The organism is Pseudomonas sp. IPO3778 (assembly GCF_013386825.1).
Taxonomy (GTDB): Bacteria; Pseudomonadota; Gammaproteobacteria; order Pseudomonadales; family Pseudomonadaceae; genus Aquipseudomonas.
The window spans coordinates 1-114,469 of sequence record NZ_JACARC010000030.1; the positions used below are offsets into that span (position 1 = coordinate 1).

Sequence of the window (114,469 nt, forward strand, 5' to 3'; positions counted from 1 at the left end):
GGCTCTTTTCAAAAGTGACCCGCCGTAAGGGCGGAACCCATAGCCGCCGTTACCGAAGCAACTGATATGTACACAGATACCCGGCTAGAGCCTAGCCCCCCAGTTCCCTGTAAACTGCCCCTCTTTAAGCCGCCCCCAGAGGACCCGGAATGTCCGCATCGATCTTGTATATCCACGGTTTCAACAGCGCACCCGCCTCCAACAAGGCCAGCCAGTTGATCACCGTGATGGACAGCCTCGGTCTGGCCGACCAATTGCGCGTGCCGGCCCTGCATCACCACCCCCGCCAGGCGATCCCCCAGTTGGAGGCGGCGATCCGTGACCTCGGAAGGCCACTGCTGGTCGGCAGCTCACTCGGCGGCTACTATGCAACCCATCTTGCCGAACGCCATGGCCTCAATGCCTTGCTGGTCAACCCGGCAGTCAGCCCTCATCGGATGTTCGACGGTTACCTGGGCACCCAGAAGAACCTCTACACCGATGAGACCTGGGAATTGACCCATGATCACGTCGCGGCCCTGGCCGAGCTGGAAGTCCCGGCGCCCCAGGACGCCCAGCGTTATCAGGTGTGGTTGCAGACCGGCGACGAAACACTGGATTATCGGCTCGCCCAGCAGTATTACCGGGCCTGTGCCTTGCGCATCCAGGCCGGTGGCGACCATGGTTACCAGGGCTTCGCGCAACAGTTACCGGCGCTGTTGAGTTTTGCCGGCATAGGCTCCGATCAGTACCAATCCTTCGATTTCACCGCATTGTGAAACCGCAGGTTACTTTTTAATCGAACGACTCACGACGAGACCCCATGGCCACTCCCAGCGCTAGCTCTTATAACGCCGACGCCATCGAAGTCCTCTCGGGCCTCGACCCGGTGCGCAAACGCCCCGGCATGTACACCGACACCAGTCGGCCGAACCACCTTGCCCAGGAAGTCATCGACAACAGCGTCGACGAAGCCTTGGCCGGGCACGCCAAGTCGGTACAAGTCATCCTTCACGCCGACCATTCCCTGGAAGTGTCCGACGACGGTCGCGGCATGCCGGTGGACATCCACCCGGAAGAGGGGGTGTCGGGCGTCGAGCTGATCCTCACCAAGCTGCACGCCGGCGGCAAGTTCTCCAACAAGAACTACCAGTTCTCCGGGGGCTTGCACGGTGTGGGTATTTCCGTGGTCAACGCCTTGTCGAACCACGTGCGGGTCAAGGTCAAGCGCGACGGCAACGAGTACCAGATGACGTTCGCCGATGGCTACAAAGCCACCGACCTGGAAGTGATCGGCACCGTCGGCAAGCGCAACACCGGTACCAGCGTGTATTTCGCGCCGGACCCGAAATACTTCGATTCACCCAAATTCTCCATCAGCCGCCTCAAGCACGTGCTCAAGGCCAAGGCTGTGCTGTGCCCGGGCCTGCTGGTCAGCTTTGAAGACAAGGGCACCGGCGAAAAGGTCGAGTGGCACTACGAAGACGGCCTGCGCTCCTACCTGGAAGACTCCGTCAGCGAATTCGAGCGCCTGCCCAACGAGCCGTTCTGCGGCAGCCTGGCCGGTAATAAAGAAGCCGTGGACTGGGCCCTGTTGTGGTTGCCGGAAGGCGGCGACAGCGTTCAGGAAAGCTACGTCAACCTGATCCCGACCGCCCAGGGCGGTACCCACGTCAACGGTTTGCGCCAGGGCCTGCTGGATGCCATGCGCGAGTTCTGCGAATACCGCAGCCTGTTGCCGCGTGGCGTGAAGCTGGCGCCGGAAGACGTCTGGGAGCGGATCGCGTTCGTCCTGTCGATGAAAATGCAGGAGCCGCAATTCTCCGGCCAGACCAAGGAGCGCCTGTCGTCCCGTGAGGCGGCGGCGTTTGTTTCGGGCGTTGTGAAGGACGCCTTCAGTCTGTGGCTCAACGAACACCCTGAACTGGGCCTGGCCCTGGCGGAGCTGGCGATCAACAACGCCGGCCGTCGTTTGAAGGCCAGCAAGAAAGTCGAGCGCAAGCGCATCACCCAGGGCCCGGCACTTCCGGGCAAGCTGGCCGACTGCGCCGGGCAAGACCCGATGCGCTCCGAACTGTTCCTGGTGGAAGGTGACTCCGCCGGCGGTTCCGCCAAACAAGCGCGGGACAAGGAGTTCCAGGCGATCCTGCCCCTGCGCGGCAAGATCCTCAACACCTGGGAAGTCGACGGCAGCGAAGTGCTGGCCAGCCAGGAAGTGCACAACATTGCGGTGGCCATCGGTGTCGACCCGGGCTCGGCCGATATCGCCCAACTGCGCTACGGCAAGATCTGCATCCTCGCCGACGCCGACTCCGACGGCTTGCACATTGCGACCTTGCTCTGCGCGCTGTTCGTTCAGCATTTCCGCCCGTTGGTGGATGCCGGTCACGTCTACGTCGCCATGCCGCCGCTGTACCGCATCGACCTGGGCAAAGAGATTTTCTACGCCCTGGACGAAGCCGAGCGCGATGGCATTCTTGACCGTCTGGTGGCCGAGAAGAAGCGCGGCAAGCCTCAGGTCACCCGATTCAAAGGCCTGGGTGAGATGAATCCGCCCCAACTGCGGGAAACCACCATGGACCCGAATACCCGGCGCCTGGTGCAATTGACCCTGGAAGATTTTGCCGCCACGTCGGAAATGATGGACATGTTGCTGGCGAAGAAACGTGCGCCGGACCGCAAGAGCTGGCTGGAGTCCAAGGGCAACCTGGCCGAGGTTCTGGGCTGATGCGCAGCAGTTTCGCCCTGGCGATTCTGTTGTTGAGCGGGTTGGCGGCCACCTCGGTGGTCGCGGCGCCTGTGGCTGAGCTCAAATTGATCTCCGAGCACCCGGTAGACGGCATGCGCGGCGGTAACCTGTCGGGCCTGGCGTTGTGCGGCAAGGCATTGTGGACGGTGTCCGATCGCGACGACGACCAGATCTATCGGCTGGATATCAGCGCCGATACCTGGCAGGCCGAAACGGTGAAGATCGACGTGCCGCCGGTGCCGGAATCCGGGTTGCCCTTTGGCCTGCGCTCGCGCACCAAGGCGGCGGCGTTGATTCGTGGCGGCGACCTGGATTTTGAAGGGATCAGTTGCGATGCGGCGGGCAACCGCTACATCGTCAGTGAGGCCCACGCGGCGGTGCTGCAGGTGCCGGTGAGCGGTGCGCCCGAGTGGCTGAAGATCGCCCCGGGCATGGTCCGCGAAGCCCGGGCCAGCGGCATGCTGCTGCACTTCAACGCGTTGTTCGAAGGCCTGGCGGTGAACCCCGAAGGCAATCAGATCTGGCTGGCCGCCGAGCGTGAGCGGCGTGGGTTGATTTCCATCAAGCGCCCGCAAAGCCTTTGGGATTGTGATGGGCCTTGCGTGTTGTTGAGCGAGGCGGGCACCGAGATGCAGCCGGCACAGATGCCCAAGGCCAAGGCGGTCTCGCGCAATTTCTCTGACGTCGCGCTGTTCGAGGGCAAGCTGTTTACCCTCGAAAGCAGCCAGTTTCAGTTGTGCCGTCGTGACCCCGTGACGGCGAAGGTCGAACAATGCTGGTCCTACGCCGATGACATGCTGGCGCCGCAGCGCCAATACAATCAGCCCTACGGCCTGGCCGAAGCGTTGGTGGTGGATGCAGACGGCGCCTGGATCGGCCTGGACAATAACTTCGGTGCTCGCGCCGATGGCGAAAAACGGCCGATAGTCTATCGTTTCGCCGCCCCCGCAGGCGGCTGGAGCGCCAAGCCATGAGTACCCCGCCACCCGGCAAACGTGCCGGCCGTGTGTTGATGTTCGTGGCATGGGGCGCCGGTTTGTTTTTGGCGACACGGTTTTTTGGGCAGTGGGAAAGGCATCAGGAAAATCCCAATGCCGTTGTGACCTCGGAGCAACACGAGGGCTATATCGAAGTAAAACTGCTGGGCAACGGCCAGGGACATTTTGTCGCCAGCGGCCAGATCAACGGCCAGCCGGTGGAGTTCATGCTCGATACCGGGGCCACCGACGTGGCGGTTCCGGCCGAATTGGCTGACCGACTCGGGCTTAAACGCGGCATGCCGGTTGGCGTGAGTACGGCCAACGGGCGAACCCAAGGCTTTCGGACCGAACTGGGCTGCCTGCAATTGGGTGATATCGTCCTGCAGGACGTGCGGGCCCTGGTGGTGCCGGGGCTGGGCGATGACCAGGTATTGCTGGGCATGAGTGCATTGAAACAACTTGAATTTACCCAGCGCAGCGGCACCTTGCTGCTGCGCCAGACCAAACAATGATGAGGCCCGCATGAGTGACATCCTTGCAGACAGCTTAGACGGCGTTGAACGCCGGTCGCTGGCTGACTTCACCGAAAATGCCTACCTCAACTACTCCATGTACGTGATCATGGACCGTGCCTTGCCGCATATCGGCGACGGCCTGAAGCCCGTACAGCGGCGCATTATCTATGCGATGAGTGAGTTGGGCCTGGACGCAGACTCCAAGCACAAGAAGTCGGCGCGTACCGTCGGTGACGTGCTGGGTAAATTCCACCCCCACGGTGACTCGGCGTGCTACGAAGCCATGGTGCTGATGGCCCAGCCGTTCAGCTACCGCTACACGCTGGTGGACGGCCAGGGTAACTGGGGTGCGCCGGATGATCCCAAGTCCTTCGCCGCCATGCGTTACACCGAAGCGCGCCTGTCGCGGTATTCGGAAGTGCTGCTCAGCGAACTGGGGCAGGGCACGGCCAATTGGGGCCCGAACTTTGACGGCACCCTCGACGAACCTCTGGTATTGCCGGCACGTTTGCCGAATATCCTGCTCAATGGCACCACGGGCATCGCTGTGGGCATGGCCACTGACGTACCGCCCCACAACCTGCGGGAAGTGGCTGCGGCGTGCGTACGCTTGCTGGATGAGCCGAAGGCAACGGTCGAGCAGTTGTGCGAACACATCCAAGGGCCGGATTACCCGACTGAAGCGGAAATCATCACGCCTCGTGCCGACCTGCTGAAAATCTACCAGACCGGTAAAGGCTCGGTGCGCATGCGCGCCGTGTACCACATCGAAGACGGCGACATCATCGTTACCGCGCTGCCCCATCAAGTGTCCGGTGCCAAGGTGCTGGAGCAGATTGCCGCGCTGATGCAGGCCAAGCCGTCGAAGCTGCCGCAAGTGGCCGACCTGCGTGACGAGTCCGACCACGAGAACCCGTGCCGCATCGTGATCATCCCGACCAACAGCCGGGTCGACCATGAAGTGCTGATGCAGCACTTGTTTGCCAGCACCGAGCTGGAGTCCAGCTACCGGGTCAACGTCAACATCATTGGTCTGGACGGCAAGCCGCAGTTGAAAAACCTGCGGGCCTTGCTGGTGGAATGGCTGGAGTTCCGGGTGCAGACCGTGCGTCGCCGCCTGCAATTCCGCCTCGACAAAGTCGAGCGCCGCCTGCATCTGTTGGACGGTTTGCTGATTGCCTACCTCAACCTGGATGAAGTGATCCACATCATCCGTACCGCCGAGCACCCGAAAGCCGAGCTGATTGCGCGCTTCGAGCTCAGCGAAATCCAGGCGGACTACATCCTCGACACCCGCTTGCGTCAGTTGGCGCGACTGGAAGAGATGAAGCTGCGGGACGAACAGGACGCGCTGCTCAAGGAACAGGCCAAGCTCCAGGCCCTGCTGGGCAGCGAAGCCAAGCTGAAGAAGCTGGTGCGCACCGAGCTGATCAAGGACGCCGAAACCTATGGCGACGACCGCCGTTCGCCGATTGTCGAGCGTGCCGAAGCCAAGGCCCTGACCGAAACCGAGCTGCTGCCCAACGAGAAAATTACCGTCGTTCTGTCGGAAAAGGGTTGGGTTCGCTCGGCCAAAGGGCATGATATTGACGCCACCGGCTTGTCGTACAAGGCCGGCGACGGTTTCAAAACCTCTGCGGCGGGGCGTTCCAACCAGTTTGCGGTGTTTATCGACTCCACCGGTCGCAGTTATTCGGTGCCGGCGCATACCTTGCCATCGGCGCGGGGGCAGGGCGAGCCGTTGACGGGGCGCCTGACGCCGCCACCCGGGGCGAATTTTGAATGCGTGCTGTTGCCGGACGATGATTCGCTGTACGTCATCGCCTCCGATGCCGGCTACGGGTTCGTGGTCAAGGGTGAAGACCTGCAGGCCAAGAACAAGGCGGGCAAGGCGTTGTTGAGCCTGCCGAACAACGCCAAGGTGATCCTGCCGCGTCCGGTGGAAGACCGTGAAGGCAATTGGCTTGCATCGGTGACCACTGAAGGGCGCCTGCTGGTGTTCAAGATCAGTGATTTGCCGCAGTTGGGCAAAGGCAAGGGCAACAAGATTATTGGTATCCCCGGGGAGCGGGTGGCCAGTCGCGAAGAGTACGTGACCGACATCGCCGTGATCCCGGAGGGCTCGACCTTGGTGCTGCAGGCCGGTAAACGCACGTTGTCGCTGCGCCCTGATGACCTTGAGCACTACAAGGGTGAGCGGGGCCGTCGCGGTAACAAACTGCCGCGGGGCTTCCAGCGAGTGGACGCATTATTGGTTGAAACACCTGTTTAAGGCGATATAGAGCGCCCGATCTACGATTTAACCCGTAGATCGACGCTTTCGCGCTGGAGTCATGGCGCATATTCACGGATGATATGGCCTTTCCAGCGCCGGCGTGGCTGAGCGCGTACAGGTTATTTTTGAGTATTACATTGTGGTTCGCCTTGTGGCAGCCACCTGGATGGGATGATGACTGCTCCACGCCTTCCTTTAATTTTGTTGCTCGCTGGTCTTCTGGGCCTGGCGGGTTGCAGCACACATCAACCTGTGTCGCTGTATCAGCTGGACAGTGGAAGTCCGGCTCAGCCTGCACAAAGTGCCGGCATGGCCGTATTGCTTGGCCCTGTTGTCGTGGCCGACTACCTGCAACGCGAAACCCTGCTGCAACGTCAGAACGACGGCAGCCTGCAAGGTTCAACCGATGGTCGCTGGGCCGGTAGCCTGTCGTCCGACATCAATCAGTTGATGTTGCGCCAGGTAGCGGGTCACCTGGACAGCCAGCGTGTGGTACTGGCACCGGCACCGGCGGGCTTTACCCCGGACGTGCAGGTCTTGCTGACCATTACGCGGCTGGACTCCGGTGTTTCCCAGCCGGCGATCCTGGATGCGCAGTGGCGCCTGATCGATCGTCGCGGTCAGGTGCGGGACAACCGCATCGTGCATTTGCAGGAAGAACATAGCGGTACCACGGCGTCCCAGGTTCAGGCCCAGGGCGTGTTGTTGCAGAATTTGGCCCAGCAGTTGTCCGTGGCCCTCAAGCCATTGGCCAACCAGCCGGCGGTTGCAGAAGCGCCGCGCAAGCAGGCGCCGGCGGCGACCAAGCCAGCCGCACCGGAGAAGCCGAAGATGCCGATGGCCGTGCCGATTCGTACCGATATGGAAGTGTTCAGGTTCTGACCTGATGCACCAACGAAAAGGCCCACTGTAGGAGCGAGCTTGCTCGCGAAAAACACAAGAACGACACGGTTTATCAGTAAGCCTGCGTAATCGTTGACGATCTTCGCGAGCAAGCTCGCTCCTACAGAGAGCCATAAAAAAGCCCGCCAATGAGTGATCATTGGCGGGCTTTTTATTGGCTCAAGGTTAGTTCTTCGCCCGCGTCTCATGCATCCGCGCCAGCTGGCGCTCCAGCATCGACGGGTAAGGCTCCATCAACCGCTCCACGCAGCACGCACCCTCAGGGCTGGCAATCGGGCGGATCCGCGCACGCTGGCGGATCAGCACGTCGTCGCTGATCTTGCGCTCCACCAGCAGCAGGTTGCGGCTGTGTTGCGACAGGGCCAGGGCGTCCTGGGCAATCTCGGTCAGCAGCAGATCAATCTGGCTCATGCCATACAGATCGTCGCCTACCGTCAGGCCCAGTTGCAGCTGCAAGGTAATGCCGCTGTCAGCCACTTCGATTTGCAGCGCATGGCCCAGGGCCCGCAGCAGCTCGCCGCAGCAGATGGCGTTAGTCAGGTAGTCTTCGCCGCTGTCTTCACTGTGGAACAGCATCAATGTGCTGCCATCGTTCAGGGTGTGCAGTTCGCTCTGATACAGCGAGGCAGCCTGGTCGAGGCAATCACGATAACGCTCCAACAGCTCGGTCAGGCGTGCGCGAGGCAAGCGACGCAACTGATCCTGTGCACCCAACTGCACCGCCAATACCGCGCTGTGCTGAGGCTGGGTATTTCGCACCGGTGCCGGTTGCGGCGCAACGGTGGCGCTTGGCGCAGAGTTGTCGCGAAGATCGGCGAACGGGTCTTCTTCGTCCAGTTCGTCTTCTTCAGCCTTGATCACTTGCCGGGCGACCGGCTTCAGGCCCGCCACAGGCGCCGACTCGTCGAAGCTTGGGTCGCGCAGGTTGCGCACCTCAAACTCGGGCTCGTCGTCTTCGTAATCGGTGTCGTCAAACTCGGGCTCGGGTTCAACCTCGGGCACCACGGGTTCCGGCGCGAAGCTGCTGTGCAGCTGGCGGGCAAGGTCGCCGATTTCGTCCTGGCGGTCGGTGGCCGGGGTGTGTTCGTCGATATCCCGCAGCCAGATGCGCAGTTGCATCAGTGGCGTGGAGATATGCCGGCCCAGGCGCAGGCTCAAGGCCAGGGACAGTGCCAGCAGGATCGCACTCAGGATGCCCATGCTTTGCAGGCTGATGGTCATCGGCTGCTGGAATTGTTGCATGTCCAGGCTGATGCGCAGTTGGCCGGCCTTCACGTCCTGAAACGTGATATTGCTCTGGTACAGGCCTTCGGCTTCACCCAGCAGGCCGTTTTTCGGGCGTTGCCCGGCTTCGGCCATGATCCGGTTGTCCACGCTATAGATAGCGGCGTGGGCCACCAGCGGGTTCTTGGTCAGGTTGTTGAGCAGCACGTTGAGGCTGAGGATGTCGTTGGACACCAACAACTCAGTCGCCGAGGTGGCGGTCTGGGTGGTCAGGCTCGCGCCCAGGGCGTCGGCTTGCTCGTGCATGGCCTGTTTGAACTGCAAACCCATCACGCAGGCGTAGATGACCAGGGCCAGAGCGACCAGGATCACGTTATGGCTGGCGATGCGTAATGCGATCGGTACACGGCGGTGGCGCAGTGCCCGGAAGATCAGCAGGAAGAAGTTATCGGTTTTTACTGGCGTGGGCCGGTTCACTTAAGCTCGGCTCTTTAGTCCGTGAAGTTGACGCGCAGTATAGCGACAGGCCCAAGACCGGCAAAGCGCTGGCTGTGCCCGATGGTCACTGAAAGTGGGTAGAATGCGGTTTTTTTCCAGCTCGGGGGTGCGCTTTGCGCGAAATTGTCCTGATTAACATCACCGGTGAGGACCGTCCGGGTCTCACCGCAGCCATTACCGGTGTTCTGGCCCAGGGTGGTGTGAACATTCTCGACATCGGCCAGGCGGTGATTCACGACACGCTGTCGTTCGGCATCCTGGTGGAAATTCCAAGCACCGAACAAGCCTCGTCCGTGCTCAAGGACATCCTGTTTACGGCGTATAAGCTGGATCAGCAGGTGCGTTTCACGCCGGTGTCCGAAGAGGATTACCAGAACTGGGTCGCCGGCCAGGGCAAAAAACGCCATATCGTGACGCTGTTGACCCGCAAGGTAACGGCCGAGCAATTGCAGCGTGTGAGCTCAATCACCGCTCAGTACGGTTTGAACATCGATCATATTGACCGTCTGTCGGGTCGTATGCCGCTGGACACACCCGCTGACAAAGGCAAGGGCTGCATCGAGTTCTCCGTGCGCGGCGAACCGGCGGATCCCCAGGCGTTGCGCGCCGAATTCTTGAGCGTTGCCCAGGAGCTGAACGTCGACATCGCCTTCCAGGAAGATTCACTGTTCCGCCGCAATCGCCGCCTGGCAGTGTTCGACATGGACTCGACGCTGATCGAAGCTGAAGTCATCGACGAATTGGCCAAGGCGGCCGGTGTGGGTGAGCAAGTTTCGGAAATCACCGAGCGCGCCATGGCCGGCGAGCTGGATTTCCGTGCCAGCTTCAAGGAGCGCCTGGCCCTGCTCAAAGGCCTGGATGTAAGCGTGCTGGACTCCATCGGCGCTTCCCTGCGCCTGACCGAAGGCGCCGAAACCCTGTTCGCCGAACTCAAGCGCCTGGGCTACAAGACCGCGATCCTGTCGGGGGGCTTCACCTACTTTGCCAAGCAATTGCAGGCCAAACTGGGCATCGACTACGTGTTCGCCAACGAGCTGGAAGTGGTGGACGGCAAGGTGACGGGCGTGGCCGTGGAGCCGATTGTCGACGCTCAGCGTAAAGCGGATTTGTTGCGGGAATTGGCACACAAGGAAGGGTTGCGTCTGGAGCAGACCATTGCGGTCGGCGACGGGGCGAATGACTTGCCGATGCTGGCGATTGCCGGGTTGGGTGTGGCGTTTCGCGCCAAGCCGCTGGTCAAGCAATCGGCCAAGCAGGCGATTTCGACCTTGGGGCTGGATGGGGTGCTGTACCTGCTGGGCTTCCGCGACCGCGACGGTCAGCTATAACCCGTCATCACTGTAGGAACACGGTCAATGTGGGAGCGGGCTTGCTCGCGAAAGCGGTGATTCAGTCGATACACCTGTTGACTGATCCACCGCCTTCGCGAGCAAGCCCGCTCCCACATTTGATCCGCGTCAGGATTTCGGCAGCGCCATACCCTGGCCCATCTGCACCGGCGTACCCGCCAGCAACTCTTCCGACCATTTCACCTGGTTCGGCCCAAACAGTACGATCGCCGTCGAACCCAGCTTGAAGCGTCCCAGTTCCGCGCCTTTTTCAAGGTGGATCGGCCCACGGGCGGCTTCGTCGTAGCGGAAGGTTTTCAGCTCGCGCTTCGGTGGTGTCACCAGGCCAGCCCATACTGTCTCAATCGACGCCACGATCATCGCGCCCACCAACACCACGGCCATCGGGCCGCGTTCGGTGTCGAAAATGCAGGCAACGCGCTCGTTGCGTGCAAACAGCTCCGGTACGTTTTCAGCGGTGGTCTGGTTTACCGAGAAAATGCGGCCCGGGATGTAGACCATTTCCCGCAGGGTGCCGGCCAGTGGCATATGGACGCGATGGTAGTCTTTCGGCGACAGGTAAACGGTGGCGAAGTCACCGCCCATAAATGGCGCGGCGACAGCCGAATCGCCGCCGAGCAATTCCAGCACGCTGAAGCTGTGGCCCTTGGCCTGGAATACCCGGCCATGCTCAATCGGGCCCAGTTGGCTGATCGCCCCGTCGGCCGGGCTGAGAATCGAACCCGGAGTTTGGTCCAGAGGCCGCGCCCCGTCTTTCAGGGCACGGGTGAAGAAGGCGTTGAAGTGCTCGTAGGCCGTCACGTCTTCAACCAGGGCCTGGGACATGTCCACCTGATAACGCTTGGCGAACCAGGTGGTGAAGGCATTCTTGAACCAGCGCACGCGGCATTCGGCAATGCAGCCGGCCAGCCGCGACAGCAGGTGGTGGGGCAGCAAGTACTGGCTGAGGATAAACAACTGCTTTTTCATTAACTGTCCTTAAACCTTAAATCTCAACGGGGGTGTCGGGGTGGTTGCCCCATTCGCCCCAGGAACCGGCATAACCTTTGACTCGCGGATAACCGAGTGCCTTGGCCACCAGATAGGTGAAGCCAGAACGGTGGTGAGTCTGGCAGTGAGTGATGATTTCTTTGTCGCGCGTCAGCCCCAGGTCTTCGAGGATCTGCGGCATGTCGCGGCGAATCCGCAGTTGGCGCGCCTTGTCCATGCCGGCGGTCCATTCGAAGTTCACCGCGCCGGGAATGTGTCCACCTTTGGCCGCGAGGACTTTCTCCCCGGAGTATTCCAGCGGGCCACGGGCGTCCCAGATGCCGAGGTCGGCAGCGCCGAGGCGGCTTTGCAGGTACTCGCGGGTGGCGGTGGGTTCTTCATGGAGCGTCAGGCTGACCGGGCCGCCGGCGCTGGCCGGTACCTCAGTAGACACCGGGTGTTTTTCTTCCAGCCACGCCAGCAGGCCGCCGTCGAGGTAGTGGTATTTCTTGTGGCCGATCACATCCAGCATCCAGATGAACCGCCCGGCCCAGCCGCCGCCTTCGTCGTCGTACACCACGTAGGTGGCATCCGGTGTGTGGCCCAGTTCGCCAAACAGTTTTTCAAGATCAGCCTTGCCTGGCAGCAGGCCCGGCGCGGGTGGCTGTCCCAGTTGGGTGCGTTTTGGATCGACAAAGCGTGCGCCGGGGATGTGCCCTTCGGCGTAACGCGCGGCGCTGGTGAGGTCCACCAGAATCAGGTGTTCGGCATCGAGGCGACCGAGCAGGTCACTGGCCTCGATGACCAGCGGCAAGCCAGAGAAGTCAGGCATGTGAGGTCTCCTGGGCATAAAAGTTGGGCGCTAAAGGAGGGCGATTGTAGCGCAAGCATCAGGCGCTGCGGTTGGTAAAGCAGTGCAGGGCCTTTTCGATGCATTGAGCGGTTTTGCCGAAGGCCTGCACGGTGGTTTCCGAGAACGGCCCGCCCCCCTGGTCCGCCACCATCAGCATCACCACCCGGCCATTGCAACTCAGGGAGCGCAGAAGCAGGTGTTCGCCTTTGAACAGGCGGCGCAGTTCCGGGGGCAGCAGTGCCGAGAACTGGAGGTGGTTGTCGGTGGTCAGGCGCACTTGGGCAGCTTTTGCCAGCAGCCGTTGCAGCAGGGTGCTTTGCGCGACGTCGAGGCTCAGGTTGTCGGCGTCCTTGGGCAGGCCGTCGACTTGATGCGCCCGCAGGGTGCTCAGGGTTTTGTCTGCCATCAGCAACATCACCCGCTGCATGCCGCAGGCCGCCAGGGCTTCCTTGGCGCAGGTGGTCAGGTGCATGGCGTTGGCGAAGCGGCTCGGCTCCACCAGCAATTCGGTGCAACGCTTGCGCCAGACCGCCAGGGACTCTGCGGTGGGCGGCGGCGCCGGCAGCAAACCGTGGTGAACGCGTTGTACGTCCCATGGCCAGAGCAGCGACAACGCCGGGTGCCACAAATCGCGCATCAGGGTGCTGCGGGCGCTGATCACCGCGTGCTGGTGAGACTGTTGCTGCACCTCGGCCAGCGGTTGTTGCAGGTAAAGCGCGGTCAGGTACTGCCAGCGCCGGGTGTGCGGGCAGGTCCACGACTCCTGGGCCGCCAGCGCCAGGCCGTTGGCCAGCAACACAGTGTTGGCCGGCTGATTCAGCCAGCGACGCAGGTTCGGGTCGGCATCCAGCAACTGCTGTTGGCGCAAGGGTTCATCTTCACGGGCAATGTGCAGTGCCTTGACCAGCAAGCGCTGGTCCGTCAGGAGCAACGTATAGCCCTGGGATACCCAGATTGGCAGGCGCCAGGCCTCGGTCAATCCCAGGCACAGGTCCAGCAGGCGCACGCCGAACACTTCCTGTTCGACGGTGCGTGCCGATTCGCCCTTGTGAATCACCCGCAGCTCCCATTCTTCCAGCAGCTTGGGGTAGGCAATCGCCATCGGCCACAGCGGCGAAAGGAACAGCAGGCTGCCCCAGTGAATGTCTTGCCACAAGCGCGCCAGGCGGCTGGCGAACAGGCCGCTGGCTTGTTGCGACGCGTGCTGGCTGACCATCTGCAACTGGCGCAGGGCTACGGGGATTTCATTCAGTGGCACTGAAGGCAGGCGTGCCAGCAGTTCTTCGGTGCGTTTCAGGCCGAGGCGATTGATCGCCACTTCAAGGTTTTCCGCCGGTTCCGCGAGGCTGCCGTGGGCCTGGTTATTGGCCTCGCGCATCACGCTGAGCACCAGCGCCGGGCTGTTTTGCATCAGCTCTGCAATATCGCGCAACGAACTGCGGTTGTCGCCGATGGCCTTGCAGACGCGGTCGTGGTTCGCCTGCGGAACAGGCAACAGAACCGTGTCCAGACGCTTTATCCAGGCGGCCAGGGTCGTGGGTTTTTGAGTTGAGACTGTCGTTTCATTTGCCATGATTGGGGCGCGATCATCACTTGCGGTCAACACGCCCGGGACGGGCCGAACTGGTTTTTCGCCTTAACGAGCTATAGTCTGGCGCAGATTTGCCGATAAGTAGAACAAGAGTTTTCAACTCTTGCGAATATGACCCTGAACCCGACGGCGCAAGTACTCATCCCCTATGGCTAAAATTATCGGCATCATCGTCGTCATCGCGAGCGTGCTCGGCGGATACGTCCTGTCCCACGGCAAGATTGCAGCGCTGATCCAGCCCTTCGAAGTGCTGATTATCGGCGGTGCGGCGTTCGGCGCATTCCTGCAGGCCAACCCTGGCTACATGACCATGCACGTGATCAAGAAGTCGTTGGGCATGTTCAGCTCGCGCTTCTCCCACACCTTCTATTTAGATGTGCTGGGGCTGATCTACGAGATCCTCAACAAGAGCCGCCGCGAAGGCATGATGGCCATCGAAGGCGACATCGAAGACGCCGCGGCGAGCCCGATTTTTGCCAAGTACCCGGCGGTGCTCAAAGATGAGCGCATGACCGCCTATATCTGCGACTACCTGCGCATCATGTCGTCCGGCAACATGGCACCCCATGAGCTGGAAGGCCTGTTCGACATGGAGCTGTTCAGCCTCAAGGAAGAACTCGAGCACCCATCCCACGCCGTGACCGGCATCGCCGACGGTATGCCCGGTTTCGGTATTGTGGCCGCGGTTCTCGGGATCGTGGTCACCATGGCCTCCCTCGGTGAAGGCGACCAGAAGGCGATCGGCATGCACGTCGGTGCGGCACTGGTAGGTACCTTCTTCGGTATTCTCGCGGCCTACGGTTTCTTCGGCCCGCTGGCCACCTCCCTGGCCCATGACGCCAAGGAAGAAGTGAATCTGTACGAAGCGATCAAGGCGTGCCTGGTGGCCTCGGCTTCCGGCATGCCGCCGTCGCTGGCAGTGGAGTTCGGGCGCAAGGTTCTGTATCCGAAGCACCGTCCAAGCTTCGCTGAGCTGGAACAAGCGGTTCGCGGTCGCTAAGCCATGGAAAACAACCAGCCGATCATCATCAAGCGCGTCAAGCGCTTCGCTGCGGGGCACCATGGCGGTGCCTGGAAAATCGCCTTCGCCGACTTTGCGACGGCGATGATGGCGTTCTTCCTGGTGCTGTGGCTGATGTCCACGGCCACGCCGGAACAGAAGATCGCCATCGCCGGTTACTTCAAGGACCCCATCGGTTTTTCCGAGAGCGGCACGCCTTTTGTGATCGACCTCGGTGGTTCGCCGCAGCTGGCGCCCGAGCGCACCATCAACCCGGAAATCAAGACCGACTCGCCCCAGGAAAAAATCCCGATCGAGCGCGATACCGTCGAAGCCATGGCTGAGCAAGTCGAGCAGGAGCGCCTGGAGCTGTTGCTGCAAGAACTGCAAACCAAGGTCGAGGAAAACCCGCAACTGCTGAAGTTCAAGGACCAGATTTCCTTCGAGATCACGCCAGATGGCTTACGTATCCAGATCACGGACGCGGCCAACCGGCCGATGTTCGACTCGGGCAGTGCGCGGTTGAAGCCGTACTTTGAAGACATCCTGCTGGCCATGGCCGACACCATCAAGGCGGTGCCGAACAAGATCAGCATCAGCGGCCACACCGACGCCAAGCCATATGCGGGCCAGGGCGACTTCGGCAACTGGGAGCTCTCGGCCAACCGGGCCAATGCCGCGCGTCGTGCGCTGGTTGCCGGCAGCTATCCGGACCCGCAAGTGGCGCGAGTGGTGGGGTTTGCGTCCTCGCAGCTGTTTGACCCCAAGGATCCGTTCAACCCGATCAACCGCCGCATCGATATCGTCGTGCTGACCAAAAAGGCCCAGCGTGCGATTGAAGGTGACCAGCACGCAACGCCGCCGGTACCGACCCCGGGTGAGGGCGCGCCTGGCGAAGTGCCGGCTGACCCGAACGCCCTGCCGCCCGGGCAGGAACCGTTGCCGGCTCACGAGCTACGGCAGAAGCTGAACTTGTTTGACGATGGCGGGGTGAAGGACCCGACTCAGCCCGCGACTGGCTCGTAAGTCGGATACGAAAAGGCCGCGATGATCGCGGCCTTTTTGTATCTGCTACACCCTGTAGGAGCGAGCTTGCTCGCGATGGGCGTTAACGATGACGCGCGCCGTCTGAATGCACGCGGCGTCCTCAGGTTTTTCGCGAGCAAGCTCGCTCCTACACGTTAATAGCTGGTCTCGGGCAAGCTGGCGATGATCGAGCGGTAGCTGTTCATCCGTTGCTGCTGCACGCGGCCGTCTTCCAATGCCTTGAGCAGGGCACACCCCGGCTCGCGGTCATGCTTGCAGTCGCGGAAGCGGCAGGTGCCGATCAAGTCGTTGAACTCGATAAAGCCCGCCTCAACATCGGCACGGCTGACGTGGCCCAGGCCGAATTCACGAATCCCGGGGGAGTCGATCAGCTCGCCGCCGCCCGGGAAGTGGAACAGCCGTGCGGTGGTGGTGGTGTGGGTGCCCTGGCCGGACAGTTCCGACAATGGACCCACACGGGTTTCGACTTCCGGCAACAGGCTGTTGACCAGGGACGATTTGCCCACGCCGGACTGGCCGACGAACACGCTGATGCGGCCGTCCAGCTCGGTCTGCAACTGGTCCATGCCATTGCCGTGATGCGCCGAGACTTCCAGCACCGGGTAGCCGAGGGTGCGGTACACCGCCAGCAGTGCGTTGAGCGCCGGGGCGTTCTGCTCGTCGATCAGGTCGAACTTGTTCAGCAGCAACAGCGGGCGAATGCCGGCGTGTTCGGCCGCTACCAGGTAGCGGTCGATCAGGTTGGCATGGGGCTCGGGCAGTGGCGCGAAGACGATGACGATCATGTCGACGTTGGCCGCCACCGGCTTGAGCTGGCCACGGCTGTCGGGGCGGCGCAGTTCGGTGGTGCGCGGCAGTTGGGCGACGATCACGCCGATGCCCTGGTTGCCGGCACGCCATACGACTTGGTCGCCGGTCACCAGCGCAGGCAGGTTGGCGCGCAAGTGGCAACGGAACACCTGGCCGGCGTGTTCGCCCTCTTTGGCCTCGACTTCGACCTGCACACCGAAGTGCGCGATCACCAGGCCCGTTTGCTCGGGGCCCAGGTCGCCGCCCTCAAGCGCTTCCACGGCGGAGGATTCACGTTTGGCGGCGCGAGCTGCGCGTTCACCCTGAATCTTTTCGATGCGCCAGTTTTGGCGACGGTTGAGCTGGCGTTTGGCCATTGGTGTTCCGTGTCGATAATGCAAAGGTTAGGTAAAACGGTCGCGAGTCTAGCACGCCCTGCCTGCTAAACTGCGCAGCTACGCCAAGGTGCCAAGGAACCACGACATGCAAAACCCACAGAACCTGATTTGGATCGATCTGGAAATGACCGGTCTGAACCCAGACACCGACGTCATCATCGAGATGGCCACCATTGTCACCGACAGCAACCTCAACACCTTGGCCGAAGGTCCGGTGATCGCCATTCACCACAGCGACGCGGTGCTGGCCACCATGGACGAGTGGAACACCCGCACCCACGGCAACTCGGGCCTGACCCAGCGCGTGCGTGACAGTCGCGTGAGCATGGCCGAGGCTGAAGCTGAAACCATCGCCTTCCTGGAAAAGTGGGTGCCCAAGGGCAAGTCGCCGATCTGCGGTAACAGCATTTGCCAGGACCGCCGCTTTCTTTATACCCACATGAAGGCGCTGGAAAGCTACTTCCACTACCGCAACCTGGACGTGTCGACCTTGAAGGAACTGGCCGCACGCTGGGCGCCGGAAGTCAAAGACAGCTTCCACAAGGGCAGCACTCACCTGGCGCTGGACGACATCCGCGAGTCGATTGCCGAGCTGCAGCATTACCGCAAGCATTTCATCAAGTTCTAAAGCGGTAATGCCTGAACCGAGCGGGCTTTTGTGGTGAGGGGGCTTGTCTGTGGCGAGGGGGCTTGTCCCCCGTTGGGCTGCGAAGCGGCCCTGAAATCTGACATCCCGGTCCACCCGAAAAACTCCGTCGCCTTAAAAGGGGCTGCTTCGCAGCCCAACGGGGGACAAGCCCCCTCGCCACAACTTTGCAAGGATCGCCCTCATGCTGCTGATGCTCTACCTCATCGCCATCACCGCCGAAGCCATGACGGGCGCCTTGTCCGCCGGGCGGCGCGGGATGGATTGGTTTGGTGTGGTGCTGATCGCCTGCGTCACGGCGCTGGGCGGCGGTTCGGTGCGTGACGTATTGCTTGGCCATTACCCGCTGACCTGGGTCAAACACCCGGAATACCTGGTGCTGACCTCGATCGCGGCGTTGGTGACGATCTTCATCGCGCCATTGATGCGTCACCTGCGCTCGCTGTTCCTCGCGCTGGACGCCGTCGGCCTGGTGGCCTTCACCCTGATTGGCTGCATGACCGCCCTGGAAATGGGCCATGGCATGCTGGTGGCGTCGGTCAGCGGTGTGATCACCGGGGTATTCGGTGGCATCCTGCGGGATATCTTCTGCAACGACATACCGCTGATCTTCCGCCGTGAGCTGTATGCCAGCGTGTCGTTCCTGGCCGCCTGGTTCTACATGCTGTGCATCTATCTGGAACTGCCCAGCGAGCAATCAATCCTGCTGACGCTGTTCAGCGGCTTTCTCCTGCGTCTTTTGGCGATCCGCTTTCACTGGGAAATGCCCAAGTTCGTCTACAACGATGACGTGCACTGACGCTCGGCGTGCTGGTTCAGCGCCCATTCCACATGTTCGCGTACCAGTTCCGAGGGGTATTCCCGGCGCGCCTTCAACGCCTCCAGTACCGGAATGCTCGACGGCGCATTGCCCAGACCCACCGCCAGGTTACGCAACCAGCGCTCATAACCGGCGCGGCGTAGGGGTGAACCTTCGGTGTTGCTGAGGAACTTGTCTTCGTCCCACATGAATAATTCAGCCAGTTCTGCGTTATCCAGATTGTGCCGCGGCTTGAAATCGCCTTCGTCGGTAGGCCGGGCGAAACGATTCCACGGGCAAACGATCTGACAGTCATCGCAGCCAAACACCCGGTTGCCGATCAGGGGGCGCAGCTCCTCGGGGATCGCGCTTTTCAGCTCGATGGTCAGGTAGGAAATACAGCGCCGGGCATCCAGTACGTAAGGCCCGACGAAGGCGTTGGTGGGGCAGATGTCCAGGCAGGCGGTGCAGCGGCCGCAGTGTTCGGTAGCGTGGGGCGGGTCGACCGGCAACGGCAGGTCGACAAACAGCTCGCTCAGAAAGAAGTAGCTGCCCGCCTTGCGGTTGAGTACCAGGGTGTTCTTGCCGATCCAGCCCAGCCCGGCCTGTTCGGCAATGGCTTTTTCCAGCACGGGGGCGCTGTCGACGAACGCACGAAAGCCGAACGGGCCGATCTGCGCTTGAATGCGGTCCGCCAGTTGCTGCACGCGCTTGCGGATCAGCTTGTGGTAATCGCGGCCCAGGGCGTAGCGGGAGATGTAGGCTTTTTCCGGTTTGGCCAGCAGTTGGGCCATTTGCGTGTCGCCCGGCAGGTAGTCCATGCGCAGGGACACCACGCGCAAGGTGCCGGGCACCAGTTCTTCCGGGTGTGAGCGCTTGCTGCCATGGGCGCCCATGTACTCCATTTCGCCGTGGTAGCCGGCCTCGAGCCAGCGTTGCAGGTGTTGTTCATGCTCGGCGAGGTCCAGGCCGCTGATGCCCACTTGTTGAAAACCCAGCTCACGGCCCCAGTCTTTGATCGATTGGGCGAGGGCGGGCAGGTCGTAGGTAATAGCAGGCATGAACAAGAGAAACCGCAGGTTAGATGCGTATAATTCTGCCAGACATCGGAGCTTGAAGACGCATGCCGCAGACAAAACACGAAATACCCGACGTTCAGCACCTGTTGCCCGGCCAATTGCCGCAACTCGCTGCGCGTTCCCCGGACGCCCATAAAGGCCAGTTCGGCCATGTATTGCTGATCGGAGGCGACCGGGGTTTTGGCGGCGCCGCCTTGCTCGGCACCGAGAGCGCCCTGCGCAGCGGTGCCGGCCTGGTTTCCCTGGCGACCCGCAGCGAGCATGTTGCGGCGGCACTGGCGCGGTTGCCGGAAGTGATGACCGTGGGCGTGCACTCGGCCAATCAATTGATGGGCCTGCTGGAAAAGGTTTCCGTGATCGTTATCGGCCCGGGCCTGGGGGAGGCCTCCTGGGGCAAAAGCCTGCTGTCGGTGGCGGCCAATGCCAGGCAGCCGCAAGTCTGGGACGCCGATGCCCTTAACCTGCTGGCGGCGGGCAACGTCAGCCTGCCGGCCAATTGCGTGATCACCCCGCATCCCGGGGAAGCGGCCCGCTTGATGGGGATTTCGACCGCCGAGGTTCAGGCTGATCGCCTGAACGTGGCCCGCGCGCTGAGCCAGAAATTCAATGCGGTGGCGATCCTCAAGGGCGCCGGCAGCTTGATCGCCAGCCCGGACGGTCGCGTTGCCCGCTGTGATCAGGGCCACCCGGCAATGGCAACGGCCGGCCTGGGCGACGTGTTGGCCGGCCTGGTCGGTGCTTTACTGGCTCAAGGCATGCCGGCGTTTGATGCGGCCTGTCTGGCGGTCTGGTTGCATGCCACTGCCGGTGATCGTCAAGGCACCTTTGGTCGCGGGCTGGCCGCCAGTGACCTGATTCCCGCCATTCGTCAGTTGCTGGAGGAGCAATCGCCGTGTCTGAAGTAATCCTTTTCCTGGCCGATGAAGAGGCCATGGTCGCGCTTGGCACCCGTATTGCCCAGGTGACGAAAGGCTCGGGTCTGATCTTTCTGGAAGGCGATTTGGGCGCCGGGAAAACCACCTTGTCCCGGGGCATCATTCGCGGGCTGGGGCACCCGGGTGCGGTGAAGAGCCCTACGTTCACCTTGGTAGAACCTTACGAAATTGGCGCCGTGCGAGCGTTCCACTTCGACCTGTATCGCCTGGTGGATCCTGAGGAGCTGGAGTACATGGGCATTCGCGATTACTTCGATGAGGACGCTTTGTGCCTGATCGAGTGGCCAGATAAAGGCACAGGCTTTTTGCCAAAGCCGGACCTGACCATTACCATTACCCCGCATAAGCATGGACGTCAGCTGAAGTTGTTGTCCCAGAGCGTGCGCGCAGAGTCGTGGTGCGCAGCCTTGGCATTGGAATTCAAATAATTGATGGGGTTAGGTATGCGCTTTCGCGCGTTGGTTACTGTCGTAGGGGTGTTGCTTGCGGCAATGACTTTCAATGCACTGGCGGCCTCACAGGTGAAAAGTGTTCGCCTGTGGCGGGCACCGGATAACACGCGACTGGTATTCGACCTGTCTGGCCCGGTTCAGCACAGCGTCTTCACCCTTACGGCGCCCGATCGCCTGGTGATTGATATCAACGGTGCGACCCTGGCCGCGCCGTTGAAAGTTGCCATGGCCAATACCCCGATCACCGCGATGCGCTCGGCTCAACGTACGCCGACCGATCTGCGGGTGGTCATCGACCTGAAAAAGGCCGTGACCCCGAAAAGTTTTGTACTGGCGCCCAACGCGCAATATGGCAACCGGCTGGTGGTCGACCTGTACGACAATGCCGCCGATGCCGCACCGCCGCCTGCGCCCACCCCAAGCGTTGCGACGATACCTGCGGTGCCGGTCAACCAGTCGCAACCTCAGGTCAAGTTGCCGCCGCTGCCACCGGCTCCGTCGGGCAAGCGTGACATCATCGTGGTCATCGATGCCGGTCACGGCGGGGAAGATCCGGGTGCCTCGGGCTCTCGCGGCCAGCATGAAAAAGACGTGGTGCTGGCCATCGCCCGCGAACTGCAGCGCCAGATCAATGGCATGAAAGGCTACCGCGCCGAGCTGACCCGTACCGGCGACTACTTTATTCCGCTGCGTGGCCGTACCGAAATCGCCCGCAAGAAGGGCGCCGACCTGTTCGTCTCGATCCACGCCGACGCCGCGCCTTCGGCGGCTGCGTTTGGCGCCTCGGTGTTTGCCCTGTCTGATCGCGGGGCCACGTCCGAGACAGCCCGTTGGCTGGCGGACAGTGAAAACCGTTCCGACCTGATCGGCGGGGCCGGCAACGTCTCCCTGGATGACAAGGACAAAATGCTCGCCGGCGTGCTGCTCGACTTGTCGATGACCGCCTCGCTGACCTCCAGCCTGAACGTCGGGCAGAAAGTCCTGAGCAATATTGGCCGCGTTACCTCGCTGCACAAGCAGCGCGTGGAGCAGGCCGGGTTTATGGTGCTCAAGTCGCCGGACATTCCATCGATCCTGGTGGAAACCGGGTTTATCTCCAACTCCAATGAAGCCTCGAAGCTGGCGTCTGCCAGTCACCAGCAGGCGCTGGCGCGCTCCATCAGCGCCGGTGTTCGCCAGTTCTTCCAGCAGAACCCGCCGCCGGGCACTTATATCGCCTGGTTGCGTGATTCCGGGAAGATCGCCCAGGGCCCGCGCGACCATCGTGTGCAGCCGGGTGACACCCTGGCAATGCTGGCGGTGCGCTTCCAGGTGTCTGCGGCGACTTTGCGCAGTGCCAACAACCTGAAGACCGATGAATTGAAAGTCGGCCAGGTGTTGACCATCCCTGGCACTGAACTGGCGGCGCAATAATGAGCGAAACAGTCCTGAGCAACACCTCGCGCATTGAACTGCTCAGCCCGCGCCTGGCTAACCAGATCGCGGCGGGCGAGGTGGTCGAACGGCCAGCCTCGGTGATCAAGGAGTTGCTGGAAAACAGCATCGACTCCGGGGCCAAGCGTATTGACGTCGACGTCGAGTTGGGCGGCGTCAAGCTGCTGCGGGTGCGCGACGACGGCAGTGGGATTTCCTCCGATGACCTGCCGCTGGCCCTGGCGCGTCACGCCACCAGCAAGATTCGCGACCTGGAAGACCTTGAACGGGTGATGAGCCTCGGGTTTCGCGGTGAAGCCTTGGCTTCCATCAGCTCCGTGGCCCGCCTGACCCTGACGTCTCGCACCCGTGACGCCGACCAGGCGTGGCAGGTGGAGACCGAAGGCCGCGACATGGCCCCACGGGTCCAGCCGGCGGCGCATCCGGTGGGCACTTCGGTGGAAGTGCGTGACCTGTTCTTCAACACCCCGGCACGGCGCAAATTCCTCAAGGCCGAGAAAACCGAATTCGATCACCTTCAGGAAGTCATCAAGCGCCTGGCTCTGGCCCGGTTTGATGTGGCGTTCCATCTGCGTCACAACGGCAAGACCATTCTCAGCCTGCACGAGGCCCATGATGATGCAGCTCGTGCGCGGCGTGTCTCGGCCATCTGCGGTGCAGGGTTCCTGGAGCAGGCGCTGCCGATCGAGATTGAGCGCAATGGCTTGCGCCTGTGGGGTTGGGTGGGGTTGCCGACCTTCTCCCGCAGTCAAGCAGACTTGCAGTACTTCTTTGTGAATGGCCGGGCGGTACGGGACAAACTGGTGGCCCACGCGGTGCGCCAGGCCTACCGTGACGTATTGTTCAACGGGCGGCACCCGACCTTCGTGCTGTTTTTTGAGGTCGACCCCTCGGTGGTTGACGTTAACGTGCACCCGACCAAGCATGAAGTGCGCTTCCGTGACGGGCGCATGGTCCACGACTTCCTCTACGGCACCCTGCACCGCGCCCTGGGCGATGTGCGCCCGGATGATCAACTGTCGGCGCCGATTGTCACGGCGATTGTCCGTCCTTCGGGACCGGAAGCCGGTGAATTCGGGCCTCAGGGCGAAATGAGCCTGGCAGCCAACCTGCTGCAATCGCCGCAAGCCCAGCCGAGCTATACAGCGCCTGGCTCAGGAGCTGGCGCCGGTTATCAGTACCAATACACACCGCGCCCGCAATCGGCGGTGCCGGTGGCCGAGGCGCAGGCAGCCTATCGCGAGTTTTTTGCGCCGCTGCCCGGTGCCGAGTCGGGTGCTGCGGCCTTGCCGGAAGGCCAGGGCGATGTGCCGCCGTTGGGTTACGCATTGGCCCAGCTCAAGGGCATCTACATCCTTGCTGAAAATGCCCATGGCCTGGTGCTGGTGGACATGCACGCCGCTCACGAGCGGATCATGTACGAGCGCCTGAAGATCGCCATGGCCAGCGAAGGCTTGAGCGGCCAGCCGCTGCTGGTGCCGGAGTCCCTGGCGGTCAGCCAGCGCGAGGCCGATTGCGCCGAAGAGCACCTCAGCGTGTTCCAGAAGCTGGGCTTTGAGCTGCAGCGCCTGGGCCCGGAAACCCTGGCTATCCGGCAGATCCCGGCCTTGCTCAAACAGGCCGAGGCCAACCGGTTGGTGGCCGACGTGCTGGCCGACCTGATGGAATACGGCACCAGTGACCGGATCCAGGCCCACATCAATGAACTGCTTGGCACCATGGCCTGCCACGGCGCCATCCGCGCCAACCGCCGCCTGGCCCTGCCGGAAATGAACGGCCTGCTGCGGGACATGGAAAACACCGAACGCAGTGGCCAGTGCAACCATGGCCGGCCGACCTGGACCCAAATGGGCCTGGACGACCTGGACAAACTCTTCTTGCGCGGCCGTTGATGAGTGCCTTGCCTCCCGCCATCTTCCTGATGGGCCCGACGGCCGCCGGCAAGACCGACCTGGCCATCGAGCTGACCAAAGTCTTGCCGTGCGAGCTGATCAGCGTCGACTCTGCCCTGGTTTACCGGGGCATGGACATCGGCACCGCCAAACCCTCCAAAGAGTTGCTGGCCCAGTACCCGCACCGGTTGATCGACATTATTGATCCCAGTGAGAGCTATTCGGCAGCCGATTTTCGCACGGATGCCCTGGCCGCCATGGCCGATATCACCGCACGGGGCAAGATCCCGCTGCTGGTGGGCGGCACGATGCTCTACTACAAGGCTTTGCAGGAAGGGCTGGCGGACATGCCGCCTGCGGATCCCCAGGTGCGCGCCGAACTGGAGGAAGAGGCTGTACGCCTTGGCTGGCAAGCCTTGCACGACCAGTTGGCCGTTGTGGATCCAGTTTCCGCCGCGCGGATTCATCCCAATGATCCCCAGCGCCTGACGCGAGCCCTGGAAGTCTGGCGGGTCAGCGGCCAGACCATGACTGAACACAGGCTGAAACAAACTGCGCAAAGTACTGAAGCAGGCGCCTCGGGACACTCACAATTGCCCTATACTGTGGCGAATCTGGCCATCGCTCCGGCGGATCGCCAGGTGCTGCATGAACGAATTGCACAAAGATTCACAATTATGTTGGAACAGGGGTTCGTGGACGAGGTCGTAGCACTGCGTTCAAGAGGTGACCTGCATCCCGGGTTGCCTTCGATACGTGCTGTAGGCTACCGCCAAGTCTGGGATCATCTGGATGGCAAGCTGACGTCAGCCGAAATGCAGGAGCGCGGCATTATTGCCACGCGCCAATTGGCGAAGCGCCAGTTCACATGGCTGCGCAGCTGGACTGATTTACACTGGCTGGACAGTCTGGATTGCGACAATCTGTCACGCGCCTTGAAATACTTGGGAACGGTCTCCATATTGAGCTGAGTCCTTGCAATTGCCGTCTATCCTTGGGGGTGTGACGGCCATGAGCTATCTATTTTCCGATTTTTTATTATTGATCCTTAAAGGAGTGCGGCACATGTCAAAAGGGCATTCGCTACAAGACCCTTACTTGAATACTTTACGTAAAGAGAAAGTTGGGGTTTCCATCTATCTGGTCAACGGTATCAAGCTGCAAGGTACGATCGAGTCGTTCGACCAGTTCGTGATCCTGCTGAAAAACACCGTAAGCCAGATGGTTTACAAGCACGCTATCTCGACCGTAGTGCCGGTTCGTCCAATTCGTCTGCCTAGCGCAACCGAAGAACAGGGTGACGCCGAGCCTGCACCGGGTAACGCCTGATAGGAGTCTCCTTTGTTCTTTGAGCGCCACGGTGGTGGTGAGCGAGTGATCCTCGTTCACTTGGATGGACAGGACCCTGAGGCGCGCGAAGATCCGCAGGAGTTTCAGGAGTTGGCAAATTCGGCCGGCGCCGAGACCGTCGCGTTTTTTAACGTGCCGCGTCATCGGCCAACCGCCAAATTCCTGATTGGCAGCGGCAAGGTCGAGGAGTTGCGCGACCTGGTTCATGCCGAAAAGGCCGATCTGGTGATTTTCAATCACATCCTCACGCCCAGTCAGGAACGTAACCTCGAACGTGTCTTCGAGTGTCGCGTGATCGACCGCACGGGTCTGATTCTCGATATTTTCGCCCAACGCGCCCGTACCCATGAAGGCAAGCTCCAGGTCGAACTGGCCCAGCTTGACCACATGAGCACCCGGCTGGTTCGTGGCTGGACTCACCTTGAGCGTCAGGGTGGCGGTATCGGCATGCGTGGCCCGGGTGAAACCCAGTTGGAAACCGACCGGCGTCTGCTGCGGGTGCGCCTGCGACAGATCAAGGGCCGCCTGGAGAAGGTGCGCAGCCAGCGCGAGCAATCGCGACGTGGCCGCATGCGGGCGGATATCCCTACCGTTTCCCTGGTGGGTTATACCAACGCCGGCAAGTCCACACTGTTCAACAACGTGACGAAATCCGACGTGTACGCCGCCGACCAACTGTTTGCGACCCTCGACCCGACCTTGCGCCGTCTGGAACTGGACGACCTGGGGCCGATTGTCCTGGCCGATACCGTGGGTTTCATTCGTCACTTGCCCCACAAGCTGGTCGAGGCATTTCGGTCTACGCTCGAAGAGTCGAGCAATTCCGACCTGCTGTTGCACGTGATCGATGCGGCCGAACCGGATCGCATGTTGCAGATTGAACAGGTCATGGTGGTACTGGGCGAGATTGGTGCCCAGGACTTGCCGATCCTCGAGGTCTATAACAAACTCGATTTGCTTGAAGGCGTTGAGCCACAAATCCAGCGCGACGAAAACGGCAAGCCCCAGCGGGTCTGGCTGTCGGCGCGTGATGGCAGTGGCCTGGAATTACTCGAACAAGCCATTGCCGAGCTGTTGGGCAGCGATTTGTTTGTTGGCACCTTGCGCTTGCCTCAGCGTTTTGCTCGACTGCGTGCACAGTTTTTCGAATTGGGCGCGGTACAGAAAGAAGAACACGACGAAGAAGGTGTCAGCTTGCTGGCCGTTCGAATACCTCGCACGGAGCTGAATCGGCTGGTTAGCCGGGAAGGCGTTGTGCCGGCGGAGTTCATCGAACAACACACTTTGCAATAAAAGCCTGAGAAAGCGGTTGTGCCGCTGTGGCAGGCATTCTGTAGCATTGGTCGGCGCGCCGTGGGTGCGTCTTTGCTTTATCAGATGGAGAGCGCTATGGCTTGGAATGAGCCGGGTGGCAACTCGAATAATCAGGATCCTTGGGGTGGTAAACGCCGCAATAATGGCGACCGCAAGGGGCCACCAGATCTCGACGAGGCCTTCCGAAAGCTGCAGGAAAGCCTGAATGGGTTGTTCGGTGGTGGAAAAAAACGTGGTGGTGACGAAGGCGGTCGTACGAGCAAGGGCGGTGGTTACGGCCTGCTTGGCATCGGCCTTGTCGTGCTGGCGGCCGTCTGGCTGTACAGCGCCGTCTATGTGGTGGACGAGCAGGAGCAAGCCGTGGTGCTGCGCTTCGGCAAGTACTACGAGACTGTCGGCCCCGGCCTGAACATCTACTTCCCGCCGATCGACAAGAAGTACATGGAGAACGTCACGCGTGAGCGTGCCTACACCAAGCAGGGCCAGATGCTGACCGAAGACGAGAACATCGTCGAAGTGCCGCTGACCGTGCAGTACAAGATCAGCAACCTGCAGGATTTTGTGCTGAACGTCGATCAGCCGGAAATCAGCCTGCAGCAAGCGACGGAAAGCGCCCTGCGTCACGTGGTGGGTTCCACCGCAATGGACCAGGTGCTGACCGAAGGCCGTGAGTTGATGGCCAGCGAGATCAAGGAACGCCTGCAACGGTTCCTCGATACCTATCGCACCGGCATCACCGTCACCCAGGTCAACATACAGAGCGCCGCTGCACCGCGTGAAGTACAGGAAGCCTTCGATGACGTGATCCGTGCCCGTGAAGACGAGCAGCGTTCGCGCAACCAGGCTGAAACCTACGCCAACGGCGTCGTGCCGGAAGCTCGTGGTCAGGCCCAGCGCATCCTTGAGGATGCCAACGGTTACCGCGACGAAGTGGTCTCCCGCGCCAAGGGTGAGGCAGATCGTTTCACCAAGCTGGTGGCCGAGTACCGCAAGGCACCGGAAGTCACTCGTGAGCGTCTGTACCTGGACACCATGCAGGAAGTCTTCAGCAACACCAGCAAGGTTCTCGTGACCGGCAGCAAGGGCGGGCAGAACAACCTGCTGTACCTGCCGCTGGACAAGATGATCGAAGGGGGTCGTAGCGGCACCAGCGCACCGGCTACCGGTTCCAATGCTGCGGCCAATGAAGCCAGTGCCCGTGCGGCCGCTGACTTGCTGCAACAGCAAACACGTACCAGGGAGAGTCGTTGATGAGCAATAAATCGCTGACCGCCCTGATTGTGGGCGTCGTCGTGGTCATCGCTGCCTGGAACTGCTTCTATATCGTGTCTCAGACCGAGCGCGCGGTGTTGCTGCAATTCGGTCGCGTGGTCCAGGCGGATGTCCAGCCGGGCCTGCATGTGAAAGTCCCCTACGTCAACCAGGTGCGCAAGTTCGATGGCCGCCTGATGACCCTGGATGCACCGACACAACGCTTCCTGACCCTGGAAAAGAAAGCTGTGATGGTTGACGCCTACGCCAAGTGGCGCGTCAAGGATGCCGAGCGCTTCTACACCGCGACCTCCGGCCTCAAGCAGATTGCGGACGAGCGTTTGTCGCGCCGCCTGGAATCGGGCCTGCGTGACCAGTTTGGTAAGCGCACCCTGCACGAGGTGGTATCCGGTGAACGTGATGCGCTGATGGCTGACATCACGCGTTCGTTGAACACCATGGCGGAAAAAGAACTGGGCATCGAAGTGATCGACGTTCGGGTCAAGGCTATCGACCTTCCGAAGGAAGTGAACCGCAGCGTGTTCGAGCGTATGAGCACCGAGCGTGAGCGCGAGGCTCGTGAGCACCGCGCCAAGGGTAACGAACTGGCAGAAGGGATCCGTGCGGATGCCGATCGTCAGCGCCGCGTACTGTTGGCTGAAGCCTATCGCGAGTCTGAAGAGGCCCGTGGTGATGGTGATGCTCAAGCCGCTTCGATCTACTCCAAGGCGTATGGCCAGGACCAGGAGTTCTACGCGTTCTACCGTAGCCTGCGCGCCTACCGTGAAAGCTTTGCAAATAAAACCGACGTCATGGTGCTTGACCCAAGTAGCGATTTCTTCCGCTACCTGGAAAAGTCCAAGTAACCCGCATGTAGTCTGAGAATCGCTCCGTCGGGCGGCTAAAATGCCGGGCGGGGTGATCCTTTCAGAAAACGGGTGTATGATGCGGCAGCCGGGAAATCCCCGGCTTTTTTGCGTCTGCATGTTTGATTGTGATGTTGCTCTGCAGGCGCCACAGGTTTTTCGAGGAAAGTGCCCGACGAGGCCGATTGTTGGTCGTTCGTCACGTCGCTCTTGCGCGTGGTTTATGCAGGGGCCGGGTATTTTCTGCTTCACTCAAGGCTCGCCCGAGGGCTGGCCGCCCGGATCATAGGGGAATGGCGTAATGGCAACGGTAGACCGCTGGCTGCTGCCAGATGGCATCGAAGAAGTACTGCCACCAGAAGCTGCGCGCATTGAAATCGCGCGCCGCCAGGTGTTGGATCTGTTCCAGAGCTGGGGCTACGAGTTTGTCGTGACCCCCCATATCGAGTACCTGGAATCCCTGCTGACCGGCGCGGGCCAGGACCTGGATCTGCGCACCTTCAAGGTCATCGACCCGCAATCGGGCCGGCAAATGGGCTTTCGTGCCGACATCACGCCGCAAGTCGCGCGCATTGATGCGCACACCCTGCGTCGCGAAGGGCCTAGCCGCCTGTGTTATGCCGGCAGCGTACTGCATGCTCAGCCGCGTGCCTTGTCGTCTTCCCGTAGCCCGATCCAGTTGGGCGCCGAGTTGTACGGCGATGCCAGCCCAAGCAGCGACGTGGAAGTCATCAGCCTGATGCTGGCCATGCTGCAACTGGCCGATGTGCCGGATGTGCACATGGACCTTGGGCATGTCGGCATCTACCGCGGCCTGGCCCGTGCGGCCGGATTGTCGGGTGAAGTGGAACAACAGTTGTTCGATGCCTTGCAGCGCAAGGCCATCGATGAAGTGATCGCCCTGACGGCGGGCGTGCCTGCCGACCTGGCCGGCATGCTGCGTGCGCTGGTAGACCTGTGCGGCGGCCGCGAAGTGCTGACCGCCGCCCGTGATCGCCTGGCGAATGCGCCGGCCGATGTATTGGCGGCCCTGGACGACGTGCTGGCGATTGCCGAGCAGTTGTCTGCGCGCTTCCCGCAGTTGCCGCTGTATTTTGATTTGGGTGAGTTGCGCGGCTATCACTACCACACCGGTGTGGTGTTCGCGGTGTTTGTCCCGGGTGTTGGCCAGGCCATCGCCCAGGGCGGTCGTTATGACGATATCGGCGCCGACTTTGGTCGTGCCCGTCCGGCGACCGGCTTTTCCACCGATTTGAAAACCCTGGTGACCCTGGGGCGTGCTGAGGTCGAGCTGCCGTCTGGCGGCATCTGGATGCCCGACAGTACGGACGCAGCACTCTGGCAGCAGGTTTGCCAGTTGCGCAGTGAGGGTCAACGTGTGGTCCAGGCCTTGCCTGGGCAGCCATTGGCCGCCGCCCGTGAAGCGGACTGCGACCGGCAATTGATTCTGCAGAACGGGCTTTGGCAAGTATCGCCACTGGCTTCTTGAGTTTTCCTGCCGGCCACTGCCGGCACCAAGTTTGCGCGAATGAGGACAAGTGTTATGGGTAAGAATGTCGTAGTCCTGGGCACCCAATGGGGTGATGAGGGCAAAGGCAAGATCGTTGATCTGCTGACCGAACATGCTGCCGCCGTAGTGCGCTACCAAGGTGGCCACAACGCTGGCCACACCCTGGTCATCGATGGCGAAAAAACCGTCTTGCACCTGATCCCGTCGGGTGTACTGCGCGAAGGCGTGCAGTGCCTGATCGGCAATGGCGTGGTGGTTGCACCTGACGCCCTGCTGCGCGAGATCACCAAGCTGGAAGAGAAAGGCGTACCCGTGCGTGAGCGCCTGCGTATCAGCCCGTCCTGCCCGCTGATCCTGTCCTTCCACGTTGCGCTGGACCAGGCCCGTGAAAAGGCCCGCGGCGAGCTGAAGATCGGTACGACCGGTCGCGGCATCGGCCCGGCTTACGAAGACAAGGTTGCGCGTCGTGGCCTGCGTGTGGGCGACCTGCTCAACATGCCGCGCTTTGAAGACAAGCTGCGTGAACTGGTGGATTACCACAACTTCATGCTGGTGGGTTACTACAAAGAGCCGGCCATCGAGTTTGAAAAGACCCTGGCCGAGTGCAAGGAATACGCTGAGCTGCTCAAGCCGTTGATGCTGGACGTGACGGCCGAGCTGCACGACCTGCGTCGCGCCGGCAAAGACATCATGTTCGAAGGCGCCCAGGGTTCGTTGCTGGACATCGACCACGGTACCTACCCGTACGTCACCAGTTCCAACACCACCGCGGGTGGCGTTGCGACCGGTTCGGGCGTTGGCCCGATGTTCCTGGACTACATCCTCGGCATCACCAAGGCGTACACCACGCGTGTCGGTTCGGGTCCATTCCCGACTGAGCTGTTCGACGAAGTCGGTGCGCACCTGGCCAAACAAGGTCACGAGTTCGGCGCGACTACCGGCCGTGCACGTCGTTGTGGCTGGTTTGACGCCGTTATCCTGCGTCGCGCTATCGATGTGAACAGCATCTCGGGTATCTGCCTGACCAAGCTGGACGTGCTCGACGGCCTCGAAACCATCAACATCTGCGTCGGCTACAAAGATGCAGACGGCAAGGACGTTGCCCCGACTGACGCGGACAGCTACGTGGGCCTGCAGCCTGTGTACGAAGAAGTGCCGGGCTGGACCGAGTCGACCGTGGGTGCCAAGACCCTGGAAGAGCTGCCAGCCAACGCCCGCGCGTACATCAAGCGCGTTGAAGAGCTGATCGGTGCGCCAATCGACATTATTTCGACGGGCCCGGACCGCAACGAGACCATCGTTCTGCGTCACCCGTTCGCTTAATAAGTTGTTGATGTGAAACACAAAGGGTCCCTTCGGGGGCCCTTTTTCGTTTCTGTTTGCCATACGGCACGACCCTTGCTGTGTTTCTCTCTTTCGTGGTGCTATCAATTTAATGGCACCCTGGGTGGAGGGATTCACGATGTCTGCCGTTCTCTCATTGTTACAAAGCCGGCTGCTACGGCCGGTGTTCGTTACCCTAGGTATCGCTCTTTTGGTGCAAGTGCTGGTGGCGGTCGCTCTGACTCGGAGCACGGTCACGGCCCTGGAAGCTGATTTGGACAATCGCCTGGGGGTGGACAGTCAAAAACTCTCCGGCGAACTGGCCCAGGCCGGGAAGGAGGTCACCTCCAGTCTGGACAGCCTGTCTTCCAGCACCCGCCAGCGTCTTACGGCCGGGCTTTCCACGCGGCTGCAGGAAGAGCAGAAGCAACTGCGTGCGACCCTGGAAAAAGACCTGAAGGACTCCGCCAATGATATGGCGCAACTGTTGGCCTCGGTGGCGCCCCGCGCCATGTGGGACAGCGACGTGCCGACCCTGTCGGAATTCGCCCGGCGTGCGCAGCGCAATCCCAATGTGTTGTTCGTGGTCTACGACGACGCCACGGGCCAGCACCTGACGCGCTACCTGAACCGGGACAACCCCATCAACGCGGCGTTGCTGGAGAAAGGAAAGGGTGATCGGGCCCTGGACAAGGTGCTGGATGCGGCGAAGAACGATCCTGCTGTCTACTACCTCGAAGCGTCCATCAGCCCCAATGGCGTAGAGATCGGCAAGGTCATCATGGGGGTTTCGACCGCTTCGGTGGACGTCGACCTGGCTGCGCTGGATAAGCGCTTCGCTGCGCTGATTGCCAGCAGTGACCAGTTGGTCGGTGACAGCCTCAAGGGCGCCGCCGCTGACAGCGCAGCGGCCATGGGCGCGCGTTTGCAGTCGGCGCAAGCCACCGCCACCCAGATGGCCGCCAATACCACCGGCGCCGTGCAGGAGGCGGCGGGTGCGCTGCGCTGGCGCATCGGCATGGGCCTGGCGGTGGTGGGCTTGGGTGTGCTGCTGCTGATTGCGGTGGTGCTTGGGCGTCGAGTGGTCAATCGCCTGAAGCTGCTGATTGCGGCAATGGACGATCTGGCGGCGGGCGAGGGCGATCTGACCAAGCGCGTGCAGATCAACAGCCAGGACGAAATCGGCGACATGGCTTCGGCGGTCAATCGCTTTGTGGATAAGTTGCAACCGATTGTGCGTGAGGCGGGCGATGTGGCCCAGCGTACCGGTGTGGAAATTGGCGCGATGACCTTGCGCAATGCCGGAGCCGATGCGGCCGCCGGCTTGCAGCGTGACGAGGTTGCCGAAAGCCTGCGGGCACTGTCGCAAATGGCGGATGAAGCTCAGGCGGAAAGCCATGCGATGCAGGCGGCGTTGCAGCAGGTGGTGGATATTCGTCAGGCGACTGATGAGAATTCACGTACGTCAGCCGAAGTCGGCAGCCTGATCGAGGCGTTGGCGGGGCAGGTGCAGGCCGGGTCCAAGGTGATCGAGCGCCTGGCGCAGCAGAGCGAGCAAATTGAGGTGGTGTTGACGGTGATCCACGGGATTGCCGAGCAAACCAATTTGCTGGCGCTCAATGCGGCCATCGAGGCGGCTCGGGCCGGTGAGACTGGGCGAGGCTTTGCAGTGGTGGCGGATGAGGTTCGCGCCCTGGCCAGTAAAACCCAGAGTTCTACCGGTGACATCCAGGCCCACATCGTGGCCTTGCAGCAAGGTGCCCGTGAGGCGGTGGAAACCATTGGCAAGGCCGGGCGCCAGGCCAGTGAAGGTTTACTGGTGTTGCGCGACAGCGTGCGCCTGCAGCAATCGGTGCAGGCCTCGGTGGAGCAAGTGCATGCAGCGATTGGCCTGGCGACACGGGCGGCTGAGCATCAGGCCCAGGGCGCGCAGGCGGTGCGTGGGCGGGTTGAGATTATCCATGCCCAGGCTGAGCGTGCGGCTCAGGCGGTGGTAGAGACCACCGCCAGTGGCAAGGTGCTGGATGGGTTGGCGGCGCAGTTGAAGGCGAGCTTGGGGCAGTTCCGGGCTTGATCGCCTGTTTCGGCCTCATCGCAGGCAAGCCAGCTCCCACACTCGATCGAGTTCCAGTTTTGGAATACGGTCAAGTGTGGGAGCTGGCTTGCCTGCGATGGCGGCTTCAGCGACTCAGATACATCCGCGTCGTAAGCAAATACACCGGCAGCCCCGACACCAAAATCAACAATGCCGCATAGGGCGCCGCTGCCGCGAATTCCACATTCGAGGTATGCGCCCACACGGCAGTCGCCAAGGTATTCAGCCCGGTGGGGCTGAGCAGCAACGTCGCCGTCAATTCCTTCATCGCATCCAGAAACACCAGCGCAAACGCCGCGCCCAATGCCGGGAAAATAATCGGCAACGTCACCCGGCAAAATGCACTGAATGACGATGCGCCGAGTGTTCTCGCCGCCTCTTCCAGCTGCGGTGCCGCTTTGTTCAGCGCCGTGCGGATCGGTGCCTGGGCCAGCGGCAAAAACAGCAACGCATAAGCGAGCAGCAACAACGCCGAGGTCTGATACAGCGCCGGTACGTAATGCAGGGAGAAATACACCAGCGTCAGCGCAATCACCAGGCCGGGCAGGGCGTGCAGCAGATACGGCAAGCGTTCGGCCCACAGCGCGAGCTGGCCTTTGTAGCGCACCACCAGCAAGCCCACCGGCACTGCGAATAACAGGCACAGCGCTGCGCCGCCCAGGGACAGAGCCAGGGATGAAAGCAACGCCCCGCTGATCTCGGCCACCGGAAACGCCGCCGAACTGCCCACGGCCAACCAATAACCGAGCATGCCCAGTGGAATGCCGCTGCCAATAATCGCCAGTAGCAAGCAGTACAGCTGCCCCAATGGTGCCCAGTGACCCAATCGAACCTGCCCGGCATGCCGTGCGGCGCCCTGGCCGGTCCGTACATGTCGGCCCTTGCCGCGTACGCGCAGTTCCAGCCAGAGCAGCGTCAGGCACATCACCAGCAGCACTGCCGAGAGCATCGCCGCATTGGCGTTGCTGAATTCCAGCTCGAACTGCTGATAGATCGCGGTGGTAAACGTCTGCAAGCCGATGATCGACAGTGCGCCGAACTCCACCAGCATATGCAGGGCGATCAGCAGGGCCCCGGCCAGCAGCGACGGCCACAGCAGCGGCAAGGTGATGCGAAAGAACACACCCCAGCGATTCAGCCCGAGGGTGCGGGCGGATTCTTCCAGGGAGGGATCAAGATTGCGCAGGGTCGCCGCTACCGGCAGAAACACCAGCGGGTATTTGGACAGGCTCATCACCAGGATCGCCCCGCCCAGTCCTTCAAAGTTGGCGCTCAACGACACCCAGGTAAAGCTGCTGACAAACGCCGGCACCGCAAACGGCAGGCACAGGATCACTCCCCAGATACGCCGTCCCGGCAGGTTGCTGCGTTCCAGCAGCCAGGCCAGCGACAAACCGATCACGCCGCAGGCCAGGGTCACGCCGACCATCAGCGCCAGCGTGTTGCGCAGCAATCCGAACACATAAGGCCGCCACAGCAAATGCACCGCCTCGGCCCAGCCCGCTTGCCAGGCCTTGAGGCCGACATACGCCAGCGGCAATACACTCAGGCCGACCAGTAGCAAAACCGGCAGCAGCAGCCAGGTCGAAGGGCGTTTGCGTTTGGGCGTAAAACCCCCGCGCAAGGCGGGGGCGGGGAGCGATGGGTTCATCAGTTCAAGCCAACGTCACGTTCCAGTTCCAGGGCTTCTTCGGCGTTGCCCAGGTCGGCCGGGGTGACTTTCGGCGGTTGCAGCTCGCTGAAAGGCTTGAGGCCGCGGTTGGATTCCATGCCTTTGCGCAGCGGGTATTCGGCGGAGGTGTTGGTGATCACCCGCTGGCCTTCTTCGCTGGCCATGAAGGCCAACAGTTGCTGGGCTTCTTTTGGATGCTTGCTGGATTTCAGCGCGGCCGCGGCAGACACCGTAATCAGGCCGCCCGCATCACCGTTGGTGAAGTAGTGCAGTTGCGAATCCAGGTTGGTTTTTTCTTTCTTCAGGGCGAACCAGTAGTAGTTGTTCACCAGGACGGTGGCCACTTCGCCATTTTCCACGGCTTTGAGCGCAACCATGTTGTTGCTGTAGACCTTGCCGAATGCGCGCAGGCCGGTCAGCCACTCTTCGGCCGCTTCGCGACCGTGCAGTTTGATGATTGCGACGGCTTGCTCCTGGAACGCGCCGCTGGTAGGCACGAAGCCGACCTTGCCTTGCCATTCCGGGCTGGCGAAATCCAGGACAGACTTGGGCAGGTCTTTCTCGGCAATCAGTTTCGGGTTGAACGCCACCACTCGGGTGCGTGCGGTCACGCCCATCCAGGCGCCGTTGGCGGCCACGTACTCCTTGGGCAGAACGTCGAGGGTGCTGGCGTCGATGGTGGCCAGCAGGCCTTGCTCGCCGAGTTTATTCAGCGGCGGCGACTCTTCGGTATAGATCACGTCGGCAGGGGAGCGGTCGCCTTCTTCGACGACCTGGCTGGCCAGCTGGTTGCTGCTGCCCTTGCGTACGTTGACGTGGATGCCGGTCTTGGCTTCGAAGGCCTTGGCAAGTTCATCGCCGACCTCCTTGTGTTGGCCGTTGTACAGGGTCAGTGCAACCTTGTCGGCAGAATAGGCGGCGGGCGAGAGTAGGGCCAGGCCGAGCAGAGTGATGGTCATGCCACGCAGAAGGGATGTCTTGAGACGGGTATCGCGGATCATCATTCGCAGGGTTCCTCACTTGAAATGCAACAAATCGTGTGAAGGATAAACGATAAAGTTTCTCAGGTGCGGCTGCGGCGTAGATTGATTGACCCGTCAGGCAGTTTTTTTGAACGTCAGAAACGCAAAAACCCGCTTTCGCGGGTTTTTGTGAGACTTAAGGTTAAAACCTCAAGTTTTGAATTGGTGCCCAGAAGAAGACTCGAACTTCCACGACCTTGCGGTCACCAGCACCTGAAGCTGGCGTGTCTACCAATTTCACCATCTGGGCAGCATCAGCAACGTTGCCGCTGTTGATAGGGCGAACTATACGGAGGGCTTTTTGATCTGTAAACCCCTGATTTGATTTTATAAATCAACTTTGTCGTTAAAAATCAAAGGCCTGAAACGCAAAAACCCGCTTTCGCGGGTTTTTGTGAGACTCAAGGTTAAAAACCTCAAGTTTTGAATTGGTGCCCAGAAGAAGACTCGAACTTCCACGACCTTGCGGTCACCAGCACCTGAAGCTGGCGTGTCTACCAATTTCACCATCTGGGCAGCATCGTCAACGTTGCCGTCGTCGATGGCGCGCACTATACGGACCGCTTTTTGCGCTGTAAAGCCCCGTTATCAAAAAAGCCTGGAAAATTTCGCGGGCGGTCGCGCAAGGTGCATTCCGAAGGCTACAAAGTGCTTTTACGGGCTTGTTGACACCTGAAATTTCCCGTTTCAATACGCGTATGCCAAACTAACCCGCATATAGACAAGGTGAAAACTCTCTAATGGCCGATTGGCAGTCCCTCGATCCCGAGGCCGCTCGTGAAGCGGAAAAATATGAAAACCCTATTCCTAGCCGCGAACTGATCCTGGCGCACCTCGCCGATCGGGGTTCGCCTGCTAGCCGCGAGCAGCTGGTTGAAGAATTCGGTCTGACCACCGAAGACCAACTCGAAGCCCTGCGTCGCCGCCTGCGCGCCATGGAGCGCGATGCCCAGCTGATCTACACCCGCCGTGGCACGTATGCACCTGTGGACAAGCTCGACCTGATCCTCGGCCGCATTGCCGGCCATCGTGACGGTTTCGGCTTCCTGATCCCGGACGACGGCAGCGACGACCTGTTCATGAGCCCGGCGCAAATGCGCCTGGTGTTCGATGGCGACCGTGCCCTGGCGCGCGTTTCCGGCCTCGACCGTCGCGGTCGCCGCGAAGGCGTGATCGTCGAAGTGGTGTCCCGTGCCCACGAGTCCATCGTTGGCCGTTACTTCGAAGAGGGCGGCATCGGCTTCGTCGTGCCCGACAACCCGAAGGTCCAGCAGGAAGTGCTGATCACCCCGGGCCGTAATGGCGCCGCCAAGGTCGGTCAGTTCGTCGAGGTGAAAATCACCCACTGGCCAACGGCGCGCTTCCAGCCACAGGGCGATATCGTTGAAGTGGTCGGCAACTACATGGCGCCGGGCATGGAAATCGATGTTGCGCTGCGCACCTACGATATCCCTCACGTCTGGCCTGAGGCTGTGCTGAAAGAAGCCGCCAAGCTCAAGCCGGAAGTGGAAGAAAAAGACAAAGAGAAGCGCATCGACCTGCGTCATCTGCCGTTCGTCACTATTGACGGCGAAGATGCCCGCGACTTCGATGATGCGGTCTACTGCGAAGCCAAGCCTGGCAAGTTGCGCCTGTTCTCCGGCGGCTGGAAGTTGTTCGTCGCGATTGCCGACGTGTCCAGCTACGTGAAGATCGGCTCGGCCCTGGACAACGAAGCCCAGGTGCGCGGCAACTCGGTGTACTTCCCCGAGCGCGTCATCCCGATGCTGCCTGAGCAGCTGTCCAACGGCTTGTGCTCCCTGAACCCGAAAGTCGACCGTTTGGCCATGGTGTGCGAGATGACCATCTCGAAAACCGGCGAAATGACCGACTACCAGTTCTACGAAGCGGTGATTCACTCCCAGGCCCGCCTGACCTACAACAAGGTCAGCACCATCCTGGAGCAGCCGAAAACCAGCGAAGCCAAAGCCTTGCGCGGTGAGTACGGCCATGTCGTGCCGCACCTCAAGCAGCTCTACGCGCTGTACAAAGTGCTGTTGGGCGCTCGTCACGTGCGTGGCGCGATCGACTTCGAAACCCAGGAAACCCGGATTGTCTTCGGTTCCGAGCGCAAGATCGCCGCGATCACTCCGACCACACGTAACGATGCTCACAAGCTGATCGAGGAATGCATGCTGGCCGCCAACGTGGCCACCGCAGAATTCCTGAAGAAGCACGAGATTCCTGCGTTGTACCGGGTGCACGACGGCCCGCCGCCGGAGCGTCTGGAAAAGCTGCGCGCGTTCCTCGGTGAGCTCGGCCTGTCCCTGCACAAAGGCAAGGACGGCCCAACGCCGAAGGACTACCAGGCACTGCTCGCAAGCATCAAGGACCGTCCGGATTACCACGTGATCCAGACCGTCATGCTGCGCTCCCTGAGTCAGGCGGTGTACAGCGCCGATAACCAGGGCCACTTCGGCCTGAATTACGAGGCGTACACCCACTTCACCTCGCCGATTCGCCGTTACCCGGACCTGCTCACGCACCGGGCGATCCGCAGCGTGATCCATTCCAAGCAGAACACCCCGCACGTTCAGCGCGCCGGTGCCATGACCATTCCGAAAGCACGGATCTATCCGTACGACGAAGCGGCCCTGGAACAGTTGGGCGAGCAGTGCTCCATGAGCGAGCGCCGTGCCGACGAAGCCACTCGCGACGTGGTGAACTGGCTCAAGTGCGAGTTCATGAAAGACCGCGTGGGCGAGTCGTTCCCGGGCGTGATCACGGCCGTGACCGGCTTTGGTTTGTTCGTCGAGCTGACCGATATCTACGTCGAGGGTCTGGTGCACGTGACCGCCTTGCCGGGTGACTACTACCACTTCGACCCTGTGCATCACCGCCTGGCGGGCGAGCGCACCGGTCGCAGCTTCCGTTTGGGCGACACCGTGGAAGTGCAGGTCATGCGCGTCGACCTCGACGAGCGCAAGATCGACTTCGGCATGCCGGACAAGCCTGTTGAGCCGACTGGCCGTAAAAAACGTGGCAACGAAACCGCCGCGCCGGCCGCGAAAGGCAAAGGCGCTCCTGCGAAAGCAGCGGTTGCCGAGCCTGCGCCAGCCAAGCCTGCTCGCCGTTCGTCTGCCAAGGACAAGGCCCCTGAAGCCTACCGCCCAAGCGATGCGGCGGCGAAAAACGCCGAGCTGCGCAAGAGTCGCGAGTTGAAGCAGCAGTTGCTCAACGAAGCCAAAAGCGGTGGTAAAGCGGCGTCTGGGGGAAAGTCCCGCGAGGCGGAAAAACCGTCGAGCAAGCCGAGTAAACACCGTAAAGGCCCGCCAAAAGCGGGTTCGGCCCCCGCGAAAAGCGGCGGGTCGCGCAAACCTAAGGCCAAGTCATGAGTCTGGAAAAAATCTACGGCGTTCACGCCGTAGAAGCGTTGCTGCGTCACCACCCGAAACGCGTCAAGCAGGTGTGGTTGGCAGAAGGCCGCAGTGAGCCGCGCGTTCAAGCGCTGGTGGAGCTGGCGAACCAAAACAAGGTGGCCATCGGTCAGGCCGAGCGTCGCGAAATGGACGTCTGGGTCGAAGGTGTTCACCAGGGCGTGGTAGCGGACGTCAGTCCGAGCCAGGTCTGGGGCGAAGCGATGCTCGACGAGTTGCTCGATCGCACCGAAGGCGCACCGCTGTTGCTGGTGCTCGACGGCGTGACCGATCCGCACAACTTGGGTGCCTGCCTGCGTTCGGCGGATGCTGCCGGCGCGCTGGCGGTGATCGTGCCTAAAGACAAGTCGGCCACCTTGACGCCTGTAGTGCGTAAAGTCGCCTGCGGTGCGGCGGAAGTGATTCCGTTGGTGGCCGTGACCAACCTGGCGCGCACCCTGGAGAAACTCCAGCAGCGCGGCCTGTGGGTCGTGGGTACGGCGGGAGAGGCCGAGGTCAGCATTTATGACCAGGACCTCACCGGCCCGACCATCCTGATCATGGGGGCCGAAGGCAAGGGCATGCGTCGCCTGACCCGTGAGCATTGCGACTACCTGGTGCACCTGCCGATGGCCGGTAGCGTCAGCAGCCTCAACGTTTCCGTCGCAACGGGCGTCTGCCTGTTCGAAGCCCAGCGCCAGCGTGGCGCCAAGGCCAAAGCCAAGAAATAAGGCTTAAGAGCGACGCAAGACCCTGTGGGGGCCGGGCTTGCCCGCGATGGCGGTGTGTCAGTCAGCAGAGATGTTGCCTGTGCCATTGTCATCGCAGGCAAGCCAGCTCCCACATTTGTTTTGTGTTTGCCTTGATTCTGCGTTGTTCAAATAATCACCAATCACCTTGCGCCCTCTCTCCCCCTTCTCTACAATTGCGCCCCTTGCCTTCATGGCAGGCACGCATGTGCCTCCCTTCGGCAAGATCCATAAGTGTCATTCACTCCTTGTCTGACCGTTTTTGAGCGGCAGGCTACAACCCGTAAGGAGCATTCATGCGTCATTACGAAATCATCTTTTTGGTCCACCCGGATCAAAGCGAGCAAGTCGGCGGCATGGTAGAGCGTTACACCAAGCTGATCGAAGAAGACGGCGGCAAAATCCACCGTCTGGAAGATTGGGGCCGTCGTCAACTGGCCTACGCAATCAACAATGTTCACAAGGCTCACTACGTGATGCTGAACGTTGAGTGCACTGGCAAGGCCCTGGCCGAGCTGGAAGACAACTTCCGCTACAACGATGCAGTGATCCGTAACCTGGTCATCCGTCGCGAAGAAGCCGTTACCGGCCAATCCGAGATGCTCAAGGCTGAAGAAAACCGCAGTGAGCGCCGTGAGCGTCGCGACCGTCCTGAGCACGAAGGCGCTGAAAGCGCTGATAGTGATGACAGCGACAACAGCGATAACGCTGACGAGTAATCCACGGACCTTTTAAGGAGCCTATCAAATGGCACGTTTCTTCCGTCGTCGTAAATTCTGCCGCTTCACCGCTGAAGACGTGAAGGAGATCGATTACAAAGATCTCAACACTCTGAAAGCCTACGTATCCGAGACCGGCAAAATTGTTCCAAGCCGCATCACCGGTACCAAAGCTCGTTATCAGCGTCAGCTGGCCACCGCTATCAAGCGCGCCCGCTTCCTGGCCCTGCTGGCCTACACCGACAGCCACGGCCGCTGAGACCGGGCAGTCGACAAGTAGTAAGGGATTGAATGCATGCGCGCCTTAGCTGAGTTCATCATGCGCGGTCGTGTGCAGGCCACTCTGGTAGTGGCTGGATGTGCAGCGTTGCCGTTGTTGTATTGGTTGGGTGCTGCTGCGGGTTGCCTTGTGCTCCTGCGGCGCGGTTTGAAGGACGCCCTGGGCGTTCTTGCCCTGGGAATGCTGCCGGCCTTGGTCTGGTGGTTGAAATTCGATGATCCACGGGTACTTCTGGTACTGCTCGGTTCATCGACCCTTGCGTTGGTTTTACGCGCAAGTGAGTCCTGGGTCCGTACGCTGCTGGTCAGCGTGGCATTGGGGTTGGTGTATTCACTGGCGCTTGGCGCGGCTTTCCGCCCGCAAATCGAGGCGCTGGCGCAGGAGATCATAAAGATCCTGCCGCTGGCCCTCGGGGATCTCTACCAGCAGTTATCGGTAGAGGAGCGAGCGCGCTTTGCGTCAGTGGTTGCACCGATGCTTACCGGCCTGATAGCGGCCTTGTTGCAGATCGTCAGCGTGCTGAGCCTGATTCTTGGGCGTTACTGGCAGGCGTTGTTGTATAACCCGGGCGGTTTTGGTCGCGAGTTTCGCAGTATCAGAATCCCCGCAGGACCGGCGATGTTGCTGCTGGCGTTCATGGTAGTCGGGCCGACGTTTGGCTTGGCGCTGTTGGTGCCGTTGTGCAGCGTACCGCTGGTATTCGCCGGGCTGTCCCTGATTCATGGGCTGGTGGCGCAAAAGCGACTGGGCAGATTCTGGCTGGTGGGGTTGTACGTGACGCTGTTGCTGTTCATGCAGCTGATCTATCCGTTACTCGTGGTCTTGGCCATTGTCGACGGCCTGATTGATTTTCGCGGTCGTCTGGCGCCGAAAGACGCCGATAACGCGAACGGTGAAGGTTAAAAGTTAGAGGATTTTCACATGCAACTGATCCTTCTGGAAAAAGTCGCCAACCTGGGCAACCTGGGCGACAAAGTGAACGTTAAGGCCGGCTACGGTCGTAACTACCTGCTGCCATACGGCAAAGCCACCGCTGCAACCGCTGCCAACCTGGCTGCGTTTGAAGAGCGTCGTGCTGAGCTGGAAAAAGCAGCAGCAGACAAAAAAGCTTCGGCCGAAACTCGCGCTGCCCAACTGGCTGAGCTGGAAGTGACTATCACTGCCACCGCCGGTGACGAAGGCAAGCTGTTCGGTTCGATCGGCACCCACGACATCGCTGATGCACTGACCGCCTCCGGCGTTGAAGTGCAGAAGAGCGAAGTTCGTCTGCCGAACGGCACCATCCGCAACGTTGGCGAATTCGATGTAGCCGTGCACCTGCACGCTGAAGTCGAAGCAACCGTACGCGTTGTTGTGGTAGCAGCTTAAGCAGCACCTAACTGACTGGCACCTCGCGTGTCAGGCGGTTAACATCGGGCACGATCCTGTTCACAGGTCGTGCCTTTTGTTTTTCTGTAGCCCCTGATTCTCCAACTATTCCAAGTGGCCATGAACGATATCTCCGCTCCTGAGCAATATGACCTGCAAACTGCTGCCCTGAAGGTGCCGCCCCATTCCATCGAGGCCGAACAGGCCGTGCTCGGTGGTTTGATGCTGGATAACAACGCCTGGGAACGCGTGCTGGATCAAGTCTCGGATGGCGATTTCTACCGTCATGACCACCGCCTGATCTTCCGCGCCATTGCCAAGCTGGCCGACCAGAACTCACCGATCGACGTGGTGACCCTGGCCGAGCAACTGGACAAGGAAGGCCAGACCTCACAAGTCGGTGGCCTGGGTTACCTGGGTGAGCTGGCGAAAAACACGCCATCGGTCGCCAACATCAAGGCCTATGCGCAGATCGTCCGTGCGCGGGCCACGTTGCGCCAGTTGATCGGTATCGCCACCGAGATCGCCGACAGCGCGTTCAACCCCGAAGGCCGCACCGCCGAAGAGATTCTCGACGAAGCCGAACGGCAGATCTTCCAGATCGCCGAGGCCCGGCCGAAAACCGGCGGCCCGGTCAGCGTCAACGACTTGCTGACCAAGGCCATCGACCGCATCGATACCCTGTTCAACACCGACAACGCCATTACCGGCCTGTCCACCGGCTACACCGACCTTGACGGCATGACCAGCGGCCTGCAGCCGTCGGACTTGATCATCGTCGCCGGCCGTCCGTCCATGGGTAAGACCACCTTCGCCATGAACCTGGTGGAAAACGCCGTGTTGCGCAGCGACAAGGCCGTGCTGGTTTACTCCCTGGAGATGCCAGGTGAATCGCTGATCATGCGTATGTTGTCGTCCCTCGGCCGTATCGACCAGACCAAGGTCCGTGCCGGTCGCCTGGAAGACGACGATTGGCCGCGCCTGACCTCGGCGGTCAATCTGCTCAACGACCGCAAGCTGTTCATTGATGACACCGCGGGCATCAGCCCGTCTGAAATGCGCGCACGTACCCGGCGCCTGGTGCGTGAGCACGGCGACATCGCCCTGATCATGATCGACTACCTGCAACTGATGCAGATCCCGGGTTCCAGTGGCGACAGCCGGACCAACGAGATTTCCGAGATCTCCCGCTCGTTGAAAGCCCTGGCCAAGGAATTCAACTGCCCGGTGGTTGCCCTGTCCCAGCTCAACCGGTCCCTGGAACAACGCCCCAACAAACGTCCGATCAACTCCGACTTGCGGGAATCCGGAGCGATCGAGCAGGATGCTGACGTGATCATGTTCGTGTACCGGGACGAGGTGTATCACCCGGAAACCGAGCACAAAGGCATCGCTGAAATCATTATCGGCAAGCAGCGTAACGGGCCAATCGGCACCACGCGCCTGGCCTTTATCGGCAAATACACCCGCTTCGAAAACCTGGCGCCAGGTAGCTATAACTTCGACGACGAGTAAAAAGTCGTCCTGCCAATTCCGACTGCAAAGGTCGGAATTGGTCAAATTTTGTGCTATATTCCGCGCCCGCGATTTTTCATCTCAACACCGGTCACCGTCATGCAAACAGCCAAGCCGTTATTTGACTATCCCAAGTACTGGGCCGAATGTTTCGGTCCTGCGCCATTCCTGCCGATGAGCAGGGAGGAGATGGATCAGCTTGGCTGGGATTCATGCGACATCATCATCGTCACCGGTGACGCATACGTGGACCATCCGTCGTTCGGCATGGCAATCATCGGCCGGCTGCTGGAGTCCCAGGGCTTTCGCGTCGGGATCATTGCCCAGCCCAACTGGCAGTCCAAAGACGACTTCATGAAGCTCGGCGAGCCGAACCTGTTCTTCGGTGTCGCGGCCGGCAACATGGACTCGATGATCAACCGCTACACCGCCGACAAGAAAATCCGTTCCGATGACGCCTACACCCCCGGTGGCATGGCCGGCAAACGTCCGGACCGCGCCAGCCTGGTCTACAGCCAGCGCTGCAAGGAAGCCTACAAGCACGTGCCGATCGTACTCGGCGGCATCGAAGCTTCCCTGCGCCGCATCGCCCACTACGACTATTGGCAGGACCGTGTACGCAACTCGATCCTGATCGACGCCTGCGCCGACATCCTGCTGTACGGCAACGCCGAGCGGGCCATCGTCGAAGTCGCCCAGCGTCTGTCGTGGGGCCACAAGATCGAAGACATCACCGACGTGCGCGGTACCGCGTTCATTCGCCGTGACACGCCTGAAGGCTGGTACGAGGTGGATTCCACCCGTATCGACCGTCCGGGCAAGATCGACAAGATCATCAACCCGTACGTGAACACCCAGGACACCCAGGCCTGCGCCATCGAGCAGGAAAAGGGCCCGACGGATGACCCGGAAGAAGCCAAGGTCGTACAGATCTTGGCCAGCCCGCGCATGACCCGTGACAAGACGGTCATTCGTCTGCCGTCCGTGGAAAAAGTCCGTGGCGACTCGGTGCTGTATGCCCACGCCAACCGCGTGTTGCACCTGGAAACCAACCCGGGCAACGCCCGCGCGCTGGTGCAGAAGCACGGTGAAGTGGACGTGTGGTTCAACCCGCCACCGATTCCCATGACCACCGAAGAAATGGACTACGTGTTTGGCATGCCTTACGCACGTGTTCCACACCCGGCGTACGGCAAGGAAAAGATTCCGGCCTACGACATGATCCGTTTCTCGGTGAACATCATGCGTGGCTGCTTCGGCGGCTGCACCTTCTGCTCGATCACCGAGCACGAAGGCCGGATCATCCAGAACCGTTCCGAAGAGTCGATCATTCGCGAAATCGAAGAGATCCGCGACAAGGTGCCCGGCTTCACCGGCGTCATCTCCGACCTCGGCGGCCCGACCGCGAACATGTACCGCATTGCCTGCAAGAGCCCGGAAATCGAATCGGCGTGCCGCAAGCCGTCCTGCGTGTTCCCGGGCATCTGCCCGAACCTGAACACCGACCACTCGTCGCTGATCCAGCTGTACCGCAGTGCCCGGGCATTGCCGGGTGTGAAGAAGATTTTGATCGCTTCCGGCCTGCGCTACGACCTCGCGGTCGAGTCGCCGGAATATGTTAAAGAGCTGGTGACCCACCACGTCGGTGGCTATCTGAAGATCGCCCCGGAACACACCGAGGAAGGTCCGCTCAACCAGATGATGAAGCCGGGCATTGGCAGCTATGACAAGTTCAAGCGCATGTTCGAGAAGTACACCAAGGAAGCGGGCAAGGAGCAGTACCTGATTCCTTACTTCATCGCCGCCCACCCGGGCACCACCGATGAAGACATGATGAACCTGGCCCTGTGGCTCAAGGGCAACGGCTTTCGCGCCGACCAGGTGCAGGCGTTCTATCCGTCGCCCATGGCCACCGCCACGGCGATGTACCACTCGGGCAAGAACCCGCTGCGCAAGGTCACCTACAAGAGCGACGCGGTGACCATCGTCAAGAGCGAAGAGCAGCGCCGTCTGCACAAGGCCTTCCTGCGCTACCACGACCCGAAAGGCTGGCCGATGCTGCGTGAAGCCTTGACCCGCATGGGCCGGGCCGACCTGATCGGGCCGGGCAAGGAGCAACTGATTCCGTTGCACCAGCCGGCCACCGACAGCTACCAGAGCGCCCGTCGCAAGAACTCGACGCCGGCTGGCAGCCACAAGGTCGCCAAGGAAACCACCACCAAAATCCTCACCCAGCACACCGGCTTGCCGCCCCGTGGCAGTGACGGCAGCAACCCGTGGGACAAGCGTGAGCAAGCCAAGGCTGCGGCCATGGTGCGTAACAAGCAGGCCGCCAAGGAACGCACCGACGCGGCCAAGGGCAAAGGCAAGAAGCCAGCCCGCAAGCCGGTCGTGCCGCGTTGATCGCAGCCTGAAACGCAAAACGCCAGCCTCGTGCTGGCGTTTTGCTTTCTGGCGGGTGGGGTGGGCCGTTTGTTAAGGTGGCGCCCATCAAATCGCTGGCAAGCCCGGCTCCCACAGGATAATGCATTCCAAATGTGGGAGCCGGGCTTGCCCGCGATGGGGTCAGTCAGCTCAGCATCATTTCAAGGAAGAACACCCCATGAGCAGCCCCCTGCTTGGAATTGGCATGGATTCCAACCGCTCCCAGTTCATGGCGTCGCAGATGTCGACCAAGATGCGCAAGCTCTTGCAACTGAGTGGTGAACTGCCCAAGCGCTTCACTCCGACCCAGCTCAAGCACGCCACCATCGTTCAGATCGGCGATGCTTTCAGTGCCGGGTTAGGCGTTTGGGGGCTGAAGCGCTCAGACAACTACAAGCAGGCCAAAACTTTTGCGATTGGCTTGTACGAGGAAACCGAGTGATGAGTGGCGTCCCATCGTTAAAGCCGTTTTTGCTTGAACATTTCCCGTCGTTCATCGGTGTGATTCTCGCCGGCTGCCTCGGCGGTTCCGGCGCAATTTCCCTGGCGGCGAGTACCTATTTTGCCGACGTCCCCATGGCCACCAATGCAACCGTGTCCTGGTTCGTGGTGATCTTCGCTGCGCTGTTCGTGACCAACAGCAACTTCCTGGTTGTGCGCGGGCACACGTGGGCTGTATGGGGCATGGTGGTGTTTTTTGTGGTGTGCCTGCTGGTGGTATTGCCGACACTGCAATACAGCCCGCACTGGTTTATCTACAGCGAATGCCTGTTCTGGCCATTGCTCGGGTTGTTGCTGATCAACAGCAAGGGCTATCGGTCGATGGTGCAGAAACTGGCTGAAGTGCGGCGCCTGCGTGAGGCGGCTAAAGCGGCCTGACTGGGTAGATTCACCACCCACCCTCACACGTTCGCCACAAATATGTGCAACCCTCGCACCACGACGGCAGTCATCGCGCCGTTTTGGTGCTGTACTGCACCGGGTCCCACGATAAAGCGCAATGACCGCTGCTCTGGCATAAGTCTTGCGCGCTTTGTTTTCATGCCCTGGCTCGCAGGAGGCCGCCGTGTCGATTCATGTCGCGTTGCACCACGTTACGCATTACCGCTACGACCGCGCGGTCGAACTCGGCCCACAGATTGTTCGTCTGCGCCCGGCGGCTCATAGCCGCACGCGGATTTTGTCCTACGCGCTGAAAGTGCTGCCGGAACAGCACTTCATCAATTGGCAGCAAGACCCCCAGGGCAATTACCTGGCGCGTCTGGTGTTCCCGGAAAAGACCGACGAGCTGCGCATCGAAGTCGACCTGGTCGCCGAGATGGCGGTGTTCAATCCGTTCGACTTTTTCCTTGAGCCCTACGCCGAAAAAATCCCGTTCAGCTACGCCGCCGATGAACAGCGCGAGCTGGCGCCATACCTGGAAACCTTGCCGCTGACCCCGAGGTTCGCCGCGTATCTGGCGGGGATCGACCGTACGCCGTTGCCGGCGGTGGATTTCCTGGTGGGGCTCAATCAGCGCCTGGCGGCTGATATCGGCTACCTGATCCGCATGGAGCCGGGCGTGCAGACGCCGGAATTCACCCTGGAAAACGCCTCCGGTTCCTGCCGGGATTCGGCGTGGCTGCTGGTGCAACTGCTGCGCAATCTGGGCCTGGCGGCGCGGTTTGTGTCCGGCTACCTGATCCAGCTGACTGCCGACGTCAAAGCCCTCGACGGCCCATCCGGCACCGAAGTGGACTTCACCGACCTGCATGCCTGGTGCGAAGTGTATTTGCCAGGCGCCGGCTGGATCGGCCTCGACGCCACCTCTGGCTTGTTCGCCGGTGAAGGCCATATCCCGTTGGCCTGCAGTCCTGACCCTTCTTCCGCGGCGCCCATCAGTGGTCTGGTGGAGCCGTGCGAGTGCGAATTTACCCACGAGATGTCCGTAGAGCGGATTTGGGAAGCCCCCAGGGTTACCAAGCCCTACACCGAAGAGCAGTGGCTGGCGATCCAGGCCCTGGGCCGGCAGATTGATGGCGACCTGCTCAAGGACGATGTACGCCTGACCATGGGCGGCGAACCGACCTTCGTCTCCATCGACGACCCGGATGGCGCCGAATGGAACACCGCCGCCCTGGGCCCGGACAAGCGCCGGCTGTCCGCCGAACTGTTCCAGCGCATGCGCAAGCACTACGCGCCCAAGGGCCTGGTGCACTTCGGCCAGGGCAAGTGGTACCCCGGCGAGCAACTGCCGCGTTGGTCCCTCAACTGCTACTGGCGCCGCGACGGGGTGCCGATCTGGCATAACAGCGCGCTGATCGCCGATGAGCAGGAAAGCTACGGTGCCGACGGCCTGATGGCCGGGCGTTTTCTCGCCAGTGTCGCCGAGCGCCTGAAACTGCCCACGCATTTTGTATTCCCGGCCTACGAAGACAATTTCTATTACCTGTGGCGCGAAGGCGCCTTGCCGCAAAACGTCACCGCCGAAGACCCGCGCCTGGACGACAACCTTGAGCGCGAACGCCTGCGCAAAGTCTTCAGCCAAGGCCTGGATAAAGTCATCGGGCAGGTGCTGCCGCTGGCACGCACGGCGGCCAATGACCGCTGGCAGAGCGGGCGCTGGTACCTGCGGGACAACCATTGCCGCCTGGTGCCGGGTGACTCGCCCCTGGGTTATCGATTGCCGTTGGCCTCCCAGCCGTGGGTGACGGCGGCGGACTATCCGTTCGTGCATCCCGTCGATCCCAACCAGGATTTGGCGGAGCTGCCCACCACCGCGCAACTGCAAAGCCACGGTGAGGCGGCCACGAGCAAAGAGCGTGTGCCGAAGATCGACGAGTCCGCCGACTGGCTGACCCGCACCGCCTTGTGCGCCGAAGCGCGGGAAGGCCGGCTGTACCTGTTCATGCCGCCGCTGGAGCGGGTCGAGGATTACCTGGAGCTGGTGGCGGCCATCGAAGCCACCGCAGAAGAACTGCATTGCCCGGTGCTGCTGGAAGGCTACGAGCCACCGAGCGACCCACGGCTGAGCAACTTCCGGGTGACACCGGACCCGGGCGTGATCGAGGTCAACGTGCAGCCGTCCGCCACCTGGGACGAGTTGGTGGAGCGCACCGAGTTTCTCTATGAAGAGGCCCGGCAAACCCGCCTGACCACTGAAAAGTTCATGATCGACGGCCGCCACACCGGCACCGGCGGCGGTAATCACTTTGTGCTCGGTGGTGCCACGCCCAAGGACTCGCCGTTCCTGCGCCGCCCCGACCTGCTGCGCAGCCTGATCAGCTATTGGCACAATCACCCGTCGTTGTCCTACCTGTTTTCGGGCTTGTTCATCGGCCCGACGTCCCAGGCCCCACGGGTCGACGAAGCGCGTAACGATGCGTTGTACGAGTTGGAAATCGCCTTCGCCCAGATGCCCGACGTGGGCGAAGAATGCCCGCCATGGTTGGTGGACCGCCTGCTGCGCAACCTGCTGATCGACGTCACGGGTAATACCCACCGCGCCGAGTTTTGCATCGACAAGCTCTACTCGCCGGACGGTGCCACCGGGCGCCTGGGCCTGCTGGAGTTGCGCGCCTTTGAGATGCCACCCCATGCACGCATGAGCCTGACCCAGCAACTGCTGCTGCGGGCGCTGGTGGCACGCTTCTGGCGTGAACCCTATGCACCGCCGAAGCTGGCGCGCTGGGGCACGGAGTTGCACGACCGCTTCCTGCTGCCGCACTTTATCGAGCAGGATTTTGCCGACGTGATCGTCGAGCTGAACGCCGCCGGCTATCCGCTGCGGGCCGAATGGTTTGCCGCGCACCTGGAGTTCCGTTTTCCCAAGGTTGGCGACTATGCCGTCAGCGGTATCGAACTGGAACTGCGTCAGGCCCTGGAACCGTGGCATGTGCTGGGCGAGGAGGGCGCCGTAGGCGGTACGGTGCGTTATGTGGATTCGTCCCTGGAGCGCCTGCAGGTCAAGTTGAGCGGCCTGCCGCCCCAGCGGTACCTGCTGACCTGCAACGGCATCCCGGTACCGCTGCAACCCACCGGGCGAATCGGTGAATTTGTCGCCGGTGTGCGCTATCGCGCCTGGCAACCGGCCAACTGTCTGCAGCCCACCATCCCGGTGCATGCGCCGCTGGTATTTGATCTTTTGGACACGTGGATGCAGCGCTCACTGGGCGGTTGCCAGTACCATGTCGCCCATCCGGGCGGGCGCAATTACGACAGCCTGCCGGTGAATGCCAATGAAGCTGAAAGCCGGCGCATGGCGCGGTTTTTCCGCCTGGGGCATACCCCGGGGAAATTGCCCGTGCCGAGCGTGGTGATCAATGAAGAATTGCCGATGACCCTGGATTTGCGGCGCTTTGCAAAAAAAACAGAGGATTGAATGTACATAATCCCGAAAGCGACAAATCTCTAATGTGGGAGCTGGCTTGCCTGCGATAGCATCACCTCGGTACACCAGATGCACCGAGGTGCCTGCATCGCGGGCAAGCCCGGCTCCTACATACTGACTTCCCTTGCCCCTGCCGAGCGTTCCATGCCCGACTTGCTCGACCGTTACCCGCTGACCGCGGGCACTTATCACGAACTGCTGGACGACAGCGGCGCGGTTCGCGCCCATTGGCAGCGCCTGCTCGATCACCTGCAACGCAGCACCCCGGCGCAGTTGGCCCAGCGTCAGGCCTTGCTGACCCGGCAGATCCAGGAAAACGGCGTGACCTATAACGTCTACGCCGACCCCAAGGGCGCCGATCGCCCGTGGGAGCTGGACCTGTTGCCCCACGTGCTGGCCGCCGATGAATGGAAGCAACTCTGCGCCGGGATCGCCCAGCGTGCACGCCTGCTGAATGCGGTACTGGCCGACCTCTACGGCCCGCAACGCTTGATCGCCGAAGGTTTGCTGCCGGCAGAACTGGTGTTCGGCCATAACAATTTCCTGTGGCCGTGCCAGGGCATCCAGCCGCCCGACGGCACGTACCTGCACTTGTACGCCGTGGACCTGGCGCGCACGCCGGATGGCCGCTGGTGGGTCACCGCCGATCGTACCCAGGCCCCGTCCGGCGCCGGTTACGCCCTGGAAAACCGCACCATCGTGTCCCGCGCTTTCCCGGACTTGTACCGCGACTTGCAGGTGCAGCACCTCACCGGTTTCTTCCGTACGTTGCAGGAAACCCTGGCCCGCCAGGCGCCGAGTGACGACCAGCCACCGCTGATCGTGCTGCTGACCCCGGGCCGTTTCAACGAAAGCTATTTCGAGCATTTGTACCTCGCCCGCCAGCTCGGCTACCCGCTGGTGGAAGGCGGCGACCTGACCGTGCGCGACGCCACGGTGTACCTGAAAACCCTCAGCGGCCTGCGCCGGGTACACGCGATCATGCGCCGCCTGGACGACGATTTCTGTGACCCGCTGGAGCTGCGCACCGACTCGGCCCTGGGCGTGCCCGGCCTGCTCGACGCCGTACGCCAAGGCAACGTGCTGGTGGCCAACGCCCTGGGCAGCGGCGTGCTGGAATCCCCCGGCCTGCTGGGCTTTTTGCCGAAGATCAATCAATTCCTGTTTGGCGAAGAACTGATCCTGCCGTCCATCGCCACCTGGTGGTGCGGTGAGCCGCCGGTGCTGGCCGAAGCCCTGGAAAAACTCCCGGAGCTGCTGATCAAGCCGGCGTTCCCTTCGCAAAGCTTTACCCCGGTGTTTGGCCGCGACCTGAACGACGAGCAACGTCAGGCCCTGGCCGAACGCATGCAGGCGCGGCCTTACGCCTACGTCGCCCAGGAACTCGCGCAGTTGTCCCAGGCGCCGGTCTGGCACACGGTCGATGACCACCTGCAACACCGCGCCATCGGCATGCGCGTGTACGCCGTGGCCAGCGCCGACGGTTACCGGGTACTGCCCGGCGGCCTGACCCGCGTGGCCGCCGAAGCCGATGCCGAAGTGGTGTCGATGCAACGTGGTGGTGCGAGCAAAGACACTTGGGTGCTCGGCGAACGCGCCCACGGCGCCGAGCATTGGCGCGCCCAACGGGCGATTGGCGCCCACGACCTGGTACGGCGTGATCCGTACCTGCCGTCGCGGGTGGTGGAGAACCTGTTCTGGTTTGGCCGATATTGCGAGCGCTGTGATGACAGTGCGCGCTGGCTGCGGATCGTCCTCGCCCGCTATGTCGATGGAGACGACCCTCTGGCGCTGCAGGCGGCGGTTGAGCTGGGCGAGAACCTGCGACTGTTGCCGGAGGAGGGTGAATTGCCTGAGCGGCTTCAGGCGGCGTTGCTCGGTGACGACTGGCCGTCGAGCCTGCGGGCCAACTTGCAGCGTTTGCAGTGGGCGGCGTCCCAGGTGCGCGGCAAGCTGTCCCGGGAAAACTGGCAGGCCCTGGTGGAGTTGCAGCGCGAGGCCCTGGAGCTGGAAAGCGAAGAACCAGATTTCGGCGAACTGCTCGATTTTCTCAACCGCCTGGTGATGTCCCTGGCGGCGCTGTCGGGGTTTGCCCTCGACGACATGACCCGCGACGAAGGCTGGCGCTTCTTGATGATGGGCCGGCGCATCGAGCGTCTGCAATTTCTCAGCAGCAGCCTGGCTGCCTTTCTGCGGGGCGTGGCGGTGTTCGATCAGGCCGGGCTGGAGTGGTTGCTTGAGCTGGGCAACAGCAGCATCACCTACCGCTCGCGTTACCTCGCCGTGCCGCAATTGATCCCGGTGCTGGATCTTCTGCTACTGGATGAGCAAAACCCCCACGCGGTGCTGTTCCAGCTGAAACTGGTAAGCCGCACCCTGCGTCGCCTGAATGATGATTTCGGCGTGCCCCGGGAAACCGGGCTGGCCCCGTTGGTGGAGCGCCTGGCGCACTTCGACCTGGGTTGCCTGGAGAACCCGTTGTTCGGCGAGTCCAGCGTGCGTGCCGCGCTGGACGGCCTGGCCGACCTGCTGCAAGCGGTGGCCGATGAAAGCGGGCAAGTCTCCGACCGCCTGGCCTTGCGCCATTTTGCCCATGTGGACGATGTCAGCCAGCAAACGGTGTCTGTGTGATGAGTGCCCGCTACCAGATTTTCCACGATACCCATTACCACTACGACAGCCCGGTGTCCCTGGCCCAGCAGCTGGCGCATCTGTGGCCGCGGCCCTGCGCCTGGCAGCGCTGCAGCTCGCAGCAACTGCAGATCAGCCCCGAGCCTGCCTCGCGCCGGGATGAACTGGATGTGTTCGGCAACCCGATCACCCGGCTGGCGTTCGAGCGGCCCCACGATGAACTGCTGGTGAATGCCGGGCTGACGGTGGAAGTGCTGGCGCGGCCGGCGCTGGATTTCGGCCTGTCGCTGGCCTGGGACCAGACTCGCAATAGCCTGACCTACAGCAGCCAGCCGCTGTCGGCCGAGGTGATCGAGGCCTGCCGTTACCGGTTCGAATCACCCTATGTGCATTTGAAGAAAAGCTTCGTCGAGTTTTCCGAAGACTGTTTCCCGGCAAATCGCCCGTTGCTGTTGGGTGTACAGGCGCTGATGGAAAAGATCTTCAGCGAATTCACCTTCGATGCCGAAGCCACCCAGGTCGCTACGCCGCTGGTGGAAGTGCTGGAGCGCCGACGCGGGGTGTGCCAGGACTTCGCCCACCTGATGCTCGCATGCCTGCGCTCCCGTGGCCTGGCGGCGCGGTACATCAGTGGTTACCTGCTGACCCAGCCACCACCTGGCCAGCCACGGTTGATCGGCGCGGATGCGTCCCACGCGTGGGTGTCGGTGTTTTGCCCGGTATTGGGTTGGGTGGATTTTGATCCCACCAACAATGTACAGCCGGCACTGGAACACATCACCCTGGCCTGGGGCCGGGACTTTTCCGATGTTTCGCCGTTGCGGGGGGTGATTCTGGGGGGAGGGAGCCATGACCCGGAAGTGCGGGTGACGGTGATGCCGCTTATGTAGGAGCGAGCGTGCTCGCGAAAAGCCCGAGAGCGCCGTGGGCGTTCAGGATGCCCGCGTTATCGTTGACGACCTTCGCGAGCAAGCTCGCTCCTACAGTTTTATTCAGCCTGATCTTTCGGTGTTTCGGTGTCGTCAGTAGCCACTGTACCTTCAGCATCCGGGTTCAGTGCACCGGCTTCTTCGTCGGCTGCAACTTTCTTGCGTTGCAGTTTTTCCTCTTTCTTCTGCTCTTTGGCCAAGTCTCTCTGACGTTTGGCGAAGGAGTAATTAGGTTTTGCCATGGGCGATCCTCTGGGGTCGAAGGTGAGGTTGAGCGGCGCGTATTCTGCCTTTAATCGCGTCCCAAGGGTTAATCGGGTTTTTGGTCCACCCATTTGGGCAGGACCAGCGGTTGCCAGGCATCCAGTACGTCAAGCAGCTCAGCCGGCGATTCGCTCATTTGCAGCATGGCACGATGGGGGGCGCGGACGAAACCTTCGCCGACGATATGATCGAGAAAATCGGTCAATTTGCGGTAAAAACCGTTCACTTCGAGCAAGCCCAGCGGTTTGCCGTGGTAGCCGAGCTGGCCCCAGGTCCAGACTTCAAACAGTTCTTCCAGGGTGCCCAGGCCGCCGGGCAGTGCAATAAATGCATCGCTCAGCTCGGCCATGCGGGCCTTGCGGGCGTGCATGCCGTCGACCACTTCCAGGCGAGTCAGGCCTTTGTGGCCGATTTCCAGGACTTTCAGGCTTTCGGGAATAATCCCGATCACTTCACCGCCGGCTTCCAAGGCCGCATCGGCGACGATGCCCATCAGGCCCACGGCGCCGCCGCCGTACACCAGGGTGAGCTTGCGCTCGGCCAGGGCACGCCCGAGGGCCACGGCCGCTTCGCGGTAAGCCGGGTTGGTGCCGCTGCTGGCACCGCAAAACACACAGACAGACTTCAAGGACATACCTGACTCCACTCAGTTGTGGCTAAAGAGTAAAGGCTGGCCTGCGTCTCTCAAAGGACTAAACCTCGCGTTGAGGTGTTTCGTACGTGCCGCTGGCACCACAGGCATAGGCGGCAAGCAGGCTGCGGAACAGGCTATTGAGGTGCATGGCTCGTACTCCAGAAGGGTGATGAGCCGATCATAGGCCGGCGTTGCGACTTTGGCCGGTAGATTGTGTCGATGAGTCTGATAGCCTAAAGTTGTATACAATCTGTTGATACAGATCATATGAAGTCCTGCCTGACTCAGGCACCCTTGTCCCAATATGCGTTTTTTAAACCCTGCCCTGGAGATTCACATGTTTGCCAAACTCGTTGCTGTTTCCCTGCTGACTCTGGCTAGCGGCCAGTTGCTTGCTGCAGAGTGCAAGGTCACTGTCGACTCCACTGACCAGATGTCCTTCAACACCAAGGCCGTCGAAATCGACAAGAGCTGCAAGACGTTCACCGTTGAGTTGACCCACTCCGGCAGCTTGCCGAAAAACGTCATGGGCCATAACTGGGTGCTGAGTTCTGCTGAAGACATGCCTAAGATCGCTGCAGACGGCATGGGCGCAGGCATCGACAAGAACTACCTGAAAGACGGCGACACCCGCATCATCGCCCACACCAAGATCATCGGTGCCGGCGAGAAAGATTCCGTGACCTTCGATGTGTCGAAGCTGGCGGCGGGTACTGACTACGCGTTCTTCTGCTCGTTCCCGGGCCACATCTCGATGATGAAAGGCACTGTGACCCTGAAGTAATCACCCTTGTAGGAGCGAGCTTGCTCGCGAAAACCTCAATGGCACCGCGCTCATCCAGGATGGGCGCGTTTTCGTTGACGATCTTCGCGAGCAAGCTCGCTCCTACAGTGCTTATGGAGCAAACGGCATCACCCGCTTGTGCTCGGTCTTGCGGTAGGTGTCGCAGATGATCCGGAACGCTTCCTCGCGCACCGGCTCGCCGTGCAGGAACGCATCGATCTCGGCATAGGTCACGCCATGGGACGCTTCATCCGGCTTGCCCGGTGACAGGTCTTCGAGGTCGGCCGTCGGGATTTTCTCCACCAGCGATTCCGGGGCACCCAAGTGCCGGGCAATCGCGCGCACCTGGTTCTTCACCAGCCCGCTCAACGGGGCCAGGTCGCAGGCACCGTCACCGAACTTGGTGAAAAAACCCATCACCGCTTCCGCCGCATGGTCGGTACCAATCACCAAACCACCCGCCGCGCCGGCGATGGTGTACTGCGCCACCATGCGCATGCGCGCCTTGGTGTTGCCCAGCACGAAGTCCCGGGAGACCGCGGCCTTGCCCTCAAACGCCGCCACTTCATTGGCCAGGGACTTGACCGCCGGGCCGATGTTGACGGTGTGGCGCTCGTCGGGCTCGATGAAGTCCACGGAGGCCTGGGCGTCGTGTTCGTCGAACTGGGTTTCGTAGGGCAGGCGCACCGCGATAAAGCGGTAGGCGTCGTCACCCTTGGCGGCCCGCAACTCTTCCATCGCCCGCTGGGCCAGCAGGCCGGCGGTCAGGGAGTCGACCCCGCCGCTGATGCCCAGCACCAACGTTTTGAGGCCTGAATTGAGCAGGCAGTCCTGGATAAAGGTAACGCGCCGGGCGACCTCCGCCTCAAGGGCGGCCTGGTCCTTGAACGGCGGCTGGACCTTGAGCTGTTCAGCAATCTCGCGCTGTACGGCTTGCATGATTCACTCCTTGCTGGGTAGGGCAGGTACTTTGAAAACGTGGCGCAAATAGGCGACGAAGTTCGGATCGGTGCAGTGGGTCTTGCCCGCTTCATCGGAAATCTTCGCGACGGGCTGGCCATTGCAGGCAGTCATTTTAAGCACGATGCTCATCGGTTCCACACCTGGAATATCACAGGTCAGGTTGGTGCCGATGCCGAAGCTCACATTGATCCGACCCCGCAACGCGCGGAAAATCTCCAGCGCCTTGGGCAGCGACAGGCTGTCGGAGAACACCAGGGTCTTGCTCATCGGCTCGATCCCCAGCTTGTGATAGTGGGCGATCGCCTTTTCGGCCCATTGCACCGGGTCGCCGGAGTCGTGGCGCAGGCCGTCGAACAGCTTGGCGAAGTACAGGTCGAAATCGCCGAGGAACGCGTCGGTGGTGATGCAATCGGTCAGGGCGATGCCCAGCAGGCCACGGTATTCACGCACCCAGCAGTCGAGGGCGGCGATCTGGCTGTCGATCAGCCGAGGGCCCAGTTGCTGGTGGGCCATGATCCACTCGTGGGCCATGGTGCCCAGGGGCTTCATGTCCAGCTCGCGGGCCAGGTGCACGTTGCTGGTGCCGACAAACCGCCCGGGGAAGTCATGCTTAAGCACGCTCACCACTTCTTCCTGCACACGGTAGGAGAAGCGCCGACGCGTGCCGAAATCGGCCACCTGCAACTCGGATAACTCTTCAACGCTGGCGTTGGCCGTCAGCCAGTCGAACTTGCGATACAACTGTTCGCGGGCCTGTTCGAGGATCACCGTCTGGTAGCGATAGCGGTTACGCACCTCGCTGACGATCGCCAGCATCGGTACTTCAAACAGGATCACATGCAGCCACGGTCCGCGCAGGCGGATAAACAGCTCGCCGTTTTCGATGCCGGTCTGGACGTAGCGCAAGTTGAAGCGGAACAGCCCGAGGAAGCGTAAAAAATCCGGCTTCATGAAGCTGATGCGTTCCAGGAAACCCAGTTGGTCGGGGCTCAGGCTCAGCTCGGCCAGGCGCTCGATCTGGTAGCGGATCTCTGCCAGGTAGGGGCGCAGGTCTTCACTGTTGCGGCAACGAAACTCCCATTCAACCTCCACGTTCGGGTAGTTGTGCAGCACCGCCTGCATCATGGTCAGCTTGTAGAAGTCGGTGTCGAGCAGGTTCTGCACGATGCGATCGGCAAACACACTCTCGCTCATAACGGGAATCTCCAGACGGGTCGGCGATGGGCGCCGACCTTTACGCACAATTAAGGAATGGCGCTAGTGGCGCATAGACGCGGGTCGGTTTGCCAGTGTTTTTTCAGGCAAGGGGGAGCGTGCAGGGATTTTTGCGTGGTGGAACGGGCGTTATTTTCATCAGGCGGCGGGCGCGCAAGGCGTTACCTCGCCGAGGTGACAGGCTGCCGTGAGGCGTTGAGAAGGCTGAGCGTCAATCTCTGAGCGGGCAAACAAACCCCGGTGGAGGCGCTGCACTTTCAGTTTCCAGGAGAGAGATGTTGTTAAGGGGGTCGTTACAGATGCTTACGGCTATGTCGAGCGCCCGGAGAATGTCATTTGAGTCCCCCAGGGGCGCGTCAACGTACTCGGGGTTCACTGAATCACTTTGCAATGGTTGGCTGTAGGCGTGCTGAATGGGGGCAAGAGCACACAGGATCAAGCATCCAACTAACCGGTTCATCTGGGTTTCCTCGGAGTGCGCCTTCACCGAAAGTGGGGGCCGTTGGAACATCTAAACCTTTTGCCGTAGCCCCAACAACTGTCAGAAGTTACAGGTCTGTACGAGTTTGCACGAATGATTCATCAGTCCTGCAAGCAGCCCTCAGGATGCGCCACCTGCTCCATCATCCACTTCACAAAATCCCGCACCTTGGGCACTTCCGCCGAGTGCTCGGGATACGCCAGGTAATACGCATCCTGGCTCGGCATCGCGTGCTGCCAGGGGATCACCAGTTTGCCTTCGGCCAATTCCTCTTCCACCAGAAACCGTGGCAGCAGCGCCACACCGCAGCCCACTTGTGCGGCGCGGATGCACATGTAGAACGTCTCGAAACGCGGCCCGTGGTAGCTGTGCTCGGTGTGAAAACCCTGGGCGGCGAACCAGTCGTGCCAGCCCTGGGGGCGCGAGGCGTTTTGCAGCAGCACCAGCTCGCTCAACTGCGTCGGGTCGGTAAACGGTTGGGCGGGCAGGCTGTCGGGCGAGCACACGGGCACCAGTTCTTCGCTGAACAGCTTGAGGCTCTCGGTGCCGGGCCGTGAGCCCTGGCCGAAGTAGAAGGCCAGGTCGGCCTTGCCTTGCAGCAACTCGTCCGGCTCCTGTTCGTTGCACAGGTCCAGGTGAATCTGCGGGTGGCGCAGTCGCCAGCCCTTGAGGCGCGGCACCAGCCAGCGGGCGCCGAAGGTGTAGGGCGTGGACACCCGCAGCACTTCAGTCTCGCCGCCGTAGGACCGTAGGTAGTGGGTGGACATCTCCACCTGGGTGAGGATTTTTCGGACTTCCACCAGGTACAAATCGCCTGCCGGGGTCATCTGCAAGCGGCGGCGTACCCGGCGAAACAGCAGATGCTGCAGCAGTTCTTCCAGCTGCGCGACCTGTTTGCTGACGGCGCTCTGGGTGAGGTTCAGCTCCTCGGCGGCGCGGGTAAAGCTCAGGTGGCGGGTGACCGCTTCGAAACACTGCAAGGCGGTGATCGAGGGCAAATGTCTTTTATTCAGCACGGCACGCCTCTTTTTGTTCTTAGCATGAATAAACGGAATGATATCTCGCCTAATCGTCGTTTGTTGGCAAGTCTTGGGCCAGCTACAAATAAGGTCTGGATCGTCGCGACAGCTGGCGGCGCATATTTGTGTTTTTAGAGTGAAGGAGTGACCCATGGTTGCCGCATTGCTTGATCGTCTTGGGGTAAACCCGGCGCTGTACCAGTCGGGTAAACAACCCGTGCATTCGCCCATCGATGGCAGCCGGATTGCCAGCGTGCACTGGGAAGGTGCCGCCGAGGTGGAGCAACAGGTCAGTCGCGCCGAGCATGCATTCGACGCCTGGCGCAAGGTACCCGCACCCCGCCGTGGTGAATTGGTGCGCCAGTTCGGCGACGTGTTGCGTGAGTACAAGGCCGACCTCGGTGAGCTGGTGTCGTGGGAAGCCGGCAAGATCACCCAGGAAGGGTTGGGTGAAGTGCAGGAAATGATCGACATCTGCGACTTCGCTGTTGGTCTGTCCCGTCAACTGTACGGCTTGACCATCGCCTCCGAGCGCCCGGGCCACCACATGCGTGAAACCTGGCACCCGCTGGGGGTGGTTGGCGTGATCAGCGCCTTTAACTTCCCGGTGGCCGTATGGGCGTGGAACACCGCGCTGGCACTGGTGTGCGGCAACGCAGTGATCTGGAAACCCTCGGAAAAAACCCCGCTCACCGCCCTGGCCTGCCAGGCGTTGTTCGAGCGCGTGCTGAAGAAATTCGACGGTGCCCCCGAGTACCTCAGCCAGGTGATCATCGGTGGTCGTGACGCCGGTGCCGCACTGGTGGATGACCCGCGCGTAGCGCTGATCAGCGCCACTGGCAGCACCCGCATGGGTCGCGAAGTGGCGCCGAAAGTCGCCGCGCGTTTTGCCCGCAGCATTCTGGAGCTGGGCGGCAACAACGCCATGATCCTCGGCCCAAGCGCCGACCTGGACATGGCCGTGCGCGCCATCCTGTTCAGCGCCGTCGGCACCGCTGGCCAACGCTGCACCAGCCTGCGCCGGTTGATCGCCCATGAGTCGGTGAAAGAGGAAATCGTCACCCGCCTCAAGGCCGCGTATTCCAAGGTGCGCATCGGTCATCCGCTGGAAGGCAACCTGATTGGGCCGCTGATCGACAAACACAGCTTCGAAAACATGCAGGACGCCCTGGAACAGGCCTTGAGCGAAGGCGGCCGGGTGTTTGGCGGCAAGCGTCAGTTGGAAGACAAATTCCCCAACGCTTACTACGTGTCGCCGGCCATCGTGGAAATGCCGGAGCAGAGTGACGTGGTGTGCACCGAGACCTTCGCGCCGATTCTGTACGTGGTGGGCTACACCGATTTCGCTGAGGCGCTGCGCCTGAACAACGCGGTTCCACAGGGCTTGTCTTCGTGCATCTTTACCACTGACGTACGTGAGGCTGAGCAGTTCATGTCGGCCGTGGGCAGCGACTGCGGGATTGCCAACGTCAACATCGGCCCGAGCGGCGCGGAGATTGGTGGCGCGTTTGGCGGTGAGAAAGAGACCGGTGGCGGGCGTGAGTCGGGTTCGGATGCATGGCGCGGCTACATGCGCCGCCAGACCAACACCGTGAACTACTCGCTGGAATTGCCGCTGGCCCAGGGCATTACCTTCGACTGATCACAAACCCTGTAGGAGCGAGCTTGCTTGCGAAGGTCGTCAACGATAACGCTGGCATTCTGGATGTGCGCGTTGCCCTTGAGTTTTTCGCGAGCAAGCTCGCTCCTACAGGGGGGGCATTGGCAATTGAATAGTGGTTTGTTAGGTCTCATCGGAGTCTGGCAATGGCATTACGCGACGCATGTTTGTGGGAACAGCTCACCCCTGGCCGGCCGGATCGGGCTGCGCTCCAGGGCGAGGTCAAGGTGGATGTGTGCGTGATCGGCGCCGGTATCACCGGTTTGTCGGCGGCCATTCACTTGCTGGAACAAGGTAAAAGCGTCGCCGTCCTCGAAGCCCATCGCACCGGCCACGGTGGTTCGGGGCGTAACGTGGGCTTGGTCAACGCCGGCATGTGGATCCCGCCGGACGAGATCGAAGCCGGTTTCGGCACAGAGGTGGGCAGCCAGCTCAACCGCATGCTCGGCGCGGCACCGTCCCTGGTGTTCAGCCTGATCGACAAATACAACATCGACTGCCAACTGCGCCGCGAGGGCACTTTGCACATGGCGCACAACGCTCGTGGCGAGGCGGATTTGCGCAGCCGTGAAGAACAGTGGAAGCGTCGTGGCGCCCCGGTGGAGCTGTTGACCGGCGCTGCCTGCGAGCAAGCCACCGGTACCCAAAAGATTGCCGCTGCCTTGCTGGACCGGCGCGCGGGCACCTTGAACCCGATGGCTTACACCAGCGGCTTGGCCAATGCGGCGGTCGGGCTGGGCGGGCAGTTGTTCGACCATTCCCCGGTCACCCAGCTGGAACGCCAGGGCCAGCACTGGTCTGTGCAAACTGCCCAGGGCTCGGTACACGCCGAACAGGTGGTGATCGCCTCCAACGCCTACACCGAGGGCGAATGGACCGAGCTGCGGCGCAACTTTTTCCCCGGTTATTACTACCAAGTGGCGTCGGCCCCGCTGACCGACGACGCCGCGCAACACATCCTCCCCGGCGGCCAGGGCTCCTGGGACACCCGCCAGGTACTCAGCAGCATTCGCCGCGACGCCGAAGGCCGGCTGTTGCTCGGCAGCCTGGGCAACGGCAACCAGAAACCCGCCTGGTTCCTCAAGGCCTGGGCCGATCGGGTGCAACAGCACTATTTCCCGTACCTCAAACCGGTGCAGTGGGAATGCACCTGGACCGGCTGTATCGCCTTCACCCCGGACCACCTGATGCGCCTGTTTGAGCCGGCGCCCGGGCTGGTGGCGGTCACCGGTTACAACGGTCGTGGGGTGACGACCGGCAGCGTCGTGGGCAAAGCCTTTGCAGACTACCTGTGTCACCAGAATCCACAGGCGTTGCCGATCCCCTTTGCGCCCATGCAGCCGCTGGCCGGCGTCGGCTTGCGCAGCTGTTTATACGAGGCGGGGTTTTCGCTGTATCACGCGGGCCAATGCTTGCGGATCGTGATCTGATCAACGAAATACCGTTCAGAAGCCTGCATTTTCTTAGCCGGCTACTAATCTGTATTGGTGCGAGTCGTAGCAGTAACGCACTGTAAATGTGCACTTCCGTTACGCACGCTGTTACAGGTTCAAGGGTGGCCGTTTAATGGCCGGGTTGCAGCGTTGGATCCATCAGGTTGCACTTTATGGATCCAATGGTTGCACCCGGTTGCGCTAGACGGTTGCACGTCCAATCAAAAGGCGCCCAAAAACCTGCAATAACAATGACACCGTGTCTTTTTGAATAATAAAAACGTAATGGCACGCCGCTTGCTCTGGGCTTTCGCTGAAAGTTTTTGAAGTGAAGCTGCAGTGCCAATTCAACAAAAACCTCGGAGCACCACTCATGTCCCAGACGTTTTACAAGAAAGGTTTTCTAGCCCTCGCAGTTGCTGCTGCGCTGGGTGTTTCTGCGTTTGCTCAAGCTGATGTGAAGATTGGCGTGGCGGGGCCGATGACCGGCGCCAACGCGGCATTTGGTGAGCAGTACATGAAAGGTGCCCAGGCGGCAGCCGATGTCATCAACAAGGCAGGCGGCATCAACGGCGAGCAAGTCAAGCTGGTGGCCGGTGACGACGCCTGCGAACCCAAGCAGGCTGTGGCCGTGGCCAACCGTCTGGTTGACCAGGACAAAGTGATCGGCGTGGTCGGGCACTTCTGCTCGTCGAACACCATTCCGGCTTCCGAGGTGTATGCCGACGCGGGCGTGATCATGATCACCCCGGGCTCCACCAACCCGCAGGTGACCGAGCGCGGCCTGTCGGCCGTATTCCGTATGTGCGGTCGTGACGACCAGCAAGGCATCGTGGCCGGCGACTATATCGTCGACGTGCTCAAGGGCAAGAAAGTCGCGGTTATCAACGACAAGGACACCTACGGCAAAGGCCTGGCGGACGCCACTGCGGCGCAGTTGACCAAGCGTGGCGTGAAGCCGGTGCTGGAAGAAGGCCTGACCCGTGGCGAGAAAGATTTCAGCGCCCTGGTCACCAAGATCCGCTCCACCGGTGCTGACGTCGTGTACTTCGGCGGCCTGCACCCGGAAGCCGGTCCACTGGTTCGCCAGATTCGTGAAGCCGGCCTCAAAGACGTCAAGTTCATGTCCGATGACGGTGTGGTCACCGATGAACTGGTGGCGACCGCCGGTGGTGCACAGTACGTGGACGGCGTGTACATGACCTTCGGCGCCGACCCGCGCCTGCTGCCAGACAGCAAGACCGTCGTGGAACAGTTCCGCAAGGCCGGTACCGAGCCTGAAGGCTACACCCTGTACGCCTACGCTTCGATCCAGGCCCTGGCAGCTGCTTTCAACGGTGCCAAGTCTGACAAGGGCGAAGACGCAGCCAAATGGCTGAAATCCCACCCGGTCAAAACCGTCATGGGCGAGAAGAACTGGGACGCCAAGGGCGACCTGAAAATCTCCGACTATGTGGTTTACCAGTGGGACAAGGACGGCAAGTATCACCAGCTGGAAAAGCAGAAGTAATAGTTAGCGCGATTGGTTAGACGCCACTTGACCCTGTAGGAGCCGGGCTTTTGTGGGAGCTGGCTTGCCTGCGATAGCGTCACCTCGGTTTGACTGACATTGCGAGGTGTCTGCATCGCGGGCAAGCCCAGCTCCCACACAAGCCAGCTCCCGCACGGGAACTTGGTTGCCAGCCCCTTTTGTGTCTGTCTTTTCCTCCTAGAAGATCCGCACACCCACAGGTGTGCAGGCTCTCACTGCGTGAGATTGCGTTATGGATGGTATATTCCTGCAGCAACTGGTCAATGGGCTGACCCTCGGGTCGGTCTATGGCTTGATCGCCATCGGCTACACAATGGTCTATGGCATCATTGGCATGATCAACTTCGCCCACGGCGAGGTTTATATGATTTCCGCTTACCTCGCGGCGATCAGTCTGGCACTGCTGGCTTACTTCGGCATCGAATCCTTCCCGCTGCTCATTCTCGGCACCCTGATCTTCACCGTCGTCGTCACTGGCGTTTACGGTTGGGTCATCGAGCGTGTCGCCTACAAACCGCTGCGCAACTCTACCCGACTGGCACCGCTGATCAGCGCCATCGGTATCTCGCTGATCCTGCAGAACTACGCGCAGATTGCCCAGGGCGCCAAGCAACAAGGCATCCCGACGCTGCTGGCCGGCGCCTGGAGAGTCGACATCGGCACCGGGTTCGTGCAGTTGACCTACACCAAGGTGTTCATCCTGGTGGCCGCGTTCGTCGGCATGGGCCTGCTGACCTACATCATCAAGTACACCAAGCTCGGCCGCATGTGCCGCGCGACCCAGCAAGACCGCAAGATGGCGTCGATCCTCGGCATCAACACCGACCGGGTCATCTCCTACGTATTCGTGATTGGTGCCGCCATGGCCGCGCTGGCCGGTGTGCTGATCACCCTGAACTACGGCACGTTCGACTTCTATGCCGGCTTCATCATCGGCATCAAGGCATTTACCGCGGCGGTACTCGGCGGCATCGGTTCCCTGCCTGGGGCCATGCTTGGCGGGATCATCCTGGGTATTTCCGAGTCGCTGTTCTCGGGGTTGATCAACTCTGACTACAAAGACGTGTTCAGTTTCTCCCTGCTGGTGGTGATCCTGATTTTCCGTCCCCAGGGCCTGCTCGGTCGCCCACTCGTGGCGAAGGTATAACTATGTCTGCTGCCTACTCTATCGATATCAAGAAAAGTGTCGTCGATGCGGTACTCGCCGGGCTGATTGCGCTGATCGTGTTCGGTCCTATCGTCGGTGTGGTCCTCGACGGCTACAGCTTCAACCTGGAACCTGCCCGTGTCGGCATCCTGGTGGCCATTGTGATGGTCGGCCGGTTGGTCATGAGCCTGTTCCTGCAAACCCCCAAGGGCGTGCGGATTCTGCAGGGGTTTGAAAGCACCGGCTCCGGTGTGCATGTACTCAAGCCCGACTACAAATCGCGCCTGCGCTGGATCATCCCAGCGTTGATCGTGATTGCCATCGTGTTCCCGTTCTTCGCCAACAAGTACCTGCTGACGGTGGTGATCCTCGGGCTGATCTACGTGTTGCTGGGCCTGGGCCTGAACATTGTGGTGGGCCTGGCCGGGCTGCTCGACCTGGGTTACGTGGCGTTCTACGCCATCGGCGCCTATGGCCTGGCGCTGGGTTATCAATACCTTGGCTTGGGCTTCTGGTCAGTGCTGCCGTTGGCGGCCATCTGCGCGGCGTTGGCGGGGTGCATACTCGGGTTCCCGGTGCTGCGAATGCACGGGGATTACCTGGCAATCGTGACCCTGGGTTTTGGTGAAATCATCCGCCTGGTGCTGAACAACTGGCTGTCGTTTACCGGTGGCCCGAACGGCATGCCGGTACCGTCACCGACCTTCTTCGGCCTGGAGTTTGTGCGCAAGGCGAAGGATGGCGGGGTGCCGTTCCACGAGTTCTTCGGCCTCGACTACAACCCCAACGTCAAATTCCTGTTTATCTACATCGTGCTGTTCCTGGTGGTGTTGCTGGTGCTGTACATCAAGCACCGCCTGACCCGCATGCCGGTGGGCCGCGCCTGGGAAGCCTTGCGCGAAGATGAAATCGCCTGCCGTTCCATGGGCCTGAACCACGTGCTGGTGAAGCTCTCGGCGTTCACCATCGGTGCGTCCACGGCCGGTTTGGCCGGGGTGTTTTTCGCCAGCTACCAGGGCTTCGTCAACCCGTCGTCGTTCACCTTCTTCGAGTCGGCGCTGATCCTGGCCATCGTGGTGTTGGGCGGCATGGGGTCGACCGTCGGCGTGGTGATTGCCGCGTTCGTATTGACCGTCGCGCCGGAGTTGCTGCGCAGCTTTTCTGAATACCGTGTGCTGCTGTTCGGCGTGTTGATGGTGGTGATGATGATCTGGAAACCCCGCGGCCTGATTCGTATCAGCCGTACCGGTGTCGTCCCACGTAAAGGAGTGGCGCCATGAGTAAGGAAGTCGTCCTCTCCGTGGAACACCTGATGATGCACTTCGGTGGCATCAAGGCCTTGAGCGATGTGAGCCTCAAGGTCAAACGCAACTCGATCTTCGCCCTGATCGGCCCCAACGGCGCCGGCAAGACCACGGTGTTCAACTGCCTGACCGGTTTCTACAAAGCCTCCGGCGGCAAGATCGAACTCAATGTGCGCGGCAAGCAGACCAATGTGATCCAGTTGCTGGGCGAACGCTTCAAGGCCACCGACTTTGTCTCGCCGAAAAGCTTCTTCAGCCGGGTGTTCTACAAAATGTTCGGCGGCACCCACCTGGTGAACCGTGCAGGCCTGGCGCGTACCTTCCAGAACATTCGCCTGTTCAAGGAAATGTCGGTGGTGGAGAACCTGCTGGTGGCCCAGCACATGTGGGTCAACCGCAACATGCTCGCCGGCATCCTTAACACCAAGGGTTACCGCAAGGCCGAAAGCGACGCCCTCGACCATGCCTTTTACTGGCTGGAAGTGGTGGACCTGGTGGACTGCGCCAACCGCCTGGCCGGCGAGCTTTCCTACGGCCAGCAACGCCGTCTGGAAATCGCCCGCGCCATGTGCACCCGGCCGCAGATCATCTGCCTCGACGAACCGGCTGCCGGCCTCAACCCCCAGGAAACCGAAGCCCTGAGCGCGATGATTCGCCTGCTGCGGGACGAACACGACCTGACGGTGGTGCTGATCGAACACGACATGGGCATGGTGATGAGTATTTCCGACCACATCGTGGTGCTGGACCACGGCAACGTGATTGCTGAAGGCGGCCCGGAAGCGATCCGCAATGACCCTAAAGTGATCGCGGCTTACCTGGGCGCTGACGAAGAGGAGCTGGTATGAGTGAGCCCATCCTCGAGCTGAAAGACCTGGACGTGTTCTACGGCCCGATCCAGGCCTTGAAGAAAGTCTCGCTGCACATCAACGAAGGCGAAACCGTCAGCCTGATCGGCTCCAACGGCGCGGGTAAGTCCACGTTGCTGATGTCGATCTTCGGCCAGCCACGGGCCGAGTCGGGGCAGATCATCTACCGCGGCGTCGACATTACCCACAAGTCGTCCCACTACATTGCCTCCAACGGCATTGCGCAGTCGCCGGAAGGGCGGCGGGTGTTCCCCGACATGACCGTCGAGGAAAACCTGTTGATGGGCACCATCCCGATTGGCGACAAGTTTGCCGCCGAGGACATGCAGCGCATGTTCGAGCTGTTCCCGCGGCTCAAGGAGCGGCGTAACCAGCGGGCCATGACGATGTCGGGGGGGGAGCAGCAGATGCTCGCCATCGCCCGCGCGCTGATGAGCCGGCCCAAGCTGTTGCTGCTGGACGAGCCGAGCCTGGGGTTGGCGCCGATTGTGGTGAAGCAGATCTTCGCCACGCTGCGGGAGCTGGCGGCGACCGGCATGACCATCTTCCTGGTGGAGCAGAACGCCAACCATGCGTTGCGCTTGTCGGACCGGGCGTACGTGATGGTCAACGGCGAGATTCGCCTCACCGGCACCGGCAAGGAGCTGCTGGTGAATGAGGAGGTGCGTAACGCCTACCTGGGCGGGCACTGATCACCCGTTGGACCCTCTGTAGGAGCGAGCTTGCTCGCGAAGAACCTGAGGGCGCCGCGTTCATTCTGAATGCCCGCGTCATCGTTAATGTCCTTCGCGAGCAAGCTCGCTCCTACAGTTTTTTGCGCTTGCGGCAAATTGTGGACAACAAATCCAGGCACCTGCCAAAGCGCGACATATAGCCGCCGCAAATCCCTGTTTTGTCACAGTTTTGACTTGTCCCCAACCACTGTGGAACCGGCTGTGGGTAACGTGGGAGTAGCTGGCTGGAAGCCTTTGTTTTCGTGGCCTGCAGCAAGGTGGTTGTTTTTTGATCAGTGGGTTTTTCGCGACCGCCCGAGGGGTTTGTCAACCTGTTTAAAGACACAGGTATATGACCGGAATATGTCACGCCGGCCTGTGGATAAGTCTGTGACTAAACTCTGGAAAGAGTGCCGCAGGGGCCGGAATGACTGGCCTGGAGCCATCGTCCTGGTTGCACCGTTTTGAACCGCGCTACATACAGCCTGGCCAAGGTCAAGCAAAAAACTTTTTGAATCGCGCTGAAAGCCTTGTGTGCCGCGGCTTCCAGCTTGTGCAGTTGCCCCCAAAGACTGTGGACGGGGCTGTGGATAAGGTGCGCGCACATGGCTGCACGCCACGGTTTCCATGGGCTTCGCGCGATTGGTTGAATTTTGTACAGCATGAGCCGTTTTCACCGCTGTCCACAGTGTGTATCAGTTGCCGCCAGCCCGGCAGCCGGGCATTCTGCTGGCTGATTTTTTACCTCGTAGCCCTGCAAGGAGAACACCATGTCCAATACGCTGTTTATTACTGGCGCGACCTCGGGTTTTGGCGAAGCCTGTGCCCGGCTTTTTGCCGAGGCCGGCTGGAAACTGGTGCTCACCGGCCGCCGCGCGGAGCGTCTGAACGCCCTGTGCGCCGAGCTTTCCAAGCAGACCGAAGTGCACGGCCTGGTGGTGGACGTACGTGACCGCAAGGCCATGGAAGAGGCGATCGCCAACTTGCCGCCGTCCTTCGCCACGCTGCGCGGGCTGATCAACAACGCCGGCCTGGCGGTGGGCACCGACCCTGCGCCCAAGTGCAGCCTCGACGATTGGGAAACCATGGTCGACACCAACATCAAGGGCCTGCTGACCACCACCAGCCTGCTGTTGCCGCGCCTGATCGCCCACGGCCGTGGCGCCGGCATCATCAACCTCGGCTCCATCGCCGGCAGCTACCCGTACCCGGGCAGCCACGTGTATGGCGGCACCAAGGCCTTCGTCAAACAGTTCTCCCTGAACCTGCGTTGCGACCTGCAAGGCACCGGGGTACGCGTGACCAACATCGAGCCGGGCCTGTGCGAAAGCGAGTTCTCCCTGGTGCGCTTTGCCGGTGACCAGGCGCGTTATGACGCGACCTATGCCGGTGCCGAGCCGATCCAGCCGCAGGACATCGCGGACACGATCTTCTGGGTGCTGAACACCCCGGCACACGTGAACATCAACCGCCTGGAGCTGATGCCGGTGAGCCAGACCTGGGCCGGGTTTGCGATTGAGCGGGGTGCCAAGGCTTAAGCGTCACACGTAATACACTGTAGGAGCGAGCTTGCTCGCGAAGAACCTGAGGGCGCCGCGTGCATTCAGAATGCCCGCGTCATCGTTGACGTTTTTCGCGAGCAAGCTCGCTCCTACAGGTTTCAAGGTTTTGACAGGAGGATATGTGAGTAACCGAGGTGAGCAGTCGCTGCTCAAACAATCGACGATTCTGATGTTCGCGGTCGCGATCGCCGGGATTGTCACGGGTGTGGTGTCGGGCGCCCAATCGATTTTATTCGACGGCTTTTTCTCGCTGATCGCCACCGCCATAAAGGTGCTGATGCTGATCACGGCCACGCTGATCGCCAAAAAAAGCAACCAACGTTTCCAATTCGGCTATTGGCACCTGGAACCCATGGTGCTGCTGATCGAAGGCAGCTTTTTGCTGTTGATCGCCATCTACGCGTTTCTCAACGGTGTGTTCGGCATTATCAATGGCGGGCGCGATATCGAACTGGGCCTGGTGATCCTCTATGCGGCGGTGTTTACCGTCGTCGAGTTCGCCTATTTCTTCTACGTGCGTTATCGCAACCGCACGCTCAAATCGTCGCTGATCCAGTTCGACAACATCAGCTGGCTCGTGGACGCCATGCTGTCGGTGGGCTTGCTGGTGAGCTTCCTGGCCGCCTTGTTGCTCAAGTCCCAGGGCTATGGGCAGTGGGCGGTGTACGTCGACCCGTTGATCCTGATCCTGCTGGCGCTGAGCATGCTGGCGCCGGCGTTCAAGATCCTGCGCCCGGCGCTCCGGGACGTGCTGGGAATAGTGCCGGACCAACTGGACGGCAAAGTGCGCGAAGTGATGGACGCGGCCCAGGCCAGGCATGGTTTTGACGACTACGTGTCCTATGTGCAGAAGCACGGGCGGGCGCGGTTTATCGAGATTCATGTGGTGCTGCCGGCGGATTACCCGGTGGATAACGTCGCCACCCTGGATGGGCTGCGCGAAGAGATATCCACAGGGCTGGGCAAACCTGACGCGGCGCGCTGGCTGACGATCAGCTTTACCGGGGATCGCAAATGGATTGCGTGATGGGCAGATAGACCGCTATCGCAGGCAAGCCAGCTCCCACATTTTGAAAGTGTTCACAGTTCAAAGTGTGGGAGCTGGCTTGCCTGCGATAGGGCCCTGAACGTCAGCCGAGATATTCGACCAACCCCCGATAGCATGTCGCCAAGTGGTACGGCGTGGTCGACGGCATATCCCGTCGGCTCACCTGCCCCTTGGCATCCAGGCATTCGTTCCAACCCTTCCCATGCAGGAAGCGCTGCTGCAGCGCCAGCCATTGGCGTTGCAGCACGGCTTCACTGCCGGGGCGCAAGGTCAGCGCCCGCAGGTACTCGGCCTGGGCCCAGATGCGCTGGGTGCCGTCGCGTACGCTGCCGTCCAGGGCGAGCATGCCGCTGACCGCACCGGTCAGGTTATCCACACCCTTTTGCTCGGCATAGGTGAACGCTTTGTTCAGCGATGTGTGCAACGGTGTGCCCCGCAACAGGTCCGAAGATTCCAGCAGGAAGAACCATTCGAACTGATGCCCCGGCTCAAACCAGTTATCCACAGCGCCCAGCGGTTTTTCCATCATCACCCCGTGTTGGCGGTCGATGAAGCGCTTCTGCATGGCGTTGGCCAGGTCCAGCAACGCGTCTTGGGTCACGGCGTCTTCACGCACGGCCAGGGTGGCGAGGAAGCCTTCGGCGAGGTGCATCAGCGGGTTTTGCAGGGGGCCGGACTTGAGGGATGACCAGTTACGCTCCAGCACCGCTTCGTACAGGCCGTCGCCGGTGGCGAAGCGTTCGGCGACCACTTCCAGGGCCGCGTCGAGTACCGACTCCACCAGGGATTCCCGCACCTTGGCCCAATAGTGGGCACAGGCGAAGATGATGAAGGCGTGGGTGTAGAGGTCTTTGCGTTTATCCAGCGGCTTGCCGTGGGCGTCGATGCTGTAGAACCAGCCGCCGTGCTCGGCGTCGTGGAAGTGCCGTTGCAGGGAGCGGAACAGCGCGGCGGCGCGTTCCTCGGCAAAGGCTGCACCGGGCTCGCCGATCAGGCTGGCGAACAGGTACAACTGCCGGGCGCACGCCATGGCGCGGTAGCGTTGCGGGGGCAATGGCCGATGGTCGGCGTCCAGGGCTTCATAAGGCAGCGCCAGGTCGGCATTCCAGCCCGGGCCTTGCCAGAGCGGCACGATCAGGTCGTGGAAATGCGTCAACACAGCGGTCAATTGAGGCTTGAGGGCGGAGCTTGGAGCGATGGGCATCGGCTGGCGTCGTCACGGCAGGGGTGTTTGCGCGACATGGTATCAGGCTTGAGGTAGGTGGTGGCTGTGAGTCCGTCATCGCGGGCAAGCCCGGCTCCCACAGTTGACTGAGTACTCCTGTGGGAGCCGGGCTTGCCCGCGATGAGGCCATTGGAAACGCCGTAAATCTCAGGCAGCGAGCAACCAAACCCCAGTCGCCGCCGAAGCCGCCCCGGCAACCCGCACCAGCGGCGCTGCGGCCGCGGGCAGGAAGCGCACCACGGCATAACCCGCCGCATGCAGAACCGCCGTCGCCCCCACAAACCCGGCCGCATACGCCCAAGGGCTGGACATGTCAGGCAGTTCCAACCCATGAGCCACGCCATGGAACAGCGCAAACAATGCAGTCGCCGCCACCGCCACGAACAACGGAGGCCGCACCGCCAGTGCCACCGCCAGGCCCAGCGCCAGCACCGACGCGGCAATCCCGCTTTCCAGCGCCGGCAATTCCAGGCCTTCAAAGCCCAGCATCCCGCCGATCAGCATGGTGCCGACAAAGGTGCACGGCAGTGCCCAGCGTGCCGAACCTTTCTGTTGGGCGGCCCACAGGCCCACGGCGACCATCGCCAGCAAGTGGTCGATGCCGCCCAGCGGGTGACTGATACCGGCCACCAGGCCGTTGTCGCCATGACCCGGGTGGGCGAAGGCGAGGGCGGGGGTGAGCAGCAACGCTGCGGCAGCGAGAAGTGTATTGAGGCGCATGGACAAGCTCCTTTTTGTGGGGGGATCAGGCTGCGGTCAGCAAGCCTTGGCGTTCGATGAAGGCGACGATTTCTTCCAGGCCGACGCCGGTTTTCTGATTACTGAAGACGAAAGGTTTACCGCCGCGCATGCGCTGGGTGTCGCTGTTCATCAACTCCAGGGACGCGCCCACCAGCGGCGCCAGGTCGATCTTGTTGATCACCAGCAGGTCGGATTTGCAGATCCCCGGGCCGCCCTTGCGTGGCAGCTTGTCGCCGGCCGACACATCGATCACGTAGATGGTCAGGTCCGACAGTTCCGGGCTGAAGGTGGCCGACAGGTTGTCGCCGCCGGATTCCACCAGGATCAGGTCCAGGCCGGGAAAGCGCCGGTTCAACTGGTCCACGGCTTCGAGGTTGATCGAGGCGTCTTCGCGAATGGCGGTGTGGGGGCAGCCGCCGGTTTCCACGCCGATGATGCGCTCGGGGGCCAGGGCCTGGTTGCGCACCAGGAAGTCGGCGTCTTCCCGGGTGTAGATATCGTTGGTGACCACCGCCAGGTTGTAGCGGTCGCGCAGGGCCAGGCACAGGGCCAGGGTCAGGGCGGTTTTGCCGGAGCCGACCGGGCCGCCGATGCCGACGCGCAGGGGTTGTGTGTTCATATGCTTCTCCTAAGAACGGAACAGGCGGCTGTACTGGCGCTCATGGGCCATGCACGCCAGGGACAGGCCAAACGCGGCGCTGCCGTAATGATGGGGGTCGAGTTGGCTGGCGCCCCGTTGGGCTTGTTGCAGCAGCGGCAGCAGCTCACTGGTCAGGCGCTGGGCGGCTTGCTGGCCCAGGGGCAGGGTTTTCATCAGCACCGCCAGCTGGTTTTCCAGCCAGCTCCACAGCCAGGCAGCCAGGGCGTCATCCGGGCTGATCTGCCAGGCGCGGGCGGCCAGCGCCCAGCCCAGGGCCAGGTGCGGTTCGGGTCGCTGGGCGAGGAACTCCCGCGCGGCGTCATCCAGTTCCGGCAAGCCGTTCAGCAGTTGGTGCAGGGAATAACCCATCTGCCGGCTTTCCTGATACAGCTCGCGGGTTTCGCGGCTGGCGCGGTGTTCGTCGCACAGCTGGGCGAGACGCGGCCAGTCTTCTTCAGCGGCGGCCTTGCAGTGGGCGAGTAGCAGCGGTGCCTCGAAGCGCGCCAGGTTGAGCAACAATTGATCGCTGATCCAGCGCCCGGCACTCGCCGGGTCGGTGACGCGGGCTTGCTCCACGGCCATCTCCAGGCCCTGGGAATAGCTGTATCCACCAATCGGCAGCTGCGGACTGGCCAGACGCAGCAGCGCCCAGGCTGGATTCATAGACGTACGCCGAACTGGTGCAATTTGGGCGGGTAGTTGAAGTCTTCGTCGCCATGGCGGGAATGATGATGGCCGCCGCCATAGGCACCGTGTTCCGGCTGGAACGGGGCCTCGATGGTTTCAGTGGTGGCGCCCAACTGATCGAGCATGGCCTTAAGCACATAGTCATCGAGCAGGCGCAGCCAGCCGTCACCCACTTGCAGGGCCACGTGGCGGTTGCCCAGGTGATAGGCGGCGCGGGTCAGTTCAAAGGCGCTGCTGCAGGTGACGTGCAGCAGTTGTTCAGGACGGGCGCACACGCGTACGACACGTCCGTCTTCGGCCTGTAGGAATTCACCATCGTGCAGCGGCGATTGGCCGCGCTCCAGAAACAGGCCGACGTCTTCTCCGTCGGCACTGAAACAGCGCAGGCGGCTTTTGCTGCGGGCTTCGAAGTTCAGCAGCAACTCGGCGGCCCAGACGGGTTCGGGGGCGATTCGGCGGTGGATCACCAGCATCAGAAAGCTTCCAGCTATGAGCGATAAGCAAGCTAGAGCAAGGGTCTTGCCAACCACGCGGGAAGTGGGAATTCCCTGTAGGCAGGCGGTATGTGCCACCTGATGGCGCAGGAAATTATTCCAAAATGTTTCATTTTGGTGCGTGAGTGGATTTATAGCACCGGATCCGGGCGTTCGGCGTTGAATTCCACTGCAGGCTGCGTGAAATTTCTTTCATCTGTTGCCAGCTTTAGTTTCTTGGGACTTTTCCTACGCACTTACAGGATTCGCCGTGCGTTGAGTTACGTGCTGTTTCATTAGGATTCCGCTCCGTATTTAATCCTCAGCGGTTTCCAGCATGTACAAGTCATTTTTCTGTTTATTGATTGTCAGCCTGTCGATGGCGATTTCATCCGCCTCGGCCAATCTTCAGCGCCCGGCTTCCATCGCGACGCCATCGTCGATCGACAACGTGATCGATCGCGCCCACAGCCTGTTGGGCACGCCTTACAAGCTGGGTGGAACCACGGTGAAGCAGGGCTTCGATTGCAGCAGCTTCCTGGTGTACCTGTTCAAGACCGAAGCCAATATCCATCTGCCCCGCACCACGGCGGCCATGCACCGCTCAACGGCGAGCACGATCAAGCGCGATGCGTTGCAACCGGGTGATGCGGTGTTTTTCAGGGGCAATGGGCGTGGGCAAGTCAGTCACGTTGGCCTCTATATAGGAGAGGGCAAGTTCATTCACTCGCCACGCACGGGCAAAAGCGTGCGCATCGATTCCCTGGCCAACAGTTACTGGAACAGGAACTACACCACCGGCAAGCGTTTTCACGCCGTGCGCTGAGTTATTCGGTGCTGCCCAGGCCTTGCCAGTGCTTGAGGCCGATAAAGATAAAACGCAGTTGCTGGGTGATCTTGGCTTGAGGCGTGAGGTGCGCAGGCAGCGCGTCGGCGGGCGGGTCGATAATGTCGGGCAGGGTGGCGAACACGCTCTTGACGATCAGGTCGGCCATCACATGCAAACCGTCGGCCCCCAGATGCTGCAGCTTGGGCATCAGGGTCAGGTCGGCGGCCAGGTCGCTGGTGATGTCTTCACGCAGGGCCCCGATGGCTTGGCGAACCGCGAGGCTGCCACCGTATTGCTCACGGGCCAGGAACAGGAACTGCGAACGGTTGACGGCGACCACGTCGAGGAAAATCCGCACGGAGGCATCAATGATGCCGCCCATCACGAATTCATTGTGGCGCACCAGGCGAATCGTTGCGCGAAAGGTCTGGCCGACTTCACTGACCAATACCAGGCCCAACTGATCCATATCGGCAAAGTGACGGTAGAAACCGGTGGGCACGATGCCGGCGGTCTTGGCCACTTCACGCAGGCTCAGGCTGCCGAACCCACGGCCACACTCCATCAGATGGCGGGCTGCGTCCATCAGGGCGAGTCGGGTCTGTTGCTTCTGTTCGGCACGGGGCAGCATTGGCAGGCGGGCTTTGTGGACAAGGACAGCGACGCACTCTAGCAAATCGGCTTTGCCAGCGTCGAACTTCAACAGGGAGAAGGGCGTTGCGGTTTATACAAAGTCAAAGCCCGATCGGGTGATCGGGCTTTTTTCCAGGGCCAGCACGGGCTTAGCTCTGTGCTTGATGCAGTTGTTCCAGACGATCAGCACCACCTTCAGCTACAGCACCGGCGTAGGCGCGTTCGTTGGCGCGGTCGGAACCGTTTTCAGCCAGGCCTTTCTCGTGCAGACGGGCACTGCCATTTTCTGCAACGCCTTCACTGTAAGCACGTTTGTTGGCTTGTTCGGCACCGCCTTCAACCAAACCTTTCTCTTCCAGACGATGACGGCCGTTTTCTACAACACCTTCGGTGTAAGCGCGTTTGTTGGCGTTGTCCGAACCGTTTTCAGTGATGCTGCCGTTGTAGTCGGTGTTGTTCTTGTCCGAAGCACCGCTGCGAGCCAGGGTCTGGCTTACGTGGGAAGCGTCGGCTTTCACTTGTGGAGTCGCTTGTTCAGCCGCTGGCAGGGCAAATGCGCTGGTGGCCAGGACGGAAAGTACAAAGCTTGCGAGTAATTGGCGTTTCATGAGGGTTGCTCCTAGGGAGTGCGATAAATTGGGTACAGGGCTAATGCTACTCTTGATAAGTCGATATAAAAGTTCATAAACGCAATGGTAATAATCAACAGAATTGATTGTTCCCCGGGAAGGCTCTATCTCGCAGGTCTCAAGCCCGGGCTTTTGCACCGTGGTGGGTATTTTCGACACGATCGTGGGTAACAACGGTGCGCCGTTGATGATTGAAGCTGTCGAGTTGGTCAGGAAAGGCGGTTTTTACGGGTAAATCATCAATGGGGTTAAACCCCCGCGCCGTTTGTCAGTCGTAGCCATATAAGCTGTAGTCAAAACGTGCGCCCCAGCGCGCCCGCTCAGTCGTAACCTGGAGTCCTGTGCAATGACGCGCACTCGTAAAATTCTCGCCTGGAGCTGCGCCAGCTTCGTTTTATTAATCGCCGTCGTGGTGTTGGTCCTGGTGTTCTTTGACTGGAACCGGATCAAGCCGCCGCTCAATGCCAAGGTCTCCGAAGAACTGCACCGCCCGTTTGCCATCAACGGCAACCTGGCGGTGGTGTGGGCGCGCGAGCCCGATGAAGGCGGCTGGCGCGCCTGGGTTCCCTGGCCCCACGTGATTGCCGAAGACCTGACCCTGGGTAACCCTGACTGGTCGAAAACCCCGCAGATGGTCACCCTCAAGCGTGTAGAGCTGCGCATCTCGCCCTTGGCGTTGCTGGCCCAGCGGGTGGTGATCCCGCGTATCGACCTCACCGAACCCAGTGCACAGTTGCAGCGCCTGGCCGATGGCCGCGCCAACTGGACCTTCACATTCGACCCCAAGGACCCGAACGCCGAACCCTCCAGTTGGGTGGTGGATATCGGCGCCATCGGCTTCGACAAAGGCCACGTGACCCTCGACGACCAAACCCTCAAGACCCAGCTCGACGTGGTCATCGACCTGCTCGGCAAGCCGATTCCGTTCGGCGAGATCGTCGGTGATGCCGACGCCAAGAAGGCCCTGGAAAAGGGCTCGGCCCCGCAGGACTACGCGTTTGGCCTCAAGGTCAAAGGCCAGTACCACGGCCAGAAACTCGACGGCACTGGCAAGATCGGTGGCCTGCTGGCACTGCAGGACGCGGCCAAGCCGTTCCCGCTGCAAGCCCAGGCCAGGATCGGCGACACCAGCATCGCGCTGGCCGGCACCCTGACCGACCCAACGAACCTCGGCGCCCTCGACCTGCGCCTCAAACTCTCCGGCAGCAGCCTGGGCAACCTGTACCCGCTGACCGGCGTGACCCTGCCGGATTCGCCGGCCTATTCCACCGACGGCCACCTGATCGCCAAGCTGCATGAGGCCAACGGTGCGACGTTCCAGTATGAAAACTTCAACGGCAAGATCGGCAACAGCGACATCCACGGTAACCTCGGTTACGTCGCCAGCCAGCCACGGCCCAAGCTCACCGGTGCGCTGATCTCCAACCAATTGCTGATGACCGACCTGGCGCCGCTGATTGGCGCCGACTCCAATGCCAAGCAAAAAGCCCGTGGCGGTGAAAGCAAACAGCCGGCCACCAAGGTGCTGCCGGTGGAAGAGTTTCGCACCGAGCGCTGGCGCGACATGGATGCCGATGTCGAATTCACCGGCAAGCGCATCGTCCACAGTGCCGACTTGCCCTTCACCGACCTCTACACCCACCTGGTGCTGAACGACGGCCAGTTGAGCCTCGAACCCCTGCGTTTCGGCGTGGCCGGTGGCAAGCTCGATGCGCAGATTCGCCTCAATGGGCGCACCACGCCGATGGAAGGCCAGGCCAGACTCACCGCGCGCAACTTCAAGCTCAAGCAACTGTTCCCGACCTTCGAGCCGATGAAAACCAGCTTTGGTGAGCTCAACGGCGACGCGGATATTTCCGGGCGCGGCAATTCCGTGGCGGCGTTGCTGGGCACCTCCAATGGCGATCTGAAGATGTTGATCAACGATGGTGCCATCAGCCGCAGCCTGATGGAAATCGCCGGGCTTAACGTGGGCAACTACGTGGTTGGCCGCCTGTTTGGCGACAAGGAAGTGAAGATCAACTGTGCCGCCGCGGACTTTGGCATCAAGTCTGGCCTGGCGACGACGCGCCTGTTTGTGTTCGATACCGAGAACGCCATCATCTACATCGATGGCACGGCGAACATGGCCAGCGAGCAGCTTGACCTGACCATTACCCCTGAATCCAAAGGCTTCCGCCTGTTTTCCCTGCGCTCGCCGCTGTACGTCAATGGGCCGTTTATCAAGCCCAATGCCGGCGTGAAGGCTGTGCCGTTGATGCTGCGGGGGGCGGGCATGGTGGCGCTGGGTGTGATTGCCGGCCCGGCGGCAGGCTTGCTGGCGCTGGTGGCACCGAGTGGCGATGAGCCGAACCAGTGTGCACCGTTGCTGCAGCAGATGAAGGAAGGCAAGGCGCCTAAAACAGTGAAGGGCTAGCGGACGGCACCGGGAACCAGAAATGTGGGAGCGGGCTTGCTCGCGAAGGCGGTGTATCAGTCAAACATGTATTGGCTGACACTCCGCCTTCGCGAGCAAGCCCGCTCCCGCAGGGGGTGTGCGGTGTTGGTTAGAGGTCCTGCAGAATATCCGCCATGTCATCGGCGTGTTCTTCTTCCTGGGCCAGGATGTCTTCGAAGATCCGGCGCGTGGTCGGATCTTTATCACCGATGTATTGGATGATCTCGCGATAGCTGTCCACCGCGATACGCTCGGCGACCAGGTCTTCGTAGACCATTTCCTTCAGCGTATTGCCGGCCACGTACTGGGCGTGGGAGTTCTTCGACAGCAGGTCCGGGTTGAATTCCGGCTCGCCGCCCAGTTGCACGATGCGTTCGGCCAGTTTGTCGGCGTGTTCCGCTTCCTGGGTGGCGTGCTCGAGGAACTCCTCGGCGGCGACATGCGCCTTGACGCCATTGGCCATGAAGTAGTGGCGCTTGTAGCGCAGCACGCACACCAGTTCGGTGGCCAGGGATTCGTTGAGCAGGCGCAGGATTTCCTGGCGGTCGGCGTCGTAGCCTTCGGTCACGGCACCGTTTTCAACGTTCTTGCGGGCGCGGTCACGTAAGGTGGCTACGTCAGACAAATGTGAGTCAGTCATCTTGATTCTCCTGGGGCTAATCCGGTTTTGCGCCACGCTCTGCCGGCGTGATCGCTCCAAGTTGTGAGTCCCAGGCAACGCAAAAAGTTTTATCGGATTTTACAACGCGTGCCCCGACAGCCGCGCTTCCTCCTGCAACCACTCAAAAAACGCCCGGACCGGCGGATGCCGTTCGCGGCCCGGTGCGCACAGGGCGCTGTAGCCGGAGCCGTCAACCCGGATCTCTGGCCGATAGGGCACCAGCAGTCCACTGGCGACGGTTTCCGAGACCAGGATATTGCTCGCCAACACCAGGCCCTGGCCGGCGATGGCGGCTTGCAGGGCATAGTGCTCTTCGTCGTATTCCCGCAGGGGGGAAGCGGATTGCAGCCAGTCTTCCCCGGCCTTTTTGCACCAGGCCTGCCAGCCCAGGGCATAGAGCTTGGAGTTGTGCCAGCGCACGCTGATCAAGGTCGGGGTGCGCTCATGGGCCAGGGCGACCTGTTCGGGCGAGCCGTACACCGCAAAGCACTCATCGAACAGGCACAGACTGTGGAGGTTCGCGTAGTCATCGATGCTGTAGCGGATCACCAGGTCGATACTGGCGTCCTGTTGCAAATCCACGACGGCGCAATTGGTGTCCAGGCGCAGGCTGATAGCCGGGTGGGCGGTATAAAAGCGTCCCAGGCGCGGTACCAGCCACAAGGCGGCGAACGCGGGCGTGGTAGACAGCGTGAGATGGCCGGCGCTGCGTTGCGGGCGCAGGGTGTCGACGCTTTGCGCGACGTCCAGCAGTGCGCCATGCAGGCTGTGAAACAGTCGCTCGCCACACTCCGTCAGGCGCACCTGGCGCGGCAGGCGTTCGAACAAGGGTACGCCGAGCCAGGTTTCCAGGGAGCGAATCTGGTGGGATACCGCCGTCGGTGTCACTGACAGCTCCTGGGCGGCGGCCTTGAAGCTCAGCAGGCGCGAGGCCGATTCAAAGGCGCGCAGGGCGGTCAGGGGCAGCGAGGCAAACATGTAAGACTCCATGGATGAATTGAACTCATCCAAAGCAACTATTGCTCATTTGTGAGGCACGCGGCTCGTCTCTAGATTTGTGCGCAAGAGAGGCCGCCATTGAGGTCGCCTGAGTCTAGCGTGTGAAGGCCTACAGATGAAAAAAATGCTTGCGATCCATTCCAGCCCCCGTGGTGAGCGTTCCCATTCCCGGCGCCTGGCCGAGGTGTTTCTTGCTGCGTGGCATACCGCAAACTCGGACGCGCACCTGACTCGTCGCGAAGTCGGCCGTGCGTCGATTCCCCATGTCAGCGAAGCGTTCATCGCCGCCAGCTTCCACCCCGAGCCGCAGTCGATGCCCTTGTCCATGCACGCCGATTTGCAACTGAGCAATGAGCTGGTAGCCGAGCTGGTCGAGCACGAACTGCTGGTTATTTCCGTGCCGATGTACAACTTCGGGATTCCCAGCGGCCTCAAGGCTTGGATCGACCAGATCGTGCGCATGGGCCACACCGTGGATATCACCCAGGACAGCCAGGGCATCGCCCACTACCAGCCGTTGCTGTTGGGCAAAAAGGCATTGATCATCACCAGTCGCGGCGGCAGCGGCTTTGGCCCGGGCGGTGAACACGAGGCGATGAACCATGCCGATCCCCACCTGCGCACCGCGTTGGGGTTTATCGGCATTGAAGACGTCACGGTGATGGCTGCCGAAGGTGAAGAATCTGACCCTACCGTTTTCCGCCGCTCCTGCGATGCGGTCGAAGGCCGGTTGCGCGATTTGGCCGGGAGCTTCTGAGGTGTCCTGGCTCTTCCTGCTGATTGCTGCCGGGTTTGAGGTGACCTTCGCCATGGGCATGAAGTACGCCGACGGTTTCACCCGGCTGTGGCCCTCGCTGATCACCGTGGTTGCGGCGGTCGGCGGGATCTACTTTCTGACCCTGGCCATGCGTGAATTGCCGGTGAGCGTCGCCTACCCGATCTGGACCGCCATTGGCTCGCTGGGCACGGTGTTTCTCGGGTTTGTGCTGCTGGGGGAGAGCCTGACGGCGATCAAGCTGGTGTCGGTGGGCCTGATCGTCGCCGGTGTGGTGGGCCTTAAATAGCGTCAGGCGACGCTGACCTTGCTGCGAACCGGTGTCGTCCAGCGCTCCGACAAAATCACCCCGCCCAAGGTCAGCAAACCGCCCACCAGGTGATACATCGCCAACTGCTCCTTCAGCACCACCGCCGCAATCAGTGCGGTGATCAACGGCAGCAGGTTGAAAAACAGCGTGGTACGGCTCGGGCCCAGGGCCTTGACCGAGTGCATCCATGCCAGCGGCGCCAGCATCGAGGCCAACAGGCAGGCGTACAGCACCAGCGGGATATTCGACCAGCCGAGGCCAGCCTTTTCGGAGAACAGGAACGGCGGAAACAGCACCACCACCGCCACCAACACCTGCAAATACAGCAACACCAGCGGCGGCAAGCGCAGCCGCCATTTTTTCAGCAAGGTGCTGTAGACCGCGTAGGCGAGGGTGGCCACGAGCATCATCCCGTCACCCAGGTTCAGCCCGTGTTGCAGCAGGGCACCGAGGCTGCCGGCGGACACCACCACCACCACGCCGGCGAACGACAGCACCGCACCGGTGAGGGCGCCGAAGGTCAGGCGTTGGCCAAGGCTGATGATCGCCGCGGTGAGGGCCATCAGCGGCATCAGCGAGAGGATGATGCCCATGTTGGTGGCCGAGGTCAGGGTCGCGGCGTAATACGCCAGGCTCTGATACACCGCCATGCCCAACACACCGAGGATGAAGATCTTGCCCAGGTTCGGGCGAATCAGCGGCCAATTGGCAATCACGGGCTTGAGCATGAACGGGGTAAACAGCAGGCCGGCCAGCAGCCAGCGATAAAAGCCGATCTCGGCAGGGAAAATCGTCCCCACGGCCAGCTTGTTGACCACGGTATTGCCGGCCCAGATAAAAATCGCCAGTAACGGATAAGCGTATTGCATGGAAAAGAACCTGTTGTGTCTATGTGGGGCGATTATCCTTTGTCTGGATCGATGCCTATACTTCGATCCAGCCATCCGACCTATGTATTCAGACAATATGCTCAAGAAGTACATCAACCTTCCCGATTTCGACCAATTGCCGTCCCCGGTGTACTTCCGTTATTCGGAGTTCGAGGCCGACACCCACGCCAGCGCCCACCAGCATGCCTGGGGCTCCTTGGACTACTCGGCCCGCGGCGTGATGCGCTTTGAAGTGGCGGGCAGCCGTTTCATGTCGCCGCCGCAATACGCGGTGTGGATCCCTCCGAACATCCAACACAGTTCCTACAACGCCCAGGCGGTTGTCTACCGCTCGGTGTACCTGGCGCCGACGTTGTGCGAGCAGTTGCCGGCGCAGCCGTGCACCCTGACCATCAGCGACATCCTCAAGGCGATCCTCAGTGACTTCGCCGAGCGTGACGTCAACATTCCCGAGAGTGAAGACGATGTGCGCCTGGCCCAGGTGCTGGTGGATCAGCTCAGGCGGGCGCCGGTGCATGATTGCTTCCTGCCGTATGCCAGCCATCCCGGGTTACTCAGCGTGCTGGAGGGCATGCAGGCCGACCCCGGCGATAACCGCCCGCTGGCCCAGTGGGCGTCCCGGGTGCACATCAGTGAGCGCACCCTGGCCCGGCAATTCGCTCGCGAACTGGGGATGAGTTTCGGCGAGTGGCGCCAACGTCTGCGTTTTCTCGCGTCCATCGAAGCGTTGGACAGCCCGCGCAGCGTCCAGGAAGTGGCGTTTGACCTGGGCTACAGCACCGCCTCGGCATTCATCGCCATGTTTCAACGCCAGGCGGGCTGCACCCCGGAGCAGTACCGTCGGACGAATATCCGCAGCAGGTGAACGTGTAACAGGGTTTGACTACACTGCTGGAGAGGCCGTGCCCCTCGGTACGGTAACAGGGAGAAAACTCCATGAAGATGCTGCGTATTCCGTTGTTGATGATGGGCTTGCTGCTGTGTTCCCAGGGCTTTGCCGCGACGGCCGCACAGACGGCCCAGCAACAAAAAATGACCACGTGCAACGCCGAAGCCAAGACCAGTGGCAAGACCGGTGACGATCGCAAGGCATTCATGAGCACTTGCCTCAAGGCTGCCCCGGCCGCCAACGACGCCAAGACCCTCACGCCACAGCAGCAGAAGATGAAAGACTGCAACGCCACGGCGAAAACCCAGGCGCTGGCCGGCGATGCGCGTAAAACCTTTATGAGCACCTGCCTGAAGAAATAATAGCCGGGTGCCATAGAAGGCTGCGACACTCACACACAGCCCTCTGTTGTCGGTAGGAGCGAGCGTGCTCGCGCAGAACGTTAACGAAAACGCGTTCATCCTGAATAAGCGTGGCTTGCTTGCGTTTTTCGCGAGCCAGCTCGCTCCTACAAGTAACAGCATCTTTTAACGCCGTTCGTTTTGAGGCTGTATGCCAACGTTTTCTCAGCGTCACGTGTTGTTGTTGATCAGTTGCGTGCTGATTTTTGGCGGGCTGCTGCTGGTGTTGCCGTTGAAGTTGCTGCCCAGCCTGCTGGCCGGGTTGCTGGTGTATGAGCTGGTCAATATGCTCACCCCGCAGTTGCAGCGGTTGATCGAAGGCCGGCGTGCGCGCTGGTTGGCGGTGGCGTTGCTGGGGACGTTGATCGTCAGCATCCTGACCCTGATCTTTGCCGGGGCCATCAGCTTCCTGTTGCACGAAGCGGAAAACCCGGGGGCTTCCCTCGATAAATTCATGGGCGTGGTTGACCGTGCCCGCGGCCAGTTGCCGCCGTTTCTTGACGCCTACCTGCCGGCCAGCGCCGCCGAGTTTCGCGTGGCCATCGGCGAATGGCTGAGCAAACACCTCAGCGAACTGCAACTGGTGGGCAAAGACGCCGCGCACATGTTCGTCACCTTGCTGATCGGCATGGTGCTGGGCGCGATCATCGCGTTGCAGCGGGTGCCGGACCTGACCAAGCGCAAACCCCTGGCAGCCGCCCTGTTTGATCGCCTGCACCTGCTGGTCCAGGCCTTTCGCAACATCGTCTTCGCCCAGATCAAGATCGCCGCGCTGAACACCGCGTTCACCGCGATCTTCCTCGCCGTGGTACTGCCGCTGTGCGGGATCCACCTGCCGCTGACCAAGACCTTGATCGTGCTGACGTTTCTGCTGGGCCTGCTGCCGGTGATCGGCAACCTGATGTCCAACACCCTGATCACCATCGTGGCCTTGTCGCTGTCGATCTGGGTCGCGGTGGCGGCGCTGGGCTACCTGATCGTGATCCACAAGGTTGAGTACTTTCTCAACGCGCGCATCGTTGGCGGGCAGATCAGTGCCAAGTCGTGGGAGTTGCTGTTGGCGATGCTGGTGTTCGAAGCCGCCTTCGGCCTGCCGGGGGTAGTGGCGGGGCCGATTTATTATGCGTACTTGAAGAGTGAGTTGAAGCTGGCGGGGATGGTTTAACAGCCAGCACCGGCACTTTGGCGGGAGGGCTGTTGTGGCGAGGGGGCTTGTCCCCCGTTGGGCTGCGAAGCGGCCCCAAACCAGGTAACGCGTTTAATCTGAAAAAATGCGTTTACCTTGATGGGGCTGCTTCGCAGCCCAACGGGGGACAAGCCCCCTCGCCACAACAAGCTCCTTCAGCAAAAGGAGTGGGGTTTGTCACTCAGTAGCCATACCGCTTGCTGGCCTCAATCGCCAGACCACTGCCGATACTGCCAAAGATATTGCCTTCCACATGCCGCGCATTCGGCAGCATCGCCGAGATGCTGTGGCGCAGGGCCGGAATCCCGCTGGAACCCCCGGTAAAGAACACCGTGTCCACCTGGGCCACGTCCACCGAGGCGTCGTTGAGCAGTTGGGTCACGCTGTTGCGCACCCGTTCCAGCAAGCCATCGATGGCCGATTCGAACAACGCCCGGCTCAACTCCACGCTCAACCCCGGCTCAACCCGGTCCAGCAGCACATGGCGGCTGTCCTGTTGCGTCAGCTGGATCTTGGTTTCTTCCACTTCCATCGCCAGCCAGTGCCCGGCGCGCTGTTCGATCAGGTTGAACAGGCGGTCGATGCCGCCGGTGTCCTCGATATCGTAGCGCATGCTGCCCAGGGCCAGCTTGGATTTTTGCGAGTACACCGAGTTGATGGTGTGCCAGGTCGCCAGGTTCATGTGGTGGCTGGTGGGCATGTAGGCGCCGCTTTTCATGCGGCTGCCGTAGCCGAACAGCGGCATCATGCCGGCGAGGGAGAGCTGCTTGTCGAAGTCGGTACCGCCGATGTGCACACCGCCGGTGGCGAGGATGTCGTCGTGGCGGTTGTCGATCTGGCGACGCTCGGGCGACAGGCGCACCAGGGAGAAGTCAGACGTACCACCGCCGATGTCGACGATCAGCACCAGCTCTTCTTTCTCGATGGTGGACTCGTAGTCGAAGGCCGCGGCAATCGGTTCGTACTGGAACGAGATGTCCTTGAAGCCGATCTTGCGGGCCACGTCCACCAGGGTGTTTTCGGCTTCCTGGTCGGCCATCGGGTCGTCATCGACGAAAAACACCGGGCGGCCCAGCACCACTTCGTCGAATTCACGACCGGCGGTGGCCTCGGCGCGGCTCTTGAGTTGGCCGATAAACAGCGCCAGCAGGTCGGTGAACGGCATGGCCGTGCCCAGAACGCTGGTGTCGTGCTTGATCAGCTTGGAACCCAGCAGGCTCTTGAGGGAGCGCATCAGCCGGCCTTCGTAGTTTTCCAGGTACTCGTGCAGGGCCAGGCGACCGTATACCGGGCGACGCTCCTCGAAGTTGAAGAACACCACCGACGGCAGCGTGATCTTGTCGTCCTCCAGCGCGATAAGCGTTTCCATGCCGGGACGAATCCAGCCGACGGTGGAGTTGGACGTGCCGAAGTCGATACCGCAGGCACGGGCTGGGGAAGGGTTTTTCATGTCAATCGGGTTCCGGTTGAAAAACGGCCGCGCAGTGTATGCCACCCGCGTGCAGATGCGTAGGCCGACTATCCGCTAAATACAACGCACTTGTTACCTTGAAAGCCCGGGCTTTGCCCCCAAATCCTCCCCATACCGTTGGTGGCTGCAAGATTGTGCCTGCAGCGCCGATAAACTTCTGACGCACCCCCGGGTCACAAGATTGAGATCGGTCAATCCAGACGCCGCAAACAGGCGCATGCTGTGACGCTGGCAGTGCGATATCGATAATGGATGGTGATACCCCCGATGGACTTCAAAGACTATTACAAGATTCTCGGTGTAGAACCGACCGCTGACGACAAGGCGATCAAGGCCGCCTATCGCAAGCTGGCGCGTAAATATCACCCGGACGTGAGCAAGGAAAAGGACGCTGAAGCCAAGTTCAAGGACGCGTCCGAAGCCTATGAAGCGCTGAAAAGCGCCGACAAGCGCGCCGAATACGACGATTTGCGCAAATACGGCCAGCATGGCCAACCCTTCCAGGGCCCGCCAGGCTGGCAGAGCCGTGGCGGCTATGGGGGTGGCGCAGGCCAGGACACAGGCGACTTTTCCGACTTCTTCAGTTCGATCTTCGGTTCGCGCGGCAATGGTTTTGGGGGTGCCCAGGGCCGCAGTGCCGGGCGTCGAGGGCAAGATGTGGAAATGGAACTGCCGGTCTCCCTCGAAGAGACCCTGTCCAACGAGTCCAAGCCGGTCACCTTCCAGGTGCCGCAGTACAACGGCGCCGGCCAGCACGTCAGCAACACCACCAAGAGCCTGAACGTGAAGATCCCGGCCGGTGTGGCCGACGGCGAGCGCATCCGCCTCAAGGGCCAGGGCGCGCCGGGCATTGGCGGCGGCGCCGCGGGTGATCTGTACTTGATCATCAAGTTCGCGGCACACCCCAAATTCGATGTGGAAGGCGAAGACCTGATCATCACCCTGCCGCTGGCCCCGTGGGAGCTGGCGTTGGGTACCGAAGTGGCGGTGCCGACCCTCACCGGCAAGATCAACCTCAAGGTGCCGGCCGGCAGCCAGAACGGCCAGCGCATGCGCGCCAAGGGCCATGGCTTGTTGAACAAGGCCGGGCAGCGCGGTTACCTGTTTGTGCAACTCAAGGCGGTGATGCCGAAAAACACCGACGACGAGGTCAAGGCGTTATGGCAGGAGTTGGCGACAAAGGCCGCTTTCGATCCAAGAGAATCCTGGAGTAGCTAACGATGAGCAGTCCCCGTTTGGTTCAAGTGAACATGGCAGAATTCTGTGAGGCCACCGATTTGTCGGTGGCCTACGTGATCGAAATCGTCGAGCACGGCATTGTTGAACCGGTGGGGACGAGTCCCGAGTCCTGGCGCTTCACCGATTACGAACTGGCCTTGGCCAAGCGTGCGTCGGCGCTGCAAAAAGACCTGGAGCTGGAATGGGAAGGCGTCGCCCTGGCGCTGGACCTGCTGGAAGAAGTGCAGCAACTGCGCGCCGAGAACCAGATGCTCAAGCAGCGCCTGGGGCGCCTGGTGGTCGAGTAACCGGGCCTCTACATAGTTACACCCGACCTTGGAACCGAGCTGATTAAGGTAATCACCTTTCTCCTCTTCCAAGGTATTTGCTTATGCCAGACCCTCAAGCAGCCGACTCCGCCGTCACGGTGTCCGCAGAGCTGGGCCAACATTACCAACACATCAAAGCCGCCATCCCCCCGAGCCTGATCACAGCGTCGCCCTCCTTGCGCGCCTCGGTACGGCAGGTCAAACCGGTGATTCCCGGCTGGTTTGCGGCCACCGGCGCGGAACAGAAGAACCAACTCAAGGCCTGTCTCGAGGCCAGCTTCAAATCCCATGCCGCGCTGGATCAGTCCATGGACAAGGTCCAGGACATCAACGATTTCGCCAAGCCGTTGCTGGAAGCCGCCCTCAAGGCCGCCGGCCATGTGCTGGATGTCGAGCAAACCTGCCTGCGACTCTACTGCCCGGTGGAGGACGCGTTTGGCGTGCGCACCGGAGGCTTTCGGGCCAAGACCCTTTCGCTGTTGCAGGCGGCGCTGAACAATTTCGAAGAGCCCGAAACCCGCGCCGGGTTTTTCAACAGTGCCTCGGGCTTTATCACCGCGCCCGATGCCGAGGGCCATTTCGAGCGCCATGCCACGTCGCTGAAAATCGACGTGTTTACCCGGTTGTGCCGCGACCTGGACCTGGGCAAACAGTACCAGGCGCACCTCACCACCTTCCTGCGTCCGGCGCAGACGGTGTCGCAAAACCTGCTGCGGGAGCGGTTTGTCACCGCTCAGAAAGATGGGTTCAAGGCGGCGGCCTACCTGGCATTGCTCAAGGGCGACATTGGCCAGGACGATTATGCCCTGCTGCTGCGGGTGGCCAGCGGCGAGCGCAACATCATGCTGGGCGACCGGCAGATCTGGTATCGCCGGCTGTGCCTGATGAACCTGCGTTTGCAGGGCTGCGTGATCATCGACCCGTGCGTTAAATACCGCTATGCGAGTTGGTTTATCGCCTACATTCCCGACGACCCGGAACACCCGATCAAGCGTTATGAATCCTTCGCCGAGTTCCGCGCGGAGCTGACGCGGCAGATGACCGTCTGGCCGCCCCAGCCGGGCGGCCGTCCCAGTGTGGTGGCGCCCACCAATTATCAGCAGTTTTTTGCCCGCTTCGTCGCCCGCAAAGACCTGGCGTATTACTACCGGCGCTTTACCGAACTGGTGCCGGATGCGCCGCCGCAAAGCTTCGCATTGAAGTGGCTGCGCTCCGAGCAGGGGCAATTCTGGTCCCAGGTACTCACCCCGCAGCTGACCCCGATCACCTCGATCCTGGGGGACCCGGCGCACCGCGTGCGGATTGCGTCAAAGGCGCCGAACCTGAACATCAATGCCGATTCGCTGAAGGGCCTTTGGGTCGATGTGGACCTGTGGGATGAACTGTACGAGGGCACCGTGCAGCGCCTGTTCGACGATGCCCTGACCATGGCTGTACCCACCGCCATGGCCGACGCCAACAACCGCTCCCGGCGCCTGGCGCACTACATGAGCATCGGCCTGTTTGCCCTGAACCTGGTGTCGATGGTGGTGCCGCCCCTGGGCACGGTGATGGCGGTGGCGATGGCGGCTCAGGTGCTTTACGAAGCGCTCGAAGGCGCCATCGAACTCAGCGAGGGCGACCGCGAAGCCGGCTGGTCCCATATCGGCGACGTCATGGAAAACCTGGCGATGCTGGCCGTCGGCGGCGCCGCGTTCCATGTCACCGTGTCGCCGTTTATCGAGGGGTTAAAGTCGATCACGTTGCCGTCGGGCGAAGTGCGCCTGTGGAAGCCGGACATCCAGGCCTATGCGCTGGAGGTTCAACGGCCAACAACCGCGGTGCCCGACGAGGCGGGGCTGCGTCGCGTCCAGGAAACGCACGTGCTGGACCTCGACGGCAAGCGCTACGCCTTGAAAGCCGACCCGTACCCCGGCCAATACCGTATCCAGCACCCACGCCGGCCGGACGCCTATCAACCCGCCGCCCGCCACAATGGTTCGGGTGCCTGGACCCATGAGGCCGAGCGGCCGCTCGAATGGGAAGGCCCGACATTGATGCGGCGCCTGGGGCGCGTCGTGGAGGGCCTGGACGATGCACAGCTGGAGGCGATTCGTCGGGTCTGTGACATCGACCACAGTGTGTTGCGCCGGCTGCATGTCGAAAGCGAGCCGACCCCGGCGACGCTGCTGGACACGGTGCGGCAGTTCCGGGCCTACGACGATGTGGTGCGGTTGAGCGAACAGATTTTCGTCGGGCAGTTATCGCCCGACCTGGCCCCCTATGCGGCGTCCCTGATGGTGGAGATGCCCCGCTGGCCGGTCGGCAAGGCCATCGAAGTGTTCGAGGGCGAGGGCCCGCAACGGGTGGCCATCCAATATGGCGATACGGCTGCGCCTCTGGGGGGCCTGATCTCCATCAGCCGCGCCGACCTGATGAACGGACAATTGCCCGCCAGGGTGGTGGCGGCATTAAGTGACCAAGCGCTGCAAGGGATGCTCGGGCAACACCTGCCCCCAGAGCCCCGATTGCGCAGCCAGCGCTTGCAGGCACGACTGGGGGATTATGCGCAGCAGCACCGCGCTCGGCTGTTCCGCAGCCGCTATAGCGAGCGGGTCGTACCCAGCAGCGTGGCGGTGCAGGTGCTGCAACGGGATTTCCAAAGCTTGCCGACGATCCTCGCCCAGGAACTGTTAAGCGATGCCAGCGCCGCTGAGCTGCAAGCCCTGACCGGGACCCGCAAAATCCCCTTGCGCCTGGCGCAGAAGGCCCGCGAACTGCAAGCCACGCAGCGCCTGACCAAAGCCTATGAAGGGTTGTACCTGGAGGCACTGGCCAGCCCCGACACCGAAACCCTGGTACTCAATACCCTGGAAACCCTGCCGGGCTGGAAAGACGGTGTGCGCATTGAGGTGCGTGAGGATGCCTACGACGGTGAGTTGCGCGCCCATTACGGCCCAGTGGACGCTCCGAATCTCAAGGTGTTGGTCAGGATCTCCGAGGGCCGCTACCAGGCGTTTGACGGGCAGGCGGGGCAATTGCATGGCGTCGACACCTTGTACGAAGCGTTGCAGCACGCCCTCACCGATGCCCACCGCCGGGCTTTGGGGTTGCCCCATGTGGGGCAGGGTGTGGAGTTGAAATTGAAAATCCTGCAACACGCCTTGCCCCGGGATCGGCTGCGGGAGCGCTTGGGCGTGAGACCGGCCGGCCGGCCGTTCTTCAAGCCGCCTCAGGCCCTGCCCGGCGGCAGGCGCGGTTATCAGCCCGGACTTTTCCCGGATCACCGACATGCGCTCGCTGTTCCTGAACAATGCGCAGCTCCAGACCTGGCCCGAAGGGCTGACGCAGCAGCCACGGCTGGACCATGTCGAGCTGTCCGGCAACCGTATCACCACGATCCCGGAGGCGGTCGTCGCACCGGCTGCCGAGCATCTGGAGCCGATGGCCCGTATCAACAATGTGACCTTTCTGGCGGGCAACCCGTTGTCTGAAGTCGCCCAGCAGCAGTTACGCGACTACTGGGTTCGCCTGGAGCGAGAGCGCCCGGACCTGGTAGGCGACAGGCGTCAACAGGCGTTCGAATACCGGCCGGCGGAGATCGAACCGCCCACCCATGTCCGGGTCGGGCCGGCACGCCTGGGCATTCAGGCGCGCACCGAGCTGCAACGTTGGGTCCGGGATCTGTCGCCGGAGCAGGTCGAGCCACGGCAGGTGCAGTGGAGCGGCCTGCGTCAGGCTGACCGCAGCGACGGCTTCTTTCGTGTGCTCAGTGATCTGGAATCCCCCGGCGCCGGCCACGGTGACCTGCAGCGGCGGGTATGGGAGGTGATCGACAGCATGACCCAGGCCACCCCGAAATCCGACGCCCTGCGCGAGCGCATGTTCGAGTGGGCGGGGCGTGCGGCGTGCTGTGACCGCGCCGCCTTGACCTTTAGTAACCTGGAGATCATGACGCTGGTCTACCGGGCCGAAGCGCTGGCCCTGGACGGGCAGCAGGGCGCGGCGCTGCTGCGACTTTCCAGAGGGTTGTTCCGCCTGGATGAAATCGAAAAAATCGCCCTGGAGGATATCCAGCGCCGCACCGTGGCGATCCACGAGACACCGGGGTTAACCCCGGAGCAAAAAGCCGCCCGGGTCGCACGGCTGGAAGATGTCGAGATCAAGCTGGCCTACCGCTATGGCCTCAAGGACCGCCTGGCGCTGCCGGCCCAGCCGAACCAGGTGCGGTTTACGGCCATGGCGGATGTCACCCCGCAGATGCTCGACCAGGCCTATGCCCGTGTGATGGCCCTGAACAATTCCCCGGCGGAATTCCAGGCGCTGATCGCCCGGGAGTACTGGACCGACTATGTCACCCATACCTCGCGGTCGCAGTTCGAGGCACAACGGGCGCCTTATGAAACGCGCCAGGCCAGCCTGCATGAGCGCTTTCAATCCGGCGAACTGACGGAAGCGGCCTACCAACAACAATCCGCGGACCTGGAGGCGCAATTGCAGATTGAAGAGGCCGGGTTGATCCAGACGTTGAGCCGACAGTTACTGGCTGAGCATCCGCTCTGACGGTAAAGCCCCGGGTACTCACGTAGCCGGGGCGTTGGGCGATCTAGAACAGGAAATAGCGCTGGGCCATGGGCAGCACATCCGCCGGCTCACACCACAGCAACACGCCGTCGGCTTTCACCTGATAGGTCTGCGGGTCGACCTCGATGTCGGGCAGGTAATCGTTGTGGATCAGGTCGGTTTTCTGCACCGCGCGGCAACCCTTGACCACCGCAATTTTCTTCTTCAAGCCCAGTTGCTCGGGCAAGCCTGCCGCCAAGGCCGCCTGGCTGATAAAGGTCAGGCTGGTAGCGTGCAATGAACTGCCGAAGCTGGCAAACATCGGGCGGTAATGCACCGGTTGCGGCGTCGGGATCGATGCGTTGGCATCGCCCATCAGGCTTGAGGCAATCGCGCCGCCTTTGAGGATCAGCGTCGGTTTGATTCCGAAAAACGCCGGGCGCCACAGCACCAGGTCGGCCCACTTGCCCACTTCGATCGAACCCACTTCGTGGCTGATGCCATGGGTGATCGCCGGGTTGATCGTGTACTTGGCGATGTAGCGCTTGGCGCGGAAGTTGTCGTTGCCTGCGCCGTCACCCGGCAACGGGCCGCGCTGTTTTTTCATCTTGTCGGCGGTCTGCCAGGTGCGCGTGATCACTTCGCCGACCCGGCCCATGGCCTGGCTGTCGGAGCTGATCATCGAGAACGCGCCGAGGTCATGCAGGATGTCTTCGGCGGCGATGGTCTCGCGGCGGATGCGGCTTTCGGCGAAGGCCACGTCTTCGGCAATGCTCGGGTCCAGGTGATGGCAGACCATCAACATGTCCAGGTGTTCGTCGATGGTGTTGCGGGTAAATGGCCGGGTCGGGTTGGTGGAGCTGGGCAGCACGTTGGGGAAACCACAGGCCTTGATGATGTCGGGTGCGTGACCGCCACCGGCCCCTTCGGTGTGGTAGGTGTGGATGGTGCGGCCCTTGAACGCGGCGAGGGTGGTTTCGACAAAGCCGGACTCGTTGAGGGTGTCGCTGTGGATCGCCACCTGCACGTCGTACTCGTCGGCCACGCTCAGGCAGTTGTCGATGCTCGCCGGTGTGGTGCCCCAGTCTTCGTGCAGCTTGAGGCCGATGGCGCCGGCCTTGACCTGTTCGATCAGTGGCTCCGGCAGGCTGGCGTTGCCCTTGCCGGTGAAACCGATGTTCATCGGGAACGCGTCGGAGGCCTGCAGCATGCGCGCCAGGTGCCATGGGCCCGAGGTGCAGGTGGTGGCGTTGGTGCCGGTGGCCGGCCCGGTGCCGCCGCCGATCATGGTGGTGACGCCGCTGGTCAGCGCCTCTTCGATTTGCTGCGGGCAAATGAAGTGGATGTGGGTGTCGATGCCGCCGGCGGTGAGGATCATGCCTTCACCGGCAATCACTTCGGTGCTGGCGCCGACGCAGATGGTCACGCCGGGCTGGATGTCCGGGTTGCCGGCTTTGCCGATGGCGAAGATGCGGCCGTTTTTCAGGCCGACGTCGGCCTTGACGATGCCCCAGTGGTCGATGATCAGCGCGTTGGTGATCAGGGTGTCGACCACTTCGGCGGCCAGCAACTGGCTCTGGCCCTGGCCATCGCGGATGACTTTGCCGCCGCCGAATTTCACTTCTTCGCCGTAGACGGTGAAGTCCTGTTCGACTTCGACGAACAGCTCGGTGTCGGCCAGGCGGACCTTGTCACCGACGGTGGGGCCGTACATGTCGGCGTAGGCTTGTCTGGAAATCTTCATGTGCATGCCTTGAGATTCAGGAAAGTTTGAAATCGTTCGCTTCGCTCTCTATCGCGGGCAAGCCCGCTCCCACATTTGGAACGCATTCCCCTGTGGGAGCTGGCTTGCCTGCGATGAGGCCCGAGCAGACACCAGAAAAACTACAGGTCGCCCATGATGCGTCCGGCAAAGCCGAACACCCGGCGCTTGCCGCTCAACTCCACCAGTTCCACCTCGCGGCTTTGCCCCGGCTCGAAGCGCACGGCCGTGCCCGCCGGGATGTTCAGGCGCATGCCGCGGCTGGCGGCACGGTCGAACGTCAATGCGTCGTTGGTTTCGAAGAAGTGATAGTGGGAACCGACCTGAATCGGCCGGTCGCCGCTGTTGGCCACGCTCAGGGTGGCGGTGCGCCGGCCCACGTTGAGTTCGATGTCGCCAGGCTGGATCTGAAATTCGCCAGGAATCATGCAGGTTGTCCCAGGGTCTTGAAGTAAATGGCGGTCGGGGTGTAGCGCCCGTCCGGGCTTTGGCAGTAGTTGGGCAATTCACCGATCTTGGTGTAGCGCAGCGACTGGTAGAAGGCTTCGGCGTCGGAGCCGGCTTCGGTGTCCAGGTACAGCAGCCCGCGTTTGTACTGGCGGGCGCTCAGCTCCAGGGCGTTCATCAACTGTTGGCCCAGGCCCCTGCGCCGTGCCTCGCTGTGCACCAGCAGTTTTTGCACCTCGGCACGGTTCAGGCCGTTGGCTTTCTGGCACAGCGCCAATTGCACGCTGGCCACCACTTGTTCATCACGCACCACCACCCACAGCAGCAGGCTGGCGTCCTCGACGCTCGCCTGCACGCTGCTCAGGTAGCGGCGGGCCTGGGCTTCGTCGAAGTCGGCCATGAACCCCACCGAGGCGCCATGCTTCACGGCGTCCAGCAACAGCTCAACCAAACCCTGACGGTAATGGGCAAAACTCTCGGCATTGACTCGACGCAGTTGGGCGGCGTTCATCGGTGTCACTCCTTGGGCGGCGCAGCGCCAGGGTTGAGTGTCAGTTGCATGAAGGTCAGGTCGAGCCAGCGCCCGAACTTGGTGCCCACCTGGGCCATCTGCCCGGTGGTGATAAAACCCAGGCGCTCATGCAGGCGGATCGACGCCTGGTTGCCGCTCTCAATGGCGGCAACCATCACGTGTTTGTTGCAGGTCTTCGCCCGTTCGATCAGGGCTTGCATCAATTGCGGGCCGAGGCCTTTGCCGCGTTGGTCGCTGCGCACGTACACCGAGTGCTCGACCGTGTGGCGAAACCCCTCGAAGGGTCGCCAGTCGCCAAACGAGGCATAGCCGGTGACCTGGTCGTCCTCGACGGCCACCAGGATCGGGTAAAACTGCGCCTGGCGGGCGCTGAACCAGGCCTGGCGGTTGCCCAGGTCAACCGGTTGTTCGTTCCAGATGGCCGTGGTGTTGAGGACGGCGTCGTTGTAGATATCGCGAATCCCTGGCAAGTCGGCATGCACCGCCTCACGAATCAAAAAGGACATGGCCGGGCCTCAGGCGATGGGTTGGTGGACGGTGACCAGCTTGGTCCCGTCGGGGAAGGTCGCTTCCACCTGGATGTCCGGGATCATTTCCGGAATGCCTTCCATCACCTGCTCGCGGGTGAGCAGGGTGGTGCCGAAGTGCATCAGTTCGGCCACGGTGCGGCCATCGCGGGCACCTTCCATCAGCGCGGCGGAGATGTAGGCGATGGTTTCCGGGTAGTTGAGCTTCACACCGCGCGCCAACCGCCGCTCGGCCACCAGGCCGGCGGTGAAGATCAGCAGTTTGTCTTTTTCCCGTGGGGTCAGGTCCATCGTTCAAGGTCCACTATGAAATACATTCGTAAAAACACTGGAGATCCAATGTGAAAGCTGCTTTCTGTGGGAGCTGGCTTGCCTGCGATGCTGGCGACTCGGTAGGGCTCATGCACCGAGGTGATGCCATCGCGGGCAAGCCCGGCTCCCACCGGGAACAGGGTCAACGTTTGATCTTCATGTGCTCCAGATTCTCGGTGATACCGCCTCTCGGCCTAATACAGCCGGGCGCAGCAGGCGCCACAACTCAATCAGCCAGCCTCGCGCCAACAGTGCTTCACTGGCCAGGCAACGGGCCACCAGCAGGCCGGGCAGTTGGGTCAAATCGCCGCGTACCGCGTGGGGTAACGAGCGGCAGCGTTCGAGCAGTTCGCTGTCGATTTCGCCGCTCACCAGCAAGGTCGCAAACACCGGTTGCCCATCGAGCCCGATGGGCGAGTCGAGCAAACCGTCGGCGCCCACAATGCGCTGGCGCTCATGCCAAATCAACTGGCCGTCGCGGCGGATATCCAGGTGCGACTGGAAGTGCCCGAGGTCGAAACGCTCGCCGCTGGCAGGGCGTCCCAGGGCCACCACGTCCCAGTAAAACAGCCGCGCGTCGCCTTGCAGGTCGATGCGGGTGGTGAGTTCGGCCTGGGCGGCGCTGAACACGATGGTCTCCTGGGGCAGCCATTCCAGGGTGGCGCCCGCCTCAACGGTCAGCGCCAGCTGCTGATAGGCCGGCCCGCCGGCGCGGTACCACTTGGCCGCGCCGGGGCTGGTCAATTGCGCCCAGGCACCTTCGGCCACATGGGCCGTGATATCGAGGCGATCACCGCCGGCAATCCCGCCCGGCGGGTGCACGATGATGTGCTGGCACACCTCGGGGCCTTCGGCGTACAGGTGCTTTTGCACCCGCAGCGGGCCCAAGTGGCGGCGCATCACCGGGCGTGTGGTGTCGCCGAAACGCGCGTAGCCGAGTTCCAGCTCGGCGTGCCAGCTGGGGGTGAACAGCGCGGTGGGGGCAGGTAGGGTCATGGTCAGTGCTTATCGTTAGGACGCTACAGATTAGATCGTAACGAGTCCGCGCACACCCTCGCTTTCCATATTTTCTCCACGGCCTTGCTGGACGATTTCGCCCCGGGACATCACCAGGTACTGGTCGGCCAGTTCGGCGGCAAAATCGTAGAACTGCTCCACCAGCAGAATCGCCATGTCACCGCGTGCCGCGAGCTTCTTGATTACGGCGCCGATCTCCTTGATCACCGAGGGCTGGATGCCTTCGGTGGGTTCGTCGAGGATCAACAGGCGCGGGCGGCTGGCCAGGGCTCTCCCGATCGCCAGCTGTTGTTGCTGGCCGCCGGACAAGTCGCCGCCACGGCGTTGCTTCATTTGCAGCAACACCGGGAACAGTTCGTAGATGAACGCCGGGACTTCCCTGGCTTCGGCGCCGGGGAAACGCGACAGGCCCATCAGCAGGTTTTCTTCCACCGTCAGCCGCCCGAAAATCTCCCGGCCCTGGGGCACGTAGGCGATGCCGGCGTGTACGCGCTGGTGCGGCTTGAAGCCGGTAATGGCCTTGCCTTCCCAGTTCACCGCGCCTTCTTTGGCGGGCAGCAACCCCATCAGGCACTTGAGCAGGGTAGTCTTGCCCACGCCGTTGCGGCCCAGCAGGCAGGTGACCTCGCCGACTTTCACCTCAAAGGAAAGCCCGCGCAGGATATGGCTACCGCCGTAGTACTGGTGCAGCTTGTCGACTTGCAGCATGTTCAAAACCTCCTCAATTCCTTGTGGGAGCTGGCTTGCCTGCGATACAGGCGACTCGGTGTATCAGTTGCACCGTGTCGATGCCATCGCAGGCAAGCCAGCTCCCACATAAAGCATCAGCGACCGAGGTAAACCTCGATCACCCGCTCATTTTCCTGCACCTGTTCCAGCGACCCTTCGGCCAGCACGCTGCCCTGGTGCAACACGGTCACGTGGTCGGCAATCGAGCCGACAAAGCCCATGTCGTGCTCCACCACCATCAGCGAATGCTTGCCCGTCAGGCGCTTGAACAGCTCGGCGGTGAATTCGGTTTCGGCGTCGGTCATGCCTGCCACCGGCTCGTCCAGCAGCAACAGCTGCGGGTCTTGCATCAACAGCATGCCGATTTCCAGGAACTGCTTCTGGCCGTGGGACAGCAGGCCGGCGGGGCGGTTGACCGAGGCGGTCAGGCGGATGGTGTCGAGCACTTCGCTGATGCGGTCTTTCTGCTCGCCACTCAAGCGCGCCCGCAGGCTGGCCCACACTGACTTGTCGGTCTTCTGCGCCAGCTCGAGGTTTTCGAACACGCTCAGGGCTTCGAATACCGTGGGTTTCTGGAACTTGCGACCGATGCCGGCCTGGGCGATCTGCACTTCGCTCATGCTGGTCAGGTCCAGGGTTTCACCGAACCAGGCCTTGCCGTGGCTGGGCCGGGTCTTGCCGGTGATCACGTCCATCAGCGTGGTCTTGCCCGCGCCGTTGGGGCCGATGATGCAGCGCAATTCGCCGACGCCGATGTACAGGTTCAGGTCGTTCAACGCCTTGAAACCGTCGAAGCTGACGCTGATGTCTTCCAGGGTCAGGATGGTGCCGTGGCGGGTGTTCAGGCCTTTACCCGCCGCCTGGCCGAGACCGATGGCGTCGCGGGCGCTGCCCTGGTCTTTGTTCGGTTCCAGAATGGGTTCGAGCATAAATTCGGCCGTCGCGGTGATTCTCATTGGTCGCCCCTTTTCTTCAGCAGGCCGATCACGCCCTTGGGCAAATACAGGGTGACGAGGATGAACAGCGCCCCGAGGAAGAACAGCCAATACTCAGGAAAGGCCACGGTAAACCAGCTTTTCATGCCGTTGACCACACCGGCGCCCAGCAACGGGCCGATCAATGTTCCGCGCCCCCCGAGAGCCACCCACACCGCGGCTTCGATGGAGTTGGTCGGCGACATCTCGCTGGGGTTGATAATGCCCACTTGCGGCACGTACAACGCCCCCGCCAAACCGCACAACACCGCGCTCAACACCCACACAAACAGCTTGAAGCCGCGTGGGTCGTAGCCGCAGAACATCAGGCGGTTTTCCGCATCCCGCAGAGCCGTCAGCACCCGGCCGAACTTGCTCTGGGCCAGGCGCCAGCCGATGTACAGACTCGCCACCAACAGCACCACGGTGGCCACGAACAACGTTGCCCGGGTACCCGGTTCGGTGATGCCAAACCCGAGGATGCTACGGAAATTGGTAAAGCCGTTATTGCCGCCAAACCCGGTCTCGTTGCGAAAGAACAACAGCATCCCGGCAAACGTCAGGGCCTGGGTCATGATCGAGAAATACACGCCCTTGATCCGCGAACGGAAGGCGAAGAACCCGAACACCAACGCCAGTAAACCCGGGGCCAATACCACCAGGCACAGGGCCCAGAGGAAGTGTTCGGTGCCCATCCAATACCAGGGCAGCTCAGTCCACGACAGGAAGGTCATGAACGCCGGTAATTCATCCCCGGAGGCCTGGCGCATCAGGTACATGCCCATGGCATAGCCGCCCAGCGCAAAGAACAGGCCGTGGCCGAGGGACAACATCCCGGCATAACCCCACACCAAATCCAGGGCCAGGGCAACGATGGCGTAGCACAGAATCTTGCCCACCAGCGTCAGCGTATAGGCGGAGACGTACAGCGGATTTTCCGGTGACAGCAGGGAGAACAATGGCAATGCCAGCAGCAGGGTCAGCACCACTGCACCGACTGCGATGGTCACCTTGGGGCCGGCCTTTTGCGCGGCCGTGAGCATCAATGGCTGGTTCATCAGTCGATCACCCGTCCTTTCAGTGCGAAGAGTCCCTGCGGGCGTTTCTGGATAAACAGAATGATCAGCGCGAGGATCAGGATCTTGCCGAGCACGGCACCGATCTGCGGTTCGAGAATCTTGTTGGCGATGCCCAGACCGAAGGCAGCCATGACGCTGCCGGCCAACTGGCCGACGCCACCGAGCACCACCACCAGGAACGAGTCGATGATGTAGCTTTGGCCGAGGTCCGGGCCGACGTTGCCGATCTGGCTCAGGGCCACGCCGCCCAGGCCCGCGATGCCGGAGCCGAGGCCGAAGGCAAGCATGTCCACACGCCCGGTGGGCACGCCGCAGCAGGCGGCCATGTTGCGGTTCTGGGTCACGGCCCGCACATTCAGGCCCAGGCGCGTCTTGTTCAGCAGCAGCCAGGTCAGCACCACCACGAACAGCGCGAAGGCGATGATCACGATGCGGTTGTACGGCAGCACCAGGTTGGGCAGCACCTGAATCCCGCCGGAGAGCCACTCGGGGTTGGCCACTTCAACGTTCTGCGCACCGAACACCAGGCGCACCAACTGGATCAGCATCAGGCTGATGCCCCAGGTGGCGAGCAGGGTTTCCAGGGGGCGGCCGTAGAGGTGACGAATCACCGTGCGCTCCAGGGCCATGCCGATGGCGGCGGTCACAAAAAACGCCACCGGCAGCGCGATCAGCGGGTAGAACTCGATGGCCTGGGGCACGTAGCGCTGCATCATCAACTGCACCACATAGGTGGAGTAGGCACCGAGCATCAGCATCTCGCCGTGGGCCATGTTGATCACCCCGAGCAAGCCGAAGGTGATCGCCAGGCCGAGCGCCGCCAACAGCAGGATCGAGCCCAGGGACATGCCGCTGAAGGCCTGGCCGAGGATCTCGCCCACCATCAGTTTGCGTTTGACCTGGGCCAGGCTGGTCTCGGCGGCGGTGTGCACCGTGGCGTCGGCTTCGACGCCGGGGGCGAGCAAGGCTTCCAGGCGGGTGCGGGCCAGCGGGTCGCCGGTGCCGCCGAGCAAACGGACGGCGGCCAGGCGCACGGCGGGGTCGGTGTCCACCAGTTGCAGGTTGGCCAGGGCCAGGCTTAAGGCCGCGTGTACGTCGTCGTTGGTTTCGCCGGCGAGTTGCTGGTCGAGGAATTTCAATTGCGCAGGTTGCGCGCTTTTTTGCAGGGTCTGGGCAGCGGCCAGGCGCACCTTGGGGTCGGCGGCAAGCAGTGCCTGGCTGGCCTGCACGTTGTCGATCAGGCCGCGCAGGCGGTTGTTCAGGCGCACGGTTTTGGTTTCGCCGTTGACGCTGATCTGGCCTTGTTGCAGGGCGTCCACCAACTCGATGCGCGCCGGGTCGGGCTGGGCGGCCCAGTCCTGGAGCAGCTTGGCTTGTTGCATCGGGTTGGCGGCAAGGAAGTCTTCGGCGTCGCTGGCGTGTGCGGCGAAGGGCAGCAACAGCAGGGCGGCGAGGATGAAGCGGTGGAGGGCAGTGGGCATATTCTTGGGCCTTGCTCGAACAAATGTGGGAGCTGGCTTGCCTGCGATAGCGGTGCATCAGACATACCGAGGTGTCCGCATCGCAGGCAAGCCAGCTCCCACAGGGTTTGTGTCAGCTCTCAGGTGCCGACACCCCTTGGTTCAGTTGCTCTTGACGGCGTAATCCGGCTTCTTGTCATTGCCAGGGATGTACGGGCTCCAAGGCTGTGCACGGATCGGTTCCTGGGTCTGCCACACCACCGAGAACTGCCCGTCGGCCTGGATCTCACCGATCATCACCGGCTTGTGCAGGTGGTGGTTGGTCTTGTCCATGGTCAGGGTGAAACCGGACGGCGCCGCGAACGTCTGCCCGGCCATGGCTTCACGCACTTTGTCGACGTCGGTGGACTTGGCTTTCTCCACCGCCTGCGCCCACATATGGATGCCCACGTAGGTGGCTTCCATCGGGTCGTTGGTCACGGCTTTATCCGCGCCCGGCAGGTTGTGGGCCTTGGCGTAGGCTTTCCAGTCCGCCACGAATTTCTTGTTCACCGGGTTCTCCACCGACTGGAAGTAGTTCCAGGCGGCGAGGTTGCCCACCAGCGGCTTGGTGTCGATGCCGCGCAGTTCTTCTTCACCCACGGAGAACGCCACCACCGGCACGTCGGTGGCTTTCAGGCCCTGGTTGGCCAGCTCTTTGTAGAACGGCACGTTGGAGTCGCCATTCACGGTGGAGATCACGGCGGTCTTGCCGCCGGCCGAGAATTTTTTGATGTTGGCCACGATGGTCTGGTAATCGGCGTGGCCGAACGGGGTGTAGACCTCTTCGATGTCTTTATCCGCTACCCCTTTGGAGTGCAGGAACGAACGCAAAATCTTGTTGGTGGTGCGTGGGTACACGTAGTCGGTGCCCAGCAGGAAGAAGCGCTTGGCGCCGCCACCTTCTTCGCTCATCAGGTATTCCACCGCAGGGATCGCCTGCTGGTTCGGCGCCGCACCGGTATAGAACACGTTCGGCGACATCTCTTCGCCTTCGTATTGCACCGGGTAGAACAGCAAGCCGTTGAGTTCTTCGAACACCGGCAGCACCGATTTGCGCGACACCGAGGTCCAGCAACCGAACACCACCGCGACCTTGTCCTGGGTCAGCAACTGGCGGCCTTTTTCAGCGAACAGCGGCCAGTTGGACGCCGGGTCGACCACCACCGGTTCGAGCATCTTGCCGTTCACACCGCCCTTGGCGTTGATCTCGTCGATGGTCATCAGCGCCATGTCTTTCAGCGAGGTCTCGGAGATCGCCATGGTCCCGGACAGCGAGTGCAGGATGCCGACCTTGATGGTCTCGGCGGCCTGTACGGTCCAGGTCATGCCCATCGCGGCGATGGATGCGGACAGTGTGAAAGCCTTGATCAAGCTGCGACGCTTCATTGTGCAATCTCCATGACTCAACGTTGTGATGAGGGAGTGATTGCAAGGGGTGTGCCTAGTCGGCCAAAGGCAGGAAATGGTCGTTTTTGCAGCGTGGCGAGCGGCGGCGGCGCACCATGAACTGGCACCGAGGGCGTGCTGGTGCGCGAATGTGCGCTACAACAGGGCGATGGCGAAAAGGGCGTCAGCGCTTGCGCATCAGCCCGATAAAAAACAGCCCGCCGATGGCCGCCGTGGCCACGCCTATAGGCAGGTCTTCCGGGGCGATCATCGTGCGGGCAGCCACATCGACCCACACCAGGAACACGCTGCCCAGCAGCACGCACACCGGCAGTAACCGGCGATGCTCGGCACCCACAAGACGCCGGGCAATGTGCGGCACCATCAGCCCCACAAAGCCGATGGAGCCGCTGATGGACACCAGCACGCCGGTCATCAGCGAGGCGATCAAAAACACCTTGAGCCGCACGTTGCGTGCGTTCAGGCCCAGGGTCACGGCGGTCTGTTCACCGGCCATCAGCGCGTTCAGCGGGCGCGCCATCCCCAGCAGCAACACCAACCCGATCAATACCGTGGCGAACGGGATCGCCAGCAGTTCCCAGCGCGCCAGGCCGAGGCCGCCGAGCATCCAGAACATCACCGCCGACGCCGCGCGGTGGTCGCCCATGAACAGCAGCAAGTTGGCCACTGCCATCATCACGAACGACACCGCCACACCGCACAGCAGCAGCCGGTCACTTTCAAGGCGACCGTTGCGACTGGCCACCGCCAGCACCACGATCATGCTCAGCAAGGCGCCGATGAACGCGGCGATAGGCAGGGTCAGCAGGCCGATCACTTCGCCCACATGCAGCACCACGATCACCGCGCCCAGGGTGGCGCCGGAGGTCACGCCCAGCAGGTGCGGGTCTGCCAGCGGGTTGCGTGTGACGGCCTGCAACACCGCACCAATCAACGCCAGCCCGGCGCCCACCAACGCGCCCAGCAACATGCGCGGCACACGGATCAGCCATACGATATGTTCCTGGCCGGCCGTCCAGTTCGCCTGGCCAATGCCGAAGGCTTTATGCAGCAAAATGCGCCACACCACGTCCACCGGCACCCGCGCCGAGCCGAACCCCAGCGAGACCACGCAAGAGATCAGCAACAACGCGCCAAGGGCACTCAGCAGCAGGGCATAGCGACGGGTGATCATTCGCCGTGGAACCCCTTGGCCAGGGTTTCAACGGCCAGCACGTTGTCGATGCCCGGCGTGGCCTGCACGTAGGGAATCACGATAAAGCGCTGGTTCTTGATGGCGTCCACCGATTGCAGCGCCGGGTTGTCCAGCAGGAACTGCTCTTTTTGGTCGGCGGTGATTTCGCTGTAGTCGACGATTACGATGACTTGCGGGTTGCGCTCCACCACGGTTTCCCAGTTGACCCGGGTCCAGCTGGCGTCCACGTCGTCGAGGATATTGCGCCCGCCGGCGGCGTCGATCAGCGCCTGGGGCATGCCCAGGCGGCCGGAGGTCATGGCGCGGTCTTCGCCACTGTCGTAGAGGAACACGCGAGGCTTGTCGGCCGGCAGGCTTTTCTGCACCTCGGCTACCTGCGCCTGCATCTGCGCGATCAGCGCATTGGCGCGGTCCTGTACGTCGAAAATCTTGCCCAGGTTGCGCAGGTCGTTATAGGTGTCTTCCAGGGTGGCGGCCGGGCGCTTCATCACGAAGGCGCAGGACTCGGTCAGCTCGTAGACGTTGATGCCCAAGGGTTGCAAGGTTTGCGGGGTGAGGTCGCCACCGACGCGCATGCCGTAGTCCCAGCCGGCGAAGAAGAAATCGACGTCGGCGTTGAGCAGGGTTTCCACCGACGGGTACTTGCTCGCCAGTTCCGGCAGGCCGTCGAGGATCTGTGCCATTTCCGGGGTCACCGACTTCCAGCCGGTGACGCCGCTGTAGCCGGCCATGTGCGACTTGAGGCCCAGTGCGAGCATCATCTGGGTCATGTTGATGTCGTGGCTGACCGCGTGTTTCGGCGTCTCGGCGAAGGTCACTTCGCGGTTGCAGCTTTTGATTGTCAGCGGGTAATGGGTGGCTTCGGCGAACGCTTGAGAAGTGCCGAGCAGCAAAGCGAGAGACAGCAGGGAGCGCAGGATCATGATTGGGTTATCCAGGTAATTCGGGGGTAGCCGGACAAGGGGTGAGTGTCGATCAATGCTTCAACGCCGAACACCTCGCGCAGCAGCTCGGCGGTCAGTACTTCGTGGGGTGTGCCGCTGGCGACGATGCGCCCGTGGTTGATCACGTACAGGCGATCGCAGAATGCGGCAGCGAGGTTCAGGTCGTGAATGCTGGCCAGGGTGCCGATGTTCAGGCGCTTGACCAGTTGCAGCAATTGCAGCTGGTAGCGTGGGTCGAGGTGGTTGGTCGGCTCGTCGAGGATCAGCAGTTGGGGTTGCTGGGCCAGGGCGCGGGCCAGGATCACCCGCTGCTTTTCACCGCCCGAGAGGGTCGCGAAAGCGTGGTCTTCGAAGCCCAGCAGGCCGACGTTATCCAGGGCCTGGCGGATCAGGTCACGGTCTTCAACCGTGTCGCTGTCGAACAGGCCCTTGTGCGGTGTGCGGCCCATGGCGACCACTTCATCCACCCGCAGGCCGAACGTATCGGGAAATTCCTGGAGCACCACGGCGATACGCTGCGCGCACCACTTCGAGGATTGCTTCCACACATTCTGGTGTTCCAGCAGCACCTCACCCTCGGCCGGCTTGCTGAACCGATAGGCACAGCGCAGCAGGCTGGTCTTGCCGCTGCCGTTGGGGCCGATCAACCCGACAAACTCACCGGCGCTCACGTGCAGGCTGGCGTCACTCAGTTGGAACTGGTGATGACAGTACTCGTGGCCTGGCGGGGTCCAGGCGAGGGCGGTGAGGTTGAGTGAGGTCATCTTTACTCTCAGGTCCAACACAGGACAAATGTGGAAGCGGGCTTGTGTGGGAGCGGGCTTGCTCGCGAAGGCGGTGTGTCAGCCAACATTTCAGCGACTGACCCACCGCCTTCGCGAGCAAGCCCGCTCCCACATTTGGACCGTGTTGCGTTCAGTTAAAAGGTGTAATCCGCCGTCACAAAGAACGACCTGGGCTCACCCAGGATCCATTGCTGGCCGTCATTGTATTGGCTGACGGCGTACGTGCGGTCGAACAGGTTATTCAATTGCAGGCCCAATGTCGTGTTGCGCATGGCTTTCCATGACACGGTGGCGTCCACCACGGTGTAGCTCGGCACTTCGCTGGTGTTGGCGGTGTTGGCAAAACGCGCGTCGACGTAACGCACGCCGGCGCCTGCGCGGATGTCGTCGGTCACCGCTTTGCTCAGCCACAGGTTGGCGGTGCGGCGCGGCACGTCGGTGGGGCGGTTGCCGTCGCGGGACACGGCCTGGCCGTTGACCACTTCGGAGAAGTCGTCGTACTGCGCCCGCACGATGGCGGCATTGGCTTGCAGCTGCCAGGCGTTTGGCAGTTGCAGGTCGAGGCTGGCTTCCAGGCCGTTGGACGACTGCTGCCCCACTTGCTCCTTGAGGTCGGTGCCGGGAATGCTCACCAGCAGCTTCTTTTTAACGATGTGGTAGGCCGCCAGGGTCCATTCGCCACGGGAGTCCCAGAACGCTTGCTTGAGGCCGATTTCGGTTTGCTTGGCGGTGGACAGGCCGAATTGTTGCTGGCTCGGGCTCAGGGTAATCAGGCTGCCGACGCCGTCGGTGCTGGTGGCGTACTGGCCGTAAACCGAGGTGTCCGGGGTGATCGCGTAGACCAGGCCGGCTTTCCAGTTGTTGCCGGTGAAGGTCTTGTCGGAGTCGCTGCCATCGATCAGGGATTCACGGTCGATGTGTACGTAGTCGCGGCGCACCCCGGTGACCAGCGATAGCTTATCGGTCAGTTGCAGGCGGTTTTCGGCGAACGCGGCCAGTTGCTTGGTGGTGCTGACGGACTGCGGAATGAACGGGCTGGCACTTTCAAATGGCTGGGGTACCGGGTGCAGGATGTCCACCGGCTGGCCGTCGTCCGATACGTCATTGAACGGCGAGTTGCTGGCGAGGCGGAAGCGAATGCGGTTGTACTCCACACCTGTCACGGTCTGGCTGTCGAGGCCGAACAGGGTGTGCTTGAAGGTGAAGGTCTGGCGGTCGCCGACCTGTTCCTGATTGTGCTTGATGCCCAGGTAGCTCTGGCGCACCAGCCCGCCATTCACATAGTTGTAGCTCTCGGCGTTCTGCCAGCGGCGCTGGTTTTTCAGGTACGACAGTTCGTTGGTGGCGGTGACGTTGTCGTTGATCTGCCACTCGCTGGTCAGGCGCGTCCACTGGTCGTTGTAGTGCTGGATATCGTTGCTGACGTTGTAGTTCTTGTCCCGCAGGCCCTTGTGCAACTGGCCGTTGATCAATGGCGTGCCGTAATCGTTTTGCGGGCTCTGGTCGCCGTAGTCGGTGGCCAGGGTGAAGCTCAGGTTGTCGGCCGCTTGCCAGCGCAGGGCACCGCTGACGAAGTCGCTGCTGGAGTCACCGCGATCGATGAAGCCGTTGCTGCGCAGGCGGTTGATGTTCAGGCGGTAGCTCAGGGTGTCGGTGAGCGAGCCGCCGCTGTCGAGGGCTTGCTGCTGGCGATCATAAGAGCCGTACCCCAGGCGGACGTGGTTTTCGATGTCGCCCTCGAAAGGCTTTTTCGGGATCGTGTTGATCACTGCTCCGGTGGCGCCCTGGCCGTACATCACCGAGGCCGGGCCGCGCAGTACGTCCACCCGCTCCACGGACCAGGTGTCGACCGGGAAAGTGGACGTGCCCGCGCCATCGAACATGCGGGCGCCGTCGTACAGTTGCAGCACCGAACTCTGGCCGGTGAAGCCCCGCGCCGACAGCGAGGTGCCACCGTCGCCTGGCGAGCCGGTGCGGCTGATGCCGGTGGCGCGGGAGATGGCGTCCTGCACCGTGGCATCGCCCCGTTCGCGGATCTGCTTGCCGGTCTGGCTTTCAACGCTGCCAGGGGTTTGCAAGGCGGTAAGGTTCAGGCGTGAACCTGCCGTGGTCGGGGTGTTCAGGTCGACGCGCTCGTCGTCGACCGCCGGCGCGGAGACGGCGCTGGCGGGAAGAGTCAGGGCCTGGGCACTGTTATGCAGGGCGAGCAGGCACAGGCCGGACGCAAGGTACTTGTTCATCGGACGATAAATCGCTTCTTCGAGGCGGTGCTCGCCGCACGGTGCGGCGAGCCGGGAATAGACAGCAAGTGTTATAATATAACACTTGTGGTGGCGTGGGTGAAAGCCCGCGTAAGACTACCTAACGCCTCTATATGGGGCATCTCGCCTGTTTCATGCCGAACCTGAGGCAGATTCACGTTGGCTGAAAAGCCGCGAAAGCACCAGCCGATCCAGCGCCCAGACCACAATCAACGAGGCACCCACCAGCGGAAAGACGATCGCCAGCCCGAGCATGATCACCATCGCGGTTTTCCATTTCGGCAGGTCGTGGCGCAGCGGCGGAACCCCGAGGCCGCCCTGTGGCCGGCGTTTCCACCAGATCACCAGGCCGCTGACGGCACTGAGCAGGATCATCAGGCAAATCAGCAGCACGATGATCTGGTTGACCACGCCAAACATCTTGCCTTCATGCAGCATCACGCCGGATTCGGTCACCCGTGCCACGGTGTTGTAGTGTTCCCAGCGCACGTCGGCCAGGACCTTGCCGGTGTATTGGTCTACATGCAGGGTGGCGTCGTTGCGGGGGTCGTTGGCGAATACCGCGATGGTGAATACACCTTCGGCGGTGGTGGGGAAGGTGATGCTGTAGCCGGGCTCGACCTTGCGTGAGTTGGCGAGGTCGGCCACCTGTTGCAGGCTCACGGTGGGTGCGGCCGGGCCTTTAGTCATGCCGCCATGCTTCATGTGCTCGGCATGCTCGCCGGACATCGGCATCGGCGTGTTTTCCATGGCCCACGGTACGGTCTGCTGGCTTGCGGTGTTGAGGCTGCGGGCCTGCTGGTCGGACTGCGGCACGTTGTTCCACATCGCCGCCGGGAATTTATTCCACAGCTCGGCGTATTGCTTGCCCCAGAAGCCGGTCCAGGTCATGCCGCTGAGCAGCATCACCAGCAGGAACGCCGCGCCCCAGAAGCCCGCCACCGCGTGCAGGTCCCGCCAGAACAAACGGCCGCGACTGCCCAGCCGGGGCCACAGAATGCCCGCCGCCGACGTGCCTCGCGGCCACCACAAATACAGGCCCGAGATCACCAGCATCACGCCCCAGCCGGCCGCCAGTTCCACCAGGCGATCGCCGACGGTGCCGATCATCAACTCGCCATGCAGCGCGCGGGCGATGGCTTGCAGGTTGTACGTGGCGTCCTGTTCGCCGAGCACAGTGCCGCGATACGGGTCGACGAACACGGTCACGTCGTGCCCGTTGTTGTGCATCACGAATTGCGCGCTGCTGGTGGCGTCGGCCGGTGGCAGGTACTTGCTGATTGTGCCGTGTGGGTAGGCCGCCTGGGCGCGTTGCAGTTGCTCGTCGGCACTCAGCGCGTGCTCGGCGCTTTGCACCGTCAGCAGGTTGCCGTACATCAGCGGGTCGAGCTGGGGTTTGAACAGGTAGACCATGCCGGTCAGGGCCAGCAGCACCATGAACGGCGCGACAAACAGCCCGGCGTAGAAATGCCAGCGCCAGGCCAGGTTGTAGAAGGAAATCTTGGGTGGGTTCATCAGGGTGTGCTCCGCAAAGGCTTGGAATTTTTGTGTTATCGAGGCCGCCATCGCGGGCAAGCCCGCTCCCACAGGGGAATGCATTTCAACTGTGGGAGCTGGCTTGCCTGCGATGCTCTTAGAAACTCATGTCCACCTTGGTCCAGAGCGTGCGCCCCGGTTCCTTGATGGCTTGCGGGTCATTGGCCGGGTAGCCGAACCCGGCGTTGCCGGCCAGGTTCAGGTGCTCGGCGTACGCCTTGCCGAACAGGTTGTCGACGCCGGTGCTGACCTTGAAATTTTTGTTGATGCGATACGCCGCGTTCAGCGAGAACACGCCAAACCCCGAGCTCTTGTCGAAGTCCTTGCCGACCACGTTGCCCTTGTTCTGGTCGATGCGGTTTTGCGCCGCGACCACCCGCCATAAGGCGCCTGCGCTCCAGTCGTCCTGGCTGTAGGTCAGGCCGAAGCGTGCATCCAGGGGCGGGATTTGCGGCAGCGGTTTGCCGTCGCTGGTGTTCTTGCCCCAGGCGTAAGCGAAGGTGGCGTCAGCCTTCCAGTTGGACGTCAGCTTGTACGCCGCGCCCAGCTCGCCGCCCATGATGCGTGCGTCCACATTGCGCGCCTGGGAGGTGGTGCCCATCATTCCCGGCTGGTAGTCGAACAGGATGAAATCACGCACCTGGCCGACGTAGCCCGAGGCCCAGGCGTCGAGGTCGGCGGATTTGTATTGCAGGCCGAAATCCAGTTGGGTGGTTTTCTCGGGCTTCACGCCGTCGAAGGCATTCACTGAACCCACCGACCCGGTATCGGGGGAAAACAGCTCCCAGTAATCCGGGAAACGTTCGGCGTGCCCGAGGCCTGCGTACAGCGTTGTCGGGCTGTCGGCCAGGTCGTGTTCATAGCGCACAAAGCCCGAAGGCAGCGTATCGGCGCGAGTGTTGCCGGCGGTGGGGTTGGGGCTGCTCATCATCCCGGAACCGAGGGTTTGCCGGAAATCCTTGGCCGAGGCGCGGTCGACACGGGCGCCCGTGATCAGGCGATCGCGGTCGGCGGCGTACCAGGTCAACTCGCCAAACACCCCGTAGTTGTGGAAGTTGGCGTCCTTGCTGCGGGGCAGGTCCTTGTAGGTGTCGACGCCCATGGCGCTGCGTTCGCGGTGCTCGTTGGTCTGCGCATCGATGCCGCTGATCAACTGCACATCGGCCCAACGCCAGGTGGCCTTGATGCGTGCGCCGAGGGTGCGGCGATCGACGTTGGCCGCCATCGGCCCGGCCATCATCCCGGTGCCCGACGGGACGCGCAGGGTGTAGTTGTCCATCACGTGGTCGGCGTAGTTGTAGTAGACCTGGGCCTCGACCTTATCCAACACCTCGCCGATGTTGGACTTCTCGAAGCGCAACCCAAGGCTTTCACGCAAAAATTGCGAGCCGTCCATGCCGCGCCCGGCGTAACGGGCTTCGCCATCGCCACGGCCGGCGGTGAGTTCCAGCAGGGTGTCGGCGTCCGGGGTCCAGCCCACGGCCACGTCGCCGTTCCACTTGTCGTAGCGCGAGGCGACGGTGTCGTGGTTGCCGTCCTTGTAGTCGTCGGCGTGGGCCTGGTTGCCGATCACCCGCACATAACCCAGCGGCCCACCTGCGGCTGCGTCGACGACCTTATCGAAACGCCCGTTGGAGCCCGCCAGGATGCTGGCGTTGACCCGCGTGCCCAACTCGCCGAACTGCTCGGGCTCGCGCTCGAACAGGATCGTGCCCGCCGAGGCGCCCGGGCCCCAGAGCACGGTTTGCGGGCCCTTGATCACGGTCAGCTTGTCGTAGGTTTCCGGCGAGATGTAGGACGTGGGTGCGTCCATCCGGCCCGGGCAGGCGCCGAGCATCATGCTGCCGTTGGTGAGGATATTCAGGCGCGAGCCGAACATGCCCCGCAGCACCGGGTCGCCATTGGTGCCGCCGTTGCGCACCAGGGCGAAGCCGGGGATGGTCTTGAGGTAGTCGCCGCCATCGCTGGCGGGCACCGGTTGGCGCGGGTCCTTCGGGTTGGTGACAACGGTCAGCGGCGAGCTGGGGGCGATCGCGGTGATCACCGTCGGGCTCAACTCATTCTGGTCGGCGTGGGCCTGCGTGGTGAGCAGTGCGCCGCATAGAACGGCGAAAACGGGAGTACATCCCAAACGGGTGTCAGCAGAAAACCTGGACATGAAAAATTCCATCATTCAGTCGTAAACAACACGGCCAGCAGCCTGCGGCTGTCTGTCTAAAGTCGGCCGGGGTGAAGTAACGGTGTGAAGTGCTTACGCGATGACGGGCGGGGCGCGGCTGCGGGCGCCGGGGAAGACGGTTTGCCGGGCATGGCCCAGGCGTGGGGCAGGGGTTATGGCATTGGCGGGCGGCGGGCTGCCGAGGGTGACAAACGACACGCTGCCAGGCAGCGCCGGGCAACTGAAGAGCAGGCTGCAATAGCCGCACTTTTCCCAGAGCACGTGGTGTTCGTCGGGGGCCTTGTGGTGTTCGGCTGGGGGCTTGGCGTCGCCATGGCAGCTCGGGGCGTCCATGGACATTGCCATGGACATACCGGCGTGATGGTCCATCGGCATCGCTTGGGAAATCAGCGGACCGATAAAGATCATCAGCATGGCGAACAGGCTGATCCAGCTGCCGCGCATAAGGCTCATCGGCTTACGGCGGTGTGGTGACAACCTGGCGCGAGGGGCGCCCATCAAGGTTTATCTACTGGGCGTGCATGTGCTCGTGGCCGGCCATGGGCGGTTGCTTCTGCACCGACACTTCCACCTTCACCGGCCCGGCTTTCTCGAAATTCAGGGTCAGCGGGAAATGCTGGCCGTCGCGCAATACGCTGCGGTCCTTCAGGTCCAGCAGCATCACGTGGTAGGCCATGGGTGCGAACGTCAGGTCGCCGTTGGCCGGAACGGCGACGCTGGTCACCTGCTGCATCTTCATCAAGTCGCCCTGCATCACATGCTCATGCAGCTCGGCCTTGGCGGCCACGGGCGTGTCGACGCTGAGCAGGCGATCGGCATGCTCGCCCTGGTTATGAATCACGAAATACGCCGCGACGGTCGGCGCGTTGGGCGGCAGCTCCTGGGACCAGGGTTCGCTGACCATCAGTTCGCCGACCTTGAAGTCTTCGGCATTGGCAGCAGCACACACCGGCAGCAACAACGCAGCCAGAAGCAGGGAAGATTTGAGCATGGCAGTTCTCCAGAACGGTTCTAAACGCAGTTCACTTGCGAAGTAATCAGACCGTTGGAGAGGCGCGGGGGTTAAGGCTTGGCCATTGCTGGCGCGGGGTTGGGGATTGCAAGGACGGCGCAGGCAGGTCTTGCACCGCGTCGAATCGTGGGAAATACAGCGTGGGCGAATGCCCCGGCAGCGCCACCAACGGCGCCGAGCCCGAGCAACACCAACAATGCTGCATGGTGGAGTGATCGTCCTGCTGCGGCGCCGGAATCTCCAGCTTGCCCAGGGCAATCGCCGTCAGCTTGTTGGCATTGGAGGAGCAGAAACCGCCCCACAACAGTTGATCGAGGGCGTTGTTCGAACCTTGCATCGCCCCGGCCATCGGCATGGCAAACGCATTGAACAGCACTGCAAAGCAGGCGATCCAGGCAATTGCAAAGCGTTGACGGGCCATGGCGGACAATCCGTAGGGTTAATCGATCAGGCGGGTATTTAGCCTGATCGGGGAGGATAAGTAAAAAGGGGCGGTGTGGTTTGGTGTCGCAGTGCTGGGTTTCAGGATAGACGGGAAC

At 61.7% G+C, this 114,469-nt stretch carries 100 protein-coding genes, 2 tRNA genes and 2 pseudogenes; 57 read left to right on the forward strand and 47 right to left on the reverse strand.

Going from position 1 to position 114,469, the window contains the following annotated elements; all coding sequences use genetic code 11:
- Positions 1-149 precede the first annotated feature (149 nt).
- The 6 genes from HX855_RS14405 (at position 150) to HX855_RS14430 (ending at position 7,380) form a co-directional block, all read left to right on the forward strand.
- Positions 150-758 carry a YqiA/YcfP family alpha/beta fold hydrolase gene (locus HX855_RS14405; RefSeq protein WP_003209516.1) on the forward strand — a complete coding sequence of 203 codons (609 nt, stop codon included), beginning with the start codon at positions 150-152 and terminating at the stop codon, positions 756-758.
- 44 nt (positions 759-802) lie between these two features.
- Positions 803-2,707 (forward strand): DNA topoisomerase IV subunit B, encoded by a 1,905-nt coding sequence (parE, locus tag HX855_RS14410; protein WP_177083067.1) that lies wholly within the window; start codon positions 803-805, stop codon positions 2,705-2,707.
- Complete coding sequence (locus HX855_RS14415) at positions 2,707-3,702, forward strand: esterase-like activity of phytase family protein (RefSeq protein ID WP_177083069.1); 996 nt, start codon at positions 2,707-2,709, stop codon at positions 3,700-3,702. Before parE ends, HX855_RS14415 begins: the two co-directional genes overlap by 1 nt.
- Positions 3,699-4,220: a TIGR02281 family clan AA aspartic protease gene (locus HX855_RS14420; RefSeq protein WP_177083071.1), complete on the forward strand. Its 522-nt coding sequence runs from the start codon at positions 3,699-3,701 to the stop codon at positions 4,218-4,220. Before HX855_RS14415 ends, HX855_RS14420 begins: the two co-directional genes overlap by 4 nt.
- 10 nt (positions 4,221-4,230) lie before the next feature.
- On the forward strand, positions 4,231-6,495 hold the full coding sequence (parC, locus tag HX855_RS14425) for a DNA topoisomerase IV subunit A (protein ID WP_177083073.1): 2,265 nt from the start codon (positions 4,231-4,233) through the stop codon (positions 6,493-6,495).
- Positions 6,496-6,672: 177 nt separating this feature from the next.
- A complete protein-coding gene (locus HX855_RS14430) occupies positions 6,673-7,380 on the forward strand; it encodes a membrane integrity-associated transporter subunit PqiC (protein ID WP_177083075.1) in 708 nt (235 codons plus the stop codon).
- 186 nt (positions 7,381-7,566) lie between these two features.
- On the opposite strand, the gene HX855_RS14435 is transcribed toward HX855_RS14430, so the two are convergent.
- On the reverse strand, positions 7,567-9,102 hold the full coding sequence (locus HX855_RS14435; RefSeq protein ID WP_177083077.1) for a histidine kinase: 1,536 nt from the start codon (positions 9,100-9,102) through the stop codon (positions 7,567-7,569).
- Positions 9,103-9,236: 134 nt separating this feature from the next.
- On the opposite strand from HX855_RS14435, the gene serB reads away from it, so the two are divergent.
- Entirely contained in the window at positions 9,237-10,451 is a 1,215-nt protein-coding gene (gene serB, locus HX855_RS14440) for a phosphoserine phosphatase SerB (RefSeq protein ID WP_177041265.1), read from the forward strand.
- A gap of 129 nt (positions 10,452-10,580) precedes the next feature.
- On the opposite strand, the gene asd is transcribed toward serB, so the two are convergent.
- The 3 genes from asd to HX855_RS14455 are packed head-to-tail and all read right to left on the reverse strand — an operon-like array spanning position 10,581 to position 13,867.
- Positions 10,581-11,441 (reverse strand): archaetidylserine decarboxylase, encoded by an 861-nt coding sequence (gene asd / locus HX855_RS14445; RefSeq protein WP_177083079.1) that lies wholly within the window; start codon positions 11,439-11,441, stop codon positions 10,581-10,583.
- 16 nt (positions 11,442-11,457) lie between these two features.
- Positions 11,458-12,273, reverse strand: a complete 816-nt coding sequence (locus tag HX855_RS14450) for a rhodanese-like domain-containing protein (protein ID WP_102367974.1) — start codon at positions 12,271-12,273, stop codon at positions 11,458-11,460.
- Positions 12,274-12,331: 58 nt separating this feature from the next.
- Positions 12,332-13,867: an HDOD domain-containing protein gene (locus HX855_RS14455; RefSeq protein WP_177083082.1), complete on the reverse strand. Its 1,536-nt coding sequence runs from the start codon at positions 13,865-13,867 to the stop codon at positions 12,332-12,334.
- A gap of 166 nt (positions 13,868-14,033) precedes the next feature.
- Between HX855_RS14455 and motA the strand changes: the two genes are divergently transcribed.
- Positions 14,034-14,885 carry a flagellar motor stator protein MotA gene (motA, locus tag HX855_RS14460; RefSeq protein WP_177083084.1) on the forward strand — a complete coding sequence of 284 codons (852 nt, stop codon included), beginning with the start codon at positions 14,034-14,036 and terminating at the stop codon, positions 14,883-14,885.
- A gap of 3 nt (positions 14,886-14,888) precedes the next feature.
- Positions 14,889-15,911 carry a flagellar motor protein MotB gene (gene motB / locus HX855_RS14465; RefSeq protein ID WP_177083086.1) on the forward strand — a complete coding sequence of 341 codons (1,023 nt, stop codon included), beginning with the start codon at positions 14,889-14,891 and terminating at the stop codon, positions 15,909-15,911.
- A gap of 155 nt (positions 15,912-16,066) precedes the next feature.
- On the opposite strand, the gene rsgA is transcribed toward motB, so the two are convergent.
- Complete coding sequence (gene rsgA, locus HX855_RS14470; RefSeq protein ID WP_177083088.1) at positions 16,067-17,098, reverse strand: small ribosomal subunit biogenesis GTPase RsgA; 1,032 nt, start codon at positions 17,096-17,098, stop codon at positions 16,067-16,069.
- Between the two features lie 106 nt (positions 17,099-17,204).
- Here rsgA and orn point away from each other — a divergent pair, with 106 nt between their 5' ends.
- Both orn and HX855_RS14480 read left to right on the forward strand, forming a co-directional pair.
- Positions 17,205-17,747: an oligoribonuclease gene (gene orn / locus HX855_RS14475; protein ID WP_003217529.1), complete on the forward strand. Its 543-nt coding sequence runs from the start codon at positions 17,205-17,207 to the stop codon at positions 17,745-17,747.
- 202 nt (positions 17,748-17,949) lie between these two features.
- Positions 17,950-18,564, forward strand: coding sequence for a trimeric intracellular cation channel family protein (locus HX855_RS14480; RefSeq protein WP_177083090.1), 615 nt, complete (start codon positions 17,950-17,952; stop codon positions 18,562-18,564).
- Here the strand turns inward: HX855_RS14480 and queG are convergent.
- Positions 18,543-19,625 carry a tRNA epoxyqueuosine(34) reductase QueG gene (gene queG / locus HX855_RS14485; protein WP_177083092.1) on the reverse strand — a complete coding sequence of 361 codons (1,083 nt, stop codon included), beginning with the start codon at positions 19,623-19,625 and terminating at the stop codon, positions 18,543-18,545. The genes HX855_RS14480 and queG overlap by 22 nt on opposite strands.
- A gap of 62 nt (positions 19,626-19,687) precedes the next feature.
- Here queG and HX855_RS14490 point away from each other — a divergent pair, with 62 nt between their 5' ends.
- The 12 genes from HX855_RS14490 to HX855_RS14545 all read left to right on the forward strand — a co-directional run bounded on the left by HX855_RS14490 (position 19,688) and on the right by HX855_RS14545 (position 34,044).
- The gene (locus tag HX855_RS14490; protein WP_177083094.1) at positions 19,688-20,548 is read left to right on the forward strand and encodes an NAD(P)H-hydrate dehydratase; all 861 of its coding nucleotides are present in this window, start codon (positions 19,688-19,690) and stop codon (positions 20,546-20,548) included.
- A complete protein-coding gene (tsaE, locus tag HX855_RS14495; protein ID WP_177083096.1) occupies positions 20,536-21,006 on the forward strand; it encodes a tRNA (adenosine(37)-N6)-threonylcarbamoyltransferase complex ATPase subunit type 1 TsaE in 471 nt (156 codons plus the stop codon). Before HX855_RS14490 ends, tsaE begins: the two co-directional genes overlap by 13 nt.
- A gap of 3 nt (positions 21,007-21,009) precedes the next feature.
- Entirely contained in the window at positions 21,010-22,443 is a 1,434-nt protein-coding gene (locus tag HX855_RS14500; protein WP_218175722.1) for an N-acetylmuramoyl-L-alanine amidase, read from the forward strand.
- 14 nt (positions 22,444-22,457) lie between these two features.
- Positions 22,458-24,356, forward strand: coding sequence for a DNA mismatch repair endonuclease MutL (gene mutL, locus HX855_RS14505; protein ID WP_177083330.1), 1,899 nt, complete (start codon positions 22,458-22,460; stop codon positions 24,354-24,356).
- Positions 24,356-25,327, forward strand: coding sequence for a tRNA (adenosine(37)-N6)-dimethylallyltransferase MiaA (gene miaA, locus HX855_RS14510; RefSeq protein ID WP_177083100.1), 972 nt, complete (start codon positions 24,356-24,358; stop codon positions 25,325-25,327). The genes mutL and miaA overlap by 1 nt, the downstream gene beginning before the upstream one ends.
- Before the next feature lie 94 nt (positions 25,328-25,421).
- Complete coding sequence (gene hfq / locus HX855_RS14515; RefSeq protein WP_003217515.1) at positions 25,422-25,685, forward strand: RNA chaperone Hfq; 264 nt, start codon at positions 25,422-25,424, stop codon at positions 25,683-25,685.
- Positions 25,686-25,697: 12 nt separating this feature from the next.
- Positions 25,698-26,999 carry a ribosome rescue GTPase HflX gene (hflX, locus tag HX855_RS14520; protein WP_177083102.1) on the forward strand — a complete coding sequence of 434 codons (1,302 nt, stop codon included), beginning with the start codon at positions 25,698-25,700 and terminating at the stop codon, positions 26,997-26,999.
- A 96-nt stretch (positions 27,000-27,095) separates the two neighbouring features.
- Positions 27,096-28,271, forward strand: coding sequence for an FtsH protease activity modulator HflK (gene hflK / locus HX855_RS14525; protein WP_177083104.1), 1,176 nt, complete (start codon positions 27,096-27,098; stop codon positions 28,269-28,271).
- On the forward strand, positions 28,271-29,137 hold the full coding sequence (gene hflC / locus HX855_RS14530; RefSeq protein ID WP_076018053.1) for a protease modulator HflC: 867 nt from the start codon (positions 28,271-28,273) through the stop codon (positions 29,135-29,137). The genes hflK and hflC overlap by 1 nt, the downstream gene beginning before the upstream one ends.
- Positions 29,138-29,438: 301 nt before the next feature.
- The gene (locus HX855_RS14535) at positions 29,439-30,626 is read left to right on the forward strand and encodes an ATP phosphoribosyltransferase regulatory subunit (RefSeq protein ID WP_010173801.1); all 1,188 of its coding nucleotides are present in this window, start codon (positions 29,439-29,441) and stop codon (positions 30,624-30,626) included.
- A gap of 54 nt (positions 30,627-30,680) precedes the next feature.
- Positions 30,681-31,970, forward strand: coding sequence for an adenylosuccinate synthase (locus HX855_RS14540; protein ID WP_145160165.1), 1,290 nt, complete (start codon positions 30,681-30,683; stop codon positions 31,968-31,970).
- Positions 31,971-32,109: 139 nt separating this feature from the next.
- A complete protein-coding gene (locus HX855_RS14545; protein ID WP_177083106.1) occupies positions 32,110-34,044 on the forward strand; it encodes a methyl-accepting chemotaxis protein in 1,935 nt (644 codons plus the stop codon).
- A 106-nt stretch (positions 34,045-34,150) separates the two neighbouring features.
- On the opposite strand, the gene HX855_RS14550 is transcribed toward HX855_RS14545, so the two are convergent.
- The 4 genes from HX855_RS14550 to HX855_RS14565 form a co-directional block, all read right to left on the reverse strand.
- Positions 34,151-35,716: an iron ABC transporter permease gene (locus HX855_RS14550; protein ID WP_177083108.1), complete on the reverse strand. Its 1,566-nt coding sequence runs from the start codon at positions 35,714-35,716 to the stop codon at positions 34,151-34,153.
- Positions 35,716-36,741 (reverse strand): iron ABC transporter substrate-binding protein, encoded by a 1,026-nt coding sequence (locus HX855_RS14555; protein WP_177083110.1) that lies wholly within the window; start codon positions 36,739-36,741, stop codon positions 35,716-35,718. The genes HX855_RS14550 and HX855_RS14555 overlap by 1 nt, the downstream gene beginning before the upstream one ends.
- A gap of 181 nt (positions 36,742-36,922) precedes the next feature.
- Positions 36,923-37,009, reverse strand: a tRNA-Leu gene (locus HX855_RS14560).
- A 179-nt stretch (positions 37,010-37,188) separates the two neighbouring features.
- Positions 37,189-37,275 (reverse strand) — tRNA-Leu (locus HX855_RS14565).
- A gap of 224 nt (positions 37,276-37,499) precedes the next feature.
- Between HX855_RS14565 and rnr the strand changes: the two genes are divergently transcribed.
- The 13 genes and pseudogenes from rnr (at position 37,500) to HX855_RS14630 (ending at position 55,099) form a co-directional block, all read left to right on the forward strand.
- Positions 37,500-40,133, forward strand: coding sequence for a ribonuclease R (gene rnr, locus HX855_RS14570; protein WP_177083112.1), 2,634 nt, complete (start codon positions 37,500-37,502; stop codon positions 40,131-40,133).
- The gene (gene rlmB, locus HX855_RS14575) at positions 40,130-40,885 is read left to right on the forward strand and encodes a 23S rRNA (guanosine(2251)-2'-O)-methyltransferase RlmB (RefSeq protein ID WP_003217493.1); all 756 of its coding nucleotides are present in this window, start codon (positions 40,130-40,132) and stop codon (positions 40,883-40,885) included. The genes rnr and rlmB overlap by 4 nt, the downstream gene beginning before the upstream one ends.
- A gap of 314 nt (positions 40,886-41,199) precedes the next feature.
- Entirely contained in the window at positions 41,200-41,622 is a 423-nt protein-coding gene (gene rpsF / locus HX855_RS14580) for a 30S ribosomal protein S6 (protein ID WP_003217491.1), read from the forward strand.
- 28 nt (positions 41,623-41,650) lie between these two features.
- Positions 41,651-41,881: a 30S ribosomal protein S18 gene (gene rpsR / locus HX855_RS14585; protein ID WP_002551829.1), complete on the forward strand. Its 231-nt coding sequence runs from the start codon at positions 41,651-41,653 to the stop codon at positions 41,879-41,881.
- Between the two features lie 36 nt (positions 41,882-41,917).
- Positions 41,918-42,805, forward strand: coding sequence for a hypothetical protein (locus HX855_RS14590; RefSeq protein WP_177083114.1), 888 nt, complete (start codon positions 41,918-41,920; stop codon positions 42,803-42,805).
- Positions 42,806-42,823: 18 nt separating this feature from the next.
- Positions 42,824-43,270 carry a 50S ribosomal protein L9 gene (gene rplI, locus HX855_RS14595; RefSeq protein ID WP_003171376.1) on the forward strand — a complete coding sequence of 149 codons (447 nt, stop codon included), beginning with the start codon at positions 42,824-42,826 and terminating at the stop codon, positions 43,268-43,270.
- A 120-nt stretch (positions 43,271-43,390) separates the two neighbouring features.
- Positions 43,391-44,785 (forward strand): replicative DNA helicase, encoded by a 1,395-nt coding sequence (dnaB, locus tag HX855_RS14600; RefSeq protein WP_064450415.1) that lies wholly within the window; start codon positions 43,391-43,393, stop codon positions 44,783-44,785.
- Positions 44,786-44,884: 99 nt separating this feature from the next.
- The gene (locus HX855_RS14605) at positions 44,885-47,188 is read left to right on the forward strand and encodes a YgiQ family radical SAM protein (RefSeq protein WP_177083116.1); all 2,304 of its coding nucleotides are present in this window, start codon (positions 44,885-44,887) and stop codon (positions 47,186-47,188) included.
- A 259-nt stretch (positions 47,189-47,447) separates the two neighbouring features.
- A pseudogene (locus tag HX855_RS14610) lies at positions 47,448-47,651 on the forward strand (NAD synthetase); the annotation flags it as partial.
- Positions 47,651-48,088: a hypothetical protein gene (locus tag HX855_RS14615; RefSeq protein WP_177083118.1), complete on the forward strand. Its 438-nt coding sequence runs from the start codon at positions 47,651-47,653 to the stop codon at positions 48,086-48,088. The pseudogene HX855_RS14610 and the gene HX855_RS14615, both read left to right, overlap by 1 nt.
- A 187-nt stretch (positions 48,089-48,275) precedes the next feature.
- Positions 48,276-51,569, forward strand: coding sequence for a DUF2126 domain-containing protein (locus HX855_RS14620; RefSeq protein WP_177083120.1), 3,294 nt, complete (start codon positions 48,276-48,278; stop codon positions 51,567-51,569).
- A 153-nt stretch (positions 51,570-51,722) separates the two neighbouring features.
- On the forward strand, positions 51,723-54,209 hold the full coding sequence (locus HX855_RS14625; protein WP_177083122.1) for a circularly permuted type 2 ATP-grasp protein: 2,487 nt from the start codon (positions 51,723-51,725) through the stop codon (positions 54,207-54,209).
- Positions 54,209-55,099 (forward strand): transglutaminase family protein, encoded by an 891-nt coding sequence (locus HX855_RS14630; RefSeq protein WP_177083124.1) that lies wholly within the window; start codon positions 54,209-54,211, stop codon positions 55,097-55,099. Before HX855_RS14625 ends, HX855_RS14630 begins: the two co-directional genes overlap by 1 nt.
- A 98-nt stretch (positions 55,100-55,197) precedes the next feature.
- Here HX855_RS14630 and HX855_RS14635 read toward each other — a convergent pair whose 3' ends face one another.
- Both HX855_RS14635 and HX855_RS14640 read right to left on the reverse strand, forming a co-directional pair.
- Positions 55,198-55,380, reverse strand: coding sequence for a hypothetical protein (locus HX855_RS14635; RefSeq protein ID WP_177083126.1), 183 nt, complete (start codon positions 55,378-55,380; stop codon positions 55,198-55,200).
- Positions 55,381-55,448: 68 nt separating this feature from the next.
- Positions 55,449-56,036 (reverse strand): TIGR00730 family Rossman fold protein, encoded by a 588-nt coding sequence (locus HX855_RS14640; protein WP_063033377.1) that lies wholly within the window; start codon positions 56,034-56,036, stop codon positions 55,449-55,451.
- A 337-nt stretch (positions 56,037-56,373) separates the two neighbouring features.
- Between HX855_RS14640 and azu the strand changes: the two genes are divergently transcribed.
- A complete protein-coding gene (gene azu / locus HX855_RS14645; RefSeq protein WP_177083128.1) occupies positions 56,374-56,820 on the forward strand; it encodes an azurin in 447 nt (148 codons plus the stop codon).
- A 111-nt stretch (positions 56,821-56,931) separates the two neighbouring features.
- On the opposite strand, the gene nadE is transcribed toward azu, so the two are convergent.
- From nadE to HX855_RS14660, 3 genes are all read right to left on the reverse strand, one after another.
- On the reverse strand, positions 56,932-57,759 hold the full coding sequence (gene nadE, locus HX855_RS14650; protein WP_177083130.1) for an ammonia-dependent NAD(+) synthetase: 828 nt from the start codon (positions 57,757-57,759) through the stop codon (positions 56,932-56,934).
- Between the two features lie 3 nt (positions 57,760-57,762).
- Positions 57,763-58,977: a nicotinate phosphoribosyltransferase gene (pncB, locus tag HX855_RS14655; RefSeq protein ID WP_177083132.1), complete on the reverse strand. Its 1,215-nt coding sequence runs from the start codon at positions 58,975-58,977 to the stop codon at positions 57,763-57,765.
- Positions 58,978-59,580: 603 nt separating this feature from the next.
- Positions 59,581-60,495 carry a LysR family transcriptional regulator gene (locus HX855_RS14660; RefSeq protein ID WP_177083134.1) on the reverse strand — a complete coding sequence of 305 codons (915 nt, stop codon included), beginning with the start codon at positions 60,493-60,495 and terminating at the stop codon, positions 59,581-59,583.
- A 154-nt stretch (positions 60,496-60,649) separates the two neighbouring features.
- On the opposite strand from HX855_RS14660, the gene HX855_RS14665 reads away from it, so the two are divergent.
- From HX855_RS14665 to HX855_RS14700, 8 genes are all read left to right on the forward strand, one after another.
- Positions 60,650-62,140 carry an aldehyde dehydrogenase family protein gene (locus HX855_RS14665; protein ID WP_177083136.1) on the forward strand — a complete coding sequence of 497 codons (1,491 nt, stop codon included), beginning with the start codon at positions 60,650-60,652 and terminating at the stop codon, positions 62,138-62,140.
- 164 nt (positions 62,141-62,304) lie between these two features.
- Entirely contained in the window at positions 62,305-63,588 is a 1,284-nt protein-coding gene (locus HX855_RS14670; RefSeq protein WP_177083138.1) for an FAD-binding oxidoreductase, read from the forward strand.
- Between the two features lie 376 nt (positions 63,589-63,964).
- Entirely contained in the window at positions 63,965-65,101 is a 1,137-nt protein-coding gene (locus HX855_RS14675) for a branched-chain amino acid ABC transporter substrate-binding protein (protein ID WP_177083140.1), read from the forward strand.
- A gap of 253 nt (positions 65,102-65,354) precedes the next feature.
- Complete coding sequence (locus HX855_RS14680) at positions 65,355-66,269, forward strand: branched-chain amino acid ABC transporter permease (RefSeq protein ID WP_003217447.1); 915 nt, start codon at positions 65,355-65,357, stop codon at positions 66,267-66,269.
- Between the two features lie 2 nt (positions 66,270-66,271).
- Positions 66,272-67,549 carry a high-affinity branched-chain amino acid ABC transporter permease LivM gene (gene livM, locus HX855_RS14685; RefSeq protein ID WP_177083142.1) on the forward strand — a complete coding sequence of 426 codons (1,278 nt, stop codon included), beginning with the start codon at positions 66,272-66,274 and terminating at the stop codon, positions 67,547-67,549.
- Complete coding sequence (locus HX855_RS14690) at positions 67,546-68,421, forward strand: ABC transporter ATP-binding protein (protein WP_177083144.1); 876 nt, start codon at positions 67,546-67,548, stop codon at positions 68,419-68,421. Before livM ends, HX855_RS14690 begins: the two co-directional genes overlap by 4 nt.
- Positions 68,418-69,134 carry an ABC transporter ATP-binding protein gene (locus tag HX855_RS14695; protein ID WP_177083146.1) on the forward strand — a complete coding sequence of 239 codons (717 nt, stop codon included), beginning with the start codon at positions 68,418-68,420 and terminating at the stop codon, positions 69,132-69,134. The genes HX855_RS14690 and HX855_RS14695 overlap by 4 nt, the downstream gene beginning before the upstream one ends.
- A 791-nt stretch (positions 69,135-69,925) precedes the next feature.
- Complete coding sequence (locus tag HX855_RS14700) at positions 69,926-70,693, forward strand: SDR family oxidoreductase (protein WP_177083147.1); 768 nt, start codon at positions 69,926-69,928, stop codon at positions 70,691-70,693.
- 6 nt (positions 70,694-70,699) lie between these two features.
- On the opposite strand, the pseudogene HX855_RS33305 reads toward HX855_RS14700, so the two are convergent.
- A pseudogene (locus HX855_RS33305) lies at positions 70,700-70,819 on the reverse strand (outer membrane lipoprotein carrier protein LolA); the annotation flags it as partial.
- 19 nt (positions 70,820-70,838) lie between these two features.
- Here HX855_RS33305 and HX855_RS14705 point away from each other — a divergent pair.
- Complete coding sequence (locus HX855_RS14705) at positions 70,839-71,744, forward strand: cation diffusion facilitator family transporter (protein ID WP_177083148.1); 906 nt, start codon at positions 70,839-70,841, stop codon at positions 71,742-71,744.
- 103 nt (positions 71,745-71,847) lie between these two features.
- Here the strand turns inward: HX855_RS14705 and HX855_RS14710 are convergent, their stop codons facing one another.
- From HX855_RS14710 to ureE, 5 genes are all read right to left on the reverse strand, one after another.
- The gene (locus HX855_RS14710; RefSeq protein WP_177083149.1) at positions 71,848-72,969 is read right to left on the reverse strand and encodes an AGE family epimerase/isomerase; all 1,122 of its coding nucleotides are present in this window, start codon (positions 72,967-72,969) and stop codon (positions 71,848-71,850) included.
- 168 nt (positions 72,970-73,137) lie between these two features.
- Entirely contained in the window at positions 73,138-73,710 is a 573-nt protein-coding gene (locus HX855_RS14715; RefSeq protein ID WP_177083150.1) for a HupE/UreJ family protein, read from the reverse strand.
- 25 nt (positions 73,711-73,735) lie between these two features.
- Complete coding sequence (gene ureG / locus HX855_RS14720) at positions 73,736-74,350, reverse strand: urease accessory protein UreG (protein ID WP_003217431.1); 615 nt, start codon at positions 74,348-74,350, stop codon at positions 73,736-73,738.
- A gap of 9 nt (positions 74,351-74,359) precedes the next feature.
- Positions 74,360-75,034, reverse strand: a complete 675-nt coding sequence (locus HX855_RS14725) for an urease accessory protein UreF (RefSeq protein WP_177083151.1) — start codon at positions 75,032-75,034, stop codon at positions 74,360-74,362.
- Complete coding sequence (ureE, locus tag HX855_RS14730) at positions 75,031-75,531, reverse strand: urease accessory protein UreE (RefSeq protein WP_076018025.1); 501 nt, start codon at positions 75,529-75,531, stop codon at positions 75,031-75,033. The genes HX855_RS14725 and ureE overlap by 4 nt, the downstream gene beginning before the upstream one ends.
- Before the next feature lie 337 nt (positions 75,532-75,868).
- Between ureE and HX855_RS14735 the strand changes: the two genes are divergently transcribed.
- Positions 75,869-76,357 (forward strand): C40 family peptidase, encoded by a 489-nt coding sequence (locus HX855_RS14735; RefSeq protein ID WP_177083152.1) that lies wholly within the window; start codon positions 75,869-75,871, stop codon positions 76,355-76,357.
- 1 nt (position 76,358) lies between these two features.
- On the opposite strand, the gene HX855_RS14740 is transcribed toward HX855_RS14735, so the two are convergent.
- Positions 76,359-76,991: a TetR family transcriptional regulator gene (locus HX855_RS14740; RefSeq protein WP_177083153.1), complete on the reverse strand. Its 633-nt coding sequence runs from the start codon at positions 76,989-76,991 to the stop codon at positions 76,359-76,361.
- A 151-nt stretch (positions 76,992-77,142) separates the two neighbouring features.
- Positions 77,143-77,601 (reverse strand): hypothetical protein, encoded by a 459-nt coding sequence (locus HX855_RS14745; protein WP_177083156.1) that lies wholly within the window; start codon positions 77,599-77,601, stop codon positions 77,143-77,145.
- Between the two features lie 367 nt (positions 77,602-77,968).
- Here HX855_RS14745 and HX855_RS14750 point away from each other — a divergent pair, with 367 nt between their 5' ends.
- Positions 77,969-80,038 carry an AsmA family protein gene (locus HX855_RS14750; RefSeq protein WP_177083158.1) on the forward strand — a complete coding sequence of 690 codons (2,070 nt, stop codon included), beginning with the start codon at positions 77,969-77,971 and terminating at the stop codon, positions 80,036-80,038.
- 130 nt (positions 80,039-80,168) lie between these two features.
- Here the strand turns inward: HX855_RS14750 and HX855_RS14755 are convergent, their stop codons facing one another.
- Both HX855_RS14755 and HX855_RS14760 read right to left on the reverse strand, forming a co-directional pair.
- On the reverse strand, positions 80,169-80,699 hold the full coding sequence (locus tag HX855_RS14755) for a bacterioferritin (protein ID WP_177041339.1): 531 nt from the start codon (positions 80,697-80,699) through the stop codon (positions 80,169-80,171).
- Between the two features lie 99 nt (positions 80,700-80,798).
- Positions 80,799-81,710 (reverse strand): LysR substrate-binding domain-containing protein, encoded by a 912-nt coding sequence (locus HX855_RS14760; RefSeq protein ID WP_177083160.1) that lies wholly within the window; start codon positions 81,708-81,710, stop codon positions 80,799-80,801.
- A gap of 124 nt (positions 81,711-81,834) precedes the next feature.
- Between HX855_RS14760 and HX855_RS14765 the strand changes: the two genes are divergently transcribed.
- Together HX855_RS14765 and HX855_RS14770 are read left to right on the forward strand one after the other, a co-directional pair.
- Positions 81,835-82,476, forward strand: coding sequence for an FMN-dependent NADH-azoreductase (locus HX855_RS14765; RefSeq protein ID WP_177083162.1), 642 nt, complete (start codon positions 81,835-81,837; stop codon positions 82,474-82,476).
- A gap of 1 nt (position 82,477) precedes the next feature.
- A complete protein-coding gene (locus tag HX855_RS14770) occupies positions 82,478-82,783 on the forward strand; it encodes a multidrug efflux SMR transporter (protein WP_177083164.1) in 306 nt (101 codons plus the stop codon).
- A 2-nt stretch (positions 82,784-82,785) separates the two neighbouring features.
- Here HX855_RS14770 and HX855_RS14775 read toward each other — a convergent pair whose 3' ends face one another.
- Positions 82,786-83,673, reverse strand: coding sequence for a DMT family transporter (locus tag HX855_RS14775; protein ID WP_177083166.1), 888 nt, complete (start codon positions 83,671-83,673; stop codon positions 82,786-82,788).
- 97 nt (positions 83,674-83,770) lie between these two features.
- Between HX855_RS14775 and HX855_RS14780 the strand changes: the two genes are divergently transcribed.
- From HX855_RS14780 to HX855_RS14790, 3 genes are all read left to right on the forward strand, one after another.
- Positions 83,771-84,559, forward strand: coding sequence for a helix-turn-helix transcriptional regulator (locus tag HX855_RS14780; protein ID WP_177083331.1), 789 nt, complete (start codon positions 83,771-83,773; stop codon positions 84,557-84,559).
- Positions 84,560-84,630: 71 nt separating this feature from the next.
- Positions 84,631-84,945 (forward strand): PsiF family protein, encoded by a 315-nt coding sequence (locus tag HX855_RS14785; RefSeq protein WP_177083168.1) that lies wholly within the window; start codon positions 84,631-84,633, stop codon positions 84,943-84,945.
- 190 nt (positions 84,946-85,135) lie between these two features.
- Entirely contained in the window at positions 85,136-86,149 is a 1,014-nt protein-coding gene (locus tag HX855_RS14790; protein ID WP_177083170.1) for an AI-2E family transporter, read from the forward strand.
- Positions 86,150-86,351: 202 nt separating this feature from the next.
- Here the strand turns inward: HX855_RS14790 and HX855_RS14795 are convergent, their stop codons facing one another.
- Positions 86,352-87,620 (reverse strand): Hsp70 family protein, encoded by a 1,269-nt coding sequence (locus tag HX855_RS14795; protein WP_177083172.1) that lies wholly within the window; start codon positions 87,618-87,620, stop codon positions 86,352-86,354.
- 288 nt (positions 87,621-87,908) lie between these two features.
- Between HX855_RS14795 and HX855_RS14800 the strand changes: the two genes are divergently transcribed.
- The 4 genes from HX855_RS14800 (at position 87,909) to HX855_RS14815 (ending at position 93,730) form a co-directional block, all read left to right on the forward strand.
- A complete protein-coding gene (locus HX855_RS14800) occupies positions 87,909-88,859 on the forward strand; it encodes a DnaJ C-terminal domain-containing protein (protein WP_177083174.1) in 951 nt (316 codons plus the stop codon).
- Positions 88,860-88,861: 2 nt separating this feature from the next.
- Complete coding sequence (locus HX855_RS14805) at positions 88,862-89,167, forward strand: chaperone modulator CbpM (protein WP_177041353.1); 306 nt, start codon at positions 88,862-88,864, stop codon at positions 89,165-89,167.
- Between the two features lie 83 nt (positions 89,168-89,250).
- Positions 89,251-92,661, forward strand: a complete 3,411-nt coding sequence (locus tag HX855_RS14810) for a dermonecrotic toxin domain-containing protein (RefSeq protein ID WP_177083176.1) — start codon at positions 89,251-89,253, stop codon at positions 92,659-92,661.
- A complete protein-coding gene (locus HX855_RS14815; RefSeq protein ID WP_177083178.1) occupies positions 92,612-93,730 on the forward strand; it encodes an NEL-type E3 ubiquitin ligase domain-containing protein in 1,119 nt (372 codons plus the stop codon). The genes HX855_RS14810 and HX855_RS14815 overlap by 50 nt, the downstream gene beginning before the upstream one ends.
- 43 nt (positions 93,731-93,773) lie before the next feature.
- Here the strand turns inward: HX855_RS14815 and ureC are convergent, their stop codons facing one another.
- The 20 genes from ureC to HX855_RS14915 form a co-directional block, all read right to left on the reverse strand.
- Positions 93,774-95,474, reverse strand: a complete 1,701-nt coding sequence (gene ureC, locus HX855_RS14820; protein WP_177083180.1) for an urease subunit alpha — start codon at positions 95,472-95,474, stop codon at positions 93,774-93,776.
- 140 nt (positions 95,475-95,614) lie between these two features.
- Positions 95,615-95,920 (reverse strand): urease subunit beta, encoded by a 306-nt coding sequence (locus HX855_RS14825; RefSeq protein WP_177039716.1) that lies wholly within the window; start codon positions 95,918-95,920, stop codon positions 95,615-95,617.
- A complete protein-coding gene (locus tag HX855_RS14830; protein WP_177083182.1) occupies positions 95,917-96,450 on the reverse strand; it encodes a GNAT family N-acetyltransferase in 534 nt (177 codons plus the stop codon). The genes HX855_RS14825 and HX855_RS14830 overlap by 4 nt, the downstream gene beginning before the upstream one ends.
- A 5-nt stretch (positions 96,451-96,455) precedes the next feature.
- Positions 96,456-96,977 (reverse strand): GNAT family N-acetyltransferase, encoded by a 522-nt coding sequence (locus HX855_RS14835; protein WP_177083184.1) that lies wholly within the window; start codon positions 96,975-96,977, stop codon positions 96,456-96,458.
- A gap of 9 nt (positions 96,978-96,986) precedes the next feature.
- Entirely contained in the window at positions 96,987-97,289 is a 303-nt protein-coding gene (gene ureA / locus HX855_RS14840; protein WP_003217383.1) for an urease subunit gamma, read from the reverse strand.
- A gap of 177 nt (positions 97,290-97,466) precedes the next feature.
- A complete protein-coding gene (locus HX855_RS14845) occupies positions 97,467-98,306 on the reverse strand; it encodes an urease accessory protein UreD (RefSeq protein WP_177083186.1) in 840 nt (279 codons plus the stop codon).
- 30 nt (positions 98,307-98,336) lie between these two features.
- Entirely contained in the window at positions 98,337-99,035 is a 699-nt protein-coding gene (gene urtE / locus HX855_RS14850; protein WP_010173963.1) for an urea ABC transporter ATP-binding subunit UrtE, read from the reverse strand.
- Between the two features lie 116 nt (positions 99,036-99,151).
- Positions 99,152-100,012 (reverse strand): urea ABC transporter ATP-binding protein UrtD, encoded by an 861-nt coding sequence (urtD, locus tag HX855_RS14855; RefSeq protein WP_375140083.1) that lies wholly within the window; start codon positions 100,010-100,012, stop codon positions 99,152-99,154.
- Positions 100,009-101,088 carry an urea ABC transporter permease subunit UrtC gene (gene urtC / locus HX855_RS14860; protein ID WP_177083187.1) on the reverse strand — a complete coding sequence of 360 codons (1,080 nt, stop codon included), beginning with the start codon at positions 101,086-101,088 and terminating at the stop codon, positions 100,009-100,011. The genes urtD and urtC overlap by 4 nt, the downstream gene beginning before the upstream one ends.
- Positions 101,088-102,590, reverse strand: coding sequence for an urea ABC transporter permease subunit UrtB (gene urtB, locus HX855_RS14865; RefSeq protein WP_177083189.1), 1,503 nt, complete (start codon positions 102,588-102,590; stop codon positions 101,088-101,090). Before urtB ends, urtC begins: the two co-directional genes overlap by 1 nt.
- A 141-nt stretch (positions 102,591-102,731) precedes the next feature.
- Complete coding sequence (gene urtA / locus HX855_RS14870; RefSeq protein WP_088425954.1) at positions 102,732-103,997, reverse strand: urea ABC transporter substrate-binding protein; 1,266 nt, start codon at positions 103,995-103,997, stop codon at positions 102,732-102,734.
- 184 nt (positions 103,998-104,181) lie between these two features.
- Positions 104,182-105,192 carry an iron ABC transporter permease gene (locus HX855_RS14875; protein ID WP_177083191.1) on the reverse strand — a complete coding sequence of 337 codons (1,011 nt, stop codon included), beginning with the start codon at positions 105,190-105,192 and terminating at the stop codon, positions 104,182-104,184.
- Complete coding sequence (locus tag HX855_RS14880) at positions 105,189-106,136, reverse strand: ABC transporter substrate-binding protein (protein ID WP_177083193.1); 948 nt, start codon at positions 106,134-106,136, stop codon at positions 105,189-105,191. The genes HX855_RS14875 and HX855_RS14880 overlap by 4 nt, the downstream gene beginning before the upstream one ends.
- Entirely contained in the window at positions 106,133-106,921 is a 789-nt protein-coding gene (locus HX855_RS14885) for an ABC transporter ATP-binding protein (RefSeq protein ID WP_177083195.1), read from the reverse strand. Before HX855_RS14885 ends, HX855_RS14880 begins: the two co-directional genes overlap by 4 nt.
- A 155-nt stretch (positions 106,922-107,076) precedes the next feature.
- The gene (locus HX855_RS14890) at positions 107,077-109,182 is read right to left on the reverse strand and encodes a TonB-dependent siderophore receptor (RefSeq protein ID WP_177083197.1); all 2,106 of its coding nucleotides are present in this window, start codon (positions 109,180-109,182) and stop codon (positions 107,077-107,079) included.
- Between the two features lie 153 nt (positions 109,183-109,335).
- Positions 109,336-110,718 carry a PepSY domain-containing protein gene (locus tag HX855_RS14895; RefSeq protein WP_177083198.1) on the reverse strand — a complete coding sequence of 461 codons (1,383 nt, stop codon included), beginning with the start codon at positions 110,716-110,718 and terminating at the stop codon, positions 109,336-109,338.
- Between the two features lie 118 nt (positions 110,719-110,836).
- Positions 110,837-112,897, reverse strand: coding sequence for a TonB-dependent copper receptor (locus HX855_RS14900; RefSeq protein ID WP_177083200.1), 2,061 nt, complete (start codon positions 112,895-112,897; stop codon positions 110,837-110,839).
- Between the two features lie 93 nt (positions 112,898-112,990).
- A complete protein-coding gene (locus HX855_RS14905) occupies positions 112,991-113,362 on the reverse strand; it encodes a DUF2946 domain-containing protein (protein ID WP_256352947.1) in 372 nt (123 codons plus the stop codon).
- Positions 113,363-113,426: 64 nt separating this feature from the next.
- Positions 113,427-113,909 (reverse strand): copper chaperone PCu(A)C, encoded by a 483-nt coding sequence (locus tag HX855_RS14910; RefSeq protein ID WP_177083204.1) that lies wholly within the window; start codon positions 113,907-113,909, stop codon positions 113,427-113,429.
- Positions 113,910-113,955: 46 nt separating this feature from the next.
- Entirely contained in the window at positions 113,956-114,351 is a 396-nt protein-coding gene (locus HX855_RS14915; RefSeq protein ID WP_177083206.1) for a DUF2946 domain-containing protein, read from the reverse strand.
- Positions 114,352-114,469: the final 118 nt, after the last annotated feature.

Excerpts from the sequence above, each read along its gene's own strand:
- HX855_RS14760 (WP_177083160.1), bottom strand. The coding sequence starts at position 81,710 with ATGGAGTCTTACATGTTTGCCTCGCTGCCCCTGACCGCCCTGCGCGCC.
- ureC (WP_177083180.1), bottom strand. The coding sequence starts at position 95,474 with ATGAAGATTTCCAGACAAGCCTACGCCGACATGTACGGCCCCACCGTC.
- hflK (WP_177083104.1), top strand. The coding sequence starts at position 27,096 with ATGGCTTGGAATGAGCCGGGTGGCAACTCGAATAATCAGGATCCTTGG.
- HX855_RS14735 (WP_177083152.1), top strand. The coding sequence starts at position 75,869 with ATGTACAAGTCATTTTTCTGTTTATTGATTGTCAGCCTGTCGATGGCG.
- HX855_RS14550 (WP_177083108.1), bottom strand. The coding sequence starts at position 35,716 with ATGAACCCATCGCTCCCCGCCCCCGCCTTGCGCGGGGGTTTTACGCCC.
- HX855_RS14795 (WP_177083172.1), bottom strand. The coding sequence starts at position 87,620 with ATGAAAAACCCTTCCCCAGCCCGTGCCTGCGGTATCGACTTCGGCACG.
- HX855_RS14665 (WP_177083136.1), top strand. The coding sequence starts at position 60,650 with ATGGTTGCCGCATTGCTTGATCGTCTTGGGGTAAACCCGGCGCTGTAC.
- HX855_RS14895 (WP_177083198.1), bottom strand. The coding sequence starts at position 110,718 with ATGAACCCACCCAAGATTTCCTTCTACAACCTGGCCTGGCGCTGGCAT.
- HX855_RS14740 (WP_177083153.1), bottom strand. The coding sequence starts at position 76,991 with ATGCTGCCCCGTGCCGAACAGAAGCAACAGACCCGACTCGCCCTGATG.
- HX855_RS14835 (WP_177083184.1), bottom strand. The coding sequence starts at position 96,977 with ATGTCCTTTTTGATTCGTGAGGCGGTGCATGCCGACTTGCCAGGGATT.
- ureA (WP_003217383.1), bottom strand. The coding sequence starts at position 97,289 with ATGGACCTGACCCCACGGGAAAAAGACAAACTGCTGATCTTCACCGCC.
- HX855_RS14680 (WP_003217447.1), top strand. The coding sequence starts at position 65,355 with ATGGATGGTATATTCCTGCAGCAACTGGTCAATGGGCTGACCCTCGGG.
- HX855_RS14590 (WP_177083114.1), top strand. The coding sequence starts at position 41,918 with ATGCGCGCCTTAGCTGAGTTCATCATGCGCGGTCGTGTGCAGGCCACT.
- HX855_RS14480 (WP_177083090.1), top strand. The coding sequence starts at position 17,950 with ATGCTGCTGATGCTCTACCTCATCGCCATCACCGCCGAAGCCATGACG.
- HX855_RS14825 (WP_177039716.1), bottom strand. The coding sequence starts at position 95,920 with ATGATTCCTGGCGAATTTCAGATCCAGCCTGGCGACATCGAACTCAAC.
- livM (WP_177083142.1), top strand. The coding sequence starts at position 66,272 with ATGTCTGCTGCCTACTCTATCGATATCAAGAAAAGTGTCGTCGATGCG.
- HX855_RS14780 (WP_177083331.1), top strand. The coding sequence starts at position 83,771 with ATGCTCAAGAAGTACATCAACCTTCCCGATTTCGACCAATTGCCGTCC.
- HX855_RS14700 (WP_177083147.1), top strand. The coding sequence starts at position 69,926 with ATGTCCAATACGCTGTTTATTACTGGCGCGACCTCGGGTTTTGGCGAA.
- HX855_RS14710 (WP_177083149.1), bottom strand. The coding sequence starts at position 72,969 with ATGCCCATCGCTCCAAGCTCCGCCCTCAAGCCTCAATTGACCGCTGTG.
- HX855_RS14640 (WP_063033377.1), bottom strand. The coding sequence starts at position 56,036 with ATGTCCTTGAAGTCTGTCTGTGTGTTTTGCGGTGCCAGCAGCGGCACC.
- HX855_RS14675 (WP_177083140.1), top strand. The coding sequence starts at position 63,965 with ATGTCCCAGACGTTTTACAAGAAAGGTTTTCTAGCCCTCGCAGTTGCT.
- HX855_RS14630 (WP_177083124.1), top strand. The coding sequence starts at position 54,209 with ATGAGTGCCCGCTACCAGATTTTCCACGATACCCATTACCACTACGAC.
- HX855_RS14750 (WP_177083158.1), top strand. The coding sequence starts at position 77,969 with ATGACGCGCACTCGTAAAATTCTCGCCTGGAGCTGCGCCAGCTTCGTT.
- HX855_RS14900 (WP_177083200.1), bottom strand. The coding sequence starts at position 112,897 with ATGTCCAGGTTTTCTGCTGACACCCGTTTGGGATGTACTCCCGTTTTC.
- HX855_RS14420 (WP_177083071.1), top strand. The coding sequence starts at position 3,699 with ATGAGTACCCCGCCACCCGGCAAACGTGCCGGCCGTGTGTTGATGTTC.
- nadE (WP_177083130.1), bottom strand. The coding sequence starts at position 57,759 with ATGCAAGCCGTACAGCGCGAGATTGCTGAACAGCTCAAGGTCCAGCCG.
- HX855_RS14830 (WP_177083182.1), bottom strand. The coding sequence starts at position 96,450 with ATGAACGCCGCCCAACTGCGTCGAGTCAATGCCGAGAGTTTTGCCCAT.
- rsgA (WP_177083088.1), bottom strand. The coding sequence starts at position 17,098 with ATGGCCAAACGCCAGCTCAACCGTCGCCAAAACTGGCGCATCGAAAAG.
- ureE (WP_076018025.1), bottom strand. The coding sequence starts at position 75,531 with ATGCTGGTGATCCACCGCCGAATCGCCCCCGAACCCGTCTGGGCCGCC.
- HX855_RS14815 (WP_177083178.1), top strand. The coding sequence starts at position 92,612 with ATGGCCCGTATCAACAATGTGACCTTTCTGGCGGGCAACCCGTTGTCT.
- HX855_RS14845 (WP_177083186.1), bottom strand. The coding sequence starts at position 98,306 with ATGACCCTACCTGCCCCCACCGCGCTGTTCACCCCCAGCTGGCACGCC.
- rplI (WP_003171376.1), top strand. The coding sequence starts at position 42,824 with ATGCAACTGATCCTTCTGGAAAAAGTCGCCAACCTGGGCAACCTGGGC.
- rpsR (WP_002551829.1), top strand. The coding sequence starts at position 41,651 with ATGGCACGTTTCTTCCGTCGTCGTAAATTCTGCCGCTTCACCGCTGAA.
- urtE (WP_010173963.1), bottom strand. The coding sequence starts at position 99,035 with ATGCTGCAAGTCGACAAGCTGCACCAGTACTACGGCGGTAGCCATATC.
- HX855_RS14690 (WP_177083144.1), top strand. The coding sequence starts at position 67,546 with ATGAGTAAGGAAGTCGTCCTCTCCGTGGAACACCTGATGATGCACTTC.
- asd (WP_177083079.1), bottom strand. The coding sequence starts at position 11,441 with ATGAAAAAGCAGTTGTTTATCCTCAGCCAGTACTTGCTGCCCCACCAC.
- urtC (WP_177083187.1), bottom strand. The coding sequence starts at position 101,088 with ATGAACCAGCCATTGATGCTCACGGCCGCGCAAAAGGCCGGCCCCAAG.
- HX855_RS14490 (WP_177083094.1), top strand. The coding sequence starts at position 19,688 with ATGCCGCAGACAAAACACGAAATACCCGACGTTCAGCACCTGTTGCCC.
- HX855_RS14605 (WP_177083116.1), top strand. The coding sequence starts at position 44,885 with ATGCAAACAGCCAAGCCGTTATTTGACTATCCCAAGTACTGGGCCGAA.
- urtB (WP_177083189.1), bottom strand. The coding sequence starts at position 102,590 with ATGCCCACTGCCCTCCACCGCTTCATCCTCGCCGCCCTGCTGTTGCTG.
- HX855_RS14405 (WP_003209516.1), top strand. The coding sequence starts at position 150 with ATGTCCGCATCGATCTTGTATATCCACGGTTTCAACAGCGCACCCGCC.
- HX855_RS14555 (WP_177083110.1), bottom strand. The coding sequence starts at position 36,741 with ATGATGATCCGCGATACCCGTCTCAAGACATCCCTTCTGCGTGGCATG.
- HX855_RS14615 (WP_177083118.1), top strand. The coding sequence starts at position 47,651 with ATGAGTGGCGTCCCATCGTTAAAGCCGTTTTTGCTTGAACATTTCCCG.
- parE (WP_177083067.1), top strand. The coding sequence starts at position 803 with ATGGCCACTCCCAGCGCTAGCTCTTATAACGCCGACGCCATCGAAGTC.
- rpsF (WP_003217491.1), top strand. The coding sequence starts at position 41,200 with ATGCGTCATTACGAAATCATCTTTTTGGTCCACCCGGATCAAAGCGAG.
- ureG (WP_003217431.1), bottom strand. The coding sequence starts at position 74,350 with ATGAACACACAACCCCTGCGCGTCGGCATCGGCGGCCCGGTCGGCTCC.
- queG (WP_177083092.1), bottom strand. The coding sequence starts at position 19,625 with ATGCCTGCTATTACCTACGACCTGCCCGCCCTCGCCCAATCGATCAAA.
- HX855_RS14755 (WP_177041339.1), bottom strand. The coding sequence starts at position 80,699 with ATGACTGACTCACATTTGTCTGACGTAGCCACCTTACGTGACCGCGCC.
- urtD (WP_375140083.1), bottom strand. The coding sequence starts at position 100,012 with ATGAGAATCACCGCGACGGCCGAATTTATGCTCGAACCCATTCTGGAA.
- miaA (WP_177083100.1), top strand. The coding sequence starts at position 24,356 with ATGAGTGCCTTGCCTCCCGCCATCTTCCTGATGGGCCCGACGGCCGCC.
- HX855_RS14670 (WP_177083138.1), top strand. The coding sequence starts at position 62,305 with ATGGCATTACGCGACGCATGTTTGTGGGAACAGCTCACCCCTGGCCGG.
- HX855_RS14910 (WP_177083204.1), bottom strand. The coding sequence starts at position 113,909 with ATGCTCAAATCTTCCCTGCTTCTGGCTGCGTTGTTGCTGCCGGTGTGT.
- HX855_RS14890 (WP_177083197.1), bottom strand. The coding sequence starts at position 109,182 with ATGAACAAGTACCTTGCGTCCGGCCTGTGCCTGCTCGCCCTGCATAAC.
- HX855_RS14905 (WP_256352947.1), bottom strand. The coding sequence starts at position 113,362 with ATGCGCGGCAGCTGGATCAGCCTGTTCGCCATGCTGATGATCTTTATC.
- HX855_RS14625 (WP_177083122.1), top strand. The coding sequence starts at position 51,723 with ATGCCCGACTTGCTCGACCGTTACCCGCTGACCGCGGGCACTTATCAC.
- HX855_RS14725 (WP_177083151.1), bottom strand. The coding sequence starts at position 75,034 with ATGAATCCAGCCTGGGCGCTGCTGCGTCTGGCCAGTCCGCAGCTGCCG.
- orn (WP_003217529.1), top strand. The coding sequence starts at position 17,205 with ATGCAAAACCCACAGAACCTGATTTGGATCGATCTGGAAATGACCGGT.
- HX855_RS14450 (WP_102367974.1), bottom strand. The coding sequence starts at position 12,273 with ATGCCTGACTTCTCTGGCTTGCCGCTGGTCATCGAGGCCAGTGACCTG.
- HX855_RS14885 (WP_177083195.1), bottom strand. The coding sequence starts at position 106,921 with ATGACCTCACTCAACCTCACCGCCCTCGCCTGGACCCCGCCAGGCCAC.
- HX855_RS14810 (WP_177083176.1), top strand. The coding sequence starts at position 89,251 with ATGCCAGACCCTCAAGCAGCCGACTCCGCCGTCACGGTGTCCGCAGAG.
- HX855_RS14745 (WP_177083156.1), bottom strand. The coding sequence starts at position 77,601 with ATGAAACGCCAATTACTCGCAAGCTTTGTACTTTCCGTCCTGGCCACC.
- HX855_RS14540 (WP_145160165.1), top strand. The coding sequence starts at position 30,681 with ATGGGTAAGAATGTCGTAGTCCTGGGCACCCAATGGGGTGATGAGGGC.
- HX855_RS14635 (WP_177083126.1), bottom strand. The coding sequence starts at position 55,380 with ATGGCAAAACCTAATTACTCCTTCGCCAAACGTCAGAGAGACTTGGCC.
- HX855_RS14880 (WP_177083193.1), bottom strand. The coding sequence starts at position 106,136 with ATGATCCTGCGCTCCCTGCTGTCTCTCGCTTTGCTGCTCGGCACTTCT.
- HX855_RS14805 (WP_177041353.1), top strand. The coding sequence starts at position 88,862 with ATGAGCAGTCCCCGTTTGGTTCAAGTGAACATGGCAGAATTCTGTGAG.
- pncB (WP_177083132.1), bottom strand. The coding sequence starts at position 58,977 with ATGAGCGAGAGTGTGTTTGCCGATCGCATCGTGCAGAACCTGCTCGAC.
- dnaB (WP_064450415.1), top strand. The coding sequence starts at position 43,391 with ATGAACGATATCTCCGCTCCTGAGCAATATGACCTGCAAACTGCTGCC.
- rnr (WP_177083112.1), top strand. The coding sequence starts at position 37,500 with ATGGCCGATTGGCAGTCCCTCGATCCCGAGGCCGCTCGTGAAGCGGAA.
- HX855_RS14715 (WP_177083150.1), bottom strand. The coding sequence starts at position 73,710 with ATGCGCCTCAATACACTTCTCGCTGCCGCAGCGTTGCTGCTCACCCCC.
- rlmB (WP_003217493.1), top strand. The coding sequence starts at position 40,130 with ATGAGTCTGGAAAAAATCTACGGCGTTCACGCCGTAGAAGCGTTGCTG.
- urtA (WP_088425954.1), bottom strand. The coding sequence starts at position 103,997 with ATGAAGCGTCGCAGCTTGATCAAGGCTTTCACACTGTCCGCATCCATC.
- HX855_RS14785 (WP_177083168.1), top strand. The coding sequence starts at position 84,631 with ATGAAGATGCTGCGTATTCCGTTGTTGATGATGGGCTTGCTGCTGTGT.
- HX855_RS14500 (WP_218175722.1), top strand. The coding sequence starts at position 21,010 with ATGGGGTTAGGTATGCGCTTTCGCGCGTTGGTTACTGTCGTAGGGGTG.
- HX855_RS14415 (WP_177083069.1), top strand. The coding sequence starts at position 2,707 with ATGCGCAGCAGTTTCGCCCTGGCGATTCTGTTGTTGAGCGGGTTGGCG.
- motA (WP_177083084.1), top strand. The coding sequence starts at position 14,034 with ATGGCTAAAATTATCGGCATCATCGTCGTCATCGCGAGCGTGCTCGGC.
- HX855_RS14545 (WP_177083106.1), top strand. The coding sequence starts at position 32,110 with ATGTCTGCCGTTCTCTCATTGTTACAAAGCCGGCTGCTACGGCCGGTG.
- HX855_RS14800 (WP_177083174.1), top strand. The coding sequence starts at position 87,909 with ATGGACTTCAAAGACTATTACAAGATTCTCGGTGTAGAACCGACCGCT.
- HX855_RS14430 (WP_177083075.1), top strand. The coding sequence starts at position 6,673 with ATGACTGCTCCACGCCTTCCTTTAATTTTGTTGCTCGCTGGTCTTCTG.
- HX855_RS14765 (WP_177083162.1), top strand. The coding sequence starts at position 81,835 with ATGAAAAAAATGCTTGCGATCCATTCCAGCCCCCGTGGTGAGCGTTCC.
- hfq (WP_003217515.1), top strand. The coding sequence starts at position 25,422 with ATGTCAAAAGGGCATTCGCTACAAGACCCTTACTTGAATACTTTACGT.
- HX855_RS14695 (WP_177083146.1), top strand. The coding sequence starts at position 68,418 with ATGAGTGAGCCCATCCTCGAGCTGAAAGACCTGGACGTGTTCTACGGC.
- parC (WP_177083073.1), top strand. The coding sequence starts at position 4,231 with ATGAGTGACATCCTTGCAGACAGCTTAGACGGCGTTGAACGCCGGTCG.
- azu (WP_177083128.1), top strand. The coding sequence starts at position 56,374 with ATGTTTGCCAAACTCGTTGCTGTTTCCCTGCTGACTCTGGCTAGCGGC.
- HX855_RS14455 (WP_177083082.1), bottom strand. The coding sequence starts at position 13,867 with ATGGCAAATGAAACGACAGTCTCAACTCAAAAACCCACGACCCTGGCC.
- HX855_RS14775 (WP_177083166.1), bottom strand. The coding sequence starts at position 83,673 with ATGCAATACGCTTATCCGTTACTGGCGATTTTTATCTGGGCCGGCAAT.
- HX855_RS14790 (WP_177083170.1), top strand. The coding sequence starts at position 85,136 with ATGCCAACGTTTTCTCAGCGTCACGTGTTGTTGTTGATCAGTTGCGTG.
- hflC (WP_076018053.1), top strand. The coding sequence starts at position 28,271 with ATGAGCAATAAATCGCTGACCGCCCTGATTGTGGGCGTCGTCGTGGTC.
- HX855_RS14875 (WP_177083191.1), bottom strand. The coding sequence starts at position 105,192 with ATGATCACCCGTCGCTATGCCCTGCTGCTGAGTGCCCTTGGCGCGTTG.
- HX855_RS14915 (WP_177083206.1), bottom strand. The coding sequence starts at position 114,351 with ATGGCCCGTCAACGCTTTGCAATTGCCTGGATCGCCTGCTTTGCAGTG.
- motB (WP_177083086.1), top strand. The coding sequence starts at position 14,889 with ATGGAAAACAACCAGCCGATCATCATCAAGCGCGTCAAGCGCTTCGCT.
- HX855_RS14535 (WP_010173801.1), top strand. The coding sequence starts at position 29,439 with ATGGCAACGGTAGACCGCTGGCTGCTGCCAGATGGCATCGAAGAAGTA.